Consider the following 106332-nt stretch of genomic DNA (forward strand, 5'->3'; position numbering starts at 1 on the left):
GTCCGGCCGAGGCCATCAGCTGGTTGCCCTTCGACAGCTGGTCGAGCTGGCGATAGGCGCCGACATTTTCCAACGCCGATCCGATCAGCGGCGACACTTTGGTGAACAATATGCTGCCCGCGCTCGTCTGCAGATAGCGCGTCGCTCCATCGTTTTTCGTCACCAGCCCCGGCGCGTCGGTCCAGCGCAGATTGTCGATCGCGGCGCGAAACACCGGCTTCGCCTCGCCCGCAGCCCTGCCGCCCGCGTCGTTCAGGCTTTTGGTCAGATTGCTCGTGAGCCCCAGCTTGTCGCCCATGCCAAAGAGTTTCGACGCCAGTTTTCCGCCGGCACCCGGCAACAGGATGCGCACTGCGGTATCGCGATAAAAGGCGCCCGGTTCCGCGAGCTTGTCGAGCGCGCCGTCGGACGCACCCGCGATCAGCCCCTTCACCCCACTCTTCGGCAGCTTCGCCATCGCCCACGGCGCGTGGATCAAAGCGAGCGTCCCGATCGCGCCGGTGAGCAGCATCCGCCGCGCCATCATTGCTTCGTCCGATTCCATGATGCGATCTCCACTGCCCAGCGTTCGATGACAAGCAGGCGAACCAACAGCTCCGTTGCCGGAGAATAACCGACCTAGTTGGATAAGCCCAGTCGAACATACGTCCGTCCGGTCGCCTTCAGTCCGCCAGTGTGGGCGACATCATATTCGAACCAGACAAGCCCCACCGTCCCGTTCAGTCGTCGAAGCGTGATTTCACCACTTGGCGCGAGAGAAACGCTCAACCGCCCTGAAAATTTGTCTGGTACGCGGATCGAAGTCACCTTCAGCTCGTTCCGGTCGACCCCGACAATTCCAATGCCCGATATCCCGCTATCATTGCAAAAGGGCGGGGAATTATTGCCATTGCCCAGCGAGCAATCCGCACGAAGAGTAACAATTCCACTTAACGCGATGCGGTCGATCGATCGCAAGTCGGTAACAGCCACAAGACTGTGCAAGACCAATACCGGCAAATAGGAATATGGCCGCGTCTCGATTTTCGGGGCGGGGATCTCCGCGAACTCGCGAAACGAGGTCAGCATCGACTCAATTGTAATTGAATCCGCATCGGCGGTTGAATTGCGCCCCATGATGACGTCGAGGATCGTGGGCAGCACCACAAGCCGATAACCATGCTGAACGTCGGCTGCACGCCGCGGTTCGGTCAAATACTGGTCTACTGCAGAACCATATCTCGCAAGGAGATCTGCAATGGCACGACGGGCATCCGGGGAAGCGAACCTCGTCGTCAGAGGCATATGCTCGAGAAGCGAGCGGATCGCCGATGCGTTATTCAGATCCACCCTCCCCGATCGGAACTGTTCGCCGATTGTTGCCTGAAAGGTGTCAAAAATAATGCTGGAATCGGGTTGCACGCCCTGATCAGATGGTCGGCTCAGCGGAGCCAAGGCGGAAAGCTTGAGATTATACGCTGTGACCCGTCTCCCGAGCGCTGCGGTGTCGGCATTGTTGCTCGACATCGCGGCGACCGCGGCAAAGCTCGATATCTCGCGAGCGCTCAGGCCCAGGCCGGTGTTCGCTGCCACCAAATCATCGTCGATGGACCGGAGCAACGTCGTGACGGGAGACAGGTTGGTCGCGCCTTTCGGAGCAGAGAGATACGCGAGATAGTATCCGCTGAGCATGTCGACGCCGACGGCTCGCATTGCGTCGGTCGGGTTCACCGTCACTTCTTTGCCGTCGTTACCGTCGATCGTCACCGGACCGAACTGGCCGGATGTGTTGGAGTACACATACACGTCCCTGAACACGGTATCACCGGACGGGATAACGTCGCCAAATACGCCATTCTTGTTGGAATCGAACGTCACAGTACCAATGATCGCTGCACCGGCCCCCACTGAGAAAACCGAGCCGGTTGGCGTGGGCGTGGGCGTGGGCGTGGGAGTTGGCGTCGGAGTGGGGGTGGGCGTCGGTGGGACTGTGACAGCCCCCCCGCCGCTCGAGCTTCCACCCCCTCCGCATCCTGAAACCATAGCGACGATTGAGACAGCCGCAATCGTCCGAAAAGCTCTGTAATTTAACATCCCGCCCCCGCATTTTGGATGGAACGCGCCTAGCAAGGAAGTGCTGGAATCTCCAAAAGATTTTGCCCTGATTTCGGCAGCCGCGAACAGCCTTCGCCGACAAACGGTGCGGGGGAACAGCCCCTTCGCTCGAAACCCGATACTAGGCCGCGCTGCGCAGCCGGTTCCGCCCTTCGCGCTTGGCGACATAGAGCGCCTTGTCGGCACGGTGCAGCAGTTCCTCGACGTCGGCTTCGCCGTCATAGACCGCCAAGCCGACGCTGATCGTCGCGTTCGGGAGGTCGTCTTCGGCAGCGGTTCCGGCCTCGACCGCCTTGCGGACGCGCTCGGCGACGATTTCGGCAGCTTGCGCGCTCGAACGCTGGAGGATGCAGACGAACTCCTCGCCGCCGATGCGGCCGAGCATGTCCGCGTCGCGAAGCGCCGCCTTGGCGCGCTGGGCGACGCGGCGGATCACATCGTCGCCGACGGCATGACCGTGCGCGTCATTGATCCGCTTGAAATGGTCGATATCGAAAATCGCGACCGCAAGCGGCGCACCATGGTCTCGCGCGCCGGCGAGCGCCTTTTCGAGCGACGCCAGCGTGTGGCGGCGATTGGGCAGTCCGGTGAGCATGTCGGTATTGGCGACGCGTTCGGCCGCGCTGCGCGCTGCCTCGAGAATGCGGGCATTTTCGACCGTTTCCGTCACGTCCTGGACGGTGCCGAAAATAGCGGCCGCCTTGCCGCCCCGGCCCGTTTCAATCGAGCCGTGCGATTTGACGTGCCTGATCTTGCCGTCGGCGCGCAATATCCGTCCCTGAAATTCGAAAGGCTTGCCGGTCCGCACGGCCTCCGCCAAAATCTTGCGCACCGCCAACCGGTCCTCGGCCACATATTGTTTGACGCTATAGTCGACGTCGACCGGTATGCCGGGTTCCAGTCCGTGTATGCGATAGCTCTGATCCGACCATGTGATCGTCCAATGGACCAGGTCGACGCGCCAATGCCCGACCAGCGCCGCGGCCTCGGCCTGAAGCAGCCAGCGGTTGCTCTGCTCGAGCCGCCTCGAAAGCCGCCGCTGCACGACGAGCAACGCGGCGAGCGGCAGCGCGACGACCAGCATCGACAGCAGGTAGAATTGCAGGAAGAATATCTTGACCTTCGGCTCACCGTCGATGGCCGCGATCGGGCCAAAACCCTGCGCCGTCAGCAACGAAGCGATGATCGTGACAATCAATATGCCGGCGGCGGCGCCGAACGGCCCGAGGCGGTAGGATGCGACAATGACCGCCACATAGGGCAGGAAATTGACCGGAAACTGCGATTGCGAAAAGCAGATAGCCGTGATTGCGGCGGCGCCCGTCAATATCGCCGTCGCTTCGGTTTTCATGCCGGCCGGCGCATTGCTGAACGCATTCGACACGATAAGCCGCGCGAGCATGACAATTGGCGGGGTGACGATCAATATGCCGAGCGCGACCGTCGTCAGCCAGGACAGGAAAAAATCGAAGCCGGTGCCGGCAAATAGTGTCGCTATGCCCGCGCCAACGAAACTTGCAGCCAGCGCAGCGCCGCAGAAACGCACGACATCGCGCGGCGCCGTAAAGGATAGTTCGCCGGGTTCGCGCCGACGCAACAGCCACAGCGCGACGGCGGCCTCGACGCCATTGGCGAGAACGAAGGCGGCCGACATCGCGAACGCCGTGCCGCCGAGCATGTTTGCGGCCATGCTGGACGCCGCCATGCCAGTGAAGGACGCGATCCGCCAGCGCGCGGGCATGAGGAGGAGAAGGGCAAGGAAATAGCCGCTGGGCGGCCACACCGCAGCGATATTGTCTGCTCCCTTGGTCGCATACAGCGACAGGCTGGCCAGCAGGAAATATCCCGTTGCGGTCAGCAGGAGCCAAAAGATCGCTTCGACTCTGGGGGGCAGCGACCGGGTCATGCGCCCAGATAACCAAAAACCGGAAAAGAAACCGCTAAATTATGCCGGCTGTGTCTGCCCCCCGGTCGCGCCACACGATCGGGCGGCCCTCAGCCGACCCCGCCAAAGGTCAGCCCGACCACTTCGGCGACCTTCGCCTCGTCCCAGTCGATGCGCCGGTCGAGGATCAGCATCGCGAGGCCATGCACCAGCGCCCACGCATGGAGCGCCGCGGTATCGGGGTCTCGGGCGCCGGGAAGCGCCTCGCCAACCCCGGCGCGGAGCAGATTATAGGCAACTTCGCCGCCATCGCCGCCCTCCTTGCGCTCGGACATCTGGCGCGTGAAGCTCAGCCGGAACAGCGCGGGTTCGTCGTGCGCGAAGCGAACATAGGCGATACCCGTCGCCTTGAACCCCGCGACCGCGCCGCCCGCCTTCAGCCACGCCTGCGCCTGCAGCGCGCCGAGCCGCCGCAGCCCTTCGTCGGCGAGCGCGTCGAGCAGCGCCTCCTTGTCGGGGAAATGCCGGTACAGCGCGGTCGCGCTCACCCCGACGTCGCGCGCGAGCGCGCGCAGCCCGAGCTCGGCGCCGTCGCCTTCTTCCAGCCGCTTCAGCCCCGCCGCGATCACCGCCGCGCGCAGATCGCCATGATGATAAGCGCCCGCCGCCTTCGCGCCGTCGCTTTTTATGTTGACACTGTTATCTTTGCTTGCCATCATGTTGTCACTGTAAACATATCGAGTCGTCCGCACAAGCCCCCCGCCCCGCGGCGCTTCTCCAACATCCGTAAGGAGCAATATCATGGCAAGCAACGTCGAAACCCTGATCCGCGGTGCGGTTGTCAAAGGCATCGGCAAGGTTGCCGACTTCAACCGCAAGCGCCTGCCCCGCCCCACCGACGCGCATCCGTTTCTGACGGGCATCCACAAGCCGATGACCGAAGAGGTCACGCTGGAAGAATTGCGCGTCGAGGGCGATATCCCCGCCGCGCTGACCGGCCGTTACCTGCGCAACGGGCCGAACCCGGCGGCCGCCCCCGATCCCGCCAGCTACCACTGGTTCACCGGCGCCGGCATGGTCCACGGCATCCGCATCGAAGGCGGCAAGGCCGACTGGTATCGCAATCGCTGGGTCCGCGGCAGCGAGGCATGCGCCGTGCTCGGCGAGGAATTGCCCCCCGGCCCGCGCGCCGACGGTAACGACGCGCCGAACACCAATGTCGTCGGCCTTGCGGGCCGCACCTTCGCCATCGTCGAAGCCGGCGGTAAGCCCGTCGAGCTCGGCTATGAACTGAACACGATCGCACATAACCCGTTCGATGGTACATTGGCCGGCGCCTATACGGCGCATCCGCATCACGACCCGCTCACCGACGAAATGCACGCGATCACCTATCGCGGCGACGAACCGAACAAGGTCTGGCACGTCGTGCTCGACAAGGACGCCCATGTCATTCGCGAGGAAGCGATTGCGGTCAGCGACGGCCCGTCGATCCACGATTGCGCGATCACCGAAAATTACGTGCTCGTCTTCGATCTGCCCGTCACTTTCTCGATGAAGATGCTGCTCGGCGGCTATCGCTTTCCCTATGCGTGGAACGACGCGCATCAGGCGCGCGTCGGCCTCCTCCCCAGGAAAGGCAGCGGCGACAGCGTCATCTGGGTGCCGGTCGAGCCCTGCTATGTCTTCCACCCCGCCAACGCCTATGAAACCGCCGACGGCAAGGTGATCGTCGACGTCGTTGCGCATGAGACGATGTTCGCGATTTCGAAACGTGGCCCCGACAGCGAGAAGTCGCGGATGGAACGCTGGACGATCGATCCGGTCGCCGGAACGACCACCCGCACCGTCATCCACGACCATGCGCAGGAATTCCCGCGCTATGACGAACGGTTGACGACGAAGCCCTATCGCTACGCCTACACGATCGCGATCCCCGATGGGAAATCGGCCGAATGGGCGCTCGCCGACACGCGGCTGTTCAAGCACGACTTGGACAAGGGCACGACCGCCATCCACGATTTCGGCCCCGGCCGGCATCCGGGCGAGTTCGTCTTTGTTCCGCGCAGCGAAAGCGGCGCCGAGGACGACGGTTGGCTGATCGGGCTGGTCGTAAACATGAATGACGAAACGACCGCGCTCGTCATCCTCAACGCCGACGACTTTAGCGGGTCACCGCAAGCTGTCGTGCACCTGCCGCACCGGGTTCCCCCCGGCTTTCACGGGAACTGGGTCGCGGATTGACGATATCGGGGCGCTTCATCAGCGCCTCGGTCACGCGCAGCGACCTTTCATTATCGACATCGATCGCGGTCGCCCCGTTGCTCACCAGCAGCGGGGCGATTTCGACGTCCAGATGGCGCGAAATCCGCTGGAAGATGTGGTGGATCGGACCGAGCCCGAAGCGGAAACGGAGCAGGTTGATCAGGCCGAATGCCTGCATCACGCGAAACGGCTTCTTGACGAACTGCCCGCCGCCGCGAAACGCCTCTGCGGCGCGGAGCGCGTTCGGATGGCCGAGCCAATAAGCGTTGCAGTTCGATACCGCGACGTCGGAAAACTCGTAAAAACGCCGCTGGCCTTCGGGATGGACCGCCAGCACATCCTCACGCCGCGCCAGTGCGACCCCGGCATCGGCGCCGAGCCGCATCGCCTCGGCTTCGATCTCGGCGATCGTCGCGGGGGTCAGCAGGCAATTGTCGGCGGTCGTGACGAGCAGCGGGAAGCTGGCCATGCCCGCGACCGCGAGGACCGAATCCGCCAGATTATCGGCCGCGGGAACGACGATCAGCCGGTCGCCGAGCAGGTCGACCACCGGGTCTTTCAATTCAGCGAGCAGCGCCGCATGATGCGTCGAAACGAACATCTGCCGCGCATTGCTGTCGGCCGCACTTTCCAGGACATGCGCAATCATCGGCCGGCCGGCGACCGGCACAAAGCATTTGTCGCCGACGCCATATGCCTCGGCGAGCGCATCGACCGCCCCGGGGCGGCGGCCGGCGAGGATCAGGATCGAACCGCTCATGCGGCGTTCCGCCGCGCCGCGGCGGGCGCAATCTGGCGAAGCATGCTTTCGGCGACGATCGTTTCGATCAGCGCCGCGTGGGAGAAGCCCGCAGCGACGGCCGAGCGCGAGAACAGTTTTTCGGACCAGAGATTGCAGTTGAGATTGACCTCGAGCAGCCGGACGTCGCCGGTCGTATGATCGACGCGAAACTCGAACCGGCCATAATCGAACGGACGGAATATGTCCGTCATCCGCTTTGTATAGTCGATAATCCGTGCCGCGATCGCCGGATCGTCGAACCGCTTGATGCGATATCCGACGCTGCCGACGAGGTCGCGCTTTTCCTGATAGGTGCGCAGCTGCGTCGGATCGTCCTGCTCGAAAATCATCATCGGCAGCATCGCTGGCTCGCCATCCAGCGTGATCACGGGCACCTCGATGTCGCCGCCGTCGATAAAGGGTTCGACGAGCGCATCATGGTCGAGCGCGTGGATTTCGGCGACCGCCTGCGCAAGTTGCACGCGGTCGTGTGCATCGCGCACGCCCCACGACGCCGAGCTGTTGTTCGGCTTGATCACCCAGCGCCGCGCCGGCGGGCAGCGCGACACATCGACGGGCGCACCGCGGCGGAACAGCACCCAGGGCGCGGTCGGCACGCCGCGCGCCGCGGCCTCGAGCTTGGTCAGATGTTTGTCGTCGGACAGGCCGCGCACGATCGGCGAAGCGCCAAGATATGGCAGGCCATGCTGGTTGCAGAGCAAGGGCAGCAGCATTTCGGAATTGAAGAAGCCGCCGCGATTGAGCAGCGGAAAGACGAAATCGGCGGCGGGCCGGTCGAACAGCGCGGCATAGCTGTCGGCGATCAGCAGTTCGATGCCGATCCCCTCGAGCGTTTCGCGCATTTCGCGGTGGTAGGGCGCGTGATTGCCGTCATCGGCATGCAGCCCGCCAGTCCAGCGCGCATGCTTGGCGATGAACAGCAGCCGCTGCGTTTCACGCAGCTGGCTCGGCAGCCGGGTCGGGGCAAGGTCGGTGGTTTTCATGCGCGGCGTTGATCACGCCCAGGTTGCGCGGGAATGACGAATTGGTGACCCGCGCGACACCAAAACGCAAAATCCCTGTCATATTGAAGCGCATGCCCTTGGAAATGCGCGCTCGCGGAACCGGCCGGGCGATCGGTTGCACCGGTCCGCCCGATCGCAAAAATGGTGTCGCTGCACGACCAGCTGCACCTGAATCCTCGCCGCGCCGTTCGGCAGCCACGGCTCATCCCGGAAATCACATTGCCCGAGCAGCATTTTCGGCAGGTGGCTCGTTCGTCCTTCACTATGACAAGAAATATCGCCCTCTCCCGCCCCGCCATGAGCGCGATTGCCGCGTTCCTGGTTCTTTCCACCCCCGGCGCTTTTGCGCAGGAAGCCCCGACCGTTACGATGACCCCGCCCGTCGCGGCGCCGACCCCGCAGACCCCGCCCACGGTGCCCGAACCGAGCACCACTGCACCGGTCGCAACCCCGCAGACCGCACAGCCCGCCGCGCCCGCCCCGGTTATCCGCGTTCCGCTGGACATCCCGGCCGAAAAGACCGCTCCCGCACCCAAGGCAGCCGAACGCGCCGCTGCGCCCGCCCCGGCGCGCGCCGAACGCGCGGCACCGCGTACGCGCTCTGCAGCACCCGTAGCAGCGGCCGCCACCCCTGCCGCGGCACCCGCCGCCGAGGCTCCCTTGATCGAGGAAGCCACGCCGATCGCCGCCCCGATGGCAGCGCCGGCCGAACCGATCGCCGAGCCCACGCCGCTGCCCACCGAAACAGCGAGCACGACCGGCGATGCTTTCCCGTGGGAGATCGCGGGTGGCGCAGCCGCGCTACTGATCATCGGCGGTGCCGGATTGGCATTCGCCCGTCGCCGCCGCGTGGTCGGCGAGGAAGCCACCGTCTATGACTATGAGCCTGCGCCGCGCACTGCAGCCGAGCCGGTGACCGGCGAAACGCAGCCGTGGATCACCCCCGCCTATGCCCCGCCCGAAGAGGAAGAAGTCGCGCCGCGGACGGTTCCCGCCTTTGTCGCCGCGCCGAGCGGAAGCATGGGTCGTCACGAAGCGATGGCGATGGCCGGGCCCACCGATGACAATCCCTTTGCGACGCTCAGCAAGCGGCTGAAGCATGCGCGTTTCCTCGATCGCCAGGAACGCACCGCCTATGACGAGACGCTCGGCGCGCAGAAGGACATGACCCGCAAGCCGGTCAGCGCTTGGGAAATCGCCCAGCGCCCTGCCCCGGCGACGCAGGAACAGGATGTGCGCCGCCCCGAACCCGCGCGTGTCCGCACGTCGACCAGCTTCCGCCCGGGCTATTCCAAGAGCTGAGCGCCCGATCATCCGCGGTGGTCCCCTCACCGCATAGAAAAAGGGCGGTGCCTCGCGGCGCCGCCCTTATTCTTTTTCGCTGGAACCCGGCCGGATGATCCGGCCGGAACCCATCCAACCGAATTACTTCAGTTCGACGGTGCCGCCGGCAGCGAGAATCTTGGCCTTCAGCTCTTCAGCTTCTGCCTTGTTCACGCCTTCCTTGATGGCCTTCGGTGCGCCTTCGACGAGTGCCTTGGCTTCGCCCAGACCCAGGCCGGTGATCGCACGGACTTCCTTAATCACGTTGATCTTGTTGCCGCCGTCACCCGTCAGGATGACGTCGAATTCGGTCTGCTCTTCAGCAGCCGGGCCAGCAGCGGCAGCAGCCGGAGCGGCAGCAACAGCAGCGGCAGCCGAAACGCCCCACTTTTCTTCGAGCAGCTTCGACAGGTCAGCCGCTTCGAGGACGGTCAGCGCCGACAGTTCTTCAACGATCTTTGCAAGATCAGCCATGTTCATTCTCCATCAGAACCGGGATATCCCGGTAGTAAGTTTAAAGGGTTAGTTCGAAATCACGCTGCTTCTTTGGCGGCATATGCGCCAAAAACCCGCGCCAACTGGCCCGCCGGGGCTGCGGCAATCTGCGCAACCTTGGTGGCCGGAGCCTGCACCAGACCGATGATCTTGGCGCGGAGCTCGTCGAGCGAGGGAAGCGAAGCAAGCGCCTTCACGCCATCTACGTCGAGGACCACGTCGCCCATGCCGCCACCAACGATTTCAAGCTTGTCGTTGGTCTTGGCAAATTCCACGGCGATCTTCGCAGCCGAGACCGGGTCGGTCGAGGTTGCGAGGGCCGTGGGACCGGTCAGCAGTTCGCCGATACCGGTGTAGGACGTGCCATCGAGCGCGATTTTGGCAAGACGGTTCTTCGTGACGCGAAAGTCGGCCCCTGCATCGCGCATCTGCTGGCGCAGCACCGTCGACTGAGCGACGGTCATGCCGAGGTTGCGGACGACCACAACAGCAGCAGCTGATCCCAGCGTAGCGTTCAGCGAGGATACGGCTTCGGCCTTTTCCGTACGATCCATGCCTATACTCCACTCATCTGCCCGGATGCGCGAGACGCCGAAACGCACGCGCCGCCGGGCGGCTAACACACGCAAATGCCGGCGCGAGCCAAGGCTCACCTGCATTTGCGCAACGATGTCCGATGGGGTCGGTCAAGACGCGTCGCCTGATCAAACAGGCGGGCGACCGAAAAAGACTGTTCCCCGTCTCGGCTGGAAATTAAGAAGGGCAAATCCCCTTCACCAACTGTCTCGGACGGAATTGCCAAGGCCAAAGCCCAGACAACACGGGGGCGCTAATAGCGTCGATGGGCGCAGAGTCAAGGTGTGATAGGGACTGCCCTACCCCTCATCGTCACCCCGGACTTGATCCGGGGTCCATCGAACTGTCGCCCAGTAAATGGATCCCGGATCAAGTCCGGGATGACGATATTAGGAATGGCGGCTCTCTAGCTAAAGCGGAAAGGAAACTTGGCGCGGGTGCCGCGCTTCCCTATGGCGCCGGCATGATCCGGATCCGTCTCTCGACACCCGCCGATGGAGAACGCGCCGTCGAGATATGGCGCGACGCCGTCGATGCGACGCACGACTTTCTGACGGCCGAAGATCGCGCCGCGATCGAGGCCGAAGTCCGATCCTTCCTGCCCGCAGCATCGCTCTGGCTCGCGGTCGACGACGACGACCGGCCGGTCGGCTTCATGCTGCTCGACGGATCGAGCATGGAAGCGCTGTTCATCGATCCCGCATATCGCGGGACCGGTGTCGGACGCGCGCTGGTTGCGCATGCGCTGGAACGCCATCCGGTGCTCACGACCGAAGTGAATCAACAGAATGAGCGAGCCGCCGGCTTTTATGAGCGCCTGGGTTTCGTGCCCACCGGCCGGTCGGAGCGCGATGGCCAAGGGCGGGCCTACCCGCTGATTCACCTGCGCTTCGCGCGCCAAAGCTGATCGCCCCGCATTTCTGTTGATAATTTTTCCCGAAGCCCCTTGCGCATCTTTGCTTAAGATATATCTTAGACGCATCTAGAATCACTCTAAGGAACGAAAATGATATTATATTCGAAAATGGATGGCCGCGGTTGCGGCGGGCGGCATGCGATGCATCGCGGCGGACGCGGCTTTGGCCACGGGTTCGGGCATGGCTTCGGCGGTGGCCGTCGCGGCGGCGGCCGGGGCGAGCGCGGCGAGCGCCGCCGGATGTTCGATGGCGGCGAGCTGCGGCTCGTATTGCTCAAGCTGATCGCCGACGAGCCGCGTCACGGCTACGACCTGATCCGCCACATCGAGGAGCTGACCGGCGGTTCCTATGCGCCGAGCCCCGGCGTCATCTATCCGACGCTGACGATGCTCGACGACATGGGCCTGATCGAAGCGCAAGAGAGCGACGGCGCGAAAAAGCTGTTCGCGATCACCGACGCAGGACGCGCCGAACTCGACGCCAATAGCGAGATCGTCGAAGCCGCGATCACGCGCCTGACCGCGGTCGGGGAAGAGACGCAGCGCACGGACTCGGCTTCGGTGCGCCGCGCGATGGGCAATCTGCGGCAGGTTCTGATGAACCGGCTCGGCGACCGCGATCTCGACAATGCCGCGTTGCACGACATCGTCGCGCTGATCGACGAGGCGGCGCAAAAGATCGAGCGGCTGTGATGAGCAGCGCGATCGCCAGCGTGCCCACGAGCCACGCGAGCAAATATCTGCAGCAGCTGTGCAAGCATTGGCAGCACAATCTCGTCGTCGAATTCACCGCAGACCATGGCACCGTGACCTTCCCCAAGGATGCGCGCGGTGCCGAATGGACGAGCGACGCGCTGGTGACGTTCGATGCCGGAGCCGACGCACTGTCGGCCCGCATCGACGCCAGCAGCGCCGAGCATGTCGAGGCGATGAAGGACGTGGTGGCGCGCCACCTCGACCGCTTCGCCTTTCGCGAGGCGCCGTTGACGTTCGACTGGCAGGCGGTTTGACCCTCTTCCCTTCGTCATCCCGGACTTGATCCGGAATCCACAGTGCCCTCGCCGGAAGCACGGCACATGCCGTCATGGACCCCGGATCAAGTCCGGGGTGACGATGGAGGACGTGCCGATGGTCACAGATGCGGCAGATTATCGTTTTTCGATATTATCGATTGACGATAAGAAAGACTCGAAATATATTGTTCTTCGATAAGCAACCTATCGGAGAACGATATGCCTGTTCCCAACAACACCCTGCTCGGCGCGGCGCGCGGGCTGCTCTGGCTGATCCTTGGATTGATCGTGGCGTCCGCGCTGCTCGTCGTCGGCGTCGCAATCGCACTGATCGTCGCCTGGCCCGAGGTCATGGAAGGCTTTCGCGGCAGCCCCGAATTCATCGACGTCACGACGCTACGTTTCCCGGTCGGCGTGCTGATGCTGCTGCTCTTCGCGATCCTTGCCGCGGCAGCCTATATGATCCGCCAGTTCCAGGCCCTCGTGGCGAGCGCGGCGCGCGATCCCTTCGTCCCTGCCAATGCCGGGCGGCTGCGTCGGATCGGATGGGCGCTGGTCGTCACGCAGTTGCTCGCAATCCCGCTCCAGTGGACCGCCGGCAACATCGCGAAAGCGGGCAGCGCGTTCGCCGACATGGGCGGCATCTCGCTCGGCAATCTGCTCGCGATCCTCCTCGCCTTCGTCCTCGCGGCGGTCTTCGAACAGGGCACAGCGATGCGCGACGAGCTGGAAGGGACTGTGTGATGGCGATCGTCGTGAAACTGGACGACCTGCTCCACGCCAAGCGGATGACGCTGACCGACCTGTCGGACCGCATCGGCATCACGCTGGCCAATTTGTCGATCCTCAAGACCGGCAAGGCGAAGGCGATGCGCTTCTCGACGCTCGAGGCGATCTGCACCGAACTCGATTGCCAGCCCGGCGACTTGCTGGCGTTCGAAGCCGACAGCTGAACAGAGCACGGCGAAACTCGGCCCCGCTCCGCCTCCCCGGTCGGAGCGGGGCCTTTTCTGTTTGCGGAACGCACGGTGACTATGACACGTTAGAAGGACGGCGGCCCCTTCCGGCCGCCTTTGCCTTGAAAGGAAACTTCGTGTCCGATGCCCCGGGGCTGCTTTGCCCGACCTGCCGCGTGAACCTGACCATGTCGGAACGGCAGGGAATCGAGATCGACTATTGCCCCCAATGCCGCGGCGTCTGGCTCGATCGCGGCGAGCTCGACAAGATCATCGAGCGCAGCGAAGCCGCCAGCACCCCCGCGCCCGCGCCGCGCGCATCCGCTCCTCCCCCGCCGCCACAGCAGCAGCCCGAGTATCGCGAGCGCGGTTATGACGACCGCCATTACGGCGGCAAGCCGTACAAGAAGAATTACAAGAAGAGCTTCCTCAGCGAATTGTTCGACTGATCAGCCGACAATGGCGTGTCGGCGGGCGTAGAGGAAATAAACAGCCAGTCCGCCGACATTCCACACAAGGAACCAGAGCTGTGTCTGCACCGGCAGGCTGAAGAAGAGATAGATGCAGCCGAGCACCGCGATACCGCCGACCACCCATGGCAGCGGCGTGCGGAAGGTACGCGGCGCATCGGGCGCGCGGCGGCGCATGATCAGCATGCAGATCGAGACCGCGGTGAAGGCCGCGAGCGTGCCGGCGTTGGCGAGCGCGGCGAGTTCGCCGAGCGGGATGAAGCCCGCGAGCACCGCAACGACGAGCGCGGTGAAGATCGTGATCCGCACCGGCGTCCCGCGCGACGACAGCTTGGCAAGGCTCGCGGGCAACAGCCCGTCGCGCGCCATGGTGAAGAAGATGCGGCTCTGGCCATAGAAAAAGGCGAGGATGACCGTCGGCAGCGCGATGATCGCCGAGACCGCGAGATATTGCGCCGCGAGCGGGCTGCCGAGTTCGCGCAGGATCAAGGCCAGCGGCTCGGGGCTGTTGGCGAAGCGCGTGTAGGCGATCGCACCAACCGCGGCGACCGCGACGGCGATATAGATGATGACGCAGGCGAACATCGATCCGACGATGCCGATTTTGAGATCGCGGTCGGGGTTCTTGGCTTCTTCGGCGGCGGTCGCGATCGCGTCGAAGCCATAGAAGGCGAAGAAGATGATCGCCGCCGCAGCCATCACGCCGCGTTCGACGCCGTCGGGCCCCATATGCTTCGCAAAGCCATAGGGGCTGAAGGGTTCGAGATTGGCGGCGTTGAAGGCGGGCAGCGCGACCGCGACGAATACGACGAGCGCGACGATCTTCACCAGCACGAGGATCGCGTTCAGCGTCGCGCTTTCGCGTGTGCCGACGAGGAGCAGCCCCGCGACCACCGCGATGATCGCAATTGCCGGCAGGTTGACGATGCCGCCGAGTTCGGGTCCCTGCATCAGCGCCATCGGGAAGCCCGCCCACGCCTGTAGCAAGGGCGCGGCATAGCCCGACCAGCCGACCGCGACCGCGCTCACCACGAGCGAATATTCGAGGATCAGGCTCCACCCGACGACCCATGCGAGAAGCTCGCCGATCACGACATAGGAGTAGGTATAGGCGCTGCCCGAAGCGGGGATCATCGTCGCCATTTCGGCATAGGCGAGCGCGGCGCAGGCGCAGATCAGCCCCGCGATACCGAAGGACAGGATGACCGCGGGGCCCGCCTTGTCGGCGCCGACACCGATCAGCGTCAATATGCCCGTGCCGACGATCGCCCCGACGCCGAGCGCGATCAGGTGCGGCCAGCCCAGCGTCCGCGCCAGCGTCTGCTCGCCCTCCCGCCGTTCCGGAACGATCGGTTTGCGGCGGAACAGGCTGTCGGTCATGCGGTGGGCTCCCCTGGGGCGTTATGCTGTGCTTTGCGCTGCTTGTAAGCAGCCGGAAACGCAGCGCAACCCCAGCCCAACATCGTCATTCCCGCCTTCGCGGGAATGACGAAGAATTAAAGCAGCGCCTCAATCGCTTCCGCCAGCTTCGCGTCGCGCTCCGACAATCCGTCGGCGTCGTGCGTGGTCAGCAAAATATCGACGCGGTTGTAGACGTTCGACCATTCGGGATGATGGTCCATCTTTTCGGCAATGATCGCGACGCTTGTCATGAAACCAAAGGCTTGCGCGAAATCGGCGAATTTGAACTGACGCGTGATCGCATCGCGTTTCGGTTCGTGCGTCCATCCGGGAAAGCGGCCGAGGAGCGCGCTGCGCGCTGCATCGTCGAGTTTCTGTACCATCTTCTTTCTCCCGCTGGTCAATGTGTCGCGCTCGCCATAAGGAAGGGCGCGATGAGCGACAAGTCTGCCCTGCCCGATTTGACTCCTGAACTTCCCGGCGGCTGGACCGGCGGCGCACCCGACGCCGATGCGCTGTTCGCGATGGCCGAGGCGGCGCTGGCGACGATGCCCGCGGTGTTTGCCCCGCATATCGAGGGGGTGGTCGTCTCCATCGAGGAATTCGCGGACGATGAGGTGCTCGCCTCGCTCGATATCGAACATCCTTACGAGCTCACCGGGCTTTACGAAGGCCGCCCGCTCACCGAACGCAGCATCGGCGAAAGCGGCGGCATGCCCGACCGCGTGACGCTCTATCGCATCCCGATCCTTGTCGAATGGATCGAGACCGGCGAGCGGCTCGACACGTTGGTGCGGCATGTGCTGATCCACGAGATCGGGCATCATTTCGGCTTTTCGGACGACGACATGCACGCGCTGGAAGATATGGCGTGACCGGACTGTTGCGGCTCGACAGCGTCGCGTGCATCCGCGGCGACCGGCTGCTCTTCGAAAATCTCTCGTTCGCGCTCGGACGGGGCGACGCGCTGTGGCTGCGCGGCCCCAATGGCGCGGGCAAGTCGAGCCTGATCCGCCTCGTCGCGGGGTTGCTGCGCCCCACCGCGGGAACCGTCGCGCGCCGCGAGCGGATTGCACTGATCGACGAGGCGGCCGCGCTCGATGCCGAGCTCCCGCTGCGCCGCGCGCTCGATTTCTGGGCGCGGGTCGATACCGTCGATGGGCATGCGGTCGACCGCGCGATGGACGAGATGGCGCTGGCGTCGCTCGCCGAGGTGCCGGTATCGATGCTTTCGACCGGCCAGCGCAAGCGCGCCGCGATGGTGCGTGTGATCGCGAGCGGCGCGCCGATCTGGCTGCTCGACGAGCCCGCGAACGGCATGGACGATGCGGCGCAGGCGCGGCTGGTCGCTGCCATCGCAAAGCATCGGAGCAACGGCGGGGCGGTGCTGCTCGCGTCGCACTTTGCGCTCGGCATCCCCGATCTGGCGGAACTCGACATGGGTGCGCTCACTTGACCGCGTTGATCGCCCTCTTCTGGCGCGACCTGCGCCGTGCATGGGGCAGCGGGGCGCTGTGGTTGCCGGTGCTGTTCTTCCTGCTCGTTGCGACCGCCTTCCCATTCGCCGTTGGCCCCGACGCGCCGTTGCTGCGACGCGCAGGCGGCGGGATGCTATGGGTCGCGGCGCTGCTCGCGGCGCTGCTGCCGATCGACCGGCTGGTGCGCCCCGACAAGGACGCGGGCGTGCTCGACCAGCTTGCGGTGCGCGGTTTTGCCGACGAGGTCGTCGCGGCGGTGAAAATTGCGGCGCATGCCATCGGTTTTGGGCTGCCGCTGATGATCGCCCTCTTCCCCGCCTCGGCGCTGCTGGCGCAGGACGCGTCGCGCGTCGAACTGCTCGCGACGGGGATCGCCATCGCCATTCCGGCGCTCGCCTCGCTGGCGGTGCTGAGCGCGTCGCTGACCGCGAACCACAAGGGCGGCAGCGCGATCGGCGGGCTACTCGTCCTTCCGCTGGCGGTGCCGATGCTGATCTTCGGCGCCGGGATGCTCGACCCGTCGGGGCGCGGCGCGATCAAACTGCTCGCCGCGACGAGCCTGCTACTCACCATGATCGGACCGTTCGCGGCGGGCGCGGCGCTGCGCGGCTTGCGCGAATGACCCGCCAGTCGCTCGCACATATCGCGCTCGTCGTCCGCGATTATGACGAGGCGATCGACTTTTACGTCGGAACCTTGGGCTTCACGCTCGTCGCCGACGAGTATCAGCCGGCGCAGGACAAACGCTGGGTGCTCGTCGCGCCGCCCGGAAATCCGCCGGGCGGTGCAACGATCCTGCTGGCGCGTGCTGCCACCGAAGAGCAGGAGAAGTTTATCGGCGATCAAGCGGGTGGACGCGTTTTCCTGTTCCTGCAGACCGACAATTTCTGGCGCGACTATCAACGCCTGCTAGACAAGGGTGTGCGGATCGAGCGCGATCCGCTCAAGGCAGACTATGGCACCGTCGCGGTGTTCCTCGACCTCTATGGCAACAAATGGGACCTGATCGAGTTTCGCCAGCCGGAATGAAGGTTCGCGGACGTCAGCGGCCGTTGGCATCCACCATGAAAACGTCGACTTTGCCCCGCGATGCGGGATCCCATCCAGCCAATAGCGCGGCGCGCACGCCGTTCGCAGCGATCGCATCGTTCATTTGCGGGCGCTGCCGTTGCGGCGACCCGGTCACGCGCTTCGGCATCGGAAACTCCAATATCGCGGCGCGCGATGCGCCGATGCGTTGCAGCGAAACGGTCATGCCGCGCCAGCCATCGGCGGTGCACCACTGGGGTTCGCGCTGAAGCGCCCATTCATAGGTCTGGCCGTCGACTTCGACGGCGCCTGAAAGATCGCGCTTGTGAAGCATGGCGCGACCTTATCAGCGCGGCGACCGCGCTTCATCCCGAAAATCGACCCGCCCATAAGAAAAGGGCCGGAGTTTCCCCCGGCCCTTCCCTAATTCGTTAGCGCTTCGATCAGGCGCCGGTCACGTCGGCCGTATCGACCTTCACGCCAGGGCCCATCGACGACGACAGTGCGATCTTGCGGACATACTTGCCCTTCGCGCCGGCCGGCTTGGCCTTGACGATCGCGTCGACGAAGGCGTCGAAGTTCTGGCGGAGCTTTTCCTCGCCGAACGACAGCTTGCCGAGGCCGGCGTGGATGATGCCGACCTTTTCGACGCGGAATTCGATCTGACCGCCCTTGGCGGCCTTCACGGCTTCGGCGACGTTCGGGGTCACGGTGCCCAGCTTCGGGTTCGGCATCAGGCCCTTCGGACCCAGCGTCTTGCCGAGGCGGCCGACGATGCCCATCATGTCCGGCGTCGCGATGACGCGGCCATAGTCGAGGTTACCCGCGAGCATGTCTTCCATCAGGTCTTCGGCACCGACCTTGTCGGCGCCGGCGGCCAGCGCCTTGTCGGCATTGTCGCCGCGCGCGAACACGGCAACCTTGACGTCCTTGCCGGTACCGGCGGGCAGCGTCACGACGCCGCGGACCATCTGGTCGGCGTGGCGCGGATCGACGCCGAGGTTCATCGCAATTTCGAGCGTTTCGTCGAACTTGGCCGAGGCCAGCTCGCGAACGGTCTTCAGCGCTTCGTCGACGGTGTGCAGCTTGAGGCTGTCAACCTTGCCCTCGAGGGCCTTCTGCTTCTTGGTCAGCTTTGCCATCGGTTCAGCCCTCCGTCACTTCGAGGCCCATCGAGCGCGCGCTGCCCTCGATGATCTTCGTTGCCTGTTCGATGTCGTTCGCGTTGAGATCCTTCATCTTGATCTCGGCGATTTCGGCGAGCTTCGAGCGCGCGATCTTGCCACCGCTGATCTTGCCGGGCTCCTTCGAACCAGCCTTCAGGTTCGCGGCCTTCTTGATCAGATAGGTTGCCGGGGGCGTCTTGGTGACGAAGGTGAAGCTCTTGTCAGCGAACACGGTGATGATGGTCGGGGTCGGGGTGCCCTTTTCCATGGAATCGGTCGCGGCGTTGAACGCCTTGCAGAATTCCATGATGTTCACGCCGCGCTGACCCAATGCCGGCCCAAGCGGCGGCGACGGGTTGGCGGTGCCGGCGGGCACCTGCAGCTTGATGTAGCCGCTAATCTTCTTAGCCATGATGGCCTCCTATCTTTCTGTCGGCCCGCCGTTTCCGGCGAACCTCAAAATTAGCGGTCAAGCAGAAGGGCATCACCCCTTCCTCCCGCGCGGAATCACGCCCTTATCTGACGCGAAGCGGCGCCCCTACTCCGGCGTGGCCAAAAATGCAAGGGCGGCAGCCAGTCGATTCGAGAATTCGGCGGAAAACTGCCTAACTTCACGCGCAAATCGCTTTTTCCGCCGACCGGTATCACCATCATCGAAGCACAGCGGCGCAAAATAGGACAGCGCTTATTCGGCCGCCGGATCGTAGCGGATCAGCCCTTCCTGCACCGCCGAGGCGATCAGCGTGCCATCGCGGCGATAGATGCGCCCGCGGTTGATCCCGCGCCCGCCGCCGCTCCAGTCGCTGTCCATGACATAGACGAACCATTCATCGACGCGGATCTCATCATGGAACCACATCGCGTGGTCGAGGCTGGTCGAGAACAGGCCGGGCGTGTCCCACGTCATTCCGTGCGGCATCAGCGTCGTCGAGAGCAGCCCCATGTCCGAGGCATAGGCGAGCAGCGCGCGGTGGATCAGCGGATCGTCGCCGACGGGCGAAGAAATGCGGAACCATTCATATTGCATCGTCGCCTTTTCGGACGGCGGCGGGCGGAAGGCGCGGACCTCGAACGGGTGCATACGCGCCATATGCTCGATGCGCCGATCGCTGATCTTGGGATCGACCGCGATGAAATCGGCGAAGTCCCAGCATTCCTCGGGCGGCAATATGCCCGTCATCGGAATCTGGTGCGACAGGCCTTTCTCGGGCGCCTGGAACGAGGCGGTGAGGTTGAAGATGACCTTGCCATCCTGGCGCACGACGACGCGGCGGTTGGCAAAGCTGCGCCCGTCGAAGTCGCGGTGGACGCGGAAATGCAGCGGCTTCGCCTCGTCGCCGCCGCGCAGGAAATAGGCATGGAGCGAATGGACGGACTTGCCGGGATCGACGGTGCGCGCCGCGGCGACCATCGCCTGCGCGATCACCTGCCCGCCAAAGATGCGCTGGCGGCGCGGCTTGGTGAAGGCGGGGTAAGTGAATTCGTCAGGCTCGTCCGCGGCCTCAAGATCGAAGAGGTGGACGATATGCCGGACGAGCCGTTCGCGATCGACGCTGGCGTAGATTTCGCGCGCATGGGCGGCACGAGCCTGCATCTCTTCGGGAGTGAGGCTCATGACGCGTTCCATTCAGCGGGTTTCGCGCGCGCCCAAAGGCGCGCCGCGATATTATTTGAAGCGTTCGACCTGTTCGAAGTCGAGTTCGACCGGGGTGGCGCGACCGAAGATCGACACCGACACCTTGACGCGTGCCTTTTCGAAATCGAGTTCTTCGACCAGCCCGTTGAAGCTGGCGAAGGGACCGTCGAGCACCTTGACCTGATCGCCGATTTCGTAATCGACGCGGATTTCCTGCTTCGGACGCGCCGCGGCTTCTTCCTTGCTGTTCAGGATGCGCGCGGCTTCGGCTTCGCTGATCGCCTGCGGCTTGCCCATCGAACCGAGGAAGCCGGTGACCTTCGGCGTGTTCTTGACGAGGTGATAGACATCGTCGGTCATCGTCAGCTTGGCGAGGACGTAGCCCGGGAAGAATTTACGCTCGGCCTGGACCTTCTTGCCGCGCTTCACCTCGGTGACGGTTTCGACCGGCACTTCGACCGCTTCGACGAAATCGGTCAGGCCCATGCGTTCGGCTTCGGAAAGCACCGAATCGCGAACCTTGTTCTCGAAACCCGAATAGGCGTGAATGATGTACCAGCGCGCCATGTGTATCCGTATCCTGTCCCTGTAACCGCGGGCGTTAGCGCGCGAGCGACGTCAGCCAGCTGACGATCGCGTTGAAAACCGTGTCGACGCCGAAAAAGAACAGCGAAAGGATCGTCGTCATGATCAGCACCATGATCGTCGTCTGTACCGTTTCGCGGCTGGTGGGCCACACGATCTTGCGGGCTTCGGCGCGTACCTGATTGATGAACTCAGCCGGGCTGGTCTTCGCCATGTCGATCGTCCTGTCTTTTTACGTCAATGATCCGGGCCAGATGGGTTGCCGCCCCCCACGCGTCAAGCGCGCTTGGGGCAATAGTCCGCCCACCCTCCCCGAGCGTGTCGGCGAAAGGCGGAAGGAAAACGGCGCATCTGTCCGAATGAAAGCGGCCTTTACTTGCGCGCTGCGGCGATTGCAAGTGCGGGGTCAGGACCCGCTAATTGCGCGGTCGAGGTTTGCGGCGATTTTGTTCAGGGCAAGGAAGCGATGCGCAGGCATATGAATATATTCCAAGGCGCGCGCTGACGCGGCCATGGACAAAATCGGTCAAATCCCGAAGGGACGCCGAAATGGCTTCGATATCGCCTCCGCGCGGCCTTGCAGATGGAACCACCATCCGCGGCGGCCACGCGAAGACGATATCTTCGCCATTTCGACGCCTCGACCGCGCAATTAGCGGGTCCTGACCCCAGGGCGGGACAGCGCGCGCTGCATCCAGAGCAGCAGCCCCGCCATGACAATCCAGCTGAGTGTCGGCTGGAGTGCGAACAGCAAGTGCAGTTCGCGCGCGGCGGCCTTCCCGTTCTGCGGATCGAAGCCGACGAGGTCGAGCAGAAGGTAGCTGACCGCGATCGCCGCGGCGACGCCGAATTTCTGCATCAGGTTCAACAGCGCGAAGAGAAAGGCCGACCGGTTGCGGCCGCAGCGGGCGGCATCCCGCGGGATCAGGTCGGCGAGCATCGAGTAAGTGAAGAGCAATCCGACGAACCCCGTCCCGAGCATCAGCGAGAAACCGACGGCCTGCGCGAGGCCCTGCGGTTGCTGGAACAAGGTCGCAACGAGCAGGCTGGAGATCAGGAGCCCCATCGCAATCATCATCGGCGGCTTGCCGAAGCGGCGCGCCAGAAAGGTCCACACGGGCGACGCGAAGGCCCCGCCGATGAAGCTGGCGAAGAGCAGCACCGCGCTCTGCGCGTCGAGATCGAGCACCGCGGCGGCGAAGAAGACGAACAGCGAGGTCAGCGATCCAAAGGCGAAACTGTTGAGGAACTGCACGCCGAGCAGCAGCATCAGCGGCGGGAAGGACAAGGACGCGCGGATCTCGTGCCGCCAGCCGATCCCGGGTTCGGCCACGACCGCACGCAGCGGCACGCGGCGGATCGCAAAGAGCGCGATCGGCGCCATGAGCAGGAAAAGGCTGGCATAGGCCATGATCCGCCCCTGCAGGCTGAGCCCCGGGATCAGGAGCTGTGCCGCCGCGGGGGCCGCAAAGGCGAGGATCAGCGCGACCTTCGCGAACCAGTCGCGCATCCCATAAAGAAGCGCGCTGTCGGCGGGCGTGCGCACCAGTGCCGACCCCCACGACAATTGCGCAACCTCGTAGATGCTGTAGCTCGAATAAAAGAGCACCATCATCAGGAAGAGCGCCGCGAAGGGCAGCCGGTCGCCGACAGTCACCAATGCGAGCAGCAGCAGCGCCAGCGGCACGATCGCGAGCAGCATCCAGCGCCGGTGCGCGCCGAGCCCGGTGCGCACGCGATCGATCATCGTGCCGATGAGCGGATCGACGGCGCCGTCCCAGATCGTGGTCAGCGAGAAGAGCAGCCCGACGAGCGCCACCGAAATCACGCCGCCCTCGGCAATATATGGCGGCAGGTAGACGCTGAATGGCAAGCCCAGCATAACCGTCGGCCCTGCCGTCGCGGCGTAGGCGGCAACCGTCCGCGGACGCAACGCCGGGGCTTCGTCGGCGCGGGCGGCCGAAGGCAGGGCAGTACTGGCCAATGCGCGATGCTCCCGAAACAGGAGCCGGCACGCTTTCAGTTATTGACAGTCATGTCAACAGGTCGCGAGGCGCGCAAGCCCGCGCTAACGGATGTTGAAATGGGTCAGGAAAGGCTGGAGCCGCCAGTCGATTTCTTCCGGGTCGAGCCATTCGTCCTCGATCCCCATCAGCGTGCTGAGCATCGAATCGCCGACGACGATATCGAAAAACAGCCGCGCGGCCGCCTCCGGACGGTCGATGTCCGCCTTGCCGGTCGCCGCCCATTCCGCGAACAGCTCGATCAGTTCCTCGAGCGCGGGCACGTGCAGGTCGCGGTAAATCTGCATCGCGAATTCATGGTCGCGCAAACTCTCGGATATCAGCATGCGCATCAAGGCCACGGCATGCGGCGATTCCATCAGCTCGCTTTGGCGGTGTGCGTAGCTCTTCAGAATTTCGACGGTCGACAGTCCCCGGGTCGCGTCGTCATCGAGCGACCGCAGCATCGCCTCGTCGCACCAGCGCGTCGCGATCGCGCGAAGCAGCCCCTGCTTGTTGCCGAACAATTCATAGAGCGTCGCGAGCGAGCCGCCCGAGCGCTTGACGATTTCGGCGAGGCTCGTGCGCTCATACCCCTGTTCGAGGAACAACGCCTCGGCGGCATCGAGGATCGCGCCCTGCCGCCGTTCGCGTGGTGATAGCCTATCCATTTGACATAAGGCCGATTCCGACATGCTCATTTTTTATCCCCCTCCCTTGCGTTTTTTTGTAATTTAAATTACATGGCGCTTCAACGCAAGCTTTCGCGTATAAACAAATCCCGCACAACTGCGATTTTTTCAGGGGTCCATATGAGTCGCGTACGTCCTCTTGCAAGCGCCGCCGGCGCTGCGCTGGCGCTTTTGCTGGCCTCCTGCTCGTCCGAAGCGCCGCCGGCACCGCCGCCGCCCGAAGTCAATATCGTGACGGTCAGCACCCAAGCGGTGCCGAACGTCATCGAGTTGCCCGGTCGTGTCCAGGCGTATCGCACCTCCGAAGTGCGCGCGCGCGTCAATGGCATCGTCGAGCGTCGCCTGTTCAACGAAGGCAGCTATGTCCGTGCCGGGACTCCGCTGTTCCGGATCGACCCGCGCGAATTGATCGCGACCTCCAATGCGGCGCGCGCCCAGCTTGCCCGCGCGCAGGCCACAGCTGCGAACGCGCGGCAGGTGGTCGGCCGCTATCAGCCGCTGCTCGCCGACCAGGCGATCGGCAAGCAGGAATATGACGCCGCGGTCGCCGCGCAGCGCACCGCCGAAGCCGATGTGCAGCAGGCGCAGGCCAATCTGGAATCGGCGCGCCTGAACCTAGGCTATGCGTCGGTCGCGGCGCCGATTTCGGGACGCGCGCGCCGCGCCGAAGTCACCGAGGGCGCGCTCGTCAGCGCGGCCTCGGGCACGCTGCTGACGACGATCGAACAGATCGACCGCGTCTATGTCAATTTCGGGCAGTCGAGTTCGGACCTGCTCGCGACGCGCCGCGAGATGGGCTCGGGCAAGGTGAGCGCGCCGCAACTCGAGCGCGTCGAAGTCCAGCTGATCCTCGAGGATGGCACCGCCTTTCCGGTCGTCGGCCATCTCGACTTCCTCGACCTGTCGATCGACGAGGCGACGGGCACCGCCGCGCTGCGCGCCGAATTCCCGAACCCGAATGCGGCGCTGCTGCCCGGCCAGTTCGTGCGTGCGCGCATCTTTGCGGGCAACCGCGCCGACGGCGTGCTGATCCCCCAGCGCGCGGTCAAGCTGGCGGCCGACAATGCCAGCGTGATGGTGCTCGATGCCAAGAATATCGCGACCCCGCGCCCGGTGAAGCTCGGCACGATGGTCGCGGGCCAGTGGGCGATCCTCGACGGGCTGAAACCCGGCGACCGGGTGATCGTCGACGGACTGCAAAAGGTGCAGCCGGGCCAGCCGGTGCGCGTTGCGCAGCCGAAGGGAACGGCCTCGACCCCCGCGGCGAAGCGCTGACCTGACATGACACCCCGCTTCTTCATCGACCGGCCCATCTTTTCCTGGGTCATCGCCATCGGCATCCTGTTGTCGGGCATCATCGCGCTGCGCGGGCTTCCCGTGGAGCAATATCCGTCGGTGGCGCCGCCATCGCTGACGATCGGCGTCACCTATCCGGGTGCCGACGCCAAAACGCTCGAACAGAATGTCACGCAGGTCATCGAGCAGGAACTCAACGGGGTCGAGGGCTTCCTCTACATGGCCTCGACCAGCGAATCGAACGGCACAGCGTCGATTAACCTGACTTTCGAGGCGGGGACCGACATCGACAATGCGCAGATGGAAGTACAGAACCGCCTGCGCCGCGTCGAGCAGCGCCTGCCCGAGGATGTGCGCCGTCAGGGCATTTCGGTCACCGAGGCCAATTCGGGCTTCCTGCTGATCGTCGCGATCACGTCGAAGAGCGGCAACACCGACCCGATGGAGGTCAACAACTTCGCCAACACGCGCGTGCTCGACGAGCTGCGGCGTGTGAACGGCGTCGGCAACGTCCAGGCTTTTGCGCCCGAATATGCGATGCGCATCTGGCTCGACCCGCAAAAGCTCGCGTCGTATAATCTCTCCGCCGCCGAAGCGCTGGGCGCGGTGCAGGAGCAGAACAGCCAGACCCCGGGCGGCCAGCTCGGCGACCAGCCGATCGCCAAGGGCGCGCAGCTCAACGCCGTGATCACGACGCAGGGCCGCTTCACCAAGCCCGAACAGTTCGAAAGCATCATCCTGCGCGCCAATCCCGACGGGTCGGCGGTCACGCTCGGCGATGTCGGCCGCGTCGAACTGGGCGCGGCGAGCTATCTCTTTTCGTCCGAACTCAACGGCAAGCCGATGGCGGGCCTCGCGGTCCAGCTGACCCCCGGCGCCAACGCACTGTCGACCGCCCAGGGCATTCGCGACCGGATGGCCGAGCTGTCGAAGGGCTTCCCGCCCGACATCACCTGGTCGATCCCCTACGACACGACACCCTTCATCAGCCTGTCGATCGAAGAGGTGGTGAAGACGCTGGGCGAAGCGATGCTGCTCGTCTTCCTCGTCATGTTCCTGTTTCTCCAGAACTGGCGCGCGACCGTCATCCCCACCGTCGTCGTTCCGATCGCGCTCGCGGGCGCATGCCTCGGCCTGTGGATGTTCGGTTTCTCGATCAACGTGCTGACGCTGTTCGGCATGGTGCTCGCGATCGGCATCCTCGTCGATGACGCGATCGTCGTGATCGAGAATGTCGAGCGCATCATGAACGAGGAGCATCTGTCGCCCTATGACGCGACGGTGAAGGCGATGAGCCAGATCACCTCGGCGATCGTCGGCATCACGCTGGTGCTGATCGCGGTGTTCATCCCGATGGCGTTCTTCCCCGGGTCGACCGGCGGCATTTATCGCCAATTCTCGATGACGCTCGCGATCTCGATCGCCTTCTCGGCGCTCCTCGCGCTGACGTTGACGCCTGCGCTGTGCGCGACGCTGCTGAAGCCGCACGACAAGACCGAGCGCAAGGGCCGCATCGGCGCATTCTTCGACCGCTTTTTTGGCCGTTTCAACGAATGGTTCGGGCGCACGACCGACCGCTATCAGGGCGGCGTCGGCAAGATGCTGGCGACGCCGCTGCGCTGGCTCGGCGTGTTCGCCCTGATGGTGGCGATCACCGCATTGCTCTTCACGCGCCTGCCGGGATCGTTCCTGCCGCAGGAAGACCAGGGCTATCTGGTGACCGTGATCCAGGCGCCCCCGGGCGCGACGACACAGCGCACCAACGAGGCGACGAAGCAGGTGAAGGCCTTTTTCGCCGAGCAGCCGCAGGTCGCCAATGTCGTGACGGTGAACGGCTTCAGCTTCTTTGGGCAGGGACAGGCGAACGCGATCATGTTCACGCCGCTGAAGCCTTGGGAAGAACGCAAGGGCGACGGAGACAGCGCCGACGCGATCGCGGGCAAGGCGATGGGCACCTACGCGAACATCAAGGAAGCCTTTGCCTTCTCGCTGAGCCCGCCGTCGATCCCCGAACTCGGTACGTCGAGCGGCTTCACCTTCAAGCTGCAGGACCGCGGCGGCAATGGGCGTGACGCGCTGATCGCCGCGCGCAACCAGATGCTCGGCGGCGCGATGCAGAGCAAGCTGCTCGCCAACGTCCGCCCCGAGGGTCAGGAGGACGCGCCCGTGCTGAAGGTCGACATCGACCGCATTCAGGCGCGCGCGCTCGGCCTGTCGATCGGCGACGTCAACGCGACGCTCGCGATCAGCTTCGGCAGCGCCTACGCCAACGACTTCACCCGCGAAGGCCGCGTGCTGCGCGTGCTGCTCCAGGCCGATGCCGCGAGCCGCATGACCCCGCAGGACGTCCTCGACCTGCGCGTGCGGAGCGCGAATGGCGACATGGTGCCTTTCGGATCGTTCAGCACCGCCGAATGGTCAGCCGAAGCCCCGCAGCTCCAGCGTTATAACGGCTATCCCGCGATGACGATTTCGGGCGAGCCCGCGCCCGGTCAGTCGACCGGCGAGGCGATGGCCGAAATGGAACGGCTCGCACAGCAGCTCCCTACGGGCTTCTCCTTCGAATGGACCGGCATCTCGTACGAAGAGAAGCAGTCGGCGGGCCAGATCGGCATGCTGCTCGGCCTGTCGCTCGTCGTCGTCTTCCTGCTGCTCGCGGCACTTTACGAAAGCTGGTCGGTGCCCGTCGCGGTGCTGCTGGTCGTGCCGCTCGGCGTTCTCGGCGCGGTGCTCTTCTCGATGCTGCGTGGGCTGTCCGCCGACATTTACTTCAACGTCGGCCTGATCACGATCATCGGGCTCGCCGCGAAGAATGCGATCCTGATCGTCGAGTTCGCGATCGAGCAGGAGGCCGAGGGCAAATCGACGCTCGACGCGGTGATGGAAGCGGTCAAGCTGCGTCTGCGGCCGATCATCATGACCAGCCTCGCCTTCATCCTGGGCATGGTGCCGCTCGTCATCGCGAGCGGAGCCGGTGCCGCCAGCCGCATCGCGGTCGGGTCGGGCGTGATGGGCGGGATGATCGCGGCGACCTTGCTCGGCATCTTCTTCATCCCGCTTTTCTATCTCTCGGTGCGCAAGTGGATCAGCCGCAAGCGGCCGCCCGCCCCTGCCGAAAAAGGACATCATGAGGAACCCGGTCATGCGTAACCTGATCGCGCTGCTCGCAGCGACGACGCTCGCCGGATGCGTCAATATGGCGCCGAAGCACGAGCGTCCGGCGCTGCCCACGGCACCCGCCTATCCGGCCGAGTTCGCGGGCGATGTGACGCTCGGGCAGCGGGCGACCGAGGTCAGCTGGCAGGACTTCTTTGCCGATCCGCAACTCGAAGTGCTGATCGCGCAGGCGACCCTACGCAACCGCGACCTCGCCGTCGCGGTCGCGCAGATCGAGGAAGCGCGCGGGCTGTACCGCATCCAGGACGCCGACCGCCTGCCGACCGTCGGCGCCAGCGCCGCCGCGACACGCACGCGCGGCGCCTCGTTGACCGGACCCGGGACCGACACGACCAATCGCTATTCGGTCGGCGTCGGCGTGACATCGTTCGAGCTCGATTTCTGGGGGCGCGTCAAGAATCTGTCCGAAGCCGCGCGCAGCCAATATCTCGCGACCGAGGCGGCCGAGCGCGCCTTCCGCCTCGCGCTGGTGCGCGACGTTGCCTCGACCTATTTCGCATCGCGCGGTGCCGAGGAGCAGATCAAGCTCGCCGAAGCCACGGTGACGAGCCGCAAGGAAGGGTTGCGGATCGCAAAGCGCCGCCTCGACGCGGGGGTGACCTCGGCGCTCGACTATCGCCAGTCCGAAACGCTGCTGACGCAGGCCGAGACGCAGCTTGCGAGCCTGAAGCTCGGTAAGGCGCAGGCCGACAATTTCCTCGCCGTGCTGACCGGCGGACCGGTGACCGGCCCCCTGCCCGCGCCGCTGCCGCTCGTCGCGCAGAGCCAGTCGCCGACGCTGACCGCCGGGCTGCCGTCGGACCTGCTCGTCGCGCGGCCCGATGTCGTCGCCGCCGAAGAGCGGCTGCGCGCCGCGCGCGCCAATGTCGGCGCCGCGCGCGCCGCCTTCTTCCCGTCGATCTCGCTGACCGGCAATCTTGGCTTCGCCTCGGGTTCGCTCGACAACCTGTTCAGTAACGATGGGTTCGGCTGGAGCTTTGGCCCGTCGATCAGCCTGCCGATCTTCGATTTCGGGCGCAACAAAGGCAATTTAACCGTCGCCGAGGCGCGCGAAAATATCGCCGTCGCGACCTATGAGCGCACTGTACAGGGCGCATTCCGCGAAGTCGCCGACGCGCTCGCCGGGCGACGTTATCTGGCCGACCAGGTCGAGGCGCAGGAACGCGGCACGCTCGCGCAGCGGCGGATCGCCGACCTCGCGCGCAAGCGGTATCGCGAAGGCGTGTCGACCTACCTCGAGGTGCTCGACGCCGAACGCAATCTGTTCGCCGCCGAACAGGCGCTGATCGAGCTGAGGCGCGCGCAGGTTGACAATCTGGTGACGCTGTATGTCGCGCTGGGCGGCGGGTTGGTCGAGCGTCGCTGAACCGCGACGCTCGAACCTTTACCGCGCGATTGCCAACGCGGGCAGGCCCGATCCCGCGCTCGCCAGTTCGCGTTCGGCCTGCTTGAAACCGTAAGCCGGAACGATCGCGTCGGCACCGGCGGACACATCGGACCAGCGCGCGACGAGCTGCTCGCCCGCATCTTCCGCCGCGCCGACATAGTGCCCATTCGACAAGGTCACATCGGCCGTGGCGAAATGCCCCGCCCCCGCGCAAAGGATCGCGCGGGTCGGCGCGTCCTCGCCGACAAGCGCGAGCAGCCCGGGGCTGACGAGCGCAGGATCGAGCAGTTCGAGGCTGGCGTCGGCAAGCACGCCGTGCGTCATTTGCGTCGCGGCCGTGGGCGCGAGGCTGTTGACGCGGATGCCATATTTCTCGCCCTCGATCGCCAGCGTCTGCATCAGGCCGACGAGCGCCATCTTGGCGGCGCCATAATTCGCCTGCCCGAAATTGCCCCACAGGCCCGACGACGAGGTCGTCATCACGATGCGGCCATATTGCTGCGCGCGCATCATGTCCCACGCCGCCTTGCAACAGATCGCGGCGCCCATCAGGTGCACGTCGACGACCAATCGGAAATCGTCGATGCTCATCTTGGCGAAGCTCTTGTCGCGCAGGATGCCTGCGTTGTTGACGAGAATGTCGATGCGTCCCCACGCGCCCTGCGTCTCGTGAACCATCGCACCCACCGCGGCCTCGTCGGTCACCGAACCCGCAACCGCCAGCGCCTCGCCGCCATTCGCGAGGATTTCGGAGACAACCTGCTCGGCAGCGGCGATCGCGAGGTCATTCACGACGACGCGCGCGCCCCGTTTGGCGAGGTAGAGCGCATGCGTGCGGCCCAATCCGCCCCCGGCACCGGTGACGATCGCGACCCGGCCGTGCAGCGGCAATTTGTCATGTCCCATATCAATCTCAATTCACTATCTAGTGAGTTAATATATTGAGCAAGCGAAAGGCGAAAGGAGCGAGCCCGTCCTTCCGCCTAAGCCTTCTTGTTGCAGATTTGCAGGAAGCCCGCCGCCATGAACGAAGCCATGCGCGCCTTGATCGCTTCGAAATCCTCGGACTTGCAGACGCCGCCCGACAGCTTGTCGATGCGCCCGGTGCGCGCGAGCGTGACCATCAGCGCGCCGGTGACGAAATGATAGCCCCAGAAAATGTCTTCTTCGGCACAATCGGGCAGCGCGCGCTTCAGAAGGTCGATCAGGCGGAGCACGACAGGGTCGAAATGGCTGTCCATCAGCTCGGCGCCCCATTCGGGGGTGTTGGCGACCTGCGCGCCGAGCGCGCCGTAATTCTTCCAGCCCTCGCCGCCGTGGATATAAAGATCGAGGTCGGTGTCGAGAAAGGCATGGAGCGCGCCCTCGACCGTCGGCTTGCCGCCCGTCGCGCGGTCATATTCGTCGAGCACCTGCATTCGCCTGGTGCTCGTCACCACCGCGCGGCGCGCGAAGACGGCGTCGAACAGCTTCCTCTTGTCCTCGAAATAATAGTTGAGCAGCGTGTGGTGTACGCCGACGCGCTTCGCGACATCCTTGAGCGTGACGCCGTGCAGCCCGTGCTTCGAAAAGAGATACTCGGCTTCGTCGAGGATCTGTTCCATCGTCTCGGCGCGCTGTTCGGCCTTGGTCGATCGCCGACGCGTTTTCGCCTGTTCTGTCACTCGTCCGACTTCCAATTTCTGTTCCGTTGCCGCCCCTGCCGCAACGTCCCCGTGCCGATCAACCCGCGCCATGGTCGTTCCGCAAGCGAATCTTATCGATTTTTCCGGTCGGCGCCAGCGGCATGGCGGCAAGGCGCACGACGGCGTCGGGAATCCACCAGGGGGCGACGCGGCCCGCAAGCGGGGCGAGCAGCTCGGCGTCGCTGATTTCCACGTCCGAACTGAGTTCGACGAGCAGCACCGGCCGCTCGCCCCATTTGGGATCCTCGCGGCCGATCACCGCGGCGAGCGACACCTGCGGCAGCGCGCCGACGACGGCCTCGATCTCGGCGGGGTTGATCCACTCGCCGCCCGATTTGATTAAATCCTTGGCCCGGCCCGTGATCGACAGATTGCCGCGCGCATCGATCCGCGCGAGGTCGCCGGTCGCGAACCAGCCGTCGTCGTCGGTCGCGGACTCGGCTTGCCCCAGATAGCGTTCGACCACCGCCGATCCGCGAACGCGAAGATGCCCCTCGACCCCGCGTTGTTCGGGGAGCGGCGCGCCCGCCGCGTCGGTGAGCAGCAGGTCGACGCCGATCGCCGGACGCCCCGACACCGATGCGGTGCGCAGAGGGTCGTCCGGCGGCGCGATCGTGCCGAGCGGCGACAGTTCGGTCATGCCCCAACTCGTCTGCACGGTGACGCCGAGCCGGCGCTCGATCCGCTCCATCAGCGCGGGCGCCATTGGCGCGCCGCCGACGATGATGCGTTTGAGCGACGACAGTTCGCCGCCCGCAGCCTCGATATGTTCGACGACGCCGAGCCATACGGTGGGAACACCGACGCCGACCGTCACGCCCTCGGCCGCGATCAACCGCGCGAGGCTTGCTCCGTCGGCCTGCCGCCCGGGAAGGACGAGCTTGCCGCCGACCGCGGGCAGCGCAAAGGGCAGCCCCCAGGCGTTGGCGTGGAACATCGGCACCACGGCGAGCACGGCGTCGCGGTAGGTGAAGGCCATCACGTCGGCCTGCAACGCGCGCAGCGTGTGCAGGAAGCTTGCGCGGTGCGTGTAGGTCACCCCCTTCGGCGCGCCCGTCGTTCCGGAGGTAAAGCAGAGCCCGGCGGGCGAACGCTCGTCGAAGCCGCCCCATGAGGTTCCGCCCGGCGCGCCGGCGATCAGCGCTTCGAGTTCGCGGAGCGGCGGCGCGGCGGCGGGCCAGTCGCCCGCGGGCCCATCGATCACCAGTACCTGCCCGATCGCCGGCGCGCGCTCTACGATCGACCGCGCGAGCGGCAGCAGGTCGGCGCTGACGATCAGCAGCTTCGCGCCCGATTGCACCGCCATCGCCGCGAGTTGCGGCGCGGTAAGGCGCGGATTGAGCGTGTGGCAGACCGCGCCGATTCCCATCGTCGCATACCATGCCTCGACATGCGCCTGGCTGTTCCAGGCGAGCGTCGCGACACGGTCGCCCTCGCCCGCCCCGAAGCCTGCGAGCAGCGACGAGATCGCAAGGCTGCGGTCGCGGAGCATCGCGTAGCCGATCCGCGCGATGCTCCCGTCCTCGCGCGCGGTCACGACTTCGGCGTCGCCGTGCCAGCGCGCCGCGTGATCGAGGAATTTGTCGAGGGTAAGCGGATAATCCTGCATCATACCGTGGTTCATGGACAGTTTGCGCCCTTCACGAGGATGGGCGAGGCGATACCGCTGTTCCAGTTCCACGGCTGATTACCCGCGGCGCGGCGGCGGCACATCGCGGCTTCGTGGAGGGCATACATTCCGGGCATCAGCCGCGTACCGGGACGCGGGACATCGGCGAAGGCCATGAAGGCGGCGTCCTTGCCATAAGGGCGCCACGCCGCCTGCCCCGCCGCCTCGGGCTTGCCCGTCCTCGCGAAGGAGACCCAATAATCGCCCATCGCGTTGGCGAATTTACGCTCGGCGACGGTATCGGGGATTTTGGGCCAATAGGGCGGCGTGTCGCCGGCGGTGCCGAATATGAACGGGATTTCGGCGGCGTGGAAGCCGTGCAGTCCGGCCTCGCTCGCCGCCGGATAGCCATGGTCGAAGAGGTAAAGATAGGCTGGCTGGCCGAGCGCGGTCTGCTTGATCGCGAGCCGTTCGGACGTCCAGCCGTAAAGCGCATCGCGCGGCGTCGCGAGGATCGTTTCAGCGAGATCCTTTGCTGGATAGAGTTTGAGCCACGCGTCGGCGAGATCGCCGTAGCGTTCGCGGATCGCGGCCTCATAGGCGGCGGCATCGGCGGGGACCGGCGGCGCGAGAACGCGCAGCGAGCGGATCTCGCCGATGTTGAAGCCCGCGATCATCGGCACCGGCGCCTGCTCGCCGCGATCGAAGATGTCGACGAGCTGGCCCGGCAGGATCTTGCCGTCGACGGTGCCCCACGGGAAATAACCCGCCTTGGCAGCGCCGTCGGTCAGTTGGACCGGATCGACCTTGCGCAGCGCCGCGATGTCGGCGGCGCCGAGCGCGGCGGCGACCCGCTCGCCCGTCGCCTCGGCGGCGGGTTCGCCGTGGCGCGCTTCCTTGAGCGACGGGGTCGAGATCATATAGGCGCTCTGCGCGATCGCCTTGTGGAACAGGCCGCGCGCCTTTGGCGAGGCCATCAGATACATCACGCTGAGCGCGCCCGCGGACTCGCCCGCGATGGTGACATTGGCCGCGTCGCCGCCGAATGCGCCGATATTCGTCTTCACCCATTCGAGCGCCGCGATCTGGTCGAGCAGCCCGTAATTGCCCGACACACCATCGGGCGATTCCGCGCTGAGGCCCGGATGCGCCATATAGCCGAGCACGCCGAGGCGGTAGTTGATCGACACGACGATCGCGCCGCGCGCGGCGAGTTTCGCGCCATCGTACATGCCCTCGTGGCTGTAGCCGGTCGCGAGTGCACCGCCGTGGATCCACACGATCACCGGCGCATCTTTCGTGTTTTCGGGCGCCCATATGTTGAGCGTCAGGCAATCTTCGGAAATCTTCGCGGGCGGATTGGCGTAGATGTGCACCGCCGTCGGGCGCGGCTGGATGCAGGCGGCACCGAAGCTCTGCGCCTTGCGCACGCCCTGCCATGCGGGCAGCGGCTGCGGGGCTTTCCAGCGGAGCGGCCCGACCGGCGGCTGCGCGAAAGGGATGCCCTTGAATTCGCGGACCTTGCCGACAGTCTTGCCCTCGAGCGCGCCCGCGGGCGCTTCCACCACCGGGCTAGCGGCGACGGCGGGCGCCGCCATCAGAAGCCCGGCCGCGGACAATGCAGTGCTTAATTTCTTCATGCTGCCGACTCCTGCCGGTTGTCCTCTCGACGCAGCCGCCGCGCGAGCCAGAGAAAGAGCCCGATCGCGATCAGATAAAAGGGCGTCAGCGTGTACAGCGCCGTTTGCAGCCCGTGGAGGTCGCCCTGCGCCTTGAACCAGTCGCTGGCGAAACCGACCCATGTCGGCCCCAGCCCCAATCCGATAAAGTTCATGATGAGCAGCAACAAGGCGCCCGCGAGCACGCGCTGGTTCGGCTTCACTTCCTCCTGAACCAGTGCGACCGAAGCCGAGAGGTAGAAATAGTTGAAGATCATCACGACGGTGAGCAAGGCGAGCGCCAGCGGCCAGCCCGGCGCCCAGACGAAAGCGACGTAAAAGGGCATCGCGACCACAAGCGAGAGCGCCGGGGCAATCGCATAGCCGGCGCGCGATTTGCGCACCATGCGGTCGATCACCCGGCCCGAGACGATCATCCCGCCGCCCATGCCGATCAGCAACACCAGCGCATACCATATCGCGACGTCGCCCAGCTCCATGCCCTTCTCGCGCATCAGGAACAGCACCGCGAAATTGCCGAGGCCATAGGTCACGAACTGCGTCGCGCCGCTGCCCAGCGCCGCGAGCATCAGGATCGGATGCGAGAGGAACATGCGTACCGTCGGCCAAAAGGCCGCCTTGTGGTCGGCGGGTGCGCTGGCAGACGAAGCCGCCAAATCGGTGGCCCCGCGCTTGGGCTCGCGCACGGTCAGCCACACCGCCAGCGCCGTCACGATCCCGATCACGCCCACCGCGATGAAGGGAATGCGCCAGCCGAAACGTTCGGCGATCGCGGCGCCGAACGCCACCCCCGCCGCCGCACCGATCGCCGGGCCGAGGTTGAAGATGCCGAGCGCCGCGGCGCGCTTGCCGGGCGGATAGGTATCGGTGATGATCGCATAGGAGGGCGGCACGCCGCCCGCTTCGCCGAAGCCGACGACCATGCGCGCCACCACCAGCTGCGTATAATTGGCGGCCATGCCGCATGCGACGGTCGCGCCGCTCCAGATCGCGCACGCGGCCGACAGCACCCCGACGCGGCTGGTGCGGTCGGCAAACCAGCCGACGGGGATCGCGATGAAGCAATAGAACATCGCGAAATAGAGCCCGCTGATCAGCCCGAGCTGCCCGTCGCTGATCTGAAGCGCGTCCTGGATCGGTTTCGCGAGGATCGAGAGCAGCTGCCGGTCGAGGAAGTTCAGCACATAGACGAAGCAGAGCATCCCCAGCACGAAGGTGGGATTGCCCCCCGGCCGCGTGGACGCTGCGGCCGGGGAGAGGGAGGCTTCTGCATCCGCCATCGCTTAGAGCCCGTAGCCGAGGCGAATGCCGAAGGTACGCGGGCGCATCGTGCCGAAGCGGCTGTTCAGAAAGGCTTCGGGGTGGATGTAGGTGATCGAATGATCGTCGAAGAGGTTCTCGACATAGAGCTGCGCCGAAATATCGCCCTTCTTCAAACCGAAGCTGAGATTCACGTTGCTGTAGGCGTCGGTCTTTCCGAACGTCGCGAGCGGCACGTTCGGCGCGCCCGGAGTGTTCGGGAAGCTGCTGTTATACGCGCCGATATGCTGCGCATTGACCGCCAGCATCGCGTCGACGTCGCTCGCGAGCTTGAAGCTGTACGACATATAGGCCGAGCCCTGGATACGCGGTGCCGACAGGCGGTGGCCGAGCACCGCGCCCGAAATCGCCGCCTCGGCGGGCGACAGCTTGGTGATCTTGGAATCGTTGTAGGCGCCGTTGAAGCCGATCGACACGCCGGTCGCCGGGATCACATTGACCTCGAACTCAAAGCCCTTGCTGCGCGCCGCGCCGATGTTGGTCGCGAACTGTACCGAGTCCGACACGCGGTTCGCCTGCGCCTGGATGTTGCTCCAGTCGATCAGGTAGAAAGCGGCGTTGATGCTGACGCGCCCACCCAGCCAGCGCCCCTTCGCGCCGACCTCATAGCTTTCGAGACTGTCCGACGTCGCGCCGAAGGGGATGACAATGTCGTTGGCATCGACGACGCTCGCCCGGCCGGCAAAGGCGTTGACGATCGGCGCGCGGAAACCGGTCGAGAAGGTCGCATAGGTGGTGAGCGTCTCGCTCGGCTTGAAGGTCGCGCTCGCCTTCCACGACGGTTTCGATCCCTTCGCTTTCAAGCCAGTGACCGCGGCATAGGGCGTGAACGTCGTGAAATTGACCGGGAGATAAGCCCCCGTGGGACCTTTCAGTCCGGCAAGAGCCGCTTGAAGATAGTTCAGATTGAAGAAGCCCGGCGCGGTCGCGAGATAGCCGCCCGCCTCGGTAAAGCCTTGCGCCGAGGTCTCGCCATAGCGCATGCCGCCCGTCAGCCAGAAATTGTCCGAGAAACGATAGGTCAACTCGCCGAAGCCCGCGAGTTCCTTGCTGAGCGAATGCGTATATTGCTTCTGATAATATTTGTCGGGCAGACCCGTCATGTTGCGCTCGGCCAGAAACGCGGGGTTCGAGCGGTAGAAATAATCGACATCGCGGCGGCGATCGAGATAGAAGCCGCCGATCACGAACTGGAACGGGCCGTCGAGCGTCGATGCGAGGCGCGTTTCCTGAACGAAAACCTTGTCATAGCCATCGGCGTCGAGACCGAAGGCGATCGGCGCACCGGCGAAGGAACCGGGCTGGAACGTGCCGGCGAGATCGACATAGAAACGCTGCTCGAAATCCGAATAGGTCGACGAGCTGGTGAGCTTGGCGAAGTCGAATTCATAGTCGATCGTCGCATTGGCGATCAGCTGCTTGCCGGTGAAGCGGTCGGGCTCGTCCGAGACGCGTTTGTTGCGGCCGAGTGACGGGCTGGTCAGCGACGAGTCCTTGGGATTGCTATATTCATAGGAGCCGAGCAGCTTGATCGACAGGCGATCGGTCGGGCGCCACAGCAAGGTCGCGCGGCCGCCATAATCGATCAGCGTGTTCGAATTCTTCACGCCCGTCCCGACATTGTCGAGATAGCCTTCCTCGTCGCGGTAGAAGCCGACGACGCGCAGCGCGAGCTTGTCCTCGACCAGCGGGACATTGACCATCGCATTATAGCGCTGGCGGATCGAATCCGATCCGGTCAGCCCAATATCGACGAGCGCCGAGACGTCGAAATCGTTGAGGTCGGGGCTTTTCTGCAGGATGCGCATCGCGCCCGACAGCGAGCCCGAGCCGAACAACGTCCCCTGCGGCCCGCGCAGGAATTCGACGCGCTCGACGTCGAACAGGTTCGGGTCGACGACGGTCGTGTTGCCGATCGTCGAGACCGGAAGCTCGTCGATATAGATGGCGACCGAGCTTTGCAGATTGGCGTTATAGCCATTGGTCGCAATGCCGCGCGCAGTGAAATTGTTGAAGTTCGCTGTCGGCTTGTTGAGCACGACGCCCGGTGTCTCGCGCCCGATGCCTTCGTAGCCGACGATGCCCTTTTCGGTCAGCTCTTCCTGCGAAAAGGCCGAAATGCTGATCGGCACGTCCTGAATGCGTTCGGCGCGGCGCGTTGCGGTGACGATGATGTCATTGCCGCCCGGCGCCTCGTCGGCCTGCGGCGCGGTTTCGGCCGCATCCTGTGCGGCGGCGCCCGCCGGGATTGCGAAAAGCGCGCCCGCGCATACGGACGCAAACAGCTGAACCCTCATTTTGCCCTCTCCCAAAAGTCGCCGCTCGATCGCCGGCATGGCGCATTCATGGCAGCGGTTCGATGGCGAGTCAACATTCACTCTCACGAGTGTGAATGAAATTAAAAAACGGGCAAGGAGGAGGGCGTGGAAGGTATGCGAAGCCCAGGAGACGAAAATCATTCCGGTCCGAGTACCGGCGTTGCTATGTCGGCGCCGAACCGCGCGCCAACGCGCGCGCCTGAAACCCGGAAAGCCGCAATGACTCAAGAAACCCCTGCCCTGCTCAAAGATATTCTGGACCCGCAAGCACTGCAGACGATCGGCGATGCGGGGGTGACGGCGTCGCGACATTTCGATCGCGCCGCCTTTTTGTCCGCGGCGTCGGACGGGCTCGATGCGTTGTCGATCATGGAGCGCGTGCGCCATATCGCCGACGCGCTCCGTGCCGCGCTGCCCGGCGATTACCCGGCGGCGCTCGATGTCGTCCGCGCGATGGCGCCGCGGCTCACCCATGGGTTTCAGGCGATGGCGGTCACCGAATATGTCGCGCGCTATGGCCTCGATGATTTCGACCGGTCGATGGACGCGCTCGCCGACCTGACGCGCTTCGGCACAGCCGAGTTTGCGATCCGCCCGTTTCTGGCGGCGGATACGCCGCGTGCGCTGGCCGTCATGATGCGATGGGCCAGCAGCGAGGACGAGCATGTCCGCCGGCTCGCGAGCGAAGGCGCACGCCCGCGCCTGCCGTGGGCTGCGCGCGTCCCTGCGCTGAAGGCCGACCCGACGCTGGCGGCGCCGATCCTCGAAATGTTGAAAGCCGATCCGAGCCTGTACGTCCGTAAATCGGTCGCGAACCATCTGAACGATATCGCCAAGGACCGGCCCGACTGGCTGCTGGACCGCCTTGCCGAGTGGCCGCAGGATGACGCGCGCACCGTCTGGATCGTTCGCCACGCGCTCCGCACGCTGATCAAGAAGGGCGATCCCGCCGCGCTCGCGCTGATTGGGGTCGGCCATGGCGCCGCGGTACGCGTGCGCGATTTCAGCATCGCCCCGCCGGCCGTCCATCTTGGCGACCGGATTGCCATCACGGCCAGCCTTGCATCGGATTCATCCGAAAATCAGCGGCTCGTGGTCGATTATCGCGTCCATTATGCGCGCGCGGGCGGCAAGAGCGCCGCCAAGGTGTTCAAGCTGAAAAGCTTCGAACTTGCGGCGGGCGAGTCCGTGCCGCTGGGCATCAGCCAGACAATCCGCGACTTTACCACCCGGCGCCATTATCCGGGGCGGCACGAGGTCGAGTTGATCGTCAACGGGCAGGTGATGGCAACCGCGGCGTTCGATATCCTGCCGGCGGACTGATCCCCGCGGGCGGCGTTGCCTATCCGGGTGGCGGCGCGGTGGCGGCCTCGGGCGGCGGGCGCCCTTCCTGAATCGTCGGACGCCCCTCCGACATCGGCAGGCGCAGGTCGATCCGGCTGCCGTTGATTTCGGTCGTGATGACCGCATCATTGCCCTCGATGCCGATGCGCGTCCGGTCGCCGATCGGGATGTCGCCGATGTCGGGAATATCGAGCGGTTCGACGGGGCCGGTCGGATCGACCACCTTCTTCGGTCGCGGCGCCGCCTTCTTGCCCGATGCCTCGGTCATGAAGTCGCGCCAGATGCGCGCCGGCAGCCCGCCGCCAGAAATGCCCTGAAGCGGCGTATTGTCGTCGTTGCCGATCCACACGCCGACGACGAGGCCGTTGGCGTAACCGACGAACAGCGCGTCGCGATTGTCCTGACTGGTGCCCGTCTTGCCGAAATTGGCCTGCGGCAGCCGCGCGGCGCGGCCGGTGCCGCGATTGACCGCGGCGCGCAGCATTTGCTCGATGTCCGCATGCTCGCGCGACCCGAAACTCGACGGGCCCGAGATCAGATTCTCGAACCAGCCCTTTTCCTCCGCCTCGAACGCATGCGGTTCGACCGGATAGCTGTTCGCCGCGACTGCGGCATAAGCCGCGGTGAGTTCGAGCAAGGTCATGCTCGACGTGCCGAGCGCGAGGCTGGGGTCGCCCTTCGCCATCGGCGCGGTGACGCCGAGGTCGCGCGCCATGTCGATGACCTTGTCGTCGCCAACCTCGCGGAGCAGGCGCACCGAGGCGACATTGCTCGACGAGGCGAAGGCGTCTTCGAGGCTGATTTCCTTCGAATAGGCGCCGCCCGAATTTTTGGGACGGTACGAGCCGGTCTCGATCGGGCTGTTGTCGATCATGTCGTCGGGGTCCCAGCCGGCGCGGAGCGCGGCGAGATAGACGAACAGCTTGAAGGTCGAGCCCGGCTGGCGCCGCGCCTGCGTCGCGCGGTTGAAAGGCGATGCGGCATAATCCTTGCCGCCGATCATCGCGACAACCTCGCCATTCGGGCGCATCGCGACGAGCGCGACCTGCGCCTTGCCCAGCCCCGCGCGCCCGGTCACGCGGCGCGCGACGCCTTGCAAGCGCGCGTCGAGCGTCGTCGCGATCGTCTGGCGCGAATAGCCGACATCGCTGAGCTTACGCGCCGCGGGCAGCGCCCAGTCGGCGAAATAGGTGCCGGTGGGCAGCGTGTTGCGGCTGCGCACGTCGATGCGCGGGGTGCGAAGCGCTTTCCGCTCCTGCTCGGTGAGATAGCCCGTCGTGACCATCGCGTTCAGCACCAGCTTCATGCGCTTTTCGGCGAGGTCGGGGTTTTTGGTCGGCGCGAGGCGCGACGGCGCCTGCACGAGCCCCGCGAGCATCGCCGCCTGCGCGGGGGTCAATTTTTCGGGCTGGCGGTAGAAATAATGGAGCGAGGCGGCGCGCAGGCCATAGGTGTTGTCGCCGAAATAGGCGTTCGAGAGATAGCGTTCGAGGATCTCGTCCTTGCTGAGCCAGGCTTCGAGCCAGAAGGCGATCAGCGCCTCGCGCGCCTTGCGCCCGAGCGTGCGTTTGGGCGTCAGGAAGGTGAATTTCGCAAGCTGCTGCGTGATCGTGCTGCCGCCCTGTGTGCGTCCGCCGGTGACGTTGCTCCACACGGCGCGCGCGATGCTGCGCGGGTCGACGCCCCAATGGGTGTAAAAGCGCCGATCCTCGATCGCGAGGAAGGCGCCGGTTACATGTTTGGGCAGATCCTTTGCCTTCACCGGCGTGTCGACGATCGCCCCGATGCGCGCGATCGGGGTGCCGTCGGATGCGAGCAAGGTGATCTGCGGTGGTGCGATCGGTTCGAGCGATTTCGAGAGCGGTGCGGTGAGCGCGAGCCAGCCGACGAGCAGGATGAAAGCCACGCAGAAGATCGCGAAACCGCGCGAAATGCGGCGCATCCATTTGCGCCCGCGCGTCTCGGGCACAATGGGCGGCGGCTGGGCTGCTATATCGGCGAACGGACCACCCGGCGTCACGGCGAGGGTGGGATCGGGGCCTTCGGGTTTACGGAACCATTTCATGCGCAACGCCCGTATTACAGCCCCAACACAGCATAAGCAATTGCGTTATATGGTGCGTCCGATCGGCCCTATTCCTCAAGAAGAGCAGCGACTTGACCGACCCGCCGGGGTAAGAAAGGAAAAAGCCGCGCCCAACCGGAGAGCGATGACATGAGCCATGCAGCCACCCGCTATTGCGACCTGGTGATGAAGGGCGGCATCACAAGCGGCATCGTCTATCCGAACGCCGTCCTGGCGCTTGCGCGCGATTTCCGGTTCAAGAATATCGGCGGGACATCGGCCGGCGCGATCGCCGCGGCGGCCACCGCGGCGGCAGCGCTGGGCGACCGCAAGCATGTCGCATCGGGATCAACTACCCCCTGCCCTCCGACGCTCGGTTTTGCGGGTCTCGAACGCGTCGCGGCGCAGCTGTCGTCCGAGGGCTTCATTTTCGGCCTGTTCCAGCCCGCGCGCGGCGGGCGCAATGCCTATCGATTGATCGTTACTCTCGCCGGGAATGCGGGGGTGCTGCGCAAGGCCTTGGTGGCTGCGGTGGCGGTTGTGGCGATCGCGCCGCTCGAAGCGCTGCTTCTGCTCGGCCTGTTCGTTGCGGGCGGGTACTGGCTCGCGGGTACGGCCGGCGTCGCCGCCGTGCTGTTGCCGTCGGCGATCTGCGCTTATCTCGGCGCTGCGATTGCCGCCGTTTTGCGTGTTGCGCGCGTCACGCGGCGCAATCTGCTCGGGCTTTGTTCGGGCCTGAGCGTGCGGAAGGATGGCAAGCCGGCGCTGACCGAATGGCTGCACGAGGTCCTGCAATCCTTGTCGGGCAAGGACATCGCCGAACCGCTGCTGTTCGACGATCTGTGGGCCGCGCCGCGTTATCCCGGCGAGCCGAGGACCGAAACCGCGATCTCGCTCCAAATGATCACGACGGGCGTCTCGCATCACGAGCCGCGGACGCTGCCCTTCACCGACGCGTCCTTCTGGTTTCTGCGCGAAGAATTCGACCTGCTGTTTCCTAAGCCGGTCGTCGATGCGATGGTGGCGATGGCGGGGTCGCCCGATCGGGTCGGGGAAAGGGATTATTACCGCCTGCCCGGCAAGGGCCGGATGCCGGTGCTGGTGGCGATGCGGATGAGCCTCAGCTTCCCGCTGCTGATCAGCGCAGTGCCGCTGCACGAGCCCATGGGCAGGCGAACGCTCCGCGGCGAGACCGAGGGAGAGGCACTCGATGACGGCGAGGACACCAAGGAGACGACGCTAAGCCAGAGCACCGACAGCCTCGCTACCGGCGGCGAGGCGCCGCTCTCCTTGATCGAAGGTTTCCGCATCTGCTGGTTTTCCGACGGCGGCGTTTCGAGCAATTTTCCGCTCCACCTGTTCGACGCGCCGCTGCCGCGCTGGCCGACGTTCGCGATCAACCTCGTCTATCCGCAAAGCAGCGACGATCCGCAGGTCGAGAATCCCGAACCCCGGAATCCGCGGGACGAGGCAGAGGCGGCCGTGTGGCTTCCGCTGCACAATAATCGCGGCTGGCAACGCAGCTATAGCTCGATCGCGCGGCCGCTCGCGCTGGCCGAGGTGTCCGGCTTTGTGTTCGGGATCATCAGCACGATGCAGAACTGGCGCGACCTGTTGCAGTCGCGCGCGCCCGGCCAACGCGACCGGATCGTCCACGTCGCGCTCGACAAGGTCGAGGGGGGCATGAACCTCGACATGTCGCAGGACATATTGGACAGCATTTCGTTGAAAGGCACGGTCGCGGGCGAGCGGCTGTATCAATTCTCCTTCGACAATCATTATTGGGTGCGGTGGCGGAACGTCGCCTCGGGCCTCCAGCGCTATACGATCCGGATCGCCGCCAGCGCGAAGGTCGTTCCGCCGATCCCGGCGTATGAGGCGGCCTTTGCGACGGTCCGCACGGGAACGCCCCCGCCGGTTTCGTATAAATTCCGGTCGGCCGAAGCGCAAAACGCCGCGCAGACGCTGTTCACCGACCTGGTGGCGCGCGGCGAGGATTGGGACGACCTTGGCCCCGACCTCAGCGACGGGACGCCGCGGCCGCTCCCCCAGATGCAGATCACGCCGATCTATTAGTTCGCGGGATCATCGCGATCCTGCTGCGGCGAGGGCTGATCGTCCTTCTTGATGAAGCTCATCTTGCCCTGCGGCTCGAGGATCGCCCACGCGACCTCGGACATCCGTCCGATCCCGGCGAGCCGCATTTCGGACAGGATCTCGTCGCGCGTCAGCCGGTCGCGCCGCAGATTTTCGGTCACGATTTCGCCGTCGCGCACGATCACGCGCGGGGTGCCTTCGAGCAGGTCCTTCGCACGCGGGAACAGATAGGCGGTCCAGCTGAGCACCAGCGCCCAGAAGGCGAAGGTACAGATCGCAAGCGTCGCGCCGGTCAGGCTGAAGTCGTTGTGCGTCACGCCCTGCTGGATCAGGTCGCCGAGCACGACGAGCACGACGAATTCGAACGGCGTCATCTGGCCGAGTTCGCGCTTTCCGAGCAGCCGGATCAGCAGGAACAGGATGAAGAACATCACCGTGGCGCGAAGGACGATATCCATCAGGGCAGCACCTTGATGCGGAGCGGCATCACGCCGATGCGCCGGCTTCCGTCAAAGACCGCGATATCGCCGCGGGTCCCCGCGAACAGCGGCGGGTTGATCTGGCCATCGATCTTGATGTGGAGGCTGTCGCCGGCGTCCAGCGGGCCATAGGAAAAATGAAAGCGGCCGTCCTTGAAACTCTCTTCGGCGGGCGCCGGGATCATCGTGTTGACGGTCATGTCGTGCCAGAGCGCGGGAGACACCGCCACCACCGCATCGTCCAGCGGAACATCGGCCGTCAAAGTGATGTCGGTTTCAAAGAACTCGCCGTTGCGAATGATCGTCGGCGTTTTCACCGTCAGGCGCGCATCGCCCAGATCGGCCGTGCGCGGCGGGCTCGGCTGCCCGCCCGCGAAGCCGAGGCCCGCCGCCAGCAACAGGCCGCCAAGGACGAGGATCGAAATCGGGCTGGCGTGCCGGTCCCACAGGCGTTGGTGCGATGGCCTGGCGTCGAGTCCTTCCAGCGCCTGCATCCGATCCTCCAGCCTGATCGCACATGCCCCGCGGCCGCAACAGCCGAGGACGCCCGCCTCATCAGAGACAGGCGCCTATTGGACGCTTGGCGCGGCAGTTCGTTCCGCCGTCGCCCTGCACTAAGCGGGCGCTTGCCCTCCGGCCGGGCCGGCATCGGCCCATCCCGCTTCGGTCGCCTCGAAGCGCGATCCGGTCTCCAGCGTACGGTGCACGGGGCAGCGATCGGCCACGCCAAGCAGTTCGGCATGCTGCGCTTCGTCGATCGCGCCCTCGATCTCGACGCGGCGGCTGAAGACATCGGGTTTCTCGGCGCCCTTGTCCTTCCGGTGCGTCACGCCGGTGCGGATCCGCTCGACCGGCCATCCCTTGCGCTCGGCATAGAGACGCAGCGTCATCGTCGTACAAGCGGCGAGCGCGGCGGAGAGCAGGTTGAAGGGCGTCGGGCCCGACCCCAGACCGCCGGCGCTCTCGGGCTCGTCGGCGATGAAGGCCGCCTTCCCTGCGCGCATCGCGAGCTGGAATTTGCCCAGCCGTGTTTCCTCGGCCTCGGCATCGAACTGGCTGGCGGCGGTCGGCGGCATCGCGGGCAGGTAGCGCCCGGCCCAGGCCGAGATCATGTCGGCGGCGAAATCGGCGTCGCGCGCATTGCTGAGCAGATGATCGGCGCCGTCGAGCGAGACGAAGCTCTTGGGATGCTTGGCCGCGAGATAAAGGCTGGTGACATTCTCGATCCCGACCACCTGATCGAGCGGCGCATGGAGGAGCAGCAAGGGCCGTTTCAGCGCGGCAACGCGCGCGCCCTGATCCTGCTCGCGCAGATTTTTAACGAACTCCTTGCGGACGGTGAAGGGCCGGCTGCCAATCGCCACGACGCCGCTTCCTTCGTGCTCGATCTTCGCCAACCCTGCGGGATCGAACTGGTGGAGCGCATGTTCGACGTCGAACGGCGCGGCAATCGTCGCGACGGCGTGGATTCCGGGCAGCGACCCCGCCGCGGCCAGCACCGCCGCGCCGCCAAGGCTATGTCCGACGAGCAGCATCGGAGGCATGCCCGCGGCGGTCATCGCTTCGGCAGCGGCGACCAGGTCCTTGACATTATGGCTGAAACCCGACGATCCGAAATCGCCTTCGCTGGCGCCAAGCCCCGTGAAATCGAACCGCAGCACGCCGATGCCCGCCCCGGCCAGACGCCGCGAAATCCGCACCGCGGCCTTGTTATCCTTCCCGCAGGTGAAGCAGTGGGCGATCAATGCCCACGCCCTGGTCGATCCGACGGGCAGTTCGAGCCGGCCCGACAGGCGGTCGCCGGCGGCGTTGGGAAAATCGAAGGGGCGCGTCGGCATCGGGATCTCCGGTCGCTGCTGGCATGCTCGGCCCTGCGTAGCACAAAATGCCAAGAGGCAAGAGATGCGTGGCGGGGCAGTCAGTCGAGCATCTTACCCGTCCCGCTCCCTTTTTCCCGCAGGCCAATTATCCGTTCGCGAGCGTATCGCGCGCGACGCGTTGCAGCGCCGCCGCCTGCGCGTCCGAGAGCCCCAGCTCGTCGGCGCCCTTTTCCTTGGCGCCGAGCGTCGTCGGATCGATGCCCGTGATCGCACCGAAGGTCACGAGCGCCGACAGATAATAGCCCGCGACGCTCGCGTGATAATGGTCGTACGCCCACAGATCGAGCTGGCCATAACCGATGCCGTCATAGGGATTGGGATCGGCGACGCCGTCCGCCATCGCGCGGTTCCATGCCTGGCCGACCGGCACAATACCCGCCACGGACGGATTGGCGGATCGTGCGCGGTCGGCCGCGGCGCGGAGGTCATCGGCCATCGCCGTCACCGGCTTTCCGTACCAATGACCCCCGGACTTGTAGGTCTGGTCGGCGCGCGTCCATGCTGCCGCGAGGCGGATATCGACCGCAGGATTGCGCGCCTTGAACAACGCGGCGAGCCGGCCGACATTGCGCATATAGTCCGCGGGATCGCCGGGCTTGGCGCGGTCGAGCGTACTGAATTCCTGCAGCACGACGATGTCCCACGACCGGTCGAAGAGCTGGCGCCGCTCGTCATAGTGGAAACCCAAGGACTTGCCGCCCTGCGTTTCGAGGCTGACGCGGTAGTCGAGCCCCGCCTGCTCGGCGAACAGCTTGAACAGCGCGGGTACGCCGCCATAGCCCGCATTGTTGAGGTCGGTGACCGACCCCGCGCGCCAGTTGCGCGCCGCCGAGTGCGCGCCCTGCGTGAAGCTGTTGCCGATGAACAGGATCGTCTTCGGCGCCGCCTTTGCTGGAGCGGAGGAGGTCGCGCCGGCGGCGGTCGGCGCGGGCGCGCTCTCCTTTGCCGCTGCCGCCGGCGCGACGGCGAGCGCGGCAGCGCCGATCAGGAACCAGATGCCGTGCCCGTATTTCATATCAGAACTCCGTGGTGACCGAGGTGTACCAATAGCGGCCATAGGGGCTGTAGAGCGACCCCAGATAACCCTCCGACGACAGCGGCGGCTTTTCGTTCGTGATGTTGCGTACCCCGACGCGCCAGCGCATGTCGCCGCCGAGACCGCCCGCGTCCTTGATCCGCACCTGCGCATAGAGATTGCCGGTCAGCTGCGACTTGACGCGCCACGGGTTGCCGTCGGCATCGACGAACGCCGTTTCGTCGACCGCGCCGGTGTAGCGCGCGAAGGCGCCGACCTGGAACTGCCCGAGCGACCATCTGAGCGACGCGGTGCCGCGCCATTTCGGACGGCCGTTGGCCTCGATCAGATTCTGGGTCTCGGGCAGCGGCGTCGCGGCGTTGATGTCGCCGGCTTCGCGCGCGGCGACAAGCTGATCGACCGCGTCGCCCGGCGCACGCGAGAATTTGAGCAACCGCGTCGCGTTGACCGAAAAATCGAACTTGCCGACATCGGTCTTCGGCGATTGCCAGTAGAAGGCGAAATCGAGCCCGCGAACGGTCTGCGGCTGCAGGTTGATGAACTGGTCGCGCACCGTCGTGATCCGTCCGACCGGCGTGATGCCCGTTCCCGCGAAATTGGCGATATCGTCAGCGTTGGCGGCATCGCGAATGACATTGGGGTTCGACGATCCCTGGAGACGGAGCAGATAGTCGAGCGCCACCGCGGTATCGTTGCCAAGGATGCCGACGATACCCTTCTGCTTGATCGACCAATAGTCGACCGTGAAGGTCATGCGCCCGAGATCCGCCGGAATGAAGGTCGGTTCAAACACCGCGCCAAGGTTATAGTTGCTACTCTTTTCGGGCTTGAGCTCGGGATTGCCCGAAACGCGGCGCGAATAGCCGACATTGTTGCCGCACTGCGTGAAGTTGGCGATCCGGCCGGCGCGCAGGTCAACCTCGCAGCGCAGGAAATCCTGACTGGTCGCAAGGCGCGCATATTCGACCGCGTTGACCTGTTCGAGGTTCGGCGCACGGAACCCCTGCGAGAAGGAGCCGCGGAGGCGGAACCCGTCGACGACGTCCCAAGCCGCGGCGACCTTCGGCCGCGCGACGCTGCCGAAATCGCTATAATGTTCGTAGCGGCCCGCAAGCTGTACGTCGAAGCGGCGGACGAGCGGGATATTCATCTCCTCCGACACCAAAGGCACCGCGAGTTCGGCATAGCCGGCCGCGACCGTCCTTTTGCCATAGGTGTCGGGATTGTCGCTGACCGCCGCGGCGTCGCTGATCGTCACCGCGCCCGACACGGCATCGACGAAGGGACTCGATCCATCGACGGCGGAATCGCGATCGTCGCGCTGCGTCTCGCGTCGCACTTCGAGGCCGAAGGCGACGCCGACGTCGCCGCCGGGCAAGGCGAAGAGATCGGCGCGCGAGGCGCGGAAATCGCCCATCGTCAGCGTCGTTTTCGAGGCGCGCCGAAGCTGGAAGGTGATCGCGTCGATCGCCGCCTGCGAGCTGGGGGTGCAATCGCCCGAACTCAGGCTGTCGACGCAGCCGCCGTTGAACGGGTTATACGCGTCGGGGGTCGCGAGCGCGAGGCTCCGCTGGAGCGCCGAGCTGCGCACCGCGAGGCTGCTGTCGACCGCCGAAGCTTCGGAATAGACGAAGGCGCTGTCCCATTTGAAGCCGGCAGCCTCGCCGCGGACGCCGATCAGACCGCGCAGCTGCTCGCCGGAAACTTTCACCGCCTGCGGCCCGGTATCGACGAAGCGATAGGTGGTGAGCAGCACCGGCAGGCCCGCGGCGGGCACATTCATAAGCCCCGGGATGCGGTTCGGATTGGGCTGGCCGTTGATCGTCGCCGCGCCGAAGGGATTGTAATAGTTCGACGCTGGGATCCAGATCTGGTTGAGGTTGATCACCGGCGGCTGGATGCGCGTCGTGTTCGAGCGGTAATAGCCGAACTCGCCGAACAAAGTCAGGTCGTCGGTCACGTCGTAGTGCCCGTTGATGAAGGCGTTATAGCGCTTCACGCTCGGCATCACCGTCGTTCCGACCGCCGTGTCGTAGCGCAGGTCGCGAAACGCATTGTTCGTCGCGAGCGCGGTGTTCACGAGGCAGAGGTCGGCGGTCAGCGCCTGCGTGCATCCGCCGAGACGCGTCGGGCGGACGGTGAAGGAACCCGCCGCGGTGGTGAGGTTCGTCGTGCCGCGCCGCGGTCGGCCGCCGGTGACCGGCACCTGCAGCGCCGGCCATGCCCCGCGCGTCGCGCGCGCGTCGGGGGTGGTCGAGTCGGCGAATCCCGGATAGTCGGCGAACAGCGGGCGGAGGTTGGCCGAGGCGGTGAAATCCTGATCCTCCGCACGCAGCGCCGAGCGGTCGGTATATTCGAACGAGAGGGTGATATTGCCGCGGTCGAAGCTCTTGCCCGCGAGGATATTCCCCTGGAATTCGCGCAGGTGCGTGCCTTCGGCGCCGCCATATTGCGCCTGCATCCGGAGGCCGTCGTAATTGTCCTTAAGCACCGTGTTGACGACGCCCGCGACGGCGTCCGAGCCATAGAGCGCCGCGGCGCCATCGAGGAGCACTTCGAGCCGCTGCAGCCCCGTCGTCGGGATCGCGTTCGAGTTATAGCTGAGCACGGGCACGGTGCCGGTGTCCGACAGGCCCTGGCTCGCAGGGTGGGTGACGATGCGGCGGCCGTTGAGCAGCACCAGCGTGTTGCCGACTCCGAGCGAGCGGAGGTTGACCGAACCGACATCGCCGCGCGCGGCATTGCTGGTCTGCGCATTGTTGCCGGGGTTGAAACTGACGTCGCCCATCTGCGGGATGTTGCGGATCAGCTCGTCGCCGCTGACCGCACCGATCGCATCGAGCTTGTCCTGATTGACCACGACCACCGGTAGCGCCTCGGTAACGCGCGCGCCTTCGATGCGCGTGCCGACGACAACGATATCGCCGGCGGTTTCGCCATCGGGCTGCGGCTCATTGGCATCGGCGGCTTCGGCGGCCGGACCGGTTTCGGCCGTCTGCGCCTGCGCGGGTGCGCCCGCGAGAAGGCAGATCGCCGTGCTCGCCAGCAGCATTGTTCCAAAACTGCGCCTCATCATCATTCTCCCCAATTTTATTGTTTGAATTTTTGTGTCTTGTTGATCTCAATCGCTGTCGGTCTCGACCGGCGCCGCCGCGAGCGGTGCGGGCTCGCTGCTGAGCGCGCGGTTCAGCGCATCGCGGTCGAGCGCATTTTCCCACATCGCGACGACGATCGCGGCGAGCGCGTTGCCGATGAAATTGGTCAGCGCGCGGCACTCGCTCATGAAGCGGTCGATGCCGAGGATCAGCGCAAGCCCCGCGACGGGCACCGTCGGCACCGCGGTCAGCGTCGCGGCAAGCGTGATGAAGCCCGCGCCGGTAACCCCCGCCGCGCCCTTCGAGCTGACCATCGCGACGAGCAGCAGCGCGACCTGGTCGCCGAGGCTGAGGTCGATACCCGTCGCCTGCGCGACGAAAAGCGCCGCGAGCGTCATATAGATATTCGTGCCGTCGAGGTTGAAGCTGTAGCCCGTCGGCACGACCATGCCGACGACGGATTTGGCGCAGCCCGCTTTCTCGAGCTTTTCCATCAGACTCGGCAGCGCCGCCTCGGACGACGAGGTGCCAAGCACGAGCAGCAGCTCGGCCTTGAGATAGGCGATCAGCCGGAAGATCGAAAAGCCGCAGAGCCGCGCCATCCCGCCGAGGACAACGACCACGAACAGGATCGAGGTCAGATAGAAGGTCGCGATCAGCGCGCCGAGATTGACGAGCGATTCGACGCCATATTCGCCGATGGTGAAAGCCATCGCACCGAACGCGCCGATCGGCGCGAAGCGCATCAGCATGCCGACGAGGGTGAAGAAGACGCTCGAAAGCTTTTCGAGCATGCCGAGCACCTGCGCGCCGGCGGCGCCGGTGTGCGACAGCGCGATGCCGAACAGGATCGCCGCGAACAGCGCCTGCAGGATCGAACCCGAAGTGAGCGCCGAGACGAAGGTCGTGGGAATGATCGCGAGCAGGAAACCGACGAGCGAGGTGTCGTGCGCCTTCGCATCATATTCGGCGATCTTGGCGACGGCGTTCGGATCGAGCGTGCTCGGGTCGATATTCATGCCCGCGCCGGGTTGCACCACATTGGCGACGATCAGCCCGATGATCAGCGCGAGCGTCGAGAAGAAGAGGAAATAGGCGAAGGTTTTCGCCGTCAGGCGGCCGAGCGTCTTGCCGCTGCCGACCGATGCGATGCCGGTCGAAACGGTCAGGAAGATCACCGGGGCGATGATCATCTTGACGAGGTCGATGAAACCCTTGCCAAGCGGCTGGAGCTGGACGCCGATTTCGGGCCAGAAATGGCCGAGCAGCACGCCGCCGGCGATCGCCGCGAGCACCTGCACATAAAGATGCGACCACCACGGCCCGGACTTGGCCGGCGCGTGCACCGCATTCATGTCGATCGTGGCTGCCACCAGCCTCTCCCCATATTTTGCGTCCGGCTCGACGCGAACCGGGGTGTTTCCCGGCCGATGTCTAAAAATAGGGGCGGGAAGGAATCATCGTCAAACGCCGCAGGATATCCAATCAACCTATTGTTATTATTTGAATATGATGGGCACAGCGCTCCACATAACTTCAAGTTTGTGCGAAATACCGCATACGATCCCGAACATTTGTGCAATAATCCGCACATGCCCCTGCATAGCGATTCGTCCCCAATCGGCCCCCACGGCAACCGCCGGCGCCTGTTCGTCGCGGTGGCGGCGGGGCTGGCTATCCTGCTCGTCGCGGCGTTCGGCCTCGCGCAATGGGCCGCGGGCCGCGCCGGTGCACAGGCCGACGTCGAGGCGCGGCAGAATGCGCGCGCGCACGCCAGCCTGCTCGAAAGCGAGCTGCAGAAATTCCGCCTGCTGCCGCGCGTGCTCACCGAATTCCCCGACGTCCGCGCCGCGCTCGCCGACAAGAGCGATGCCGCTTCGCGCCGGCTCGACCGCGAACTCGAACAGCTCGCGGCGCGGACCGACGCCACGGTGATCTATGTCATCGATGCGGGTGGGACGACGATCGCGGCGAGCAACTGGCGCGCGCCGACGAGCTTCGTCGGCGAAAATTACCGCTTTCGTCCCTATTTCCAGGGCGCGATGCGGAGCGGAGAGGCCGAGCTGTTCGCGCTGGGCACGGTCAGCGGTCGCCCCGGCCTCTACCTCGCGCGCCGCGTCGATGTTGGCGGGCGCCAGCTTGGCGTGATCGTGCTCAAGGTCGAGTTCGACAAGCTCGAAAGCCGCTGGGCGGACTCAGCCGCGGCGACGCTCGTCACCGACGCCGCCGGGATCGTCGTGATGAGCAGCGAACCGGCCTGGCGCTTCCGCTCCTTCGCCCCCATTTCGGCCGAGACGCAGCAGCGGCTTCGCGCGACGCGCAGCTATGGCGATGCGCGGCTCGATCCCTTGCCGGTCAGCCGCACCGGGGACGGCATCCGCGTCGGGGGAGACCTGTTCCGCGAAGCCAACGAGCGCGTCTCTTTCCCCGGCGGCACGCTCCGCCTGCTCCAGCCCGCCGAGCCCGCCCGCGCCAGCGCCAATGCCACTGCGCGCGTCGCGTTCCTCGTCCTGCTGATCCTTGTCGGCGCGGCGATCATCACGCTGCTCCGCGTCGTCGAGCGGCAGACGCTGCGGCAGGCCGCGCACGAGGCGCTCGAACGCGAAGTCGCCGCGCGCACGCGCGACCTGCGCACCGCGAACGACGAATTGCGCCTTGCATCCGACCGGCAGACCGAAACCGATCGCCGCTATCGCGCCGCACGCGAGGAACTGGCGCAGGCGAGCCGCCTCGGGTCGATCGGCCAGATCACCGCAGGCGTCGCGCACGAGATCAACCAGCCGATCGCGGCGATCCGCACCTTTGCCGAAAACAGCCTGCGCTATCTGGAACGCGCGCAGCCCGACAAGGCGCGCGGTAACCTCGACACGATCGTCGAACTGACCGCGCGCGTCGGCGCGATCACCAACGAGCTGCGCAATTTTGCCCGCCGCAAACCCACTCCGCTCGGCCCCGTCCCGGTGCGATCGGCGATCGACGGCACGCTGCTCCTGATCGGCGACCGGCTGCGCGCGCAAGGCATTGCACTCGACGTCGCCATCGAAAATCCCGCGGCGGCGGTCCACGCCGACCGCGTCCGGCTCGAACAGGTGCTGGTCAACCTGCTGCAAAATGCGGTCGAGGCGGTGCAAGGCGTGAAAGATGCGCGCATCGCGCTCCGCACGCACGGCAGCGACCCGGTCCATATCGACGTCTGCGACAACGGCCCCGGTGTTCCCGCCGAGCTGTTGCCGCAGCTCTTCACCCCCTTCGTCACCGGGCGCCCCGACGGGCTCGGGCTGGGGCTCGCGATCGCGAGCGATATCATGGCTGAATTTGGCGGCACGCTGACCCTGATCCCCTCGCCGCTTGGCGGCGCAGGGTTTCGCCTGACCTTGAGGCCGGCATGAGCTTCTTCACCGGCGAGCAGACGATCTTCTTCGTCGACGACGATGCCGCGCTGCGCGAGGCGAATGTCCAGACGCTCGACCTCGCAGGACTGGCGGTCGAGGCATTTCCCGATGCGCAGAGCGTATTGCCGCGTATCGAAACGGGCTTCTCGGGGATCGTCGTGACCGACATTCGCATGCCCGGGATGGACGGGCTCGAACTGCGCGCCGCGATCCACGCGATCGATCCCGACATCCCCGTCATCCTGATCACCGGCCACGCCGATGTCGCGATGGCGGTGCGCGCGCTCCACGACGGCGCCTTCGACTTCCTCGCCAAGCCCTTCGCCGCCGATCACCTCGTCGGCATCGCGCGCCGCGCGCTCGCGCACCGCGCGCTGATCCTCGACAACCGGCGGCTGACCGCGGCGGCGGCGGCGATCGACAGCCCGCTGATCGGGGAAAGCCCGGCGATGGTCCGGCTCCGCGAGACGATTACGCAGCTCGCGCAAGCCGATATCGATGTGCTGATCGAAGGCGAGACGGGGACGGGCAAGGAACTGGTCGCGCATATGCTCCACCGCCAGAGCCGGCGGAGCCCGGCATCATTGGTTGCGGTGAACTGCGCGGCGCTGCCGCAGGAGCTGGCCGAGGCCGAATTGTTCGGCAGCGATCTGACCGACCGTGCGACGGGAAAGCTCGGTCAGGCGGGGCGCATTCGTAGCGCGCACCGCGGCACATTATTCCTCGACGAGATCGACACGATGCATCCGTCGGTGCAGGCGAAGCTGCTGCGCGTGATCGAAGAGCGCGAGGTGCAGCCGATCGGCGCCAGCGCGCCCGAACCCGTCGACCTGCGCGTCGTCGCGGCGACCAAGACCGATCTGATGGACGCCGTGCGCAGCGGCGATTTCCGCGAGGATCTCTATTACCGGCTGCACGTCGTGAAGCTGCGTATCCCGCCGCTGCGCGAACGCCGCTCGGACATTCCGCAAACCTTCGCCTTCTTCCTCGACGAAGCCGCGGCGAAGATGGGGATGGCGGGGTTCCGGATCGACGACGGCATCCGCCGCCACCTTGTCGAGCATGACTGGCCGGGCAATGTCCGCGAGCTCAAGAATTTCGCTTACAGCGTCGTGCTCGACCTGCCATCCGACCCCGGCCTGTCGGCGATGCCCGCCGACGCGCCGCTCGCCGAGCGGGTGCGCCGGTTCGAAGCGACGATCATCCATGACACGATGGCGCAGACACGCGGCAATATCGCCGAAACGATGGCGCGGCTCGGGCTCCCGCGAAAGACGCTCTACGACAAGATGCAGAAGCTCGGGATCGATCCCAAAAGCTTCCGCGCCTAGTTTGCTGCCGGCTTCCCCTGCGCTGCAAGCACACGCAAGATATTGCCGCTCCACATCTTCTCGATATCGGCGTCCGAATAGCCCGCGGCCTTCAGCCGCTCGGTGACCTTGGGCAGCGCCGAAATATCCTCGATTCCCGGCAGCCCGCCGCCGCCGTCCCAGTCGGCGCCGAAGCAGATATGGTCGACGCCGCCGACCTCGATCGCGCGCAGCACCATCTTCATATAGGCATCGAAATCGGCCGCCCAGAGCTTCTCGGTCTTGTCGAGTTCGCGCCATTGGCGGTTGAGATCGACCTGCTCGGCGGGGGTGATCTGGCCGATCCGCTCATATTTGCCGAACAGTTCGGCGCGCGCCGGCGACATGTTCATTTCCGACATGAAGATCGTCGAAATGCACATCGCGCCGCCCTTCGCGGCGAGCGCCTTCAATCGTCCCTCGTCGAGATTGCGCGGGTGGTCAAAGGCCGAACGCAGGCTCGAGTGCGAGAGCAGGATCGGATATTTCGACAGCGCCAATATCTGGTCGAACGCCGCATCCGACGAATGGCTTGCGTCGATGACGATGCCGAGACGGTTCATCTCGGCAACCCACTGCTTGCCGAGCGGGCTCAGCCCCTTCCAGCGCCCCTCGCCCGTGGCGCTGTCGGCGAACTGATTGTCTTTCGAATGCACCGGCCCCGCGAGACGAAGGCCCTTGTTGTAGAATTCCTCCAGCAAGGACAGGTCTTCACCCAGCGGATAGCTGTTCTCCATCGACTTGAAGGCGATCAGCTTGCCTTCCTTGTTCAGCCGCAGCGCATCGGCCGCCGTCAGCGCGGGCGCGATCGCATCAGGATATTTCGCAATGGTGCGATCGATCAGGTCCGACCGCTTCCGCGCAAACGCGAGCGCATCGGCATAGCCCTTCGCCGTCAGCGGCCCCTGATCGGTGTAGATGGCGAAGAAGCCGCCATCGAGATTGCCGTCTTTCATCCGCGGAATGTCGAGCTGCGCCATGTCTTCGGCGAGCGCGTGACGGTCGGCGAAGCTCCAGCCCGCGCGCTCGAAATGGAGCGGCGTGTCGAGGTGGGTGTCGAGCACGAGCATGCGGCTGTGCAATGGCGCTTCGGGTGCCTTCGGCTTGTCGCCGCCCGGCGAACAGGCGGTGAGCGCGGTTGCGGTCAGCAGAATGGCGAAACGCTTCACTTTTTGTCCTCCACGGGCTTCAGGTCGAGATCGTGATAGTCCCAGCTGAAGTCGGCGATCTTGCTCACCGCCTTCATCGTCACGCCGGTGATCTTGCCCTCGGCATCGAGCGCGAAGGTAACATAGGCGGGCTCGATCGCCGGATCGTCGAAATCGGTGACGAAGCTGTCATATTGCCAATGCTTGAGCCGCCCCGCCATCCGCGGCGTCGAGGTAAAGTCGATCGTCAGGCCGGTCGATGCCTGCCCGATCACGATATCGCCATACCAGGGATCGCGGTAGCGGCCGGCATAGCCCGCAAGCGCAAGCGACGGGCCCGACTTCGCGGGCGACGCCTTGGACTGTTTCAGAAACTCGACCCCGCCCGCGAGCCGCGACTGATACCAATCCTCCCATTTCTGGGTCCAGCCATAGTCGGGCTGATCGAGATAATGGTCGAGCAAATCATAGGTGAGGCCGAGCAGCATGCCGCTGTCCTCGCTGTTCATCATGATCGCGAAGCCGACATTTTTGTCGGGGATCATCACGACACGCGTGATCGAACCGAAGACCCCGCCGCCATGCTGGATGATGCGGTGACCGCGATAATCCTGAACCTGCCAGCCGAGGGCATAGGCCTGCTGCGTCGGCTGCGCGGGCTTGAGCTGCTCGGGAAGCGGACTGATCGGCATCGGGGTCACCGGCGCCCACATTTCGGCCGCCTGCTTTTCGCTGAACAGGCGTTTGCCGTTCGGCAGCGCGCCATGCGCGAGCTGGATCTTGAGCCACGCCGCCATATCGTCGGCGCTGAGCGCGAGCCCGCCCGCGGGCGCACCGTTGCGGCCGAGCTCGTCGCGCTCGTTGAGCGCCGCCTGCGGGCCGAGCCCGCGCAGCGCGCCCGACAGCCGCGCGTGCGGCCATGACCGGTTCGGAATGCGGAAGCGGTCTTCGCTGTCGCTCGTCGCATTCTTCATCCCGCCCGCACGCAGCACGCGCGCGCGGATGAAATCCTCCCATGTCTGCCCGGTGACTTCCTCGATCAGCTGGCCGGCGACCGCGTAGAGGATATTGTCGTAGGCATAGGCCGAACGGAAACTCGTCTGCGGCTTGAGATAAGCGACGCGCTCGACGGTCTGCTTGCGCGTGAGGTGCGTGCGCGGCACGAACATCAGGTCGCCCTGCCCGAGCCCGAGCCCGCTGCGGTGGACGAGCAGGTCGCGGATCGTGATTTCGCGCGTGACCCACGCGTCATACATGCGGAACCACGGCATATGCTTGATCACGGGATCGTCCCACGCAATCTTGCCCTCGTCGACGAGGATCGCGAGCGCGGCGGCGGTCATCGCCTTGCCGGTCGATCCGGTCTGAAAGATCGTCTGTCCATCGACCGGCGCGCGTTCGCCGATCTTGCGCACGCCCCAGCCGCGCGAGAGGGTGGTCTTGCCGTCCTCGACAATCGCGATCGAGACGCCCGCGGCGCCGACCTTCTTGCGCAGCACCTCGACGCTTTCGCCGATATCGGCGGGCGGTTCGGCCCATGCGGGCACGGCGACCGACAGCATCAGCGACAGGGCAAGCAGGCGTTTCATGGCAAAGCCTCCATATGGGGAGCGGTGGACGGACGCAGCAGGCGCCACGTCCCGATGGTGATAAGCGGCAGGACAAACACCGCCAGGAACAGCCAGGCGAGGAAGCGGTATCCGCTCGCAATCAGGTCGACGAGGCCGATCTCGCCCGCGACGAACATGCAGCCGGTGAGGATCACCGCGCCGATGACCGCGCGCGCGGCGGGGGTGAGCGGCGGCCGGCCGCGACTTTCGACCGCGCCCGAGATACGCTCGTTGATCGCATGGACCGACCCAGCACCGCTTTCGAGCAATGCGGCGAAGATCATCACCTGAAACAGGACATGGAACCCCGGCACCGTCATCTGGCGGAGCAGGAAGTCCGACGGCAAGGTCTCGTCGCCGATCGCGGGATAGAAGGCCATCATCGCGACGAAGAAGAGGATCGCGGGAAGCATCGACAGCGGCCCCGCGATCAGCCCGGCGACGACGGCATCGCGCTGGTTCCGGAGGTGGCGCAGCACCGGCAGGATCACCACCGCGCCGACGATATTATAGCTGGCATAGGTGAGCCCGCCCGCCATCCAGTTGCCCGACGGCGGCGGGGCGTTCGCGAAGCCCTGTCCGATCAGCCCGCCAAAGCTGGCGAGCGCGAGGATCAGGAACAGCCCGTAGACCGCGTAGAGCAGGATCGAGACATATTTGAACATCTGCTCGACCGCGCCGGTGCCCCACGCGGTGACCCCCACGATCGATACCGCGAGCAACACCACACCCGCGAGTTCGGGCCAGCCGAAGGTCGCGGCGCCGATCGCGCCCGCAGCAGCGCCGAACACCGCGAGGATCAGGACGACGAAGATGATGTAGGCGACCTCGAACGCGACCCATGCGGGGCCGAGAAGCCCCTTGAAAAAGCTGCGATAATCATAGGCGCCGAGTTTGAGCGCGAGCGCGAAGGTCAGCGCCGCGACGACGCTCCAGATCAGCGTCGCGAGCAGCATTGCGGACAGCCCGCCCCATGGCCCCGAGGGCACGAAATATTCCGCCAGCTCGCGCCCCGTCGCATAACCGCCGCCGATGATGACGGCCTTCAGCGCAAATCCGGGCAGCAGGTAGCGCTGGAACCAGCTCGACCCGCTGCCCGTCTCGCCCACACTCACGCGAGAATGCTTTCGACGAGCGCGTCGAACGCCGCGCCGCCGCGGATCGGATCGGCGACCGGAAGTCCCAGCCGATGCCGTTCGGCCGCCATCAGCGCTTCGGCCGCGTCCGCGTCATAGCTCGACGTGTTGAAGCTCACGCCGCCGCAGCGGATCGCGGGATTGGTCCGGCTGCCGAGGCGGATCGTCATGTCGATGACCTCCTCGACCGAGGGCAAGGCAAAGCTTTCCATGCCGAGGATCACCTTGCGCGTCGGGTCGTGACAGACGACGAACACGTCGGGCTGACTGCCGTGGAGCAGGCCGAGCGACACCGGGGCGTAAGCGGGGTTGAAGATCGACCCCTGCCCCTCGATCACGTCCCAATGGTCCGCGGGCGCGTCGGGGCTGAGCATTTCGGCCGCCCCCGCCTCGAAGTCCGAGATCACGGCATCCATCGGCATGCCGCCGCCCGCGATCATGATGCCCGTCTGGCCGGTCGCGCGAAAATCGGCATCGAGGCCGCGCGTCACAAAAGCGCGGTGCAGCGCGAGCGCGGTATATTTCTTGCCGAGCGCGCAGTCGGTGCCGACGGTCAGCAGCCGCTTGCCGGTCCGCTTTCGTCCCGTCCCGACGGGGATTGCGGGCGGCGGCGTGCGGATGTCGATCAGCCGCTGCCCCGTGCGCGCAGCCGCCTCGACAAGCACGGGAACGCTCGTCAGCTTGGTGTGGAGCCCGTTGATGATATCGAGTCCTGCCTCCATCGCCTCGACGAGCACCGCGACCCATGCCGCGCCGATGATGCCGCCCTGATTGGCGACGCCGATCACCAGCGAGCGCGCGCCCGCTGCCCGCGCGTCGGCGGGCGACAGGCGCGGCAGGCCGGTCGAAACGGTGCACCCGTCGATCGCCCATTCGCCCGTGCAGCGATCGCCCGCCCAGTCGGCCAGCCCGAAAGCAGTCTTGGCATAGGCCGCATTGGTCGTGTCGCCGAGGAACAGCAGATAGGGCTGCGGCAGGGTCAGGCTGCCCTCCAGCCTGCCGATAGGCGCGTTCATCGTGTCCAACTCCAATTCGCTCAGAAGGCCATGTCGAGCGCAACGCCGATCGTCCGCGGCTGTAGCGGCGAGATCGCAAGGAAGCTCGGCCGGTTGAGCCCGTCGGCGAGCGTCGAACGCGCCATCTCACCCTTGTTGTCGAACAGGTTGCGCGCATAGGCGCGCACTGTCCAGTGATCGCCCAGGGTCACCGAGGCGTTGAGGTCGACCGACGTATAGGCTTTGGCGCGCGCGACAAGCGGATCGCTCTCGACCAGCGACAGGCGGTTGCCCGCGTGGCGAATGCCGGCGCCGAAGCTGCCCTTGTTGCCGCCGCCGAGTTCGAATTCATAATCGGCGCGCAGCGCGCCGCTGAACTTCGGCACCGCGGGCAGCCGGTCGCCCTTGGCACCGCTGATGTCGGGCACATCCTCGCTGAGCGTCGCGTCGGTATAGCTTCCCGTCGCGCTGATCGTCAGGCCGGGCGCGGGGCGCAGCGCCAGGCTGCCTTCGAAACCCTTGCTCGTCGCCTTGCCGCCGTTCGCGCCGCCCGACACGCCGCCGAACGCGCGCGTGACCTGGATATCGGTCCAGTCCATCCAGAAGAAGGCGGCGTCGACGGTGAGCATCCGGTCGGCGAAATCGGCCTTCAAGCCGACCTCATAGTTGGTCATGCGATCGGCATCGACGCTCGGCGGTACGTTGGGGACGATGACGTTCGGGCCGCCGGGACGATAACCCGTCGCGACGCGGGCATAGAGCATCGCATCCTCGTTGATGTGGAATTGCGGGCTGACCGAGAAGGTCCAGACGCTTTCGGCGGACTCGCCCGGATCATTGGCGGTCGGGACGATCGCACCCGAACTGATCTGGGTGAAAGTCTGTTCGTTGCGCGCCCAGCGGAGGCCGCCCGTGACCTCGAACTGCTCGGTCAATTTGAAGGTGGCGTTGGCGAAGACCGCATATTCCTTGTAGGTCGCGGGCAGTCCGACGATCGCCAGCGGATCGAGCGGCACGATCGGGTTTCCGGCCATGTCGAACGAGCGGACGAGCTGCGCGTTGCTCGTCTCCTCGTCGGTAAAGAAGCCGCCGATCAGCCATTCGAAACGCCCGCCGCTCGGCGAGGCGAGCCGCACTTCCTGCGTCCATTTCTTGAGTCCGAGGTCGAGCGAGAAAGGCGTGATGCCCGGCGGAATCGCGCCATTGGTGAGCAATGGGAAGAGCACGCCGAATGCATAGCTTGCGTCCTGCACCTGCGCGCTTTGCGTCTTGCTGTACGTCGTTGCCGAGGTCAGCGTCGCGGCGCCGAAATCATAGTCGATCGTCGCCGAATAATAGTCGAGATCGATGTCGTAGGATTCGGGCACATAATTATTGTACGAGTGGCCGTTGCCGAGCCGCTTGCCCGTGAGATCGGCGGCGTAAATGCCGTTGCCGTCGGAATCGAGCGACTGCCAGATACCGGCAAGCTTGACGCTTAGTTCGGGGGTCGGGGTCCACAGCAGCGCGGCGCGGCCGCCGCGCTGTTCATAGTCGTTCTGGTCCTTGATCCCCGCATTGTTGACGCTGTCGACCCAGCCCGGCGTCTTGCGCCACGCAAAGCTGCCCGAAATCGCGAGCGTGTCGGTTGCGATCGGCGCGTTGACATATACCTGCCCGCCCCAGCCAAGGCTGCCCGCATCCTTGATCGTGAAGCCTTCGACGCCCGCGCGGACCTTGAACTCGCGCGTGTCGGGCTGGACGGTCACATATTTGACGAGGCCGCCGATCGAACTTGCGCCATATAGCGTGCCCTGCGGTCCTTTGAGCACCTCGATCCGTTCGAGGTCATAGGGCATCAGGTCGATCGTGAACTGCCCGGCGCGATTATAGATCGCGCTCGACCCCACCGGCGCGTCGTCGAGATAGATGCCGACCGTCTGCGCCGAATTGAGCGGCGCGACGCCGCGCAGCGTGATCGTCGTCTGCCCCGGCGTGCCGCCATTGCTGACGTTCATGCCCGGAACATAGCCCGCATAATCGACGAGCGAGGCCGAGCCCTGTTCCTGCAGCGCCTCGCCGCTGACGACGGCGATCGAGATCGGCACATCCTGTACATTCTGCGTGCGCTTCTGTGCGGTCACGACGATTTCGCCGCTCGCCTCGACGGCGGCAGCGTCCTGCGCCTGCGCCGGCATAGCGGCGACGACCGCGGCGATGCTTGCTGCAATAAAGAGTCCCTGTTTCATCGTCTTACCCCCAGACTTGGGCCAGCAGGCGGCGGAAATTGCCACCGAGCACGGCCCGGATGTTTTCGTTGGAATAGCCCCGTCGAATGAGTTCTTCGGTGAGATCGAAGGTCTTGAGCGGATGGTCGAAGCCGTCGATGTCGATCTTGTCGCGGAAGGCGTAGCTGCCCTTGTAACTGCCTTTGAGCGCGGCATATTCGTCGGGCTTCATATCGTCATAGCCGTGCAGATCGGCGTCCGAGCCGATGCCGACATGGTCGACCCCGACGAGCTTCGCGACATGATCGATATGGTCGGCCATATGCCCGACATTGGTCGGATCGCTCGTGCGAACGAACATGCGAACACCGGTGATCCCCATCACGCCCCCCTTCGCCGCGAGCGCCTTGATCGCCGCGTCGGTCTTGACGCGCGGGTGGTCGACCAGGGCGCGGGCGTTGCTGTGCGTGATCGCGATCGGTCCCTTGGCGATCTCGATGGCGTCCAATGTCGTCTTGTCGCCGCAGTGCGAGACATCGACCAGCATGTGCTGCTTTTCCATCTCGGCGATGATCGCGGCGCCATAATCGCTGACGCCGCCGTCGACGCGCTCGGTGCTGCCCGATCCGATGCGATTCTGGCTGTTATAGGTCAGCTGCGCGCAGCGCAGGCCAAGCCGGCGGAACAGCGCGACATCGGCGACCCGCTCGAAATGTTCGGCATTCTGGATACCCATGATGACCGCGCATTTCTTGTCGGCCTTGGCGCGGTCGAGATCGGCGACCGTGTCGACCAGCGTGAAGACATGGCTGTTGCGCCCGGCAAAACCCTGCCAGCCGGCGAGGAATTCGAGCGCCTGCGCCTTCGCGTCAGGACCGCCGAGGCCGTAAGCGTTGTGAAAGCCGGTGATCCCCGATGCCCGGAACTCGGCCGCTTCGGCGTCGGTCAGCCGGTGCGCGACATAATTCTCGTCGAGCGTGATCTTGAGCGGCGCGAGCATGTCGATGACGAGCGACGAGGCGACCAGATCGACCGCGCGGCGCGAGTAGCTCTTCCCCGGCGCTGCGGCAAAGGCATAGGCGCCCTTGTTGATCATCGGCGCCGACACAGCGACACCCACCACGCCCGCGAGTGCCGCGCGGCGCGTAATCTGGAACGACGCCGTCATCCCAACCTCCCTCTTTTATAGTTTCAATTTATACTATTGTCCTAATCGGAAAATTGTCAACCGGTTTAGGACATAAATTTGTCATTATCCCCAAATTTCCGCCGGGCAATGGATCATGCCGTCGCGATAGCTGACGCCCGGATCGCGATCGCGCGCAAGGAAGGTCGGCCCGTCGAGGTCGACGATGTCGCAAAGCTGACCGACGAGATAGGATGGCGCCATCGACAGGCTGGTGCCCATCATATTGCCGACCATGACGTCGAGGCCGAGCTTCTTCGCCTGCCGCGCGATCGCCAGCCCCTCGGTCAGCCCGCCGCATTTATCGAGCTTGATATTCACCACGTCGAAGCGGCCGACGAGCGACGCGGTATCGGCGAGCGACAGCGCGCTTTCGTCGGCGACGAACGGCAAGGGGCGCTTCAATCCGTCGAGATCGGCCTCGCGCCCGCGCTTCAGCGGCTGTTCGAGCTGCGCCACGCGCGCCGACACCAGCACGGGCAGCAATTCGGCGAGCGTCGCGATATCATAACCCTGATTGGCATCGACCCCGATCCACGCGTGCGGCCGCGCGGTGCGGATCGCGACGACGCGCGCGATATCGTCGGCAAGATCGCCGGTCAGCTTGACCTTGATCGGGGCATCCGGATCGATCGCGAGCGCGGCTTTCGCCATCGTCTCCGCACGATCGGCCCCGAGCGTCAGCGTCGAGCGCAGCGCCTGGGGCGGGCTTAGGCCGGCGAGTTCCCATACCGGGAGCCCCGTCTGTTTGGCCTCCAGGTCCCAGAAGGCGCAGTCGAGCGCGTTACGCGCACCGCCCGGGGGAAGGAGCTGTTGCAGATCGTCACGCGTTGCGCCGTCTTCGATCGACCCGCGCACGCGCGTCGCCTCTGCCAGCATATGGTCGATATCGTCGCCGAGATAGTAGACCCCGGCGCCCTCGCCGCGCCCGACGTGCGTCCCGTCCGAAAGCTCGGCGACGAGCAGCGCGGTTTCGGTGAAGACATGCCCCGAAATGCGAAACGGCTGATGGTAGGGAAAACGCTCGACCCGAAGGTCGAGCGTCAATTCCCGCATGCGCTGCGTCGCCATCAATAGACCATCCCGAAGCCATAGAGATGGAAGACGAGCGTCACCCAGACGAGGACCAGCGCGGCGAGGATCAGCAGTACCGCGCCGAGTTTCATCGTCCAGCGGCGCTTGTCCTTGATGCCGAGCCACAGGTGCCAACCCGCCGTCGCGAGCAGCCCGAAGGCGGCGAGCGGCGTCAGGATGCGCAGCAGGTGGATCAGCCAGTCGAGCGGGCCGCCGAGGCTGCCGATATCGGCCGAGAAGGCCGCGATCAGCCCGATCCAGCCGGCGAGCGCGCCGAGCGCGAGCCAGGCGAAGATCCGCGACAGGCGGTAGGCGCGCCGCGCCTTGCCCTCGAGCGCGAAGTCCGCCTTGAAGCTGCGGCGTACCAGCGCCCGCACCGGCCACGCCAGCGCGGCGAGCAGGATGATGCCGAAAGCGAAGATCAGCGCCGGGTTGAGCCACGCGGCATTGACGCTCGCCGGGGCGGGTTCGAACACCATGAAGGGCGAACCGCCATCGACGCTCCAGCGCACGACGCGGCCGTCCTTGACCTCGGCGGCAACACGCTCGCCGGTGCCGGTGTCGCGCCATACGAAGGGCTCGACCTCGACCCAGTCGCGTGCGCCGGCACCAAGGCCGTCGAGCGCCGGCAGCGTGATCTTGCCGTCCTCGGTCAGCGAGATCGTCAACTGGCCGAGCAGGCCGAACAGGCTGGCAAAATTGGTGAAGCTGCCGCGGCTGCTGACATAATGGCCGACCATCATTTGCGCATGTTCTTTGGCGGTTTTGGCGTCGACGGTACCGGGCTTCTCGCTGCCGGGCAGGTAGCGATCGGCGAATTTGTGGAACAGCGCGCTGCGGATCGCGCCCGCATCGCCCTGCGTTCCCGCGCTGTTCATCGAGATATAGACGCCGATGTCGGCGTCGGGGAACAGCCACAGATAGCTATGGAACCAGACGGTATCGCCGCCATGCGCGATCGCGCGGTGGCCGTTGACCCATTGTTCGTAGAAGCCGAGCGCCATGCTGTTGAGCGGGCCGACACCGGGCGCCTTGAAATCATGCATCTGCTTCGCGGTTTCGGGCTTCAGTAGGCCCGCACCGTCGTTCAGATGCGCGATCATGAACTTGCCCATATCGGCGCCGCTCGCCGACAGGCTGCCCGCGGGTGCCGGGACCACGATCTCGAACGGCTTCGCCTTTTGCGTGACGTCGGGATAGCCCTTTGCCATATGCGGCGCGAGATGGGCGGGCAGCGGCTGGCGGAAGGTCGAATGCGCCATGCCGAGCGGCTTGAAGATATGATTGTCGACATAATCGTCGAAATCCTCGCCGCTCACCCGCTCGACGATATAGCCCGCGAGCGCGGTCGCATAGTTCGAGTAAGCGGGCGTCGTACCCGGCGCGAAGACGCGGTCGGGCAGCGCGAGCGGCATCTGCTTCTTCAGCGTCATCACCGCTTTGGGATCGCTGCTGATCAGATGGCGGATCGATTCCTGGAAACCCGCGGTGTGCGTCATGATGTTGCGCATCGTGACCGGCTTGCCCTCATAGGGCGGAATCTTGAAATCGAGATAGGCGTTGACGTCCTTGTCGAGGTCGATCTTGCCCGCCTCGACCTGCTGCATCACCGCGGTCCAGGTGAAGAGCTTCGACACCGATCCCGGCCGGAACAGCGTGGTCTCGGGAAGAACCGGCGCGCGCTTGGCGACGTCGGAGAAGCCATAGCCCTTTTGGAGCACAACCTGATTGCCGCGCACGACAACGACGACCGCGCCCGGGATGCGCGCGCGTTCGAGCGCATAGGGCAGATAGCCGTCGAGCCAGGCCTCAAGATCCTTGGCGTCGAGCGTGACCGGCGCCGTGGCGGTTCTTGCAGCTGGAACGGCGGCAGTTTCGACTTTCTTCACGGTGGGCGCGGGCACAGGTCCCTGCGCCGCCAGCGGCAGCGCGGCAAAAGCCGCCAGCCCGATCATCGCCTTTCGGATGAAACGCATCGCTTTCCCCTTTTCATTGTCGCGGCCTGTCACATCTTGCAGCAAGCCGCGCGACCCCTTACCAAGGGACCAACATCTATTGGCCCGATAGGGACATAATGATCCTGATTGGAAAATTGTCAAATATGGAATGGAAAAATTAATGGCTGATCGCGGAGCCCCGCCAACGCTCGGCACGGTGATGAAGAGCATTCGCTCGCGAAACGGCTGGACGCTCAAGGAAATGAGCGCGAAATCGGGCATCCCCGTCTCGACGCTGTCGAAGGTCGAGCACGACCGGCTGACGCTGAGCTATGACAAGCTCCAGCAGCTCAGCCAGCGACTCAACATCCGCATGTCGGACCTGTTCGCCGAGGATGACGAAGATACGGCCCCGCGCGTCACCGGCCGCCGCAGCATCGGCACGATCGACCAGGCGGTGCGCGTCACCACCGACAATTACGACTATCACTATCTGTGCACCGACCTGCGGCAAAAGCGGATGATCCCGATCATCACGCGAATCCGCGCGCACAGTGCACGCGAATTCGGCGATCTCGTCCGCCATCAGGGCGAGGAATTCATCTTCGTCCTTGAGGGCGAGGTCGAGATTCACACCGAATTCTATGACCCCGTCGCGCTGAAGACCGGTCAGGGCATCTATCTCGATTCGTCGATGGGCCACGCCTATGTCGTCGCTGAGGGATATGAGGAGGCGCTGGTTCTCGGCGTCTGCTCAAGCGCCGACGACGGGCTGATGGACAGCCTGATGAGCCTGCACGGCTGACACCCCAGATCACGGAGAAACTGATGGCATCCCACCGGCGCTTCGCACCTTCCTTCATGCTGCTTTGCAGTTCGATGCTGGTATCCGCATCGGTGGCCGCACAGGCGCCCGCCTACGACCTCATCATCCGCGGCGGGACGATCTACGACGGGTCGGGCAAAGCGCCGGTCGTCGGCGACGTCGCGATCAAGGACGACCGTATCGTCGCGGTGGGCAAGGTCGACGGCACCGCGAAGACCGAGGTTGCGGCCAAGGGCATGGCGGTCGCGCCGGGCTTCATCAACATGCTGAGCTGGGCGACCGAGTCGCTGATCGCCGACCCCAAGAGCCAAAGCGACATAAGGCAGGGCGTCACGCTGGAGGTAATGGGCGAAGGCTGGTCGATGGGGCCGGTGAACGCCAAGATGAAGGCGCTGGAGACCGAACGCCAGGGCGACATCAAATTTCCGATCGAGTGGACGAGCCTCGGCGACTATCTGTCCTGGCTCGAAAAGCGCGGCGTTTCGACCAATGTCGCGAGCTTCATCGGCGCCGCCACGGTGCGCGTCCACGAACTGGGCGAAGGCGATGTCGACCCCAATCCCGAGCAGCTGGCGCGAATGCGCGCGCTGGTGAAGCAGGCGATGAACGAAGGCGCGATGGGGGTCGGCAGCTCGATCATCTATGCGCCGGGATCCTATGCCGAGACCGACGAACTTGTTGCGCTGACGAGCGAAGCGGCGAAATGCGGCGGCATGTATATCAGCCACATGCGCTCCGAAGGCGACCGGATCGAGGAAGCCGTCGACGAGCTGATCGACATCTCGCGCCGCTCGGGCGCGCCGGCCGAAATCTATCACCTCAAGATGGCGGGGCGCAGCAATTGGGGCAAGCTCGATACAATCGTGAAGAAGATCGAGGACGCGCGCGCCGAAGGGCTGAAGATCACAACCGACATGTACACCTATACCGCGGGCGCCACCGGGCTCGATGCCGCGATGCCGACGTGGGTGCAGGCAGGCGGGCTCGAGGAGTGGATCAAGCGGCTGAAAGACCCCGCGATCCGCGCGCGCGTCGCCGCCGAGATGAAGCAGCCGGGCAGCGACTGGGAAAATCTCTATTTCGGCGCGGGCGCCGACAAGATGATCCTGTCGGGGTTCAAGAATGACGCGCTGAAACCGCTGACCGGAAAGACTCTCGCCGAGGTTGCGGCGATGCGCGGCAAAAGCCCCGAGGAGGTCGCGATGGACCTCGTCGTCGAGGACGGCTCGCGCGTCGGCACCGTCTATTTCCTGATGTCCGAGGACAATGTGCGGAGGCAGATCCAGCTGCCATGGATGAGCTTCGGCTCCGACGCGGCATCGCAGGCGACCGAGGGCGTCTTCCTGAAATCGGGAGCGCATCCGCGTACCTATGGCAATTTCGCGCGGCTGCTCGGGCGCTACGTCCGCGACGAAAAGCTGATCCCGCTCGAACAGGCGGTGTATCGCCTCACCACCCTGCCCGCGACCAATTTGGGCATCAAGGATCGCGGGGCGCTGAAGCCCGGCTATTACGCCGATGTCGTGGTGTTCGACCCGGCGACGATCGGCGACCGCTCGACCTTCGAGAAACCGCATCAATATTCGGTGGGGATGCGCGACGTTTTCGTCAACGGCGTTGGCGTGCTCCGGAACGGCGAGCATAGCGGCGCGACGCCGGGGCGCGCGGTACGCGGTGCGGGCTTTAATCGCTGCAGCTAGGCGGCGAGCAAGCGCCGCTGCTCGGCGGGTGATTTGAACAGGAAATCATGCGGCAGGCCGAGGCGGGCGCTCGCCTGACAATGCGGCGCGGTGCGATCGACGTGACGGTCGGCCAGCCGGCCGGCGATGCGCAGCGCGGTGCGGTCGAACCGCGTCAGATCATAGCGCGGGCCGAGTTCGAGCTTGCGCCGGATATGCCCCGGAAGCAGCGACACAGACGCGCGCGCGATCGCGCGATGCAGGAAACGCGGCACGCCCGGCGCGGCGCGGCCCGACTGGATAATATCGAGAAATTCGAGGATGATCGGATGCGGTTCGAAGCACGGTTCGAGTTCGTCCATCATTGCCATGAAGGCATCGACAGTGGGTGGCGTATGCCGCGCCCCGAACTCGCGCCCGATCGCATCGCCATCGGCCATGAAGCGGTCCTTGTCGGCATCGCTGATCCGATGAACGAAACGGTCATAGGCCATCAGGAAGCCATAAGAAGCGGTTGCGGCGACCCAATCGAGCAATACCGGATCGAGCGCGCGATATTTCGTGCCGCCGGGCGTCTCGCCCTTCACCTTGCCATGCATCCGGTTCACCTGCCCGATGACGGCTTTCGCGCTGCTCGCGGGGCCATAGCAGGCGAGCATCGCGACGAGCCCGGTGCGGCGCGAGCGGCCGATCGGGTCGGCCTTGTAGGTCGAATGGTCCCACACCCCCGATCGGATACGCGGCTCGGCGAATTCGAGCAGCACCGCAGCGATCCCGCCGATGCCGAGCGCGATCGGGTTCTTGTAGATACGCCACTGGACGCTGTCGGGCGCGAGCAGCGCGGGCTCGCCAAGGGGCGCGGCGAAATCGATCGCCGTCCCGAGATACTCATCCTGCATCGGCAGTCGCGCCATTCATTGCCTCCGGTAGAATGCGACCATTTCTATGCATCCCGTCATCCCGGCGCAGGCCGGGATCTCAACGTCGCGTCCTGATGCAAGGTCGAGATCCCGGCCTGTGCCGGGATGACGAAAATAGGTCTATATGCTAAAAGTCGTAACCCAAAGTCAGGCCATAGGTTCGCGGCTGGTTGGCGAAACGCACCACGACGTTGGCGTTGCTGGCGACCGCCGACCAATAATATTTGTCGAACAGGTTCTTTGCCCACAGCGACACCGACCAGCCGCTTTCGTCCTTCAGGCCAGGCTCGCGTTGACCGTGCCATAGGCATCGACCTTGTAGAGATCGAGATCCTCGAAGATGGTGTTCGACTTGCTCTGGTAACGCGCGCTGACCGCGCCCGTCAGGTTGACCGTGTCGCTGACCGGCGTGTCGTAAGCGAGCGTCAGGCTGCCCTGGAATTTGGGGCTGTAGATGAATTCGGCGCCGTCGAAATTCTGCGGCTGTCCCGCCGCGTTGGTGCCGTTGTAGTCGTTGATCCGCGTTTTCAGATAGAGCGCATTGGCCGCGATCGTAAGGCCGGTCGCCGGGCGGATCGTCAACTCGCCCTCGACGCCATAAGCCTCGCTGTCGGGCACATTATCGAGCCGCGAGAGCGCGGTGTAGATCGGGTCGGCAAAATAGGTGCTGATCTGCTTGTCGCGATAATCATAATAGAAGGCCGAGAGATTGGCCTGCACCGCGCGGTCGGCGAGCGTCGCCTTCACGCCGACTTCGTAGGCGGTCAACTTTTCCTGTTTCACCGGCGCATTCTGGCGCGCGAGGTTTGCGGCGTTGATCGGCGTCGTCCCCGATTTATAGCCGCGCGACACCGAGGCGTAGAGCAAGGTGTCGTCGTTCGGCGACCAGTCGAGCGCGACGCGCCAGGCGACGTTGTTTTCCTTGAGCAGCGACTGCACCTCGCCGAAGGTGCCCGTCGCGGGGTCGAAGGTGTTGCACTGCCCTTGTGAAATCTGCGGCGCGAGCACGCCATAGGTTTGCAGATAGAGCGCGCGGTTCACGACGTTGACGTTGGGCAGCATATTGCCGTTGAAGTCGCGCGAGCAGCCGTTGTAGCGCTGTTTGTCCTCGGTATAGCGCACCCCGACGGTGAGCTTGAGCTGGTCGGTCAGTTCGGCATCGGCGTTGCCGAAAATGCTCCAGGTCTTGGTGCGGATGCGCCCGAAATCCTCATAGGTGCGAAAGGCTTGGCTGAGCTGGAGCGGCGTATAGCCGCCCGAGTTGAAGATCGGGCTGGCGAGAAGCGGCGCCCCCGCCGCGCGGATCAGTCCGACGTTCGCGTTCTGGCCAAGCATCGTGCGGTTGGAATCGATGATGCGGTCGTTCGCATAATAGCCGCCGACGAGCCAGTTCACCGCGCCCGCCTCGCCCTCGACATGCAGCTCCTGCGCAAAGCTCTTGATCCGCCCGACGGTGTTCTGGAGCAGGATTTCGAACGGCGCGCCGCTCCAGTCGGAGAGCGCGTTGCGCTTGAAGTCGTTGTAGCTGGTGAGCGAAACGAGCTTCGCCGTCTCACCGATATCCTGGTCCCAGCGCAGCTTGAGACCCCAGAAACGATTATCCTCGGCGAGCGGGCCATCGAGACCGAGCCCGGTGCCGATATCGGCCGAGCGCGACGCTTCGGGCGCCCAGTCGGCTTGGCTCGCCTTGGTCGGGAAATTGTTCGCCAGATAAGTGGCAAGCCCCGCCGCGTTGAAGAAGCGCGAGTTGCTGGTGCCGCTGACCGGGTTGGTCGCGGGGGTGAAACCGATCCCCTGCCCGGCAACGGTGTCCGACTTGTTGCGCCAATATGTGACCGACAGATCGAAATGCGTCCCCGGCGCGGGATCGATCGCGAGCGACCCGCGCACGCCATATTTCTCGACCTCGCCGAGCCGTTCGCCCCGCGTATTGCTGACCTGCCAGCCCTTGTCGCTATTCTCGCTGCGGAACGCGATGCGCGCCGCGATTCCCTCGCCGAGCGGGCCCGAGATGTGACCACCGATATTATACGTCTGATAGTTACCGAGATCGGCCTTGATGCTGCCCTCGAAGCTGTCGGTCGGTTTGGCGGTGATGAAGTTGATCAGGCCCGCGGTCGTGTTGCGGCCATAGAGCGTGCCCTGCGGCCCCTTGAGCACTTCGACGCGTTCGAGGTCCATGACCGGGCCGGTGTTCATGATCGGATAGGCGTAGGCGACTTCGTCCACGTAAGTACCGACGGTCGAGGTCGAGGAGAGATTGATCGTGTTGAAGCCGATCCCGCGCAGCGTATAGGTCGGCACGCCCTGATAGCTCTGCGAGACGGTGAAGCTCGGCGCCACCGTTGTCAGGTCGCGCATGTCGGTGACGCGGAGGTTTTCGAGCGTCGCGCCGTCGACCGCCTGAATCGCCATGCCGACGTCGTTCATCGATTCGGCGCGGCGCTGCGCAGTGACGATGATGTCGCCTTCGGCCGCGACCGTATTGGCGGGCGCTTCCTCGGCGGCGAACGCCGGCACCGCCAGGGCGAGCCCCATCGCGGAACCCGCGCCCCGGAAAATACGCATTGCCTTCATCACTCATCCTCCCTCAAACGGCTTGTCGCGGAGCTCGTCTTTGTGCGAGCGTCGCGCGAAACCGGACCGTGACAAAACAGAGGATTGCGGCCGGACGAACAAGCTGACACCTGTGTCAGGATAGCGGAGGGAAAAGCGGAGCATGGATCATCAGCGCGAATCCTGGGCGGAAATGCCCGCGCTGATTGCAGCGGTGCAGGCAGCGGGCGACAAGATCGGCCTGCCCTTCGTCGCGGCGCAGGCCGACCTCGGCGACCCCGAACCGATGAGCGACGAGGCGGGTCGCCCCTATGCCGAAACGAGTTTCCGATGGGTCGACCCGAACTATGCCTATTGGCGCGACCGCAAGCTGGCGTTGCAACTGGCTTTCCTGACCGCGGCGCGGCTGGTCGCGGAGCCCTTCTACTACAGCGACGGACATCTCGGCACATGGCGGCCGACGCGCCTGCTTGACGAGGTCGACTGCTCGCAGGCGAAAAACACGCCCAATTTCGGCGAGGCGATCATCGCGCCGGTGCATCTGCCGCGCGGGCTGGTCGGCGCCGTCTTCTGGTGCTCGCGCGAACCCGTCGGGGTCGAGGCGCTGTTCGCAAAGCACGCCGGCGACTTGCACAATCTCGCGCTCAAGCTCGTCGCGTCGCACAATGAAGCGCGCGACCGGCCGCGTAACGCCACCGTGCCGCAGACGCTGACCCGCCGCGAGGTGCAGTGCCTGCGCTGGGCAGCGGCGGGCAAGACCGACGGCGAGATCGGGATCATATTGACACTGTCGGTATCGACGGTGCGGTTCCACCTGCGCAACGCCGCGGCAAAGCTCGGCGCGACCGGGCGCGCGCAGTCGATCCAGATCGCCGCCGGGCTCGGCTTCGTCGGCGCACGCGCCGCCTGATGCAGGTGCCAGCTTGGCCCCGCCTCACCGCGACCTACAAGTCCGGGGCATGGACATGCTGAACGACCCGGCGCTGACCGCCTTTCGCGATGAGGTGAGCACCTTCCTCGCCGCGCATCTGCCCGACGATATCCGCCGCGGTGCGGCGCGTGCGACAAGCGTCTTTATCGATCCCGACATCTCGCTGCCGTGGCAGCGCATCCTCCATGCCAAAGGCTGGGCAGCGCCCGACTGGCCCGCCGAATTCGGCGGCCCGGGATGGAGCGAGATCGAACGTTACATCTTCGCCGCCGAGTGCGCGCAGGCCGGGGCACCGAACCTCGCGCCGATGGGTCTCAAGATGGTCGCCCCGGTGATCATGCATTATGGCAGCGCCGAACAGCGCGCGCATTATCTGCCGCGCATATTGTCGGGCGAGGATTATTGGTGCCAGGGCTTTTCGGAGCCCGGCGCGGGATCCGACCTGGCCGCGCTGCAACTGCGCGCGGTGCCCGATGGCAGCGATTATATCCTGAACGGGTCGAAGATCTGGACGACGCACGCGCATTTCGCCAACCGCATGTTCGCACTTGTCCGCACGTCGAACGAAGGCAAGCCGCAGGCGGGGATCAGCTTCCTGCTGCTCGACATGGCGACGCCGGGGATCATGGTCGAACCGATCCGCACGCTCGCGGGCGACCATGAATTCAATCAGGTCTTCTTCGACGACGTCCGCGTCCCGCAGGCGAACCGGCTGGGCGAAGAGAATGAAGGCTGGTCGGTCGCGAAGCATCTGCTGACTTTCGAGCGCGGCGGCAAATATGCGCCGGGGCTGATCGGACGGCTCGAACGGCTGCGCGCGCGCGACGACATCGAGCCGGTGCTGCGCGCGCAGCTCGACCGCGAGGCGGTGACGCTGAAGGCGCTGCAGGCGCTCGAGATGAAGGCGATGCGCGGCGTCGGCGGCAGCGCGGCCCTCTATGCCTCGGCGCTCAAGATACTGGGGACCGAGACCGCGCAGCGCATCGACACATTGGCGTGCGAAATCGCGGGCCACGCGGCATGGGCCGACGCCGACGGGCAGACGCCCGCCGAGCTGGCGGTCGCGGTGCCGCGCTACCTCAACGACCGCGCGGCGACCATCTACGCCGGATCGAACGAGATCCAGCGCGACCTGATCGCAAGGACGATGCTGGGTTAGGCAGCCGCCTCGGCAAAACGCGCAAGATGACCGGCGCGCGGGCCGAATGCCGCCGCAATCGCGAGCGCGCGCTTGAAATGGCCGCCGAGGTTGAGCTCTTCGGTCAGCCCCATCGCACCGTGGATCTGTACCGCGCTTTCGCCGACGATGCGCACCGCGTCGCCGACCTCGATGCAGGCGGCGCTGACCGCCTGGGCGCGGTCGGCGCGGTCTTGATCGACCGCGAGGATCGCTTCCTCGGTCAGCGCCGCCGCCTTCATCGCCGCGAGTTGCATGTCGGCCGCGCGGTGGCGCAGCGACTGGAAACGCCCGATCGGCGTGCCGAACTGCTTGCGTTGGCCGAGATAATCGATGCTGTCGGCAATCATTCGCTGCATCAGGCCGACCGCTTCGGCGCAGCGCGCCGCAAGGATCAGGTCGTTCGCATAGTCGGCCGAAAGGCGCGCGGCGTCACCGCTCGCGAGCGAAGTGGTGTCCCCCGGCTTGAGCGTGAAGGCAAGGTCTGCCGAGACGCTGCCGTCGTGCATGATGCGATGCCGCTGTTCGACCTTGTCGCCATCGGCGGGGATGAGCAGCAACGCCTCGTCGCTCGCGAGGAGAAGCAAATCGGCTTCGGCTGCCCCGGCAACGAGTGCCGCGCTGCCGCGAGCCAGCTCGCCGTCGACGACGGGCATCGCTGCGGTCGAAGCCGTGCAGACGATGGCGATCCGGCGGCCGCCCACCGCAAGATCAGCCAGCGCCGGATGATCGGGCACGACCCGCGTCAGCAGCGCCGTCGCCGCGACGTGCGAAAGCCAGTCGGCGCCCGCGAGTGCCGGCCCCAGCTCGGCCATGACGACGGCGATGTCGATCGGACCGCCGCCGAAACCGCCAGCGCTTTCGGGCAGCGCGAGGCCGGCTAGCCCGAGCGACTCCGAAAGCTCGCGCCAGCCGGGACGCGCATTGTCGGCGAGGAAGCGCTGGATGCTATCACGCAGCATCTGTTGCTCGTCCGAAAGCGGCAGGTCGAGTTCGGCCATGTCAGATCGCCGGCCCGGCGGTATATATGTGCGTCATTTGCTCTCCCGCACCTGTCCTGCAACTTGCCGAGCCGCGGGTCTAGCTGATTGGCGTAACAGGTCGGGGGCAGCGATCGGCGCACGCCATATACTTAGTAATAAAACTATTGCATGGGGCCGCATGCACAGTGCGATACGAGTCGAAGATCAAATGCACGGGCAGCGGGCGGGATGAACCCGATCTGGCTTCCCGCCTCGCTGTTTGGCGGCCTCTTCCAGGCGTGGCGCACCGCGCTCCAGCAGCGGCTTCGCGCCGAGCTCAGCGTCAGCGGCGCGGGGTTGGTTCGCTATCTGTACGGCCTGCCCTTCGCACTCGTTTTCGCCGCGATCTGGCTGACGATCCAGCATGATGCGATCCCGGCGTTCGGCACCGCTTTCGGCGGTTTCGCGGTCGCCGGGGCGGTCACCCAGATGGCGGGGACGATCCTGCTCATCATGGCGTTCGGGCATCGCGGGTTCGTCGTCGGCACCGCCTTTTCAAAAACCGAAGCGGTGCAGGCGGCGCTCGTCACCGCGCTGTTCCTCGGCGAGCGGCTGCCGCTGCTCGCGTGGATCGGGATCGTTGCGGGGGTTGCTGGCGTGCTGGTGCTCGCGCTGGCCGGACGCGGGGTTTCAGGGCGTGAGATATGGCGCGCACTGGGCCAGCCCGCCGCGCTGTGCGGGCTCGGCGCGGGATCGATGTTCGCGCTCGCCGCGATCGCTGTGAAGCTTGCGACCGCCGAGCTCGATGGCGTCGACCTGATCGGTTCGGCACTCGTCACGCTCGTTGTCGTCATGGCAATCCAGACCGGCCTGCACCTCGCGTGGGTTTTGCTGCGCGACCGCGACACCGCGCGCGCAGTTTGCCGCACATGGCGGAACTCGAGCCAGGTCGGGCTGTTGTCGGCGCTCGGTTCGGCCTGCTGGTATATCGGCTTCGCGGCGGCGCCGGCGGCACTGGTGCGCATCGTCGGACAGGTCGAGGTCGTCTTCACGATCGGCTTCGCGCATTTCTACCTGCGCGAGCCGGTGCGCTGGCACGAGATCGTCGGGCTGCTGCTCGTCGTCGCCGGCGTGATGATGGCGCTGCTCGCGACCTTCTAGGGAAAGGCGGGCGCCTTGCTGACCATCGCCGGGAGCGGACGGCCCATCACGCCGGTGAGCCACCCGGCCGCCTCGACGACCCGCGGCAGCGTCACGCCCGTCCCGATGCCACTCTGTTCGAGCATGTAGATCACATCCTCGGTCGCGACATTGCCCGCCGCGCCGGGCGCGAAGGGACAGCCGCCGAGCCCGCCGAGCGACGCATCGACCGTGGCCGCGCCTTCGTTCACCGCCGCCCAGACATTCGCGACGCCGGTGCCGCGCGTGTTGTGGAAATGGACGCGCACGGGCAGGTCGCCGACCGCCTCGCGCACGCGGCCCACCATCTCGGAAACCTGCGCGGGCACGCCGACGCCGATCGTATCGGCGAGCGCTATTTCGCGTGGGGAAGCATCGGCGGCGCGCTTCGCCATTTCGACGACGCGATCGATCGCGACCTTGCCCTCGAACGGGCAGCCGAAGGCGGTCGCGATCGTGATCTGGCCGCTGCGCCCCGCCGCTTTCGCCAGCGCGACGATCTCCATCGCGGCGGCGAGCGATTCGTCCGAACTCTGCCCCTGATTGCGGATGCCGAAACTGTCGCTCGTCACGCACACCGCGCCGAGTTCGTCGATCCGCCCGGTCGCCAGCGCGCGCTCGGCGCCGCGGCGGTTGAGCACGAGGCCGATATAGGTCACATCGTCGCGGTCGGGCAGCATCGCCACCAGCTCCTCGGCGTCGGCGAGCTGCGGCACTTTCTTCGGATTGACGAAGCTCGTCACCTCGATACGGCGGACGCCATAGTCGATCGCGCGGCGGATCAGTTCGAGCTTGTCGGCGGTCGACACCACGGCCGCCTCGTTCTGCAGCCCGTCACGCGGGCCGACCTCGACCAGTTCCACGGCATGATATTTCAACATCTTGCGTCCCGATTATCCCGAGTCATTTAGCAGGTTGAAAATTACATAGCATTCTAAGTATACAAAGGCCATGGGCGAGGCAGGTCGTCTTACCAGAGTCGGCCGCGAAAGGAACGATATGAGCGAGACGGGCAGCGGGGGCGCGCTGGAAGGCATCAGGGTCGTCGAGATGGGGCAGCTCATCGCCGGTCCCTTCTGCGGCCAGCTTCTCGGCGACATGGGCGCCGAGATCGTCAAGCTCGAACCGCCGGAGACCGGCGACCAGATGCGCAACTGGGGCCAGGGCGACAAACCGAGCTGGTGGCGCGTGATCGCGCGCAACAAATATTCGGTCGCGGTCGATCTGCGCAGCGAAGAAGGTCAGAAGCTCGCACGCGAACTGATCGCCAAGGCGGACATATTGATCGAGAATTTCCGTCCGGGCACGCTCGAAAAATGGAATCTCGACCCCGCCGAGCTGCGCAAGACGAACCCCGGGCTGATCGTCGTGCGCGTGTCGGGTTACGGCCAGACCGGCCCCTATTCGTCGCGCGCCGGTTTCGGCGGCATCGGCGAGGCGATGGGCGGGTGGCGCGGCATCGTCGGCTTTCCCGACCTGCCGCCTGCACGCATGGGGGTCTCGATCGGCGACACGCTCGCCGCCACTTACGGTTGCATGGGCGCGCTCGCCGCCCTCCACCACCGCAGCAAGACGGGCGAAGGCCAGATCGTCGATTCGGCGCTCTATGAAGCGGTGCTGCAGGTGATGGAATCGACCGTGTCCGACTATTCGGCGAGCGGCACCAAGCGCCGCCGCACCGGGTCGACGCTGCCCGCGATCGCGCCGTCGAACGTCTATCCGTGCAAGGATGGCGAATATCTGATCGGCGCCAATCAGGACGGCGTCTTCGCCCGCCTCGCCACCGCAATGGGGCAACCCGAACTCGCGAGCGACGCGCGTTATGCGACGCACCGCGCGCGCGGGGTGCGACAGGAGGAACTCGACGCGCTGATCGGCGAATGGACGAGCACGCTGACGATCGCCGAACTCGAAGCGAAGATGGTCGAAGCGGGGGTTCCCGCGGGTCGCGTCTTCGATGCCGAGGACATGATGGCTGACCCGCATTTCGCCGCGCGCGATGCGCTGGTGACGGTCGCCGACGACGAGTTCGGCGAGGTCACGATGCAGGGGGTGTTTCCCAAATTGTCAGCGACGCCGGGCAGCGTTCGCCGCCCTGCCCCGCTGACGGTCGGACAGGATAGCGCCGACGTACTGAAACGCTGGCTTGGACGGGAGGCCTGACGCGATGATCACCCTATATGGCGGCCCCACCCCCAACGCGCGCAAGATCGCGATTGCGCTCTTGGAAATGAGGCTCGAATGGCGGCTCGACTATATCGACATCCTCGCGGGCGATCAGCTGACGCCCGAGTTCCTCGCGCTCAATCCGAACAACAAGACCCCGGTGATCGTCGATGACGAAGGGCCCGGCGGCGCGCGGTTTGTGTTGTGGGAAACCGGCGCGATCCTGCTCTATCTCGCCGAAAAGACCGGGCGTTTCATGCCGACCGACCCGGCGGGGCGCGCGATCTGCTGGCAATGGCTGATGTTCCAGGTGTCGGGGGTCGGCCCGATGTTCGGGCAGGAAGCGCATTTCACGCACTACGCCAGGGATCGACACGAATATGCCATCGCGCGCTACAGCCGCGAGGTCGACCGGCTGATGATGGTGATCGACAAGCGTCTCGGCGAGACCGAGTGGCTCGCGGGCGAGGATTATACGATCGCCGATATGGCAACGCTACCCTATCTGCGCCGTCAGCTGATCGAAAAAGCCGGGCGTTTTCCGAACGTCGACCGCTGGGGCGCCGCGATGCTCGAACGCCCCGCGGTCGCCGAGGGGATGACGGTCGGCGTCGCGCGTGCCGAGACGATCGAGGGCGGGCTGACGGGCTTCACCGACGAGCACCGTGCGATCCTGTGGGGCGACCGCCAGCACGCCAAGCGCTGAAGCGGACTGCCCGCTTGGGGTGGGAAGTTGCCATCCCATTTTCGTCATCCCCGCGAAAGCGGGGACCCAGAGCGTCCGTCGGCTGGCCTAGCCCTGGGTCCCCGCTTTCGCGGGGATGACGAAGTAAGAGGTGGAGCGGCAACTAGCGGTCGAAAGCAGACACTTGGCCGATCCCTCGACTTCAATCCCCCTTCACCGCCGAATGGTTCGCGTCGCCGAACATGTTCGACCATTCCTTGTCGTCGAGCTTTTGGTGGCGGCCGACATATTTGGCCGGCGCTTTCAGATCCTCGCGCGCCATCGCACGCGCCACCGCCGGGCGTTCGCGGATCCGTTCGAACCAGCCATGCATCGCGGGCCATTCGTCGAGGTCCATGCCCATGACAAAAGCCGACGCGCGACCCGGCCAGATCGCCATGTCGGCGATCGTATAATCGTCACCCGCGACATAGGCGCTTTTCTCCAGCCGCTTTTCGAGCACGGTGAGGAGGCGCTTCACTTCCTTTGTGTAGCGTTCGACCGCATAGTCCTGCCCCGCGGGCGCATAGCGCAGGAAATGACTCGCCTGCCCGCCGATCGGTCCGAGGCCCGCGACCTGCCAGGTCAGCCATGACAGGGTTGCCGCGCGCGCCGCGCCCGACGCGGGCAGGAAGCGCCCGCTCTTCTCGGCGAGATATTGCAGGATCGCGCCCGACTCGAACACGGTGATCGGGTCGCCTCCGCCTGCCGGATCCTGATCGACGATCGCGGGCAATTTGTGGTTCGGGTTGATGCGCCCGAACTCGGCGGTCAGCTGGTCGCCGTCGAAAATGTCATAGGGAATGACGCGGTAGGGTTCGCCGATTTCCTCGAGCATGATCGCGATCTTCTGCCCGTTCGGGGTCGCCGAATAATGGAGGTCGATCATTTCAGAGTATCTCGTAGATGACATGGCGCACCCCGAAATCGGTGCGTTCGCCGACGCCGACCGCGAGCACGCCGTTCAGCCAGCCATATTTGGCGCGCGCGGTTTCGAACACCGGCGCGATTCGCAGATAGTATCGCGACGGGTCGGCGTCGGGGACGGCGGGATCGATGAAGGTCGCGCGCACATCGTCGGGAATGATGTTGCGCCCCGTGTAGCTGAGGTAAATGAGCTCACCGTCATCGGTCTGCCACACCGCGCGGGCATCGAAGGTACCGACCGAAGCATCGTCGCCAAGCCGCCCGCTGCGCGACCAGTTCCCGCCGCCGGGTAAAACTATACCATTGATACGCGGACCGAAAAATCGGCCGCCGCTGATATAGCCGAGCCGTTGGTCGCCGAACGGCGACGCGCCGATGCCGATGATCCCGCCCCCCACCTCGAACTCGACGGTGCACAGATGGCGCGTAGCGAGTGCGATCGGGGCGGTCTGCGTATTTTCTTCGTTCATAATGCGAATCCTCTTCCTGCCTATGGACAAGCATAAAACCATTAGTATACTAAGGGTCAATCAGATTGACGGATCGGAAGGCTTTCCGGGACCGCGACGATAAGCTCTATGGGAGGGTGAAGATGAAGGCGCATAACCAGTTCCTGCTGTCCGGCGTGGCGGCGATCGCGATGCTAGCCAATGCCGCACCGGCGATGGCGCAGGCAGCCCCCGCCGACACGGCGGACGTCGACGACAGCAATGCAAACGAAATCATCGTCACCGCCCAAAAGCGCGAACAGAATCTGCAAAACGTGCCGATTTCGATGGAAGTCGTCAGCGGCGCCAAGCTCGCCGAGTTCAACACCAGCGATATCAAGGCGGTGATGAACTACACGCCGAACGTCTTCGTTCAGTCGACCGCGGGCAACGACGTCATCTATATCCGCGGCTTCGGTTCGCCGCCGGCGAACTTCGCGTTCGACCAATCGGTCTCGCTCTATGTCGACGGCATCTATGCCGGCCGCAACCGGCAGGCGCAGGCGCCCTTCTTCGACCTCGCGCGCGTCGAGGTGCTGCGCGGGCCGCAGGGCGCCTTGTTCGGCAAGAACACCGCCGCGGGTGCGGTCAGCGTCGTGTCGGCGGGTCCGACGAAGGATTTCGAAGGCGCAATCACCGGCCTTTACAACTTCGACCACAAGGGCACCGATTTCTCGGGCTATCTGTCGGGGCCGATCAGCGACACGCTCGGCGCGCGCTTCGCGTACAAGATCGTCAACCAGGACGGCTATATCTATAACCGCGCGACCGATCACGACGATCCCGAAATCAAGTCGCAGCTGCTGCGCCTGACCGTGAAGTGGGAACCGTCGAACAATTTCGATTACACCGCGAAGGTCGAGTACGGAAACCGCGAAGTCATCGGCGGCATCACCGTGTCGAGCCCCCTGACCAGCGGCCAGGATCCGCAGACCACGCGTTACCTCGATCGCTCGGCACTCGGCGACGAGGGGAACAACAACAAGTCGGTGATGATCTCGGGCGTCGGCAACCTCGCGCTCGGCGACTTCACGCTGACTTCGGTCACCGGCTACAGCTGGTTCAAGTCAAAGATCGTCAACGGCTTCGACCAGACGATCCCGAACAGCGGCGGCGCCATTGTTCCCAATTCGGTGTACAATGCCTTCCCCGAACGCTTCGACCAGATTTCGCAGGAAATCCGCATCCTGTCGCCGACGGGCAAGACCTTCGAATTCATCGCGGGCGCCTATTACGACAAGTCCGATTACACGCTGGAGCAATTTCAGGGCTTCAACATCGCGGCGCTCAACTATTTCGGCCGCATCGACAGCCTCTTCCGGCAGAAAGCCGAATCCTGGTCGGTCTTTGGCCAGGCGACATTTAACATCAGCGATGCGTTCCGCGCGATCGGCAGCCTGCGTTACAGCCACACCAAGAAGGACGGCGATTTCGCCTCGCGGCTCGTCTATGGCCCCTTCGCGCTGCGCCCGATCTCGAGCGCCACGGGTTCGATCAGCGAAGGCAATGTCGACCCGTCGGTGACGCTGCAATATGATATTGCGCCGCGCATCATGGTCTACGGCACCTGGGGCCGCGGTTCGAAGTCGGGCGGCTTCGTGTCGAATACGCTCGGTACGACGAGCGCGACCTTCACCTTCGAGCCCGAACAGTCGGAGAATTTCGAGGCGGGCATCAAGTCGACACTGTTCGACGGCAAGGTCGTCGCTAACCTCTCGGCCTATCACACCAAGTTCAAGGACCTTCAGGTTTCGGTGTATCAGCCCGCAATCTCGAGCTATCTGACCGGCAATGCCGCCGCGGCAACGTCGAAGGGCCTCGAAGGATCGCTCAGCATCTTTCCGACCCCCAATTTCGACATCAGCGCGTCGGCCGCCTATTCCGATATCAAATATGACAACTATCCCGGCGCGGCTTGCCTCGCCAGCCAGCCGTTGTCGGTTTGCAATCCCGCACAGACCGATCGGACGCAACCGAACCACGTCGCGAACAATAACCTGGCCGGTTACCCTGTTGCCTATTCGTCGAAATATACGGGAAGCGTGACGGCACACGCGCGGTTCGACCTGTCGAGCGATCTGAAGTTCGATGTCACCGGCGTCGCGTCGGCGCGGTCGAAATATTTCAACTCGGACAACCAGAGCCCGATCTTCGGCGTCCAGAACGGCTATGTGAAGCTCGACCTTCGCGTCCAGCTCGCCGACCAGGACGACCGCTGGCACGTCGCGCTCGTCGGCAAGAATCTGACCAACGAAAAGACGGTCGGCAGCGCATTCAACCTGCCGTCACCGATCACCGCGGCGCCGCGCGCGATCCTCTATCTCGAACCCACGCGCAACATTTCGGTCGAGGCCGGGATCAAGTTCTAGGTTCGAATATGATGTCCCAGGGATCGGCCGCGATCGAAGCTTTCCTCGACAGGGAAGCGGCGATCGCGGTCGTGACCTGTGTGAAGGGGTGAACCGCGCGATGATCGACGTCTATTTCACGCCCACGCCGAACGGCCATAAAGTGTCGATCATGCTCGAAGAGGTCGGGCTGCCGCACCAACTGCTCGCGATGAACATGCTCGAGGGTGATCATCTCACCCCCGAATATCGGCGCATCAATCCCAACGGCCGCCTGCCCGCGATCGTCGACCACGAGCCCATCGGCGGCGGGGCGCCTTTGCCGGTGTTCGAGAGCGGCGCGATCCTGCTGTATCTCGCCGAAAAGAGCGGGCAATTGCTTCCCGAAAGCCCGCGCCGCCGATCGCAGGCGCAGCAATGGTTGATGTGGCAAATGGCAAGCTTCGGCCCGATGCAGGGACAGGCGCATCATTTCATCCGCTATGCGCCCGAAGGACAGACCTATCCGGTCGAACGCTATCGCAACGAAACGCTGCGCCTGCTCCACGTCCTCAACGGCCGGCTGAGCGAGGCCGACTATCTCGCCGAGGAATATTCGATCGCCGACATTGCCGCCTGGCCGTGGACGCGCGCGATCCGGGCGATCGGGCTGACGCTCGACGATTATCCCGCGGTCGCCGACTGGTTCGCCCGCATCGGCGAGCGGCCCGCGGTCATCGCGGGGACCGACGTCAAGAATGCCGCGAACCTGTCGAGCGCGCGCCCGGTGCTGACCGAGGAACAGTGGTCGAATTTGTTTGGGAAGAATATGCTGGAAGCGCCGGCGCGCTAGTCATCTCAAATTTCGTCATTCCCGCTTTCGCGGGAATGACGAAGGGTGGTTATACGGTGTCGGCATGCCCCCACTGATATTCGACCTTGCCGCCGAGCCGCCGCACCGCGACCCAATCACCGCCGGCAAGGCTGTCGTCCTTGATCAGCGCCATGACGCCGCCCGCGATATCCTCGGGCCGGCACGCCTCGTTATTCGCGAGCACCGCCTTCATCCATTCGGACTTGCCGCCCGCCCCCGTAGTGTCGAGGATCGGCGTATCGACCAGCCCCGGCAACATGCCCGCGACGCGGACATTGCATTCGTCCTTCAACGGCGCGCAGCAGCGCGTGAACATCATCACCGCCGCCTTGGTCGTCGCATACATCGCGTCATAGAATCCGGTGCCAAGCGCCACCGTCGACACGGTGTTGACGATCACCCCGCCGCCGCGCTGGCGCATCGCCTGCACCGCAATCTGCGTCGCCGCGACGAGCGAGGTGATGTTGACGTCGATGATCCAGCGGATGCGCGCGGCATCGACGTCGGGAAATTGCGGCAGGCCCGATACCACCCCGGCATTGTTGTGCAGAATGTCGACGTCGCCATGCGCACGGAACCAGGCTTCGGTCGCGGGAATGTCCGACAGGTCGAGTGCGTGGGTGCTCGCCCGCGCCCCCGCCGCCTCGACCAGCCGCGCGGTCTCGGCGAGCCCCGCTTCGTTGACATCGACCAGCGCGATCTCCGCCGCGCCGCGGCTGGCCAGCATCACCGCGGTCGCGCGGCCGATTCCGCCCGCCGAGCCCGTCACAATGGCGGTTTTGCCGTTGATATCCATCTCTTCTCTCCCGTCGATCTTGTCGTTACCGTAAAGCACGTTGACAGATAAACTTAAATACCTAAGTATTTTTGGAACGAGAAGACTCGTGCGTTTTTGGAGAGTGTGATGACAGAGGCGACTGCCCTCGATGGAGGCGCCATAGCGCCCGACCGCGGCCTTGCCGTGCGCCGCAACGTCGCGCTAGCCATGCTGTTCGTGGTCGGCACGATCAACTTCGTCGACCGGCAGCTTCTGTCGGTGCTCGTCGAACCGATCCGCGCCGAAATGGATTTCAGCGACACGCAGTTCGGTCTGCTCACCGGCCTTGCCTTCGCGCTCTTCTATGCCGCGATGGGGGTGCCCGTCGCGATGATCGCCGACCGCTGGAACCGCGTGAAGCTGATCGGCATTGCGTGCGTCGTGTGGAGCGGGTTCACCGCCGCGTGCGGCTTTGCATCGAATTTCTGGCAGCTCGCACTGATGCGCTTCGGCGTCGGTGCGGGCGAAGCGGGCGGCACCGCGCCGTCGCTGTCGGTCATCGCCGACTATTATCCGCCGGCGCAGCGCCCGCTCGCGATCGGTATCTTTACGCTCAACGGCCCGTTCGGCGTCTTTGTGGGCGCGACCTTCGGTGCCTGGGCTGCCGCGAACATCGGATGGCGCAACGCCTTCATCCTGATCGGCATCGTCGGCGTCATTGTCGCGCCGATCCTGATCTGGCTTGTCCGCGAACCCGCGCGCGGACAGATGGACGTGCAAAAGGCGGCCGACGAAGCCCTGCCTTTTTCGCAGAGCCTTGCGATGTTCTGGCGCCGCCCGTCGCTCCGTATGGTGATGATCGGGAGCGGCCTCGCCGCCTTTACCAGCTATGGCATGCTCAACTGGATTCCGGCCTTCCTGATGCGGACGCAGAAAATGCCGCTCGATGCCATGGCGACCTATTTCGGCCCGGCGGCGGGCATCACCTTCGGCATCGGCATCCTCGGTGGCGGCTGGCTGGTCAGTCACCGCGCGAAGGTGTCCGCGCGCGCCTATGGCACCATTCCGGCGCGCGCGACCGCCGTGTTGATCCCGACCTTCATTGCCGCGCTGCTCGTCGACAGCTGGCAGCTCTCGCTCGCGCTGATGCTGATCCCGATGGCGGCGTGCACCGCCTATGTCGCGCCCGCGCTCGCGCTGGTGCAGAATCTCACGCCGCCGCGCAGCCGCGCGACCGCCGCCGCGGTGCTGATGCTGATGTTCAACATCATCGGCCTCGGGCTCGGTCCGCTGTTCGCCGGGATCGTCAGCGATAGCCTGAAACCCGATTTTGGCGACGGCAGCCTCAGATGGGCGTTGATGGCGCTGATGCCCTTCGCCGCCGCGGCGGGGATCGCGCAGTTCCGCATGACGCGTTATCTCGAGAAGGATTTCGCCGAATGACCGATGTCGCGGGGAAGACCGCCTTCATCACCGGCGGCGCGAGCGGAATTGGGCTTGCCACCGCCAGGGCGCTGGCGGCCAAAGGCGCGCCGGTCATCCTCGCCGATATCGACGGCGCGGGCGCCGATGGTGCGGCCGAAACCCTGCGCGCCGAAGGCGCGAACGCCCTCGGCCTCCAGCTCGACGTCACCAGCGAGGACAGCTGGGCGGCCGCGGGCGAACAGGCGCGTGAATTCGGCCCGGTGCGCATCCTGTTCAGCAACGCCGGGGTCGGCGGCGGATCGGGGCCGTTCGAGCAATATGACACCGACGTCTGGCGCTGGAACTATGCGGTCAACGCGCACGCGCATCTTTATGCTTGCCGCACCTTCCTCGGCGACATGAAGGCGTCGGGTGAGCCGAGCCACCTCATCCTCACCGCATCGATGGTCGCGATCGTGCCGCCGCCGATCTCGGTTGCGTACATCAGCTCCAAATATGCCACGCTCGGCATCGCGATGGCGCTGCGCAACGAACTCGCCGAAACCTGCGTCGATATCTCGGTGTTGATGCCCGGCATGTCGGCGACGCGGATTGTCGAGACGACGCGCGACCTGCGCCCCGTCGAGGTCGAGGTCGGCAAGGCTGCGGCGACGAGCCAGGCGATGCAGGGCGTGCTCGCGGGCGGCATGTCGCCCGAAAAGATCGGCGCGCGCGTCGTCGACGCGATCGAAGCCGGCGACTATTGGATCTTCACCCACCCCGAATGGAAGGCGATGGCCGAGCTGGTGACGCAGGATATGCTGGCGTCCTTCGGCTCCTCGGCCGATCCGGCGTACCGGGGTGACGATATCGACGGGCTGATCGCCGCAAACGGCGGCCGCATGTTCGGCGCCAAAGCATAAGGAGAGAGACATGGCCGAAGAGAACGATATTCGCGCAATGGCGCAGCGCTTTTTCGACGCGATCGAGGCGGGCGACATCGAGACGATGCAGAACAGCTTCACGCCTGACGCCGAAATCTGGCACAACACCGACGAGCTGATCGTCACCCCGGCGCAGACCGCGCAGACACTGACCGGCATGGTCGCACGGATCAAGGACCGCGAATATGCCGAGCGCCGGCTGACCACCTTCCCCGGCGGCTTCGTCCAGCAGCATGTGCTGAAGGGCAAGCGCGTCCACGACGATGGCGCGGTCCGCCTGCCCTGCGCGATCATCTGCCAGGTCGAGGGTGGCAAGATCACGCGCCTCGACGAATATTTCGACAGCGCGCATGTTGTCGAATTCCGCAAATTCGCGAACGCCTGAGGAGACTCCCCATGCCCGTCCTGCGTCAGGTTCCCCGGTCGGAAGTCACCGACGAGACCGTCCTCGCCTATTACAACCGCCTGTTCGGCGAGCGCGACCCTGTTGCCGAGCCCGGCACCGCGACCGGCACGCCCGGCGACTGGTGGACGGTCTTCGCGCTGTCGCCCGATATCTTCGAACATGCGGTCAAGGGTTTCGCCGTCTATCGCAACCCGGCGCGCACGATCGATCCGGTGCTGCGCGAGCTCGGGCAGACGCGCGCGGGCTGGGTCAAGGGAAGCCAGTTCGTCTTCTCGCAGCATTGCAAGTCGCTCCGCGGTCTTGGCGTCAGCGAGGAGAAGATTGCCGCCATCGCGCACTGGCAGGTTGCCGATTGCTATGACGAGCAGGAGCGCACCGTGCTCGCCTATGCCGACTGCCTTGCACAAGCGAGTGGACGGGTGCCGCTAGAAGTCTTCGACAAGCTCAAGACCTTCTGGAACGACGAGCAGATTTTCGAGTTCACCTACATCACCTGCCTCTATGACATGCATGCGGTGATCACCCGCGCGCTGCGCATGGAATATGACGCGCGCGAGGACCCGATCGTCGAGGTCGCGGCGCCCGAAGGCTTCAACGCCGCCGACTTTCTCAGCGCCCCGCGCCCAGCCAACGGATGAGTGGTTACGGCCCGCCTCAAGTCGTCGCGACCGGGCTGCGCTTTCCCGAAGGCCCGGTGCCGATGGCCGGCGGCTCGGTGCTGCTCGTCGAGATCGCGCGCGGCACGCTGACGCGCGTCCTGCCCGATGGCAGCCTGTCGGTTGTTGCCGAACTTGACGGCGGTCCGAACGGCCTCGCGATCGGGCCCGACGGCGCGGCCTATGTGTGCAACAATGGCGGCTTCGAATGGATCGAGGCGGGCGGCCTGCTGTTCCCCGGTCACGCCGCGCATGCCGAGGCGTGCGGGTCGATCCAGCGCGTCGACCTGACCACCGGCGCAGTGACGACGCTTTACGACAGCTTCGAGGGCGAGCGGCTCAAGGGGCCGAACGATATCGTCTTCGACGAGGAGGGGGGGTTCTGGTTCACCGATCATGGCCAGGTGCGCGACACCGGCCGCGACCATGGCGCGATCTACTACGCCGCCGCCGACGGATCGAAGATCAGCCGCCAACGCGCCGACATGATGGGGCCGAACGGCATCGGCCTCTCCCCCGACGGCAAGACGCTCTACGTCAGCGAGACGATGACCGCGCGTGTCTGGGCGATGGACATCGCGGCGCCCGGCGAACTCGCGCCGCCACCACCGTGGGCACCTGGCCGGTTCGTCGGCACCCCGCCGGCCTTTCGTCTGCTCGACAGCATGGCGATCGAGGAGAGCGGGCGTATCTGCGTCGGCACGATGTCGGGATCACCAATATCGCGTTCGGCGGTGCCGATCGGCGCGATGCTTATATTACGGCGTCGACGACGGGGACGCTGTATCGTGTCCGCTGGCCGCGCCCCGGGTTAACCGTCAACTAAGTTGACGGTTAACCCGCAAGATGATAAAGAGACGGGGAGAGGGTAAGATGAAATTCTATAACAGCGTTGGCCCCAACCCGCGCGTCGTGAAGCTTTTCATGGCTGAAAAGGGTATCGAGATCGCCGAGGTCAGCGTCGACCTGCGCGGCGGCGAGAACCGGCGCGCGCCATATAATGTCGATGTGAACCCCGCCGGACAGACCCCCGCGCTCGAACTCGACGACGGCAGCTTCGTCTGCGAAGTCACCACGATCTGCGAATATCTCGACGAGCGTTTTCCCGAGCCGACGCTGATCGGATCGACGCCCGAAGAGCGCGCCACGACGCGCATGTGGACGCGCCGCGTCGACCTCAAGATTTGCGAGCCGCTGACCAACGGCTTCCGCTTTGCCGAGGGCCTGACCTTGTTCGAGTCGCGGTTGCGCTGCTTGCCCGAGGCTGCGGAGGGATTGAAGGCGACCGCGCAGGACGGGATCGAATGGCTCGACGCCCAGATCGCCGGGCGCGAATTCATCGCGGGCAACGCGCTCAGCCTCGCCGACATCATGCTCTTCGCCTTCCTCGATTTCGGCACGACCGTCGGTCAGCCGATCGACCCTGCCTTCACCAACATCGTGCGCTGGTACGAGCGGATGAAAAGCCGCCCCAGCGTCAACGCAAACTGAACCACAAGGAGACGGATCATGGCTGCATCAAATAGCGAATTCGAATTCTGCGGGGTCAATCACCTCGCGCTCGTATGCAAGGATATGGCAAGAACGGTCGAATTCTACCGCGACACGCTCGGCATGCCGCTGGTCAAGACGCTCGACCTGCCCGGCGGACGCGGCCAGCATTTCTTCTTCGACATAGGCAATGGCGACAGCCTCGCGTTCTTCTGGTTTCCGAACGCACCCGAAGCGGTTCCCGGCATTTCGGCGCCCGAGGCGCTGCCGACACGGGGCAATTTCATGTCGGCGCACGGATCGATGAACCATCTCGCGATCAACGTCCGTGCCGACAAGTTCGACGAATATTACCAGCGGCTGGTCGACAAGGGCGTCGAGGTGACCCCGATCCTGAACCACGACAATTCGCCGACGCAGTCATCGCCCGAGATGAACGACGACGTCTATGTCCGCTCGGTCTATTTCTTCGACCCCGACGGCGTGTGCCTCGAGTTCGCGGCGTGGACCAAGGAATTCGACGAAAGCGACGTCGCGCACGATCCGGTGCAGGCCGACGGCACGAAGCGCGAAGGCTTCATCACCGGCCGCAGCCCGGTGCCCGCCGAATAGACATTCCCAAAAGTACACTGGGAACTCCTCCTGGACCCGGCCTTTTGGCCGGGTTCTTTTTTGCGTGGAGGCTGGCGAGTTGGCGACCAATAGCCGAGCTCTCTTTCATCGTCACCCCGGACTTGATCCGGGGTCCCGCTAGAAGTCGAAGCCAGCCGATGCCTCAAAAAGCGGGATTCCGGATCAAGTCCGGGATGACGAAAGAAGGGGGCGGCAGTTCACCACCCTGAGCCGACATCCCGGCTACCCCACCGCCCTGTCACGCCCTTCCCAATAAGGCGCGCGCAATTCGCGGCGCAGCACCTTGCCCGACGGGTTGCGCGGCAAGGTCTCGATGAACTCGACGCTCTTGGGAATTTTATACGCGGCGATCCGTTCGCGCGCCCAGGCAACGACATCGGCAGGGTCGAGCGTCGCGCCCGCCGCGGGCACGATCAGCGCTTTGACGCTCTCGCCCCATTTGTCGTCCGGCACGCCGATCACCGCGACGTCGGCGACCCCCGGACAGCCCATGATCGCGCTCTCGACCTCGGCCGGATAGACATTCTCGCCGCCCGACACGATCATGTCCTTGATGCGGTCATGGACGTAGTAGAAGCCATCGGCGTCGCGATAGCCGACGTCGCCGGTGTGGAGCCAGCCGCCCGCGAGCGTCTCTTCGGTCGCCGCGGCGCGGTTCCAATATTCCTTCATCACGATGCCGCCACGGATCGCAATCTCGCCGATCTCGCCCTCGCCGAGCTCGCGGCCATCGCCGCCCAGGATCGCCATCGCCGCGCCGGGCCAGGGCTTGCCACACGAGGTGAGCTTGCCGGGCAGGTCGTGCGCGCTCGGCGAAAGATAGGAGCCGCCGCCGGCCGACTCGGTCATGCCGTAAAATTGCACGAAGTCACAGCCGAAGGTCCCGCGCGCGCGGCGCAATACATCCTCGGCAATCGGCGACGCGCCATAGGCGATCGACTTGAGCGCGGGATAGGCGCCGTTGTTCGCGTCGGGCTGGAGCAGCATCATCTGGATCATCGCGGGTGCGAGGAAGGCGTGCGCGACATTTTCCTCGCGCATCATGCGCACCGCGTCGGCCGCCGTGAAATCCTTGACGAGCACAAGCCGCCCGCCCTGCGCGAGCCCCGAAAAGCTGACGTTCGTGCCCGCGACGTGGAACAGCGGCATGACGATCATCACCGTCTCGTCCTCGCCATAAGCAAAGCCGTCGACCTCGGTCGCGGCCTCGAGGAAGGTGCGGTAGTTGGCGTTGGTGAGCACGACACCCTTCGGCAGGCCGGTCGTCCCACTCGTATAGAGCTGGAGCACATCGTCGGTGAGCTCAGGCGGATCGGCGAGCGGGGCGTCGGATGCATCGCCGAGCCAGGCATCAAACGGCTCGAACGCGGGGTGTTCGCCATAAAGCGCGATCAGTTTGGGCGGCGACGCCAGATCGGCAACCGCAGCGAGCGCGCAGTCGAAGAAATCCTCGCCGACGAACAGCAGTTTCGGTGCGGCGTCGCCGAGGATGAAGCCGATCTCGGCCGGCGCGAGGCGGCAGTTGATCGGCGCGAAACAGGCGCGCGCACGCGCGGTGCCAAAGAAGAGCGGATACCAGCTGTCATGGTTCTTGGTCAGCGCCGAGATGCGGTCTCCCGGCGCGATACCCGACGCGATCAACGCATGTCCGACGCGGTTCGAGCGCGCGTCGAGCGCGGCAAAGCTCGTCTCGCGCCCCCCGAATTTCACTGCAGTCGCCTGCCCCCGCGCCCGCGCCTGCGCCGCGGGAATATCCGCCAGCGTCCGGATGGCCTCCAGATCGATCATTTTGCTCTCCCAACCGTCGTTTCGACTTGAATTAGATAGAATACTAAGCAAATGTTTGGCCAGCCCAAAAATGAGAGGAATGGCTTTGTTCGACCACCCCATCCTGCCGACAACGATCGTCGGAAGCTACCCCCAGCCTGACTGGCTGATCGACCGCGAGCGGCTGAAAGCCAGCCTGCCCCCGCGCGTGCGCGCCGAGACGTTGTGGCGCGTCCCCGAACCCTGGCTCGCCGACGCGCAGGAAGCCGCCACCTTGATGGCGATCCGCGATCAGGAAGAGCTCGGCATCGACATCATCGGCGACGGCGAAATGCGCCGCGAAAGCTATTCGAACCGCCTCGCGACCGCGCTCTCGGGGATCGACCGCGAAAAGCATGGTACCGCGGTCGACCGCACCGGCAATGCGAACCCGGTGCCGCTCGTCTCGGGCCCCATCCGCCGCGTCGCGCCGATCGAGGCGCAGGATGCCGCCTTCCTCCGCCGTCATTCGACCAAGCCGGTGAAGCTCACCCTGCCCGGCCCGTTCACGATGACGCAGCAGGCCGAGAACGGCTATTATCCCGACGCGCGCGCGCTCGCGATGGACTATGCCGATGCGGTCAATGCCGAGGTGAAGGATCTGTTCGCAGCGGGCGTCGACGTCGTCCAGCTCGACGAACCCTATCTGCAGGCACGCGCTGCCGAGGCGAACAGCTATGCGATCGAGGCGATCAACCGCGCGCTCGACGGCGTCGGCGGCACGACCGCGCTCCACATCTGCTTCGGCTATGCGATGGTGCATCATGGCGCGGGCGCGACGGGGCCGAAGCCCAAGGCCTATGACTTCCTCGCCGAACTTGAGGCGTCGGCGATCGACGTGATTTCGGTCGAGGCGGCGCAGCCCGGGCTCGATCCCGCGATCCTTGCCGAACTCCCGACCAAGACGATCATGTACGGCGTGCTCGACCTGTCGATCCCCGAGGTCGAAACGCCCGAGGTCGTCGCGGGCCGCATCCGCGAGGCGCTGCGCTATGTCGACGCCGAGCGGCTGTGGATCGCGCCCGATTGCGGGATGAAATACCACAGCCGCGAGCATAGCCAAGCGAAGCTCAAGGCGATGGTGGATGGGACCGCGCTGGTGCGGGCGGAGTTGAAGTAAAACTCGTTCGTCATTCCCGCGAAAGCGGGAACCCAGCGATCCGACGTTGCAACTGGGTTCCCGCTTTCGCGGGAATGACGAGGTTATTGATCCACGAACGCGGTCAACAACGGCACCACAACCTCCGGCGCCTCGACCGTCGGCAAATGCCCTGCCCCTGCCACAACTTCGAGCCGCGCCCCCGGGATGGCCCCCAGAATCTCGTCATGATGCGCGCGGCTGGTGATGCCGTCCTTCTCGCCCCAGATCAGCAAGGTCGGGACCGCGATCTCGCCGAGCCGCGGGCGGCTGTCGATGCGTGCCATGATCGCGCGCTGCTGCGCGAGGAAGGTGTCGGCGCCGGTATCGGCCGCCATCTGCCGCGCGATACCAAGCAAGCGCGCGTCGCTGCGCTTTTCTTCCGGGAACAGGATCGGGATGCGCTCCTCGACCACCTGGTCGAACTGGCCGCTTTCGACGAGATCGATATAGCCCTGCCGCCGCGCGGTCTGCGCCGGGCCGTCGGCCGACGCCAGTGTCGAGATCAGCGCAAGCTTCGCCACGCGTTCGGGCGCGCGCCGCATCACCTCAAAAGCGACGAAGCCGCCCATCGCGTGCGCGATCAGCGCGAACCGCGGCGGCGCATTGTCGAGCAGGCGCTGCGCGAAGCCCTCGATCGTGTCGTCGCTGCGGTTGTCGGCGACGGTCACCTCGCGATCGCCCCAGGCATCGAGCAACGGCTGCCACACGGCGTCGGTCAAAAGCTGACCGGTTATCAAAACAATAGGGAGAGACATTAGACCACCTGATGAAGAAGGGTTTCGCCCGCCGCGAGACGGCGGCAATTTTCGTGCGCGACCGTCAGGCTGCGCACAAGCGTTTCGGGCGTCAGCCATGCGATATGCGGCGCGAGCACGACGCCCGGCAAACCGAGCAGCGGATTGCCGCGCGGCAGGGGTTCTTCGGCGAAAACATCGAGGCCCGCGCCGCGCAGATGGCCCGAGGTCAGCGCCTCGACCAGCCGCGCCTGATCGACCAGCTCGCCGCGCGCGGTGTTCACAAGCACCGCGCCCTTCTTCATCGCGAACGGATCGACGCTCGCGCGGGTCTCGTCTGTGAGCGGCATGTGCAGCGAAACGATATCGGCTTCGGCGATCAAGTCATTGAAAGAACGATATTCATATGGGCAGTCACGGCGATTGCGCGCGGTGTAGACGACCTTCGCCCCAAGCGCCGCCAAGACCGGCGCGAGCAGCTGCGCCGAATGGCCGAAACCCACCAGCCCGACTGTCCGGCCCGCAACCTCCCCCACGCTGTCGAGTTCGGACAGGTCGGCCGTCCACCCCTCGCCCGCGCGCGTGCGCGCATCGAAAAAGCAGGTGCGACGCAGCACCGCCATCATCAACGACAGCGCCATTTCGGCGACCGCCTGACTGTTGGTGCCGGGCATGTTGCACACCGCGACGCCATGACTGCGCGCCGCGTCGAGCGCGATCGTGTTGACCCCGACGCCAAGTTTCTGGATCAGTTTCAGGTTCGGCGCCGAGGCGATGAATTCCGGGGTTACGGGCGTCAGGACGTGGAGCAGCGCGGTGATTTCCGGCGCCACCGCGTCGAGCGGCGCCGCCTCATCGACATGCACGACGCCGCCGGGGCCGAAGATCGCATCGACGGCCTCACGGAATCCCGGGCTCGGCCGGGCGTGGAGGACGATCATGCCGCCACCCGGCCGATCGCCCCCGCAAAAGCCGAAAAGCCCGCAAACACCGCGTCGCCGCCCATCGCTTCCTCGATCCGCAACATCTCGTTCCACTTCGCCATGCGCTCGGAGCGCGTGAAGCTGCCGACCTTCAATTGCCCGGCGTCCCAGCCGGTCGCGAGATGCGCGATGGTGACGTCCTCGCTCTCGCCCGATCGCGCCGAGACGATCGCGCCCCAACCGCGCCGGGTCGCGGCGTCGAGCGCCGCCTTCGCCTCGGTGACCGTGCCGACCTGATTGACCTTGATCAGCGCGGCGTTGCACACCGCCGCATCGCCCGCGCGTTCGACACGCGCGGCGTTGGTGACGAGCACATCGTCGCCGATGATCTGCACCTTGTCGCCGATCGCAGCGGTGACCGCCGCCATCGTCGTCCAGTCGTCCTGCCCCGCCGGATCCTCGATCGACAGGATCGGATAGCGCTTCGCCCAGTCGATAATGCGCGCCGCCATCGCCTCGCCCGACAAGCGTCCGTCGTCGAGCGCGAGATTATAGCCGTCGGCATCGCCCAATTCATTCGCCGCGATGTCGAGCGAGATGAACACATCCTCGCCTGCGCGGTGGCCGCTCGCCTCGATCGCCTTGGTCAGCGTGCCCAGCGCATCCTCGTTCGACGCGAAATTCGGCCACCAGCCGCCCTCGTCGGCAACCCCCGAGAGCGGGCCCTTGGCCTCCATCAACTTGCCCGCGGCGCGATAGACATCGTCGGTGATTTCGAGCGCGCGGCGGAAGCTGCCCGCCTTCGGGCACATCACCATGAAATCCTGCACGTCGGTGCGCCGCCCCGCATGCGCTCCGCCGCCGAAAATCTGGATTTCGGGGAGCGGCACGCGCACCTTTTGCCCGCCCGCGAGATAGCGCCACAGTGGTTCGCGCGCATCCGCCGCGGCGGCGTGGAGCACTGCCATTGACACCGCGACGACAGCATTCGCGCCAAGCCGCGCCTTGTTGGGCGTATTGTCGAGCGCGCAGAGCGCCGTATCGATGGCGGCCTGATCGCGCGCATCCATGCCCGTGATCGCGCCCGCAATCTCCGATCCGATTCCCGCTACCGCGCGATTGACGCCAAAGCCGCCGAACGCTGCACCGCCGTCGCGCAGGTCGATCGCTTCATGCGCGCCGCGCGAGGCACCCGCGGGGGCGATCGCCCGGCCGACCGCACCCGATTCCAGCACGACCTCGGCCTCAACGGTGGGCCGACCGCGCGAATCCCAGATCTGGCGGCCGGTGACAGAGGCGATACGCGAAGTCATACAAGGTTCCTTTTCCAGTTGGCGACGAGCACGTCGATCGGCGACGGCGCGACAATGAGTGTCCGTGCCTGATCGCGCACGATGCGCTTGTGTTCGGGGTCGGTGAGATATGGTGCGGGCGACTTGCCCTCGACGCGCGCGAGAAGCAGCGCCGCGGTGAGCTTGCCCGCGCGGAGCAGCAGGCCATCGACATCCTCCCAATCGACCGCCGAGCGATACGCCGCAACGAGCGCCGCAGCGGCTTCGTTCAGCCGGGCATCGCCCGACCACACAGCCTTCAGCAGCAGATGCGTCGTGCAGAAGGCGACGTCGAACGCCGGGTCGCCATAAACGGCGCATTCGGCATCGAGAAACACCGGACCGTCGCTGCTGACGAGGATATTCTTGGGGCTGACGTCACCGTGGACGAGCGCGATCTTGCGCGACGATAGGTCGTCGGCAAGCGCGCGCAAGACCGGCGCCAACTCGGCGTCATGCTCGGCGACGTAGATCAGGAAGGGATCGACGCGCAGCGCGCGGAACATCGCGTCGTTCGGAAAGGCATCGCGGTCGGCCGAATTGTTCGCTGTCGCGGCGTGGACAGCCGCAACCCCCCGGCCCACAGCGGCGGCGAAATCAACATCGACCCGCCCGGCCATCAGCTCGTCCTTCCACACCGGGCAATCGGGGAGGAAACGCATCGCGAAGCCATAGCCGGGCAGTTCGGCGAGCACCTCAGGTGCCATATGCGCATCTACCCCGCGCGCGCGCCGCAGCCAGCGCACTTCGCTCTGGCCGCGTTCGATCGGCGCGTGCCATTCGGCGGCGACGCGAAGCTGTTCGAGCGGACGTTTGACGACGATCGGGCCCGACGGTGTCTCGACCTTCCATACGTCGCACGACACGCCGCCGGTCAGCGGTTCGAGGACGACATCGTCCTCGCCCACCAGCCCGGCGCCGCGCAATCCTTCGATGATGTCGGCGTCGGCCGTCACGTCACAGCTTCTCCCGGATCCACGCGCCGACGAGGTCGGCGGCGTTCTGCCGTTCTTCGATCGAGTCCTCGAAGTAATGCGCGCCGGGGATCAATTCGAGCTTCTTGTCGGTCGAGCCGAGGAAATCGAAGATCTTGCGCGCGTCGCTCGGGAATACGCCGGTGTCGGCGGTGCCCTGTACGACGAGCGCGGGCGTGTCGTGCTTGGCGAGGTGCCGCTGCCCCTGACACGGCGAGGTTTCGAGGCTCCACATGTTGAGCCACGTCTTGATCGTGTTCGCGCGCCCGATGCTCGGCGTGCGGTTCGCGATCGCGGGGTCGCCGCGATAGCACCAGTTGGGCTTGCGGTCCGACGGGTCGATCGCGGGATCGACGCAGCGGATATCGCCCCAGCACCGGAACATCGGGAAGATGCGATCGGGAATACCGGCATCGTTCAGCCGTTTCAGCTCGGCCTTTGCCCAGTCGGTGATGCGCTGGTTGCGCGCGCGCTGCGCGGCGCGATATTTCGCGATGAAAGCGTCCGAATAGGGCGGGCCGTTGTCCGGGTTGAACGGGTCGAGTTCGGGGTCGGTCAGCGTCGGGTCGTTTTCGTCGATCACCGACGCGTCCATCCAGTCGGTGAGCACTTCAGGGCGCCCCTGATGCGCATTGAAGCTGATGTAGAGATCGCCCTTGATCAGCGACGCCAGCGCATCCTGTCCGACCGAGGGCAAACGGTCGGTCAAGGTCGGCGCGATCGCTTCGGCCTGATAGGCGCCCATCAGCGATCCGCCGCCCGAATTGCCGAGAATGACGATCTGCTCGACCCCGGCCTCTTCTTTCAGCCACTTCAACCCAACGCCGATGTCGAGCACCGCATGTTCGAGCAGGAACTGATCCTCGACCCCGCGATAACGCGTATTCCAGCCAAGGAAGCCGAAACCCTGCCGCGCGAAATAGGGCGCGATATAATGTTCGGCGAAGTCGACATTATAGTGGGTCGCGATGATCGCGACCTTCGGCCGCTTGCCCGCCTCGGTCCAATAGATGCCCTGGCACGGGTGCCCGCCCGCCTGAATGCGCGGCGCCGTTGGCGACACCAGCCCGACAAATTGCGCGTCCAGTCCTTCGATCCCGTTCGGGTCCATCATAGTCTCTCCTGTTTATGGTTATGGTCAGCGGGTGACGTCAAAAGGCAGCTCGTATCCCTCAAGTCCCGCGCGGATCGCTTTCTTGTCGATCTTGCCCGTCGGCCCCAGCGGGATTGCCGCGACGAACAGCACGTCGTCGGGCATCCACCATTTGGCGATCTTGCCGTCGAGGAAGGATTTGAGATCATCGGCGGAGGCGTCGGCGCCCGGCTTCAGCTGGCACAGCAGGATCGGCCGCTCGTCCCATTTCGGATGCGCGACCCCGACGACCGCGGCGTTGGCGACGGCATCATGCCCCATCGCGATATTCTCGATCTCGATCGAACTGATCCACTCGCCGCCCGACTTCACCACATCCTTTGCGCGGTCGGTGATCTGCATATAGCCTTCGCCATCGATCGTGCTGACGTCGCCGGTGTCGAAAAAGCCCTCATCATCGAGCACGTCGCCGCCCTCGCCGCCATAATAGGCGCCCGCGATTGTCGGCCCCTTGACCATCAGCCGCCCCGGCGTCTTGCCGTCATGCGGCAGACGGTTACCCGCGTCGTCAACGAGCTTCATATCGAGACCGCAGAGCAGCCGGCCCTGCTTGAGCTTATACGCCATCTGCTCGGCGTCGGATTTGGCCGCGACCGCGGCATTGGGCACCGACACCGTGCCGAGCGGCGAGGTTTCGGTCATGCCCCAGCCCTGAATGACATCGACGCCATAATCGTCGCGGAAGGTGCGGATGATCGATTCGGGACACGCCGATCCGCCGATCGTCACGCGCTCCAAAGTCGTGAAGCGCTTTCCATTTTCCTGCATATATTGCAGCAACATCTGCCACACTGTTGGCACGGCGGCGGAATAAGTGACACCCTCCTGCTCGATCAGATTGTAGATCGATTCGCCGTCCATCCGTTGCCCGGGCAAGACCAGCTTCGCGCCGACCGCGGGGGCCGAATAGACGACGCCCCACGCATTGGCGTGATACATGGGCACGACGAGCAGCACCGTGTCGCGCGCCGACAAGCCGAGCGCGTCGCGCTGCAGGGTCATCAGCGCATGGATATAGTTCGATCGGTGCGAATAGAGCACGCCCTTGGGATTCCCAGTCGTGCCGCTGGTGTAGCAAAGCCCGCACGCGGCATTTTCGTCGAAAGCGCCCCAATCATGTTCAGCGGAATGCCCCATGATCCAGTCGTCGAAGGCGACCGCCGGAAAGCTCGTCTGCGGCAACGAAGCGCGGTCGCAGAAAAAAATCACTTTCTCGATCGACGGCACCTGCGGCAGCAATTGCTCGACGAGGTCGGCGGTCGCGGGGTCGGCGATCAGCAACCGGTCGCCCGCGTGGTTCGCGATATAGGCGATCTGTTCGAGAAAGAGCCGCGGATTGAGCGTATGGAGCACCGCCCCCATCCCCGCCGCGCCGTACCAGGCAGCAAGGTGCCGCGCGCCGTTCCACGCCATCGTCGCAACGCGGTCGCCGGGCCTGACCCCTTCGGCCGCCAGCGCGTTCGAGACGCGCTTTGCGTCGGCATGAACGTCGGCCCAGCTCGAACGGGTGACGCGCCCCTCGGCATCGCGCGACACGATCTCGCGCGCCCCGTGCCAATTCGCCGCATGATCGATGATCCGGTCGACCGTCAGCGGCACATTCTGCATCAACCCGTCCATGCGACTCTCTCTCCATTCTCGTTACAATAGATAGTATGCTAAGTATTTTGCCTTTGCAACGCCGCTCTGCCTTGCTTCGCTCGCCCTGCTCTTCTAGCTTGCTGACGTCGGCACCCCGCCGGCAACAGGGGCATATCATAGCGTCCATGCGCACCAACCAGCTTATCATCGCGCTTTTCCAGCGCTTCTGCTGGCTCGACGAAGGGCTTCAGGCACGGCTCCACGACCATGGCTGGCCCGACGTCAACCGCCCGCAATCGATGGTGATGACGAATATCGTCAGCGGTATCGTGCGTCCGTCGGACATTGCGCGCAACCTGGGCATATCGCGGCAGGCGATCCACAGCACGATCAACCAGATGGTGAAGCTCGGCATCGTGCAGATGGACGTCGATCCCGCCGATCGGCGCCACATGGTCGTGTCGCTGACCGACCTCGGCGCGCGCATGCGCAAGGACGCGCAGCGCTCGATGGACGATCTCACCGCGCAAATCGCGGCCAAGCTGGGACAGGACAAGTTCGACGCCCTGCTCGCGGCGCTCGAGGCCGACTGGGGCGACAATATCGACCGCCCTGTCGCCGCCCCGCGCCGTTAGGGTCAGGACCTAGGCCGACAGCGCCTTCGCGACCGCGATCAGCCGGCCGGCGGTCATTTCGACCAGCGACGCCGGCAGCGCCTCCTTCAAGCTGCCATCCTCGGCGAAGGCGGCGTGCGCGTTCGGCACCAGCACCTGTTCGGGGATCACCAGCATCTGGATCGTCGACAATATCTGGCGTAAATGCATCAGCCCGCGGAGCCCGCCGAACGGGCTGATCGACGCCGACATGATCGCCGCCACCTTGCCGCGATAGGCAGTCAGCGCGACCATGCTCTCGTCGCCGGTCGGGCGCGATGCCCAGTCGATTGCGTTTTTGAGCAACGGTGTGAGCGAGCCATTATATTCGGGGGAGACGAACAGCAGGCCGTCCTGCGCGGTGAAGAGCGCCTTAAGCTTCAGCGCGTCGGACGGAAAATCGTTCGCCTCGCGCGCCGCCGAATAGAGCGGCAGGTCGAACGCTGCGAGATCGACCCGCGTCACGCTTGCGCCCTGCGCTTCGAGACTGGCCGCGGCGACCTCGCCCAATGCGCGGTTGAACGATCCCTCGCGGATGCTGCCGACGATGACGGCGATGCTGGTCATTTTCCCTCCCGGACAATATAGTTAGAATGCTAACTTATTGTCCGGGTGCGCGGCAAATGCAAGCGATCAGGCCTTGATGTCGGAAAGCACCGCGAGCTTGCGCGTTTCATCGCCAAGATTGTCGATGACGCGGCGCATCAGCCCCTGCAGCACCTCGACCTCTTCGTCGGTCATCCCCTTGGTCGCGATCTCGTGAATCTCGGCGTTCATCGGCGCGAGGATCAGTTCGAGCTTTTTCGCATGCGGCGTCAGGTGGATGAAAGTCTTGCGGCGGTCGTCGGCGGTCTTCCTGCGCGTGATCAGCCCGGCCTTTTCCAGCCCCTTGAGCGCGACGACCGTTGTCGGTTCGCGCATCCCGACGCGTTCGCTGAGTTCGCGCTGGGTGATGCCGTCCTCGCGCCACAGCTGGCGCAGAAACCGCCACTGTCCTGCCGAGACGTCGTGCGTCAGCGTGCGGCGTTCGAGCAGCCGCGAAAAGGAGCGGAAGACGACGCGCGCCAGATAACCGATGCTGTTTTCAGGATCGGTATAATATTCGGCGGGATGTCGGTAATCCTGTGGTTTCTTTGCCAAAATCCTGCTCCCCTGTCGCGGTCCCCGGCGCCGGGCGCTGACCCGCGCGATTGCGAACCTTAGGACACGAAGATTCGCGCGGCAACTGTCTTCATCGCCATCCTGCGCCGTATCGCCCTTCCAACCCCGCGATAATGTTGGACAAGATCGGCCGACCCATTTACTTAGAATACTAAGTTAATGGAGGCGATGTGCAAAAATTTACCCGGATGAAAGCGGTCGCGGCCCCGCTGCCGCTCGCCAATGTCGACACCGACATGATCATCCCTGCGCAATATATGAAGTCGCTGACCCGCACGGGCCTTGGCAAACATCTGTTCCGCGAGCTGCGCTTCGTGGACGATGGCAGCGAACGCGGCGACTTCATCCTCAACCGGCCCGCCTGCCGCGAAGCCGGGATTCTTGTCGCCGACCGCAATTTCGGATGCGGATCGTCGCGCGAACATGCGGTATGGGCGCTCACCGATTTCGGCATTCGCTGCGTCATTGCGCCAAGCTTCGGCGATATCTTTGCCGGGAACGCCCGCAAGAATGGCCTGCTGCTGATCCGCCTGCCCGACGCAACATGCGCGCGGCTGCGCGACGAAATCGCACTCGCCCAATATGCGCCGGTCGAGGTCGATCTGGATGCACAGCAGATACGGCTCGCGTCGGGCGAGGCGATCGATTTCGCGATCGATCCCGATGATCGCCGAATCCTGATGGAGGGGCTCGACGACATCGCCCGCACGCTGCGCCACGCCGATGCGATCGCGCGGTTCGAAGCCGCGCTCTAGAGTCTGACCCTAGCCGGGCACTTCGGGCGCCGCGATGCAGCCCGCAATCGCGCTCGCCGCCGCGAGCGCCGGGCTCATCAAATGGGTGCGCCCGCCGCGCCCCTGCCGGTTCTCGAAATTGCGGTTCGACGTCGCGGCGCAGCGCTCGCCGGGCTGCAGCCGGTCGGCGTTCATGCCGACGCACATCGAACAGCCGGGCTCGCGCCAGTCGAACCCCGCGTCGCGCAGGACGCGGTCGATCCCCTCTTCCTCGGCCTGTCTTTTGACCAGCCCCGAGCCCGGCACGACCATCGCGCGAACATGCGGCGCGACGCGGCGGCCGCGCACGACTTCCGCCGCGATGCGCAGATCCTCGATCCGGCTGTTGGTGCAACTGCCGATAAACACGCGGTCGAGCCGCAATCCGGCGATCGGCACGCCCGGCGTCAGGTCCATATAGGCAAGCGCGCGTGTCGCTGCGCCGCGCGCTTCGGCGTTCGTCAGCGCGGCCGGATCGGGAACGCGTCCGTCGATCGCGGCAACCTGCGACGGGTTTGTGCCCCAGCTCACCATCGGCCGGACATCGCGCGCATCGACCCGCATTTCGCGGTCGAATAGCGCCGTATCATCGCTTGCGAGGGCCGCCCAGCGCGCGCGCGCGGCATCCCACGCCTTCCCCGTCGGCGCCGCGGGCCGACCCGCCAGATAGGCGAAGGTCGTCGCATCGGGCGCGACCAGCCCCGCGCGCGCGCCCATTTCGATGCTGAGATTGCACAGCGTCATCCGCGCCTCCATCGACAGCGCCCGGACGGCTTCGCCGGCATATTCGACGACATGCCCCCCCGCGCCGTCGACGCCGATTACGCCGAGCAGGTGGAGCGCGAGATCCTTGGCATGGACATGCGGCGCGAGCACGCCATCGACCGTCACGCGCATGTTGCGCGACCGGCGCTGGCGGATCGTCTGCGTCGCCAGCACATGCTCGACCTCCGACGTGCCGATCCCGAACGCCAGCGCTCCGAATGCGCCATGCGTCGACGTGTGGCTGTCGCCGCAGACGATCGTCATCCCCGGCTGCGATCGTCCCTGTTCGGGCCCGACGACATGGACAATCCCGCCGCGCGGATCGCCCATCGGGAAATTCTCGATCCCGAAATCACGCGTGTTGCTGACCAGCGCTTCGAGCTGCGCGCGCGCTTCGGCATCGGCAACCCCGGCGGGGCCCGCCGCCTGCCCCGCCGTCGGCACATTATGATCGGACAAGGCGAGCGCGCGCTCGGGACGCCGCACCGCGCGCGCCGCCGCCGCCAGCCCGGCGAACGCCTGCGGCGAGGTCACCTCGTGGAGCAGGTGCAGGTCGATATAGAGCAAAGTCTCGCCGTCATCCTCGGCGACGGCGTGCGCATCCCATATCTTGTCGTAAAGCGTGCGGGGCCGGTTCACAGTTTCCCGATCGTCTCGCGCCGCGGCCCCATATATCCGAACAGGTAGGCGGCGACCTTTCGCATCTGGATTTCCTCGGCGCCTTCGGTGATGCGGTATCTTCGGTGGTGGCGGTAGATATGCTCGAACGGCTTGTGGCGCGAGTAGCCGATGCCGCCGTGGACCTGCATCGCGCGGTCGGCGGCCTCGCAGACGAGGCGGTTCGCCCAGTAATTGCACATGCTGACCTTGTCGGAGAGGGTGCGCTCGACCTCCTTGTGCGGCGTATTGTCCATGTCCCACGCGGTCTTGCGGATCAGCAGGCGCAGCATCTCGGCCTGCGTCGCCAGCTCGACCAGCGGGAACTGAATCGCCTGGTTCTTCGCCAGCGCCTCGCCGAACGGCTTGCGTTGCCGCGCGTACTTCACGCTCTCCTCGATGCAGAACACCGCCGCGCCGAGCGAGCTCGCCGCCTGCCGGATGCGGTTCTGGTGAACGAAGCTCTGCGCGATCGACAGCCCGCCGCCCTCGGGGCCGAGCCGCGCCTCGTCGGGCACCCACACGTCGCTGAACGTCATCCTCGGATGGTCGGTCGGCATGTTGAACGTCCACATATATTCGTCGACCGTCATGCCCGGCGTGCCGGTGGGGACGAGCAGGCAGGTGATGCCCTTCGCATCGCCGTCGTCGCCGCTGGTGCGGCAGAAGGTCGCGCAGTGCGTCGCGCTGTGCATGCCGGTGATCCACATCTTGCGGCCGTCGATCCGCCAGCCGTCGACGCCATCGCGCGTCTCCCTCACCGCACGCGTCTCCATATGCGTCGCGTCGCTGCCATGGTCGGGCTCGGTGAGCCCGAACGCGGTGCGGCGTTTCCCTTCGAACCCGCCGAGGATAAATTCGGCCTTCTGCTCGTCGCTCGTCGCGAACTGCTCGAACATCTCGACGAACGGGAAGTTGCCGACGATGCTGTGCTCGTTCTGCAGGTCGTTGTGGAGGCCGAGCCCCTTCGCCGCGAAGTGCTCGCGGATCACCGCCATCCAAAGGTTGCTGCCGTCCTTGCCGCCGTACTTCTTCGGCGCCGAGAAGCGCCAGTGGCCCGCGGCGTCGGCCTTGCGGGTGGCTTGGCGCAGCAGCGCTTCCCACTCCTCGCGCGGCAACCCCTGATTGTCCCAGTCGGTGCGCGCATGCTCGCGCCGATGGTCGAAGAAGCGGATATTGTCGTCCGCCAGCTCGAGCGGTTTGATCTCGGCCTCGATAAAGGCGTCGAGCTCGTCCAGATACGCCTGCAAGTCGGCGGGCATCGCAAAATCCATGTCTCTCTCCCTGTTCCGTTATCCGCGCCACGCGGCGCGCGCCGCAGCGAGCGCGGCATATTTGGGGCTGTCGATCGCGCATTTGTCGAGCACGGCGCGGCGCAGCTTCGCGAGCAGGCCCGGCTCGGCGAGCGTCGTGGTTCCCGACAGCAGCGCGGCAGCAAGCTCGGCATCCTCGGCGCGCACCCCGGCATCGAGGTCGCGCAGCACGATGCCGAGCGCGTTCATCGCGACCACCGCCTCGAACTTGGCGTGCCCCTCAGCCTGCGGCTTGATCGATCCTTCGATCCAGTCGCGCACCGCCTGCACGATCTCGCGGTTCGTTGGCTCGCCAGCGGGTTCCGGTACGACCGGCTTCGACGGTGGCAAGTCCCGCGCCCGCTCGGCCTCGGGCGCCTCGTCTTCGAGCAGGCACACCAGATCGAGCTCCTGCTCCGCCGTGCGCCGGCCGATGACGACGCGCTCGACCGTCCGGTCGGCGCCGCTCCGCCACATCTGCCCCATCTGCAGGCAGCCGAGCGCCCACCACAAGGTGCGATAGATCAGCCAGAAGCGGAAGCGGCCCCTGTCGACCGTCACCCCGCCCGCCGCCTCATAGGCCGCAAAATACTCCTCGAGGCTGCCGACCCCGAACGCCGGTTTATCGAGCGCGCCGAAGCGCCACACCGTCATGCAGCCGAACGCGAGGTCCTCATGCGCATCGCCGCGGTGCGCCAGCTCCCAGTCGAGCACCGCCGCCAGCCCGTCCGCATCGACCATGACATTGCCCATGCGATAATCACCATGGACGAGCACCGGATCGGCGGGCGCGGGCAGATGCTCCTCGCACCATCTGATCGCCAACGCGATCACCGGGCGGTCGCCGCCGTACGACAGGAAGCGCGCGCGCAGCTCCGCCAGCGCCGTCGCCGTGTCCATCAGCGGGATCGCAGCGGGCACGCGGTCCAGCGGGATGCTGTGGATGCGCGCCAGCTCGCGGCCGAGATCCTCCAGCAGCGACGGCGGCGGACCCGCCAATATCTTCGCCGGCGACACCTCCGCCAGCACCCGCCGCATCACATAGCCCGTGCCTAGGCCGTCGGCGTCCGT

Annotated in this window: 98 protein-coding genes (1 of these 98 only partly in view); 38 read left to right on the plus strand and 60 right to left on the minus strand. The window is 65.2% G+C overall.

Annotation, left to right across the window (positions count from 1 at the left end):
• The 4 genes from ACTJI5_RS16175 to ACTJI5_RS16190 all read right to left on the minus strand — a co-directional run.
• On the minus strand, window positions 1-544 hold the 5' portion of the coding sequence (locus ACTJI5_RS16175) for a DUF4197 domain-containing protein (protein WP_440861025.1). The gene continues 125 nt to the left of window position 1, outside the view; only the first 544 of its 669 coding nucleotides appear in the window; its start codon is at window positions 542-544; the stop codon falls past the left edge of the window.
• Between the two features lie 74 nt (window positions 545-618).
• On the minus strand, window positions 619-1857 hold the full coding sequence (locus ACTJI5_RS16180; RefSeq protein ID WP_310252883.1) for a hypothetical protein: 1239 nt from the start codon (window positions 1855-1857) through the stop codon (window positions 619-621).
• Window positions 1858-2215: 358 nt separating this feature from the next.
• Window positions 2216-4000, minus strand: coding sequence for a diguanylate cyclase (locus tag ACTJI5_RS16185; RefSeq protein ID WP_440861026.1), 1785 nt, complete (start codon window positions 3998-4000; stop codon window positions 2216-2218).
• A gap of 89 nt (window positions 4001-4089) precedes the next feature.
• The gene (locus ACTJI5_RS16190; RefSeq protein ID WP_440861027.1) at window positions 4090-4695 is read right to left on the minus strand and encodes a TetR/AcrR family transcriptional regulator; all 606 of its coding nucleotides are present in this window, start codon (window positions 4693-4695) and stop codon (window positions 4090-4092) included.
• 85 nt (window positions 4696-4780) lie between these two features.
• Here ACTJI5_RS16190 and ACTJI5_RS16195 point away from each other — a divergent pair, with 85 nt between their 5' ends.
• The gene (locus ACTJI5_RS16195) at window positions 4781-6223 is read left to right on the plus strand and encodes a carotenoid oxygenase family protein (protein ID WP_440861028.1); all 1443 of its coding nucleotides are present in this window, start codon (window positions 4781-4783) and stop codon (window positions 6221-6223) included.
• On the opposite strand, the gene ACTJI5_RS16200 is transcribed toward ACTJI5_RS16195, so the two are convergent.
• From ACTJI5_RS16200 to ACTJI5_RS16210, 3 genes are read right to left on the minus strand one after another with little or no spacing between them, the layout of a single operon-like run.
• A complete protein-coding gene (locus ACTJI5_RS16200; protein WP_440861029.1) occupies window positions 6144-7004 on the minus strand; it encodes an NTP transferase domain-containing protein in 861 nt (286 codons plus the stop codon). The genes ACTJI5_RS16195 and ACTJI5_RS16200 overlap by 80 nt on opposite strands.
• Window positions 7001-8029, minus strand: coding sequence for a D-alanine--D-alanine ligase family protein (locus ACTJI5_RS16205; protein WP_440861030.1), 1029 nt, complete (start codon window positions 8027-8029; stop codon window positions 7001-7003). Before ACTJI5_RS16205 ends, ACTJI5_RS16200 begins: the two co-directional genes overlap by 4 nt.
• On the minus strand, window positions 7980-8249 hold the full coding sequence (locus ACTJI5_RS16210) for a hypothetical protein (RefSeq protein WP_440861031.1): 270 nt from the start codon (window positions 8247-8249) through the stop codon (window positions 7980-7982). The genes ACTJI5_RS16205 and ACTJI5_RS16210 overlap by 50 nt, the downstream gene beginning before the upstream one ends.
• A 98-nt stretch (window positions 8250-8347) precedes the next feature.
• Here ACTJI5_RS16210 and ACTJI5_RS16215 point away from each other — a divergent pair, with 98 nt between their 5' ends.
• Window positions 8348-9352 (plus strand): hypothetical protein, encoded by a 1005-nt coding sequence (locus tag ACTJI5_RS16215; RefSeq protein ID WP_440861032.1) that lies wholly within the window; start codon window positions 8348-8350, stop codon window positions 9350-9352.
• Window positions 9353-9475: 123 nt separating this feature from the next.
• Here ACTJI5_RS16215 and rplL read toward each other — a convergent pair whose 3' ends face one another.
• Together rplL and rplJ are read right to left on the minus strand one after the other, a co-directional pair.
• On the minus strand, window positions 9476-9847 hold the full coding sequence (rplL, locus tag ACTJI5_RS16220; RefSeq protein ID WP_037516187.1) for a 50S ribosomal protein L7/L12: 372 nt from the start codon (window positions 9845-9847) through the stop codon (window positions 9476-9478).
• Window positions 9848-9906: 59 nt separating this feature from the next.
• A complete protein-coding gene (rplJ, locus tag ACTJI5_RS16225; protein ID WP_037516086.1) occupies window positions 9907-10422 on the minus strand; it encodes a 50S ribosomal protein L10 in 516 nt (171 codons plus the stop codon).
• A gap of 485 nt (window positions 10423-10907) precedes the next feature.
• On the opposite strand from rplJ, the gene ACTJI5_RS16230 reads away from it, so the two are divergent.
• From ACTJI5_RS16230 to ACTJI5_RS16255, 6 genes are all read left to right on the plus strand, one after another.
• A complete protein-coding gene (locus ACTJI5_RS16230; protein WP_440861033.1) occupies window positions 10908-11351 on the plus strand; it encodes an acetyltransferase in 444 nt (147 codons plus the stop codon).
• A gap of 99 nt (window positions 11352-11450) precedes the next feature.
• Entirely contained in the window at window positions 11451-12053 is a 603-nt protein-coding gene (locus ACTJI5_RS16235; RefSeq protein WP_440861034.1) for a PadR family transcriptional regulator, read from the plus strand.
• Window positions 12053-12370 carry a DUF2218 domain-containing protein gene (locus ACTJI5_RS16240; RefSeq protein ID WP_440861035.1) on the plus strand — a complete coding sequence of 106 codons (318 nt, stop codon included), beginning with the start codon at window positions 12053-12055 and terminating at the stop codon, window positions 12368-12370. Before ACTJI5_RS16235 ends, ACTJI5_RS16240 begins: the two co-directional genes overlap by 1 nt.
• A 222-nt stretch (window positions 12371-12592) precedes the next feature.
• Window positions 12593-13117 carry a DUF2975 domain-containing protein gene (locus ACTJI5_RS16245; RefSeq protein ID WP_440861036.1) on the plus strand — a complete coding sequence of 175 codons (525 nt, stop codon included), beginning with the start codon at window positions 12593-12595 and terminating at the stop codon, window positions 13115-13117.
• Window positions 13117-13326 carry a helix-turn-helix domain-containing protein gene (locus ACTJI5_RS16250; RefSeq protein ID WP_058539484.1) on the plus strand — a complete coding sequence of 70 codons (210 nt, stop codon included), beginning with the start codon at window positions 13117-13119 and terminating at the stop codon, window positions 13324-13326. Before ACTJI5_RS16245 ends, ACTJI5_RS16250 begins: the two co-directional genes overlap by 1 nt.
• A gap of 191 nt (window positions 13327-13517) precedes the next feature.
• Window positions 13518-13778 (plus strand): zf-TFIIB domain-containing protein, encoded by a 261-nt coding sequence (locus ACTJI5_RS16255; protein ID WP_058539502.1) that lies wholly within the window; start codon window positions 13518-13520, stop codon window positions 13776-13778.
• On the opposite strand, the gene ACTJI5_RS16260 is transcribed toward ACTJI5_RS16255, so the two are convergent.
• Window positions 13779-15179 carry an amino acid permease gene (locus ACTJI5_RS16260; RefSeq protein WP_440861037.1) on the minus strand — a complete coding sequence of 467 codons (1401 nt, stop codon included), beginning with the start codon at window positions 15177-15179 and terminating at the stop codon, window positions 13779-13781.
• A 116-nt stretch (window positions 15180-15295) separates the two neighbouring features.
• Complete coding sequence (locus ACTJI5_RS16265) at window positions 15296-15583, minus strand: 4a-hydroxytetrahydrobiopterin dehydratase (protein ID WP_440861038.1); 288 nt, start codon at window positions 15581-15583, stop codon at window positions 15296-15298.
• Window positions 15584-15634: 51 nt separating this feature from the next.
• On the opposite strand from ACTJI5_RS16265, the gene ACTJI5_RS16270 reads away from it, so the two are divergent.
• From ACTJI5_RS16270 to ACTJI5_RS16285, 4 genes are read left to right on the plus strand one after another with little or no spacing between them, the layout of a single operon-like run.
• Window positions 15635-16075: a metallopeptidase family protein gene (locus tag ACTJI5_RS16270; protein ID WP_440861039.1), complete on the plus strand. Its 441-nt coding sequence runs from the start codon at window positions 15635-15637 to the stop codon at window positions 16073-16075.
• Complete coding sequence (gene ccmA / locus ACTJI5_RS16275; RefSeq protein WP_440861040.1) at window positions 16072-16656, plus strand: heme ABC exporter ATP-binding protein CcmA; 585 nt, start codon at window positions 16072-16074, stop codon at window positions 16654-16656. The genes ACTJI5_RS16270 and ccmA overlap by 4 nt, the downstream gene beginning before the upstream one ends.
• Window positions 16653-17300: a heme exporter protein CcmB gene (locus tag ACTJI5_RS16280; protein ID WP_440861041.1), complete on the plus strand. Its 648-nt coding sequence runs from the start codon at window positions 16653-16655 to the stop codon at window positions 17298-17300. The genes ccmA and ACTJI5_RS16280 overlap by 4 nt, the downstream gene beginning before the upstream one ends.
• Complete coding sequence (locus ACTJI5_RS16285) at window positions 17297-17707, plus strand: VOC family protein (RefSeq protein ID WP_440861042.1); 411 nt, start codon at window positions 17297-17299, stop codon at window positions 17705-17707. The genes ACTJI5_RS16280 and ACTJI5_RS16285 overlap by 4 nt, the downstream gene beginning before the upstream one ends.
• Before the next feature lie 13 nt (window positions 17708-17720).
• On the opposite strand, the gene ACTJI5_RS16290 is transcribed toward ACTJI5_RS16285, so the two are convergent.
• From ACTJI5_RS16290 to ACTJI5_RS16325, 8 genes are all read right to left on the minus strand, one after another.
• A complete protein-coding gene (locus ACTJI5_RS16290) occupies window positions 17721-18041 on the minus strand; it encodes a hypothetical protein (RefSeq protein WP_440861043.1) in 321 nt (106 codons plus the stop codon).
• A gap of 109 nt (window positions 18042-18150) precedes the next feature.
• Complete coding sequence (rplA, locus tag ACTJI5_RS16295) at window positions 18151-18849, minus strand: 50S ribosomal protein L1 (protein WP_037516057.1); 699 nt, start codon at window positions 18847-18849, stop codon at window positions 18151-18153.
• Window positions 18850-18853: 4 nt separating this feature from the next.
• Window positions 18854-19285, minus strand: coding sequence for a 50S ribosomal protein L11 (gene rplK, locus ACTJI5_RS16300; RefSeq protein ID WP_058539477.1), 432 nt, complete (start codon window positions 19283-19285; stop codon window positions 18854-18856).
• Between the two features lie 273 nt (window positions 19286-19558).
• Window positions 19559-20488: an acyl-CoA thioesterase gene (locus ACTJI5_RS16305; protein WP_440861044.1), complete on the minus strand. Its 930-nt coding sequence runs from the start codon at window positions 20486-20488 to the stop codon at window positions 19559-19561.
• A 51-nt stretch (window positions 20489-20539) separates the two neighbouring features.
• Window positions 20540-21076 carry a transcription termination/antitermination protein NusG gene (gene nusG, locus ACTJI5_RS16310; RefSeq protein ID WP_037516051.1) on the minus strand — a complete coding sequence of 179 codons (537 nt, stop codon included), beginning with the start codon at window positions 21074-21076 and terminating at the stop codon, window positions 20540-20542.
• Between the two features lie 34 nt (window positions 21077-21110).
• A complete protein-coding gene (secE, locus tag ACTJI5_RS16315) occupies window positions 21111-21308 on the minus strand; it encodes a preprotein translocase subunit SecE (RefSeq protein WP_037516049.1) in 198 nt (65 codons plus the stop codon).
• Window positions 21309-21746: 438 nt separating this feature from the next.
• Window positions 21747-23078 carry an MFS transporter gene (locus ACTJI5_RS16320; RefSeq protein ID WP_440861045.1) on the minus strand — a complete coding sequence of 444 codons (1332 nt, stop codon included), beginning with the start codon at window positions 23076-23078 and terminating at the stop codon, window positions 21747-21749.
• An 84-nt stretch (window positions 23079-23162) separates the two neighbouring features.
• On the minus strand, window positions 23163-23768 hold the full coding sequence (locus ACTJI5_RS16325; protein ID WP_058539475.1) for a TetR/AcrR family transcriptional regulator: 606 nt from the start codon (window positions 23766-23768) through the stop codon (window positions 23163-23165).
• 141 nt (window positions 23769-23909) lie between these two features.
• Here ACTJI5_RS16325 and ACTJI5_RS16330 point away from each other — a divergent pair, with 141 nt between their 5' ends.
• Genes ACTJI5_RS16330 through ACTJI5_RS16340 form a run of 3 tightly spaced genes read left to right on the plus strand, consistent with a single transcriptional unit; the run spans window position 23910 to window position 29628 of the window.
• Window positions 23910-25064, plus strand: coding sequence for an efflux RND transporter periplasmic adaptor subunit (locus tag ACTJI5_RS16330; protein WP_058539474.1), 1155 nt, complete (start codon window positions 23910-23912; stop codon window positions 25062-25064).
• 6 nt (window positions 25065-25070) lie between these two features.
• On the plus strand, window positions 25071-28235 hold the full coding sequence (locus ACTJI5_RS16335; protein ID WP_440861046.1) for a multidrug efflux RND transporter permease subunit: 3165 nt from the start codon (window positions 25071-25073) through the stop codon (window positions 28233-28235).
• Complete coding sequence (locus ACTJI5_RS16340; RefSeq protein ID WP_310252841.1) at window positions 28228-29628, plus strand: efflux transporter outer membrane subunit; 1401 nt, start codon at window positions 28228-28230, stop codon at window positions 29626-29628. Before ACTJI5_RS16335 ends, ACTJI5_RS16340 begins: the two co-directional genes overlap by 8 nt.
• A gap of 18 nt (window positions 29629-29646) precedes the next feature.
• Here ACTJI5_RS16340 and ACTJI5_RS16345 read toward each other — a convergent pair whose 3' ends face one another.
• The 6 genes from ACTJI5_RS16345 to ACTJI5_RS16370 form a co-directional block, all read right to left on the minus strand.
• A complete protein-coding gene (locus tag ACTJI5_RS16345; protein WP_440861047.1) occupies window positions 29647-30555 on the minus strand; it encodes an SDR family NAD(P)-dependent oxidoreductase in 909 nt (302 codons plus the stop codon).
• Between the two features lie 77 nt (window positions 30556-30632).
• Window positions 30633-31253 (minus strand): TetR/AcrR family transcriptional regulator, encoded by a 621-nt coding sequence (locus ACTJI5_RS16350; RefSeq protein WP_137888089.1) that lies wholly within the window; start codon window positions 31251-31253, stop codon window positions 30633-30635.
• A gap of 118 nt (window positions 31254-31371) precedes the next feature.
• Entirely contained in the window at window positions 31372-32958 is a 1587-nt protein-coding gene (locus ACTJI5_RS16355; RefSeq protein ID WP_440861048.1) for an AMP-binding protein, read from the minus strand.
• Window positions 32955-34583, minus strand: a complete 1629-nt coding sequence (locus ACTJI5_RS16360) for a carboxylesterase/lipase family protein (protein WP_440861049.1) — start codon at window positions 34581-34583, stop codon at window positions 32955-32957. Before ACTJI5_RS16360 ends, ACTJI5_RS16355 begins: the two co-directional genes overlap by 4 nt.
• The gene (locus ACTJI5_RS16365; protein WP_440861050.1) at window positions 34580-35902 is read right to left on the minus strand and encodes a spinster family MFS transporter; all 1323 of its coding nucleotides are present in this window, start codon (window positions 35900-35902) and stop codon (window positions 34580-34582) included. Before ACTJI5_RS16365 ends, ACTJI5_RS16360 begins: the two co-directional genes overlap by 4 nt.
• 3 nt (window positions 35903-35905) lie before the next feature.
• Window positions 35906-38239, minus strand: a complete 2334-nt coding sequence (locus ACTJI5_RS16370; protein WP_440861051.1) for a TonB-dependent receptor — start codon at window positions 38237-38239, stop codon at window positions 35906-35908.
• A 240-nt stretch (window positions 38240-38479) separates the two neighbouring features.
• On the opposite strand from ACTJI5_RS16370, the gene ACTJI5_RS16375 reads away from it, so the two are divergent.
• Entirely contained in the window at window positions 38480-39583 is a 1104-nt protein-coding gene (locus ACTJI5_RS16375; protein WP_440861052.1) for a DNA alkylation repair protein, read from the plus strand.
• 19 nt (window positions 39584-39602) lie between these two features.
• Here the strand turns inward: ACTJI5_RS16375 and ACTJI5_RS16380 are convergent, their stop codons facing one another.
• Window positions 39603-41669: a transglycosylase domain-containing protein gene (locus ACTJI5_RS16380; RefSeq protein ID WP_440861053.1), complete on the minus strand. Its 2067-nt coding sequence runs from the start codon at window positions 41667-41669 to the stop codon at window positions 39603-39605.
• 150 nt (window positions 41670-41819) lie between these two features.
• Between ACTJI5_RS16380 and ACTJI5_RS16385 the strand changes: the two genes are divergently transcribed.
• The gene (locus tag ACTJI5_RS16385) at window positions 41820-43745 is read left to right on the plus strand and encodes a hypothetical protein (protein WP_440861054.1); all 1926 of its coding nucleotides are present in this window, start codon (window positions 41820-41822) and stop codon (window positions 43743-43745) included.
• Here the strand turns inward: ACTJI5_RS16385 and ACTJI5_RS16390 are convergent.
• From ACTJI5_RS16390 to ACTJI5_RS16415, 6 genes are all read right to left on the minus strand, one after another.
• The gene (locus ACTJI5_RS16390) at window positions 43742-44224 is read right to left on the minus strand and encodes a DUF421 domain-containing protein (protein WP_440861055.1); all 483 of its coding nucleotides are present in this window, start codon (window positions 44222-44224) and stop codon (window positions 43742-43744) included. The genes ACTJI5_RS16385 and ACTJI5_RS16390 overlap by 4 nt on opposite strands.
• The gene (locus tag ACTJI5_RS16395; RefSeq protein ID WP_440861056.1) at window positions 44224-44739 is read right to left on the minus strand and encodes a hypothetical protein; all 516 of its coding nucleotides are present in this window, start codon (window positions 44737-44739) and stop codon (window positions 44224-44226) included. The genes ACTJI5_RS16390 and ACTJI5_RS16395 overlap by 1 nt, the downstream gene beginning before the upstream one ends.
• A 120-nt stretch (window positions 44740-44859) precedes the next feature.
• Complete coding sequence (locus ACTJI5_RS16400; RefSeq protein WP_440861057.1) at window positions 44860-46083, minus strand: bifunctional alpha/beta hydrolase/OsmC family protein; 1224 nt, start codon at window positions 46081-46083, stop codon at window positions 44860-44862.
• Between the two features lie 127 nt (window positions 46084-46210).
• Complete coding sequence (locus ACTJI5_RS16405) at window positions 46211-47140, minus strand: DUF4886 domain-containing protein (protein WP_440861058.1); 930 nt, start codon at window positions 47138-47140, stop codon at window positions 46211-46213.
• A 1-nt stretch (window position 47141) separates the two neighbouring features.
• Window positions 47142-50234 carry a TonB-dependent receptor plug domain-containing protein gene (locus ACTJI5_RS16410; protein WP_440861059.1) on the minus strand — a complete coding sequence of 1031 codons (3093 nt, stop codon included), beginning with the start codon at window positions 50232-50234 and terminating at the stop codon, window positions 47142-47144.
• 48 nt (window positions 50235-50282) lie between these two features.
• Window positions 50283-51611 (minus strand): dicarboxylate/amino acid:cation symporter, encoded by a 1329-nt coding sequence (locus ACTJI5_RS16415; RefSeq protein WP_440861104.1) that lies wholly within the window; start codon window positions 51609-51611, stop codon window positions 50283-50285.
• Window positions 51612-51848: 237 nt separating this feature from the next.
• Here ACTJI5_RS16415 and ACTJI5_RS16420 point away from each other — a divergent pair, with 237 nt between their 5' ends.
• A complete protein-coding gene (locus tag ACTJI5_RS16420; protein ID WP_440861060.1) occupies window positions 51849-53645 on the plus strand; it encodes a sensor histidine kinase in 1797 nt (598 codons plus the stop codon).
• The gene (locus ACTJI5_RS16425) at window positions 53642-54979 is read left to right on the plus strand and encodes a sigma-54-dependent transcriptional regulator (protein WP_440861061.1); all 1338 of its coding nucleotides are present in this window, start codon (window positions 53642-53644) and stop codon (window positions 54977-54979) included. The genes ACTJI5_RS16420 and ACTJI5_RS16425 overlap by 4 nt, the downstream gene beginning before the upstream one ends.
• Here the strand turns inward: ACTJI5_RS16425 and ACTJI5_RS16430 are convergent.
• The 8 genes from ACTJI5_RS16430 to ACTJI5_RS16465 form a co-directional block, all read right to left on the minus strand.
• A complete protein-coding gene (locus ACTJI5_RS16430; protein WP_440861062.1) occupies window positions 54976-56166 on the minus strand; it encodes a dipeptidase in 1191 nt (396 codons plus the stop codon). The two genes, ACTJI5_RS16425 and ACTJI5_RS16430, sit on opposite strands and share 4 nt — an antisense overlap.
• Entirely contained in the window at window positions 56163-57734 is a 1572-nt protein-coding gene (locus ACTJI5_RS16435; RefSeq protein WP_440861063.1) for a serine hydrolase, read from the minus strand. The genes ACTJI5_RS16430 and ACTJI5_RS16435 overlap by 4 nt, the downstream gene beginning before the upstream one ends.
• Complete coding sequence (locus ACTJI5_RS16440) at window positions 57731-58870, minus strand: YkvI family membrane protein (protein WP_440861064.1); 1140 nt, start codon at window positions 58868-58870, stop codon at window positions 57731-57733. Before ACTJI5_RS16440 ends, ACTJI5_RS16435 begins: the two co-directional genes overlap by 4 nt.
• The gene (locus tag ACTJI5_RS16445; protein ID WP_440861065.1) at window positions 58867-59907 is read right to left on the minus strand and encodes a DUF1611 domain-containing protein; all 1041 of its coding nucleotides are present in this window, start codon (window positions 59905-59907) and stop codon (window positions 58867-58869) included. The genes ACTJI5_RS16440 and ACTJI5_RS16445 overlap by 4 nt, the downstream gene beginning before the upstream one ends.
• Before the next feature lie 20 nt (window positions 59908-59927).
• Complete coding sequence (locus tag ACTJI5_RS16450) at window positions 59928-62114, minus strand: TonB-dependent receptor (RefSeq protein WP_440861066.1); 2187 nt, start codon at window positions 62112-62114, stop codon at window positions 59928-59930.
• A gap of 4 nt (window positions 62115-62118) precedes the next feature.
• Window positions 62119-63261, minus strand: a complete 1143-nt coding sequence (locus ACTJI5_RS16455) for a dipeptidase (protein ID WP_440861067.1) — start codon at window positions 63259-63261, stop codon at window positions 62119-62121.
• Between the two features lie 84 nt (window positions 63262-63345).
• Window positions 63346-64335: a dipeptide epimerase gene (locus ACTJI5_RS16460; protein WP_440861068.1), complete on the minus strand. Its 990-nt coding sequence runs from the start codon at window positions 64333-64335 to the stop codon at window positions 63346-63348.
• A 14-nt stretch (window positions 64336-64349) separates the two neighbouring features.
• A complete protein-coding gene (locus ACTJI5_RS16465) occupies window positions 64350-66329 on the minus strand; it encodes a serine hydrolase domain-containing protein (protein WP_440861069.1) in 1980 nt (659 codons plus the stop codon).
• 142 nt (window positions 66330-66471) lie between these two features.
• Between ACTJI5_RS16465 and ACTJI5_RS16470 the strand changes: the two genes are divergently transcribed.
• Both ACTJI5_RS16470 and ACTJI5_RS16475 read left to right on the plus strand, forming a co-directional pair.
• Window positions 66472-67095, plus strand: a complete 624-nt coding sequence (locus ACTJI5_RS16470) for a helix-turn-helix domain-containing protein (protein ID WP_058539452.1) — start codon at window positions 66472-66474, stop codon at window positions 67093-67095.
• A 23-nt stretch (window positions 67096-67118) separates the two neighbouring features.
• Entirely contained in the window at window positions 67119-68816 is a 1698-nt protein-coding gene (locus ACTJI5_RS16475) for an N-acyl-D-amino-acid deacylase family protein (protein WP_440861070.1), read from the plus strand.
• Here the strand turns inward: ACTJI5_RS16475 and ACTJI5_RS16480 are convergent.
• The 3 genes from ACTJI5_RS16480 to ACTJI5_RS16490 all read right to left on the minus strand — a co-directional run bounded on the left by ACTJI5_RS16480 (window position 68813) and on the right by ACTJI5_RS16490 (window position 72292).
• Window positions 68813-69709, minus strand: a complete 897-nt coding sequence (locus ACTJI5_RS16480; RefSeq protein ID WP_440861071.1) for an oxygenase MpaB family protein — start codon at window positions 69707-69709, stop codon at window positions 68813-68815. The two genes, ACTJI5_RS16475 and ACTJI5_RS16480, sit on opposite strands and share 4 nt — an antisense overlap.
• A 133-nt stretch (window positions 69710-69842) precedes the next feature.
• Window positions 69843-69971, minus strand: coding sequence for a hypothetical protein (locus ACTJI5_RS16485; RefSeq protein WP_440861072.1), 129 nt, complete (start codon window positions 69969-69971; stop codon window positions 69843-69845).
• 20 nt (window positions 69972-69991) lie between these two features.
• Window positions 69992-72292 (minus strand): TonB-dependent receptor, encoded by a 2301-nt coding sequence (locus tag ACTJI5_RS16490; protein WP_440861073.1) that lies wholly within the window; start codon window positions 72290-72292, stop codon window positions 69992-69994.
• A gap of 142 nt (window positions 72293-72434) precedes the next feature.
• Here ACTJI5_RS16490 and ACTJI5_RS16495 point away from each other — a divergent pair, with 142 nt between their 5' ends.
• Together ACTJI5_RS16495 and ACTJI5_RS16500 are read left to right on the plus strand one after the other, a co-directional pair.
• Entirely contained in the window at window positions 72435-73181 is a 747-nt protein-coding gene (locus ACTJI5_RS16495) for a helix-turn-helix transcriptional regulator (protein ID WP_440861074.1), read from the plus strand.
• Between the two features lie 55 nt (window positions 73182-73236).
• Window positions 73237-74361, plus strand: a complete 1125-nt coding sequence (locus ACTJI5_RS16500; RefSeq protein WP_440861075.1) for an acyl-CoA dehydrogenase family protein — start codon at window positions 73237-73239, stop codon at window positions 74359-74361.
• Here ACTJI5_RS16500 and ACTJI5_RS16505 read toward each other — a convergent pair.
• A complete protein-coding gene (locus tag ACTJI5_RS16505; protein WP_440861076.1) occupies window positions 74358-75380 on the minus strand; it encodes an acyl-CoA dehydrogenase family protein in 1023 nt (340 codons plus the stop codon). The two genes, ACTJI5_RS16500 and ACTJI5_RS16505, sit on opposite strands and share 4 nt — an antisense overlap.
• Window positions 75381-75590: 210 nt before the next feature.
• Here ACTJI5_RS16505 and ACTJI5_RS16510 point away from each other — a divergent pair, with 210 nt between their 5' ends.
• Window positions 75591-76502, plus strand: a complete 912-nt coding sequence (locus ACTJI5_RS16510) for a DMT family transporter (protein WP_310252782.1) — start codon at window positions 75591-75593, stop codon at window positions 76500-76502.
• Here ACTJI5_RS16510 and ACTJI5_RS16515 read toward each other — a convergent pair.
• Complete coding sequence (locus tag ACTJI5_RS16515) at window positions 76499-77401, minus strand: hydroxymethylglutaryl-CoA lyase (RefSeq protein WP_310252780.1); 903 nt, start codon at window positions 77399-77401, stop codon at window positions 76499-76501. The genes ACTJI5_RS16510 and ACTJI5_RS16515 overlap by 4 nt on opposite strands.
• A gap of 118 nt (window positions 77402-77519) precedes the next feature.
• On the opposite strand from ACTJI5_RS16515, the gene ACTJI5_RS16520 reads away from it, so the two are divergent.
• Both ACTJI5_RS16520 and ACTJI5_RS16525 read left to right on the plus strand, forming a co-directional pair.
• Window positions 77520-78683, plus strand: coding sequence for a CaiB/BaiF CoA transferase family protein (locus ACTJI5_RS16520; protein ID WP_440861077.1), 1164 nt, complete (start codon window positions 77520-77522; stop codon window positions 78681-78683).
• 4 nt (window positions 78684-78687) lie between these two features.
• Window positions 78688-79392, plus strand: a complete 705-nt coding sequence (locus ACTJI5_RS16525) for a glutathione S-transferase family protein (protein ID WP_440861078.1) — start codon at window positions 78688-78690, stop codon at window positions 79390-79392.
• 181 nt (window positions 79393-79573) lie between these two features.
• Here the strand turns inward: ACTJI5_RS16525 and ACTJI5_RS16530 are convergent, their stop codons facing one another.
• Window positions 79574-80299: a glutathione binding-like protein gene (locus tag ACTJI5_RS16530; protein ID WP_440861079.1), complete on the minus strand. Its 726-nt coding sequence runs from the start codon at window positions 80297-80299 to the stop codon at window positions 79574-79576.
• A gap of 1 nt (window position 80300) precedes the next feature.
• A complete protein-coding gene (locus tag ACTJI5_RS16535; RefSeq protein WP_440861080.1) occupies window positions 80301-80807 on the minus strand; it encodes a DUF3237 domain-containing protein in 507 nt (168 codons plus the stop codon).
• A 122-nt stretch (window positions 80808-80929) separates the two neighbouring features.
• Here ACTJI5_RS16535 and ACTJI5_RS16540 point away from each other — a divergent pair, with 122 nt between their 5' ends.
• Both ACTJI5_RS16540 and ACTJI5_RS16545 read left to right on the plus strand, forming a co-directional pair.
• The gene (locus ACTJI5_RS16540) at window positions 80930-83194 is read left to right on the plus strand and encodes a TonB-dependent receptor (protein WP_440861081.1); all 2265 of its coding nucleotides are present in this window, start codon (window positions 80930-80932) and stop codon (window positions 83192-83194) included.
• Between the two features lie 100 nt (window positions 83195-83294).
• On the plus strand, window positions 83295-84005 hold the full coding sequence (locus ACTJI5_RS16545) for a glutathione binding-like protein (RefSeq protein WP_440861082.1): 711 nt from the start codon (window positions 83295-83297) through the stop codon (window positions 84003-84005).
• Window positions 84006-84054: 49 nt separating this feature from the next.
• Here ACTJI5_RS16545 and ACTJI5_RS16550 read toward each other — a convergent pair whose 3' ends face one another.
• Entirely contained in the window at window positions 84055-84822 is a 768-nt protein-coding gene (locus ACTJI5_RS16550; RefSeq protein ID WP_440861083.1) for an SDR family NAD(P)-dependent oxidoreductase, read from the minus strand.
• A gap of 108 nt (window positions 84823-84930) precedes the next feature.
• Between ACTJI5_RS16550 and ACTJI5_RS16555 the strand changes: the two genes are divergently transcribed.
• Genes ACTJI5_RS16555 through ACTJI5_RS16585 form a run of 7 tightly spaced genes read left to right on the plus strand, consistent with a single transcriptional unit; the run spans window position 84931 to window position 90296 of the window.
• Entirely contained in the window at window positions 84931-86226 is a 1296-nt protein-coding gene (locus tag ACTJI5_RS16555) for a spinster family MFS transporter (RefSeq protein WP_440861084.1), read from the plus strand.
• The gene (locus ACTJI5_RS16560) at window positions 86223-87110 is read left to right on the plus strand and encodes an SDR family NAD(P)-dependent oxidoreductase (RefSeq protein ID WP_440861085.1); all 888 of its coding nucleotides are present in this window, start codon (window positions 86223-86225) and stop codon (window positions 87108-87110) included. The genes ACTJI5_RS16555 and ACTJI5_RS16560 overlap by 4 nt, the downstream gene beginning before the upstream one ends.
• 10 nt (window positions 87111-87120) lie before the next feature.
• Entirely contained in the window at window positions 87121-87516 is a 396-nt protein-coding gene (locus tag ACTJI5_RS16565; protein ID WP_058539420.1) for a nuclear transport factor 2 family protein, read from the plus strand.
• An 11-nt stretch (window positions 87517-87527) separates the two neighbouring features.
• Complete coding sequence (locus tag ACTJI5_RS16570; RefSeq protein WP_439512160.1) at window positions 87528-88175, plus strand: carboxymuconolactone decarboxylase family protein; 648 nt, start codon at window positions 87528-87530, stop codon at window positions 88173-88175.
• Window positions 88172-89008: an SMP-30/gluconolactonase/LRE family protein gene (locus ACTJI5_RS16575; RefSeq protein WP_440861086.1), complete on the plus strand. Its 837-nt coding sequence runs from the start codon at window positions 88172-88174 to the stop codon at window positions 89006-89008. Before ACTJI5_RS16570 ends, ACTJI5_RS16575 begins: the two co-directional genes overlap by 4 nt.
• A 58-nt stretch (window positions 89009-89066) precedes the next feature.
• Window positions 89067-89684, plus strand: a complete 618-nt coding sequence (locus ACTJI5_RS16580; protein WP_440861087.1) for a glutathione S-transferase family protein — start codon at window positions 89067-89069, stop codon at window positions 89682-89684.
• Window positions 89685-89702: 18 nt separating this feature from the next.
• Window positions 89703-90296 (plus strand): VOC family protein, encoded by a 594-nt coding sequence (locus tag ACTJI5_RS16585; protein WP_440861088.1) that lies wholly within the window; start codon window positions 89703-89705, stop codon window positions 90294-90296.
• 243 nt (window positions 90297-90539) lie between these two features.
• On the opposite strand, the gene ACTJI5_RS16590 is transcribed toward ACTJI5_RS16585, so the two are convergent.
• Window positions 90540-92105 (minus strand): long-chain-fatty-acid--CoA ligase, encoded by a 1566-nt coding sequence (locus tag ACTJI5_RS16590; RefSeq protein WP_440861089.1) that lies wholly within the window; start codon window positions 92103-92105, stop codon window positions 90540-90542.
• 79 nt (window positions 92106-92184) lie between these two features.
• Here ACTJI5_RS16590 and ACTJI5_RS16595 point away from each other — a divergent pair, with 79 nt between their 5' ends.
• Window positions 92185-93243: a 5-methyltetrahydropteroyltriglutamate--homocysteine methyltransferase gene (locus ACTJI5_RS16595; RefSeq protein WP_440861090.1), complete on the plus strand. Its 1059-nt coding sequence runs from the start codon at window positions 92185-92187 to the stop codon at window positions 93241-93243.
• A gap of 83 nt (window positions 93244-93326) precedes the next feature.
• On the opposite strand, the gene ACTJI5_RS16600 is transcribed toward ACTJI5_RS16595, so the two are convergent.
• From ACTJI5_RS16600 to ACTJI5_RS16625, 6 genes are read right to left on the minus strand one after another with little or no spacing between them, the layout of a single operon-like run.
• Complete coding sequence (locus ACTJI5_RS16600) at window positions 93327-93983, minus strand: alpha/beta fold hydrolase (RefSeq protein ID WP_058539413.1); 657 nt, start codon at window positions 93981-93983, stop codon at window positions 93327-93329.
• Between the two features lie 35 nt (window positions 93984-94018).
• Window positions 94019-94939 (minus strand): NAD(P)-dependent oxidoreductase, encoded by a 921-nt coding sequence (locus ACTJI5_RS16605; protein WP_440861091.1) that lies wholly within the window; start codon window positions 94937-94939, stop codon window positions 94019-94021.
• A complete protein-coding gene (gene eno, locus ACTJI5_RS16610) occupies window positions 94936-96234 on the minus strand; it encodes a phosphopyruvate hydratase (RefSeq protein WP_440861092.1) in 1299 nt (432 codons plus the stop codon). The genes ACTJI5_RS16605 and eno overlap by 4 nt, the downstream gene beginning before the upstream one ends.
• On the minus strand, window positions 96231-97208 hold the full coding sequence (locus ACTJI5_RS16615; protein WP_440861093.1) for a phosphotransferase family protein: 978 nt from the start codon (window positions 97206-97208) through the stop codon (window positions 96231-96233). The genes eno and ACTJI5_RS16615 overlap by 4 nt, the downstream gene beginning before the upstream one ends.
• Before the next feature lies 1 nt (window position 97209).
• Window positions 97210-98340 (minus strand): alpha/beta hydrolase, encoded by a 1131-nt coding sequence (locus ACTJI5_RS16620; protein WP_440861094.1) that lies wholly within the window; start codon window positions 98338-98340, stop codon window positions 97210-97212.
• 24 nt (window positions 98341-98364) lie between these two features.
• Window positions 98365-99999, minus strand: coding sequence for a long-chain-fatty-acid--CoA ligase (locus ACTJI5_RS16625; protein ID WP_440861095.1), 1635 nt, complete (start codon window positions 99997-99999; stop codon window positions 98365-98367).
• Window positions 100000-100145: 146 nt separating this feature from the next.
• Between ACTJI5_RS16625 and ACTJI5_RS16630 the strand changes: the two genes are divergently transcribed.
• Entirely contained in the window at window positions 100146-100595 is a 450-nt protein-coding gene (locus ACTJI5_RS16630) for a MarR family winged helix-turn-helix transcriptional regulator (protein ID WP_058539407.1), read from the plus strand.
• Between the two features lie 9 nt (window positions 100596-100604).
• Here ACTJI5_RS16630 and ACTJI5_RS16635 read toward each other — a convergent pair whose 3' ends face one another.
• Window positions 100605-101180: an NADPH-dependent FMN reductase gene (locus ACTJI5_RS16635; protein WP_440861096.1), complete on the minus strand. Its 576-nt coding sequence runs from the start codon at window positions 101178-101180 to the stop codon at window positions 100605-100607.
• A gap of 66 nt (window positions 101181-101246) precedes the next feature.
• The gene (locus ACTJI5_RS16640) at window positions 101247-101753 is read right to left on the minus strand and encodes a MarR family winged helix-turn-helix transcriptional regulator (protein WP_056373752.1); all 507 of its coding nucleotides are present in this window, start codon (window positions 101751-101753) and stop codon (window positions 101247-101249) included.
• Window positions 101754-101944: 191 nt separating this feature from the next.
• On the opposite strand from ACTJI5_RS16640, the gene leuD reads away from it, so the two are divergent.
• The gene (gene leuD, locus ACTJI5_RS16645; protein WP_058539405.1) at window positions 101945-102529 is read left to right on the plus strand and encodes a 3-isopropylmalate dehydratase small subunit; all 585 of its coding nucleotides are present in this window, start codon (window positions 101945-101947) and stop codon (window positions 102527-102529) included.
• Between the two features lie 9 nt (window positions 102530-102538).
• Here the strand turns inward: leuD and leuC are convergent, their stop codons facing one another.
• From leuC to ACTJI5_RS16660, 3 genes are all read right to left on the minus strand, one after another.
• Window positions 102539-103951: a 3-isopropylmalate dehydratase large subunit gene (gene leuC / locus ACTJI5_RS16650; RefSeq protein WP_440861097.1), complete on the minus strand. Its 1413-nt coding sequence runs from the start codon at window positions 103949-103951 to the stop codon at window positions 102539-102541.
• A complete protein-coding gene (locus tag ACTJI5_RS16655; protein WP_440861098.1) occupies window positions 103948-105243 on the minus strand; it encodes an acyl-CoA dehydrogenase family protein in 1296 nt (431 codons plus the stop codon). The genes leuC and ACTJI5_RS16655 overlap by 4 nt, the downstream gene beginning before the upstream one ends.
• Before the next feature lie 18 nt (window positions 105244-105261).
• A partial coding sequence (locus ACTJI5_RS16660; RefSeq protein WP_440861099.1) for a phosphotransferase occupies window positions 105262-106332 on the minus strand: 1071 nt, incomplete at its 5' end.

The organism is Sphingopyxis sp. 22461 (assembly GCF_052044915.1).
GTDB lineage: Bacteria > Pseudomonadota > Alphaproteobacteria > Sphingomonadales > Sphingomonadaceae > Sphingopyxis.

Excerpts from the sequence above, each read along its gene's own strand:
- ACTJI5_RS16620 (WP_440861094.1), bottom strand. The coding sequence starts at position 98,340 with ATGATGGACCCGAACGGGATCGAAGGACTGGACGCGCAATTTGTCGGG.
- ACTJI5_RS16375 (WP_440861052.1), top strand. The coding sequence starts at position 38,480 with ATGACTCAAGAAACCCCTGCCCTGCTCAAAGATATTCTGGACCCGCAA.
- ACTJI5_RS16195 (WP_440861028.1), top strand. The coding sequence starts at position 4,781 with ATGGCAAGCAACGTCGAAACCCTGATCCGCGGTGCGGTTGTCAAAGGC.
- ACTJI5_RS16265 (WP_440861038.1), bottom strand. The coding sequence starts at position 15,583 with ATGGTACAGAAACTCGACGATGCAGCGCGCAGCGCGCTCCTCGGCCGC.
- rplA (WP_037516057.1), bottom strand. The coding sequence starts at position 18,849 with ATGGCAAAGCTGACCAAGAAGCAGAAGGCCCTCGAGGGCAAGGTTGAC.
- secE (WP_037516049.1), bottom strand. The coding sequence starts at position 21,308 with ATGGCGAAGACCAGCCCGGCTGAGTTCATCAATCAGGTACGCGCCGAA.
- ACTJI5_RS16535 (WP_440861080.1), bottom strand. The coding sequence starts at position 80,807 with ATGAACGAAGAAAATACGCAGACCGCCCCGATCGCACTCGCTACGCGC.
- ACTJI5_RS16410 (WP_440861059.1), bottom strand. The coding sequence starts at position 50,234 with ATGAGGCGCAGTTTTGGAACAATGCTGCTGGCGAGCACGGCGATCTGC.
- ACTJI5_RS16190 (WP_440861027.1), bottom strand. The coding sequence starts at position 4,695 with ATGGCAAGCAAAGATAACAGTGTCAACATAAAAAGCGACGGCGCGAAG.
- ACTJI5_RS16425 (WP_440861061.1), top strand. The coding sequence starts at position 53,642 with ATGAGCTTCTTCACCGGCGAGCAGACGATCTTCTTCGTCGACGACGAT.
- ACTJI5_RS16505 (WP_440861076.1), bottom strand. The coding sequence starts at position 75,380 with ATGGCCGAACTCGACCTGCCGCTTTCGGACGAGCAACAGATGCTGCGT.
- ACTJI5_RS16605 (WP_440861091.1), bottom strand. The coding sequence starts at position 94,939 with ATGATCGTCCTCCACGCCCGGCCGAGCCCGGGATTCCGTGAGGCCGTC.
- ACTJI5_RS16330 (WP_058539474.1), top strand. The coding sequence starts at position 23,910 with ATGAGTCGCGTACGTCCTCTTGCAAGCGCCGCCGGCGCTGCGCTGGCG.
- ACTJI5_RS16465 (WP_440861069.1), bottom strand. The coding sequence starts at position 66,329 with ATGCGTTTCATCCGAAAGGCGATGATCGGGCTGGCGGCTTTTGCCGCG.
- ACTJI5_RS16540 (WP_440861081.1), top strand. The coding sequence starts at position 80,930 with ATGAAGGCGCATAACCAGTTCCTGCTGTCCGGCGTGGCGGCGATCGCG.
- ACTJI5_RS16420 (WP_440861060.1), top strand. The coding sequence starts at position 51,849 with ATGCCCCTGCATAGCGATTCGTCCCCAATCGGCCCCCACGGCAACCGC.
- ACTJI5_RS16580 (WP_440861087.1), top strand. The coding sequence starts at position 89,067 with ATGAAATTCTATAACAGCGTTGGCCCCAACCCGCGCGTCGTGAAGCTT.
- ACTJI5_RS16565 (WP_058539420.1), top strand. The coding sequence starts at position 87,121 with ATGGCCGAAGAGAACGATATTCGCGCAATGGCGCAGCGCTTTTTCGAC.
- nusG (WP_037516051.1), bottom strand. The coding sequence starts at position 21,076 with ATGGCGCGCTGGTACATCATTCACGCCTATTCGGGTTTCGAGAACAAG.
- ACTJI5_RS16390 (WP_440861055.1), bottom strand. The coding sequence starts at position 44,224 with ATGGATATCGTCCTTCGCGCCACGGTGATGTTCTTCATCCTGTTCCTG.
- ACTJI5_RS16345 (WP_440861047.1), bottom strand. The coding sequence starts at position 30,555 with ATGGGACATGACAAATTGCCGCTGCACGGCCGGGTCGCGATCGTCACC.
- ACTJI5_RS16525 (WP_440861078.1), top strand. The coding sequence starts at position 78,688 with ATGATCACCCTATATGGCGGCCCCACCCCCAACGCGCGCAAGATCGCG.
- ACTJI5_RS16305 (WP_440861044.1), bottom strand. The coding sequence starts at position 20,488 with ATGAGCCTCACTCCCGAAGAGATGCAGGCTCGTGCCGCCCATGCGCGC.
- eno (WP_440861092.1), bottom strand. The coding sequence starts at position 96,234 with ATGACTTCGCGTATCGCCTCTGTCACCGGCCGCCAGATCTGGGATTCG.
- ACTJI5_RS16455 (WP_440861067.1), bottom strand. The coding sequence starts at position 63,261 with ATGACGGCGTCGTTCCAGATTACGCGCCGCGCGGCACTCGCGGGCGTG.
- ACTJI5_RS16550 (WP_440861083.1), bottom strand. The coding sequence starts at position 84,822 with ATGGATATCAACGGCAAAACCGCCATTGTGACGGGCTCGGCGGGCGGA.
- ACTJI5_RS16370 (WP_440861051.1), bottom strand. The coding sequence starts at position 38,239 with ATGAGGGTTCAGCTGTTTGCGTCCGTATGCGCGGGCGCGCTTTTCGCA.
- ACTJI5_RS16470 (WP_058539452.1), top strand. The coding sequence starts at position 66,472 with ATGGCTGATCGCGGAGCCCCGCCAACGCTCGGCACGGTGATGAAGAGC.
- ACTJI5_RS16655 (WP_440861098.1), bottom strand. The coding sequence starts at position 105,243 with ATGGATTTTGCGATGCCCGCCGACTTGCAGGCGTATCTGGACGAGCTC.
- ACTJI5_RS16415 (WP_440861104.1), bottom strand. The coding sequence starts at position 51,611 with ATGAATGCGGTGCACGCGCCGGCCAAGTCCGGGCCGTGGTGGTCGCAT.
- ACTJI5_RS16515 (WP_310252780.1), bottom strand. The coding sequence starts at position 77,401 with ATGTTGAAATATCATGCCGTGGAACTGGTCGAGGTCGGCCCGCGTGAC.
- ACTJI5_RS16290 (WP_440861043.1), bottom strand. The coding sequence starts at position 18,041 with ATGCTTCACAAGCGCGATCTTTCAGGCGCCGTCGAAGTCGACGGCCAG.
- ACTJI5_RS16240 (WP_440861035.1), top strand. The coding sequence starts at position 12,053 with ATGAGCAGCGCGATCGCCAGCGTGCCCACGAGCCACGCGAGCAAATAT.
- ACTJI5_RS16625 (WP_440861095.1), bottom strand. The coding sequence starts at position 99,999 with ATGGACGGGTTGATGCAGAATGTGCCGCTGACGGTCGACCGGATCATC.
- ACTJI5_RS16450 (WP_440861066.1), bottom strand. The coding sequence starts at position 62,114 with ATGAAACAGGGACTCTTTATTGCAGCAAGCATCGCCGCGGTCGTCGCC.
- ACTJI5_RS16235 (WP_440861034.1), top strand. The coding sequence starts at position 11,451 with ATGATATTATATTCGAAAATGGATGGCCGCGGTTGCGGCGGGCGGCAT.
- ACTJI5_RS16490 (WP_440861073.1), bottom strand. The coding sequence starts at position 72,292 with ATGAAGGCAATGCGTATTTTCCGGGGCGCGGGTTCCGCGATGGGGCTC.
- ACTJI5_RS16495 (WP_440861074.1), top strand. The coding sequence starts at position 72,435 with ATGGATCATCAGCGCGAATCCTGGGCGGAAATGCCCGCGCTGATTGCA.
- ACTJI5_RS16270 (WP_440861039.1), top strand. The coding sequence starts at position 15,635 with ATGAGCGACAAGTCTGCCCTGCCCGATTTGACTCCTGAACTTCCCGGC.
- ACTJI5_RS16250 (WP_058539484.1), top strand. The coding sequence starts at position 13,117 with ATGGCGATCGTCGTGAAACTGGACGACCTGCTCCACGCCAAGCGGATG.
- ACTJI5_RS16380 (WP_440861053.1), bottom strand. The coding sequence starts at position 41,669 with ATGAAATGGTTCCGTAAACCCGAAGGCCCCGATCCCACCCTCGCCGTG.
- ACTJI5_RS16255 (WP_058539502.1), top strand. The coding sequence starts at position 13,518 with ATGTCGGAACGGCAGGGAATCGAGATCGACTATTGCCCCCAATGCCGC.
- ACTJI5_RS16480 (WP_440861071.1), bottom strand. The coding sequence starts at position 69,709 with ATGGCGCGACTGCCGATGCAGGATGAGTATCTCGGGACGGCGATCGAT.
- ACTJI5_RS16475 (WP_440861070.1), top strand. The coding sequence starts at position 67,119 with ATGGCATCCCACCGGCGCTTCGCACCTTCCTTCATGCTGCTTTGCAGT.
- rplK (WP_058539477.1), bottom strand. The coding sequence starts at position 19,285 with ATGGCTAAGAAGATTAGCGGCTACATCAAGCTGCAGGTGCCCGCCGGC.
- ACTJI5_RS16630 (WP_058539407.1), top strand. The coding sequence starts at position 100,146 with ATGCGCACCAACCAGCTTATCATCGCGCTTTTCCAGCGCTTCTGCTGG.
- ACTJI5_RS16545 (WP_440861082.1), top strand. The coding sequence starts at position 83,295 with ATGATCGACGTCTATTTCACGCCCACGCCGAACGGCCATAAAGTGTCG.
- ACTJI5_RS16635 (WP_440861096.1), bottom strand. The coding sequence starts at position 101,180 with ATGACCAGCATCGCCGTCATCGTCGGCAGCATCCGCGAGGGATCGTTC.
- rplJ (WP_037516086.1), bottom strand. The coding sequence starts at position 10,422 with ATGGATCGTACGGAAAAGGCCGAAGCCGTATCCTCGCTGAACGCTACG.
- ACTJI5_RS16560 (WP_440861085.1), top strand. The coding sequence starts at position 86,223 with ATGACCGATGTCGCGGGGAAGACCGCCTTCATCACCGGCGGCGCGAGC.
- ACTJI5_RS16245 (WP_440861036.1), top strand. The coding sequence starts at position 12,593 with ATGCCTGTTCCCAACAACACCCTGCTCGGCGCGGCGCGCGGGCTGCTC.
- ACTJI5_RS16500 (WP_440861075.1), top strand. The coding sequence starts at position 73,237 with ATGCTGAACGACCCGGCGCTGACCGCCTTTCGCGATGAGGTGAGCACC.
- ACTJI5_RS16360 (WP_440861049.1), bottom strand. The coding sequence starts at position 34,583 with ATGAAGAAATTAAGCACTGCATTGTCCGCGGCCGGGCTTCTGATGGCG.
- ACTJI5_RS16230 (WP_440861033.1), top strand. The coding sequence starts at position 10,908 with ATGATCCGGATCCGTCTCTCGACACCCGCCGATGGAGAACGCGCCGTC.
- ACTJI5_RS16260 (WP_440861037.1), bottom strand. The coding sequence starts at position 15,179 with ATGACCGACAGCCTGTTCCGCCGCAAACCGATCGTTCCGGAACGGCGG.
- ACTJI5_RS16575 (WP_440861086.1), top strand. The coding sequence starts at position 88,172 with ATGAGTGGTTACGGCCCGCCTCAAGTCGTCGCGACCGGGCTGCGCTTT.
- ACTJI5_RS16385 (WP_440861054.1), top strand. The coding sequence starts at position 41,820 with ATGAGCCATGCAGCCACCCGCTATTGCGACCTGGTGATGAAGGGCGGC.
- ACTJI5_RS16200 (WP_440861029.1), bottom strand. The coding sequence starts at position 7,004 with ATGAGCGGTTCGATCCTGATCCTCGCCGGCCGCCGCCCCGGGGCGGTC.
- ACTJI5_RS16350 (WP_137888089.1), bottom strand. The coding sequence starts at position 31,253 with ATGGAACAGATCCTCGACGAAGCCGAGTATCTCTTTTCGAAGCACGGG.
- ACTJI5_RS16585 (WP_440861088.1), top strand. The coding sequence starts at position 89,703 with ATGGCTGCATCAAATAGCGAATTCGAATTCTGCGGGGTCAATCACCTC.
- ACTJI5_RS16340 (WP_310252841.1), top strand. The coding sequence starts at position 28,228 with ATGCGTAACCTGATCGCGCTGCTCGCAGCGACGACGCTCGCCGGATGC.
- ACTJI5_RS16460 (WP_440861068.1), bottom strand. The coding sequence starts at position 64,335 with ATGCGGGAATTGACGCTCGACCTTCGGGTCGAGCGTTTTCCCTACCAT.
- ACTJI5_RS16405 (WP_440861058.1), bottom strand. The coding sequence starts at position 47,140 with ATGAAATACGGGCACGGCATCTGGTTCCTGATCGGCGCTGCCGCGCTC.
- ACTJI5_RS16365 (WP_440861050.1), bottom strand. The coding sequence starts at position 35,902 with ATGGCGGATGCAGAAGCCTCCCTCTCCCCGGCCGCAGCGTCCACGCGG.
- ACTJI5_RS16395 (WP_440861056.1), bottom strand. The coding sequence starts at position 44,739 with ATGCAGGCGCTGGAAGGACTCGACGCCAGGCCATCGCACCAACGCCTG.
- ACTJI5_RS16400 (WP_440861057.1), bottom strand. The coding sequence starts at position 46,083 with ATGCCGACGCGCCCCTTCGATTTTCCCAACGCCGCCGGCGACCGCCTG.
- ACTJI5_RS16355 (WP_440861048.1), bottom strand. The coding sequence starts at position 32,958 with ATGAACCACGGTATGATGCAGGATTATCCGCTTACCCTCGACAAATTC.
- ACTJI5_RS16445 (WP_440861065.1), bottom strand. The coding sequence starts at position 59,907 with ATGAACGCGCCTATCGGCAGGCTGGAGGGCAGCCTGACCCTGCCGCAG.
- ACTJI5_RS16325 (WP_058539475.1), bottom strand. The coding sequence starts at position 23,768 with ATGGATAGGCTATCACCACGCGAACGGCGGCAGGGCGCGATCCTCGAT.
- ACTJI5_RS16285 (WP_440861042.1), top strand. The coding sequence starts at position 17,297 with ATGACCCGCCAGTCGCTCGCACATATCGCGCTCGTCGTCCGCGATTAT.
- ACTJI5_RS16590 (WP_440861089.1), bottom strand. The coding sequence starts at position 92,105 with ATGATCGATCTGGAGGCCATCCGGACGCTGGCGGATATTCCCGCGGCG.
- ACTJI5_RS16335 (WP_440861046.1), top strand. The coding sequence starts at position 25,071 with ATGACACCCCGCTTCTTCATCGACCGGCCCATCTTTTCCTGGGTCATC.
- ACTJI5_RS16185 (WP_440861026.1), bottom strand. The coding sequence starts at position 4,000 with ATGACCCGGTCGCTGCCCCCCAGAGTCGAAGCGATCTTTTGGCTCCTG.
- ACTJI5_RS16570 (WP_439512160.1), top strand. The coding sequence starts at position 87,528 with ATGCCCGTCCTGCGTCAGGTTCCCCGGTCGGAAGTCACCGACGAGACC.
- ACTJI5_RS16520 (WP_440861077.1), top strand. The coding sequence starts at position 77,520 with ATGAGCGAGACGGGCAGCGGGGGCGCGCTGGAAGGCATCAGGGTCGTC.
- ACTJI5_RS16215 (WP_440861032.1), top strand. The coding sequence starts at position 8,348 with ATGAGCGCGATTGCCGCGTTCCTGGTTCTTTCCACCCCCGGCGCTTTT.
- ACTJI5_RS16510 (WP_310252782.1), top strand. The coding sequence starts at position 75,591 with ATGAACCCGATCTGGCTTCCCGCCTCGCTGTTTGGCGGCCTCTTCCAG.
- ACTJI5_RS16595 (WP_440861090.1), top strand. The coding sequence starts at position 92,185 with ATGGCTTTGTTCGACCACCCCATCCTGCCGACAACGATCGTCGGAAGC.
- ACTJI5_RS16555 (WP_440861084.1), top strand. The coding sequence starts at position 84,931 with ATGACAGAGGCGACTGCCCTCGATGGAGGCGCCATAGCGCCCGACCGC.
- ACTJI5_RS16530 (WP_440861079.1), bottom strand. The coding sequence starts at position 80,299 with ATGATCGACCTCCATTATTCGGCGACCCCGAACGGGCAGAAGATCGCG.
- ACTJI5_RS16205 (WP_440861030.1), bottom strand. The coding sequence starts at position 8,029 with ATGAAAACCACCGACCTTGCCCCGACCCGGCTGCCGAGCCAGCTGCGT.
- ACTJI5_RS16435 (WP_440861063.1), bottom strand. The coding sequence starts at position 57,734 with ATGAAACGCCTGCTTGCCCTGTCGCTGATGCTGTCGGTCGCCGTGCCC.
- rplL (WP_037516187.1), bottom strand. The coding sequence starts at position 9,847 with ATGGCTGATCTTGCAAAGATCGTTGAAGAACTGTCGGCGCTGACCGTC.